This window comes from Pseudomonas sp. PSPC2-3 (assembly GCF_049898265.1).
Lineage (GTDB): Bacteria > Pseudomonadota > Gammaproteobacteria > Pseudomonadales > Pseudomonadaceae > Aquipseudomonas > Aquipseudomonas veronii.
Window position 1 is genome coordinate 1 of the sequence record NZ_JAFCXJ010000018.1, and the last position, 90,113, is coordinate 90,113.

81 protein-coding genes, 1 tRNA gene and 2 pseudogenes are annotated in these 90,113 nt (G+C 60.8%); 50 read left to right on the plus strand and 34 right to left on the minus strand.

What is annotated here, in order from left to right:
• Positions 1-195, plus strand: a pseudogene (locus ACP7E3_RS30790) (lysozyme); the annotation flags it as partial.
• Positions 192-698, plus strand: a complete 507-nt coding sequence (locus ACP7E3_RS30795; RefSeq protein WP_426125394.1) for a lysis system i-spanin subunit Rz — start codon at positions 192-194, stop codon at positions 696-698. The pseudogene ACP7E3_RS30790 and the gene ACP7E3_RS30795, both read left to right, overlap by 4 nt.
• Positions 699-706: 8 nt before the next feature.
• Here ACP7E3_RS30795 and ACP7E3_RS30800 read toward each other — a convergent pair whose 3' ends face one another.
• The 4 genes from ACP7E3_RS30800 to ACP7E3_RS30815 form a co-directional block, all read right to left on the minus strand.
• Entirely contained in the window at positions 707-916 is a 210-nt protein-coding gene (locus ACP7E3_RS30800; RefSeq protein WP_177030566.1) for a hypothetical protein, read from the minus strand.
• A 308-nt stretch (positions 917-1,224) separates the two neighbouring features.
• Positions 1,225-1,782, minus strand: coding sequence for a Smr/MutS family protein (locus ACP7E3_RS30805; protein WP_017845840.1), 558 nt, complete (start codon positions 1,780-1,782; stop codon positions 1,225-1,227).
• A 75-nt stretch (positions 1,783-1,857) separates the two neighbouring features.
• Positions 1,858-2,178, minus strand: a complete 321-nt coding sequence (locus tag ACP7E3_RS30810) for a hypothetical protein (RefSeq protein ID WP_046382569.1) — start codon at positions 2,176-2,178, stop codon at positions 1,858-1,860.
• A gap of 140 nt (positions 2,179-2,318) precedes the next feature.
• On the minus strand, positions 2,319-2,909 hold the full coding sequence (locus tag ACP7E3_RS30815) for a cysteine hydrolase family protein (RefSeq protein ID WP_026139885.1): 591 nt from the start codon (positions 2,907-2,909) through the stop codon (positions 2,319-2,321).
• Positions 2,910-3,149: 240 nt separating this feature from the next.
• Between ACP7E3_RS30815 and prmB the strand changes: the two genes are divergently transcribed.
• A complete protein-coding gene (gene prmB, locus ACP7E3_RS30820; RefSeq protein WP_057003896.1) occupies positions 3,150-4,058 on the plus strand; it encodes a 50S ribosomal protein L3 N(5)-glutamine methyltransferase in 909 nt (302 codons plus the stop codon).
• Positions 4,059-4,163: 105 nt separating this feature from the next.
• Here prmB and ACP7E3_RS30825 read toward each other — a convergent pair whose 3' ends face one another.
• Complete coding sequence (locus ACP7E3_RS30825) at positions 4,164-4,970, minus strand: hypothetical protein (RefSeq protein ID WP_017845844.1); 807 nt, start codon at positions 4,968-4,970, stop codon at positions 4,164-4,166.
• Between the two features lie 99 nt (positions 4,971-5,069).
• A complete protein-coding gene (locus tag ACP7E3_RS30830; protein ID WP_169865539.1) occupies positions 5,070-6,032 on the minus strand; it encodes an alpha/beta hydrolase in 963 nt (320 codons plus the stop codon).
• Between the two features lie 142 nt (positions 6,033-6,174).
• Here ACP7E3_RS30830 and aroC point away from each other — a divergent pair, with 142 nt between their 5' ends.
• The 4 genes from aroC to ACP7E3_RS30850 all read left to right on the plus strand — a co-directional run bounded on the left by aroC (position 6,175) and on the right by ACP7E3_RS30850 (position 9,486).
• Entirely contained in the window at positions 6,175-7,266 is a 1,092-nt protein-coding gene (gene aroC, locus ACP7E3_RS30835; RefSeq protein WP_046382572.1) for a chorismate synthase, read from the plus strand.
• Between the two features lie 52 nt (positions 7,267-7,318).
• Positions 7,319-8,482: an MFS transporter gene (locus tag ACP7E3_RS30840; RefSeq protein ID WP_017845847.1), complete on the plus strand. Its 1,164-nt coding sequence runs from the start codon at positions 7,319-7,321 to the stop codon at positions 8,480-8,482.
• Positions 8,479-9,009, plus strand: coding sequence for an acireductone dioxygenase (locus tag ACP7E3_RS30845; RefSeq protein ID WP_017845848.1), 531 nt, complete (start codon positions 8,479-8,481; stop codon positions 9,007-9,009). Before ACP7E3_RS30840 ends, ACP7E3_RS30845 begins: the two co-directional genes overlap by 4 nt.
• Positions 9,010-9,219: 210 nt before the next feature.
• On the plus strand, positions 9,220-9,486 hold the full coding sequence (locus tag ACP7E3_RS30850; RefSeq protein ID WP_046382574.1) for a response regulator transcription factor: 267 nt from the start codon (positions 9,220-9,222) through the stop codon (positions 9,484-9,486).
• A gap of 55 nt (positions 9,487-9,541) precedes the next feature.
• On the opposite strand, the gene ACP7E3_RS30855 is transcribed toward ACP7E3_RS30850, so the two are convergent.
• Positions 9,542-9,820: a DUF3509 domain-containing protein gene (locus ACP7E3_RS30855; RefSeq protein WP_016970113.1), complete on the minus strand. Its 279-nt coding sequence runs from the start codon at positions 9,818-9,820 to the stop codon at positions 9,542-9,544.
• A gap of 395 nt (positions 9,821-10,215) precedes the next feature.
• On the opposite strand from ACP7E3_RS30855, the gene ACP7E3_RS30860 reads away from it, so the two are divergent.
• From ACP7E3_RS30860 to ACP7E3_RS30880, 5 genes are all read left to right on the plus strand, one after another.
• Entirely contained in the window at positions 10,216-12,042 is a 1,827-nt protein-coding gene (locus ACP7E3_RS30860; protein ID WP_177029982.1) for a long-chain-acyl-CoA synthetase, read from the plus strand.
• Positions 12,043-12,153: 111 nt separating this feature from the next.
• Complete coding sequence (locus ACP7E3_RS30865; protein WP_017845853.1) at positions 12,154-12,669, plus strand: ankyrin repeat domain-containing protein; 516 nt, start codon at positions 12,154-12,156, stop codon at positions 12,667-12,669.
• Positions 12,670-12,710: 41 nt separating this feature from the next.
• On the plus strand, positions 12,711-13,241 hold the full coding sequence (locus ACP7E3_RS30870) for a hypothetical protein (protein ID WP_017845854.1): 531 nt from the start codon (positions 12,711-12,713) through the stop codon (positions 13,239-13,241).
• Positions 13,242-13,308: 67 nt separating this feature from the next.
• On the plus strand, positions 13,309-13,500 hold the full coding sequence (locus ACP7E3_RS30875) for a PLDc N-terminal domain-containing protein (protein WP_010567448.1): 192 nt from the start codon (positions 13,309-13,311) through the stop codon (positions 13,498-13,500).
• Between the two features lie 414 nt (positions 13,501-13,914).
• Positions 13,915-16,002: an LTA synthase family protein gene (locus ACP7E3_RS30880; protein WP_046382577.1), complete on the plus strand. Its 2,088-nt coding sequence runs from the start codon at positions 13,915-13,917 to the stop codon at positions 16,000-16,002.
• 54 nt (positions 16,003-16,056) lie between these two features.
• Here ACP7E3_RS30880 and ACP7E3_RS30885 read toward each other — a convergent pair whose 3' ends face one another.
• The gene (locus tag ACP7E3_RS30885) at positions 16,057-16,209 is read right to left on the minus strand and encodes a DUF3309 family protein (RefSeq protein WP_010208879.1); all 153 of its coding nucleotides are present in this window, start codon (positions 16,207-16,209) and stop codon (positions 16,057-16,059) included.
• A 331-nt stretch (positions 16,210-16,540) separates the two neighbouring features.
• Between ACP7E3_RS30885 and ACP7E3_RS30890 the strand changes: the two genes are divergently transcribed.
• Together ACP7E3_RS30890 and csrA are read left to right on the plus strand one after the other, a co-directional pair.
• Positions 16,541-17,356: an SDR family oxidoreductase gene (locus tag ACP7E3_RS30890; protein ID WP_046382578.1), complete on the plus strand. Its 816-nt coding sequence runs from the start codon at positions 16,541-16,543 to the stop codon at positions 17,354-17,356.
• Positions 17,357-17,526: 170 nt separating this feature from the next.
• Positions 17,527-17,724 (plus strand): carbon storage regulator CsrA, encoded by a 198-nt coding sequence (gene csrA / locus ACP7E3_RS30895; RefSeq protein ID WP_017845857.1) that lies wholly within the window; start codon positions 17,527-17,529, stop codon positions 17,722-17,724.
• A 9-nt stretch (positions 17,725-17,733) separates the two neighbouring features.
• On the opposite strand, the gene ACP7E3_RS30900 is transcribed toward csrA, so the two are convergent.
• The 5 genes from ACP7E3_RS30900 to mnmC form a co-directional block, all read right to left on the minus strand.
• Positions 17,734-17,961 carry a YheU family protein gene (locus tag ACP7E3_RS30900; protein ID WP_003236706.1) on the minus strand — a complete coding sequence of 76 codons (228 nt, stop codon included), beginning with the start codon at positions 17,959-17,961 and terminating at the stop codon, positions 17,734-17,736.
• A gap of 59 nt (positions 17,962-18,020) precedes the next feature.
• Positions 18,021-19,205, minus strand: coding sequence for an osmoprotectant NAGGN system M42 family peptidase (locus tag ACP7E3_RS30905; RefSeq protein WP_046382579.1), 1,185 nt, complete (start codon positions 19,203-19,205; stop codon positions 18,021-18,023).
• A gap of 75 nt (positions 19,206-19,280) precedes the next feature.
• Complete coding sequence (gene ngg / locus ACP7E3_RS30910) at positions 19,281-21,026, minus strand: N-acetylglutaminylglutamine synthetase (protein ID WP_426125404.1); 1,746 nt, start codon at positions 21,024-21,026, stop codon at positions 19,281-19,283.
• Positions 21,027-21,029: 3 nt separating this feature from the next.
• Positions 21,030-22,802, minus strand: coding sequence for an N-acetylglutaminylglutamine amidotransferase (locus tag ACP7E3_RS30915; protein ID WP_046483954.1), 1,773 nt, complete (start codon positions 22,800-22,802; stop codon positions 21,030-21,032).
• Positions 22,803-23,086: 284 nt separating this feature from the next.
• Positions 23,087-25,072, minus strand: coding sequence for a bifunctional tRNA (5-methylaminomethyl-2-thiouridine)(34)-methyltransferase MnmD/FAD-dependent 5-carboxymethylaminomethyl-2-thiouridine(34) oxidoreductase MnmC (gene mnmC / locus ACP7E3_RS30920; protein WP_426125406.1), 1,986 nt, complete (start codon positions 25,070-25,072; stop codon positions 23,087-23,089).
• A gap of 141 nt (positions 25,073-25,213) precedes the next feature.
• Between mnmC and pap the strand changes: the two genes are divergently transcribed.
• The 3 genes from pap (at position 25,214) to ACP7E3_RS30935 (ending at position 29,073) form a co-directional block, all read left to right on the plus strand.
• Positions 25,214-26,731, plus strand: coding sequence for a polyphosphate:AMP phosphotransferase (gene pap / locus ACP7E3_RS30925; protein ID WP_046382583.1), 1,518 nt, complete (start codon positions 25,214-25,216; stop codon positions 26,729-26,731).
• A 92-nt stretch (positions 26,732-26,823) separates the two neighbouring features.
• Positions 26,824-28,008, plus strand: a complete 1,185-nt coding sequence (locus ACP7E3_RS30930) for a thiolase family protein (RefSeq protein ID WP_046483950.1) — start codon at positions 26,824-26,826, stop codon at positions 28,006-28,008.
• Between the two features lie 108 nt (positions 28,009-28,116).
• Positions 28,117-29,073, plus strand: a complete 957-nt coding sequence (locus tag ACP7E3_RS30935) for a DMT family transporter (protein ID WP_017845864.1) — start codon at positions 28,117-28,119, stop codon at positions 29,071-29,073.
• A 493-nt stretch (positions 29,074-29,566) separates the two neighbouring features.
• Here ACP7E3_RS30935 and ACP7E3_RS30940 read toward each other — a convergent pair whose 3' ends face one another.
• Positions 29,567-30,955 carry a class II fumarate hydratase gene (locus tag ACP7E3_RS30940; protein ID WP_057003904.1) on the minus strand — a complete coding sequence of 463 codons (1,389 nt, stop codon included), beginning with the start codon at positions 30,953-30,955 and terminating at the stop codon, positions 29,567-29,569.
• A gap of 193 nt (positions 30,956-31,148) precedes the next feature.
• Between ACP7E3_RS30940 and ACP7E3_RS30945 the strand changes: the two genes are divergently transcribed.
• Positions 31,149-31,667, plus strand: coding sequence for a DUF2059 domain-containing protein (locus tag ACP7E3_RS30945; protein ID WP_010567461.1), 519 nt, complete (start codon positions 31,149-31,151; stop codon positions 31,665-31,667).
• 6 nt (positions 31,668-31,673) lie between these two features.
• A complete protein-coding gene (locus ACP7E3_RS30950) occupies positions 31,674-31,967 on the plus strand; it encodes a BolA family protein (protein WP_026139887.1) in 294 nt (97 codons plus the stop codon).
• A gap of 17 nt (positions 31,968-31,984) precedes the next feature.
• Here the strand turns inward: ACP7E3_RS30950 and ACP7E3_RS30955 are convergent.
• Positions 31,985-32,107, minus strand: a pseudogene (locus ACP7E3_RS30955) (outer membrane lipoprotein carrier protein LolA); the annotation flags it as partial.
• Positions 32,108-32,193: 86 nt separating this feature from the next.
• Here ACP7E3_RS30955 and ACP7E3_RS30960 point away from each other — a divergent pair.
• The 5 genes from ACP7E3_RS30960 (at position 32,194) to ACP7E3_RS30980 (ending at position 38,967) form a co-directional block, all read left to right on the plus strand.
• Entirely contained in the window at positions 32,194-33,135 is a 942-nt protein-coding gene (locus ACP7E3_RS30960; protein WP_017845867.1) for a rhodanese-related sulfurtransferase, read from the plus strand.
• A gap of 36 nt (positions 33,136-33,171) precedes the next feature.
• Entirely contained in the window at positions 33,172-33,774 is a 603-nt protein-coding gene (locus ACP7E3_RS30965; protein ID WP_426125435.1) for a DsbA family protein, read from the plus strand.
• Positions 33,767-35,584: an ABC transporter ATP-binding protein gene (locus tag ACP7E3_RS30970; RefSeq protein WP_046382588.1), complete on the plus strand. Its 1,818-nt coding sequence runs from the start codon at positions 33,767-33,769 to the stop codon at positions 35,582-35,584. Before ACP7E3_RS30965 ends, ACP7E3_RS30970 begins: the two co-directional genes overlap by 8 nt.
• A gap of 71 nt (positions 35,585-35,655) precedes the next feature.
• Positions 35,656-38,118 (plus strand): EAL domain-containing protein, encoded by a 2,463-nt coding sequence (locus ACP7E3_RS30975; protein WP_079444414.1) that lies wholly within the window; start codon positions 35,656-35,658, stop codon positions 38,116-38,118.
• Positions 38,119-38,196: 78 nt separating this feature from the next.
• Positions 38,197-38,967 carry a TenA family transcriptional regulator gene (locus ACP7E3_RS30980; RefSeq protein ID WP_186352193.1) on the plus strand — a complete coding sequence of 257 codons (771 nt, stop codon included), beginning with the start codon at positions 38,197-38,199 and terminating at the stop codon, positions 38,965-38,967.
• 21 nt (positions 38,968-38,988) lie between these two features.
• Here the strand turns inward: ACP7E3_RS30980 and ACP7E3_RS30985 are convergent, their stop codons facing one another.
• Together ACP7E3_RS30985 and lldD are read right to left on the minus strand one after the other, a co-directional pair.
• Positions 38,989-39,915 carry a GGDEF domain-containing protein gene (locus tag ACP7E3_RS30985; RefSeq protein WP_046382591.1) on the minus strand — a complete coding sequence of 309 codons (927 nt, stop codon included), beginning with the start codon at positions 39,913-39,915 and terminating at the stop codon, positions 38,989-38,991.
• 304 nt (positions 39,916-40,219) lie between these two features.
• A complete protein-coding gene (gene lldD, locus ACP7E3_RS30990; protein ID WP_046382592.1) occupies positions 40,220-41,362 on the minus strand; it encodes an FMN-dependent L-lactate dehydrogenase LldD in 1,143 nt (380 codons plus the stop codon).
• A gap of 101 nt (positions 41,363-41,463) precedes the next feature.
• Here lldD and ACP7E3_RS30995 point away from each other — a divergent pair, with 101 nt between their 5' ends.
• Together ACP7E3_RS30995 and ACP7E3_RS31000 are read left to right on the plus strand one after the other, a co-directional pair.
• Positions 41,464-42,348: a LysR family transcriptional regulator gene (locus tag ACP7E3_RS30995; protein WP_301556458.1), complete on the plus strand. Its 885-nt coding sequence runs from the start codon at positions 41,464-41,466 to the stop codon at positions 42,346-42,348.
• Positions 42,349-42,431: 83 nt separating this feature from the next.
• Positions 42,432-42,507: transfer RNA gene (locus tag ACP7E3_RS31000), tRNA-Asn, on the plus strand.
• Between the two features lie 489 nt (positions 42,508-42,996).
• Here the strand turns inward: ACP7E3_RS31000 and ACP7E3_RS31005 are convergent.
• The 3 genes from ACP7E3_RS31005 to ACP7E3_RS31015 all read right to left on the minus strand — a co-directional run bounded on the left by ACP7E3_RS31005 (position 42,997) and on the right by ACP7E3_RS31015 (position 47,999).
• A complete protein-coding gene (locus ACP7E3_RS31005; protein ID WP_201021352.1) occupies positions 42,997-46,083 on the minus strand; it encodes an efflux RND transporter permease subunit in 3,087 nt (1,028 codons plus the stop codon).
• Entirely contained in the window at positions 46,080-47,201 is a 1,122-nt protein-coding gene (locus ACP7E3_RS31010) for an efflux RND transporter periplasmic adaptor subunit (protein WP_128192365.1), read from the minus strand. The genes ACP7E3_RS31005 and ACP7E3_RS31010 overlap by 4 nt, the downstream gene beginning before the upstream one ends.
• 177 nt (positions 47,202-47,378) lie before the next feature.
• On the minus strand, positions 47,379-47,999 hold the full coding sequence (locus ACP7E3_RS31015; RefSeq protein WP_046382597.1) for a TetR/AcrR family transcriptional regulator: 621 nt from the start codon (positions 47,997-47,999) through the stop codon (positions 47,379-47,381).
• Between the two features lie 87 nt (positions 48,000-48,086).
• Between ACP7E3_RS31015 and ACP7E3_RS31020 the strand changes: the two genes are divergently transcribed.
• Positions 48,087-49,604, plus strand: coding sequence for an efflux transporter outer membrane subunit (locus ACP7E3_RS31020; protein WP_232565902.1), 1,518 nt, complete (start codon positions 48,087-48,089; stop codon positions 49,602-49,604).
• Positions 49,605-50,037: 433 nt separating this feature from the next.
• On the opposite strand, the gene ACP7E3_RS31025 is transcribed toward ACP7E3_RS31020, so the two are convergent.
• Together ACP7E3_RS31025 and ACP7E3_RS31030 are read right to left on the minus strand one after the other, a co-directional pair.
• Positions 50,038-50,790, minus strand: a complete 753-nt coding sequence (locus ACP7E3_RS31025; RefSeq protein WP_017845883.1) for an SDR family NAD(P)-dependent oxidoreductase — start codon at positions 50,788-50,790, stop codon at positions 50,038-50,040.
• 22 nt (positions 50,791-50,812) lie between these two features.
• A complete protein-coding gene (locus ACP7E3_RS31030; RefSeq protein ID WP_426125414.1) occupies positions 50,813-51,598 on the minus strand; it encodes a sulfite exporter TauE/SafE family protein in 786 nt (261 codons plus the stop codon).
• A 521-nt stretch (positions 51,599-52,119) separates the two neighbouring features.
• Between ACP7E3_RS31030 and ACP7E3_RS31035 the strand changes: the two genes are divergently transcribed.
• From ACP7E3_RS31035 to ACP7E3_RS31045, 3 genes are all read left to right on the plus strand, one after another.
• The gene (locus ACP7E3_RS31035) at positions 52,120-53,505 is read left to right on the plus strand and encodes a PLP-dependent aminotransferase family protein (protein ID WP_128192368.1); all 1,386 of its coding nucleotides are present in this window, start codon (positions 52,120-52,122) and stop codon (positions 53,503-53,505) included.
• A 147-nt stretch (positions 53,506-53,652) separates the two neighbouring features.
• Complete coding sequence (locus tag ACP7E3_RS31040) at positions 53,653-53,967, plus strand: hypothetical protein (protein WP_057005948.1); 315 nt, start codon at positions 53,653-53,655, stop codon at positions 53,965-53,967.
• 131 nt (positions 53,968-54,098) lie between these two features.
• The gene (locus ACP7E3_RS31045) at positions 54,099-54,284 is read left to right on the plus strand and encodes a ribbon-helix-helix protein, CopG family (RefSeq protein ID WP_017845887.1); all 186 of its coding nucleotides are present in this window, start codon (positions 54,099-54,101) and stop codon (positions 54,282-54,284) included.
• Positions 54,285-54,344: 60 nt separating this feature from the next.
• On the opposite strand, the gene ACP7E3_RS31050 is transcribed toward ACP7E3_RS31045, so the two are convergent.
• A complete protein-coding gene (locus ACP7E3_RS31050) occupies positions 54,345-56,006 on the minus strand; it encodes a SulP family inorganic anion transporter (RefSeq protein WP_026139891.1) in 1,662 nt (553 codons plus the stop codon).
• 141 nt (positions 56,007-56,147) lie between these two features.
• Here ACP7E3_RS31050 and ACP7E3_RS31055 point away from each other — a divergent pair, with 141 nt between their 5' ends.
• The 3 genes from ACP7E3_RS31055 to ACP7E3_RS31065 all read left to right on the plus strand — a co-directional run bounded on the left by ACP7E3_RS31055 (position 56,148) and on the right by ACP7E3_RS31065 (position 59,694).
• Positions 56,148-56,378 carry a hypothetical protein gene (locus tag ACP7E3_RS31055; protein WP_017845889.1) on the plus strand — a complete coding sequence of 77 codons (231 nt, stop codon included), beginning with the start codon at positions 56,148-56,150 and terminating at the stop codon, positions 56,376-56,378.
• Positions 56,379-56,887: 509 nt separating this feature from the next.
• On the plus strand, positions 56,888-58,132 hold the full coding sequence (locus tag ACP7E3_RS31060; RefSeq protein WP_426125417.1) for a malic enzyme-like NAD(P)-binding protein: 1,245 nt from the start codon (positions 56,888-56,890) through the stop codon (positions 58,130-58,132).
• A 548-nt stretch (positions 58,133-58,680) separates the two neighbouring features.
• Positions 58,681-59,694, plus strand: coding sequence for an isocitrate dehydrogenase (locus tag ACP7E3_RS31065; protein WP_079444408.1), 1,014 nt, complete (start codon positions 58,681-58,683; stop codon positions 59,692-59,694).
• A gap of 221 nt (positions 59,695-59,915) precedes the next feature.
• On the opposite strand, the gene ACP7E3_RS31070 is transcribed toward ACP7E3_RS31065, so the two are convergent.
• Positions 59,916-60,146, minus strand: coding sequence for a hypothetical protein (locus tag ACP7E3_RS31070; RefSeq protein ID WP_017845892.1), 231 nt, complete (start codon positions 60,144-60,146; stop codon positions 59,916-59,918).
• A gap of 299 nt (positions 60,147-60,445) precedes the next feature.
• On the opposite strand from ACP7E3_RS31070, the gene ACP7E3_RS31075 reads away from it, so the two are divergent.
• Positions 60,446-60,721: a hypothetical protein gene (locus tag ACP7E3_RS31075; protein ID WP_046382602.1), complete on the plus strand. Its 276-nt coding sequence runs from the start codon at positions 60,446-60,448 to the stop codon at positions 60,719-60,721.
• A gap of 147 nt (positions 60,722-60,868) precedes the next feature.
• On the opposite strand, the gene arsA is transcribed toward ACP7E3_RS31075, so the two are convergent.
• Positions 60,869-62,629 carry an arsenical pump-driving ATPase gene (gene arsA, locus ACP7E3_RS31080; RefSeq protein ID WP_079444407.1) on the minus strand — a complete coding sequence of 587 codons (1,761 nt, stop codon included), beginning with the start codon at positions 62,627-62,629 and terminating at the stop codon, positions 60,869-60,871.
• Between the two features lie 462 nt (positions 62,630-63,091).
• Between arsA and ACP7E3_RS31085 the strand changes: the two genes are divergently transcribed.
• The 5 genes from ACP7E3_RS31085 (at position 63,092) to ACP7E3_RS31105 (ending at position 68,996) form a co-directional block, all read left to right on the plus strand.
• A complete protein-coding gene (locus ACP7E3_RS31085) occupies positions 63,092-63,613 on the plus strand; it encodes a fimbrial protein (RefSeq protein ID WP_017845895.1) in 522 nt (173 codons plus the stop codon).
• A gap of 94 nt (positions 63,614-63,707) precedes the next feature.
• On the plus strand, positions 63,708-64,388 hold the full coding sequence (locus tag ACP7E3_RS31090; RefSeq protein ID WP_126589403.1) for a fimbrial biogenesis chaperone: 681 nt from the start codon (positions 63,708-63,710) through the stop codon (positions 64,386-64,388).
• A 113-nt stretch (positions 64,389-64,501) separates the two neighbouring features.
• Entirely contained in the window at positions 64,502-67,051 is a 2,550-nt protein-coding gene (locus ACP7E3_RS31095; RefSeq protein ID WP_426125421.1) for a fimbria/pilus outer membrane usher protein, read from the plus strand.
• Between the two features lie 13 nt (positions 67,052-67,064).
• Positions 67,065-68,030, plus strand: coding sequence for a fimbrial protein (locus tag ACP7E3_RS31100; protein WP_126589401.1), 966 nt, complete (start codon positions 67,065-67,067; stop codon positions 68,028-68,030).
• A gap of 168 nt (positions 68,031-68,198) precedes the next feature.
• Entirely contained in the window at positions 68,199-68,996 is a 798-nt protein-coding gene (locus ACP7E3_RS31105) for a DNA/RNA non-specific endonuclease (RefSeq protein ID WP_046382606.1), read from the plus strand.
• A 24-nt stretch (positions 68,997-69,020) separates the two neighbouring features.
• Here ACP7E3_RS31105 and dmeF read toward each other — a convergent pair whose 3' ends face one another.
• Positions 69,021-69,941, minus strand: a complete 921-nt coding sequence (gene dmeF / locus ACP7E3_RS31110; protein WP_017849381.1) for a CDF family Co(II)/Ni(II) efflux transporter DmeF — start codon at positions 69,939-69,941, stop codon at positions 69,021-69,023.
• Positions 69,938-70,213, minus strand: a complete 276-nt coding sequence (locus tag ACP7E3_RS31115; RefSeq protein ID WP_017849380.1) for a metal/formaldehyde-sensitive transcriptional repressor — start codon at positions 70,211-70,213, stop codon at positions 69,938-69,940. Before ACP7E3_RS31115 ends, dmeF begins: the two co-directional genes overlap by 4 nt.
• A gap of 139 nt (positions 70,214-70,352) precedes the next feature.
• Between ACP7E3_RS31115 and ACP7E3_RS31120 the strand changes: the two genes are divergently transcribed.
• The gene (locus ACP7E3_RS31120) at positions 70,353-71,564 is read left to right on the plus strand and encodes a YeeE/YedE family protein (protein ID WP_426125424.1); all 1,212 of its coding nucleotides are present in this window, start codon (positions 70,353-70,355) and stop codon (positions 71,562-71,564) included.
• Positions 71,565-71,618: 54 nt separating this feature from the next.
• On the opposite strand, the gene ACP7E3_RS31125 is transcribed toward ACP7E3_RS31120, so the two are convergent.
• The 6 genes from ACP7E3_RS31125 to ACP7E3_RS31150 all read right to left on the minus strand — a co-directional run bounded on the left by ACP7E3_RS31125 (position 71,619) and on the right by ACP7E3_RS31150 (position 77,865).
• Positions 71,619-72,659 (minus strand): alpha/beta hydrolase family protein, encoded by a 1,041-nt coding sequence (locus tag ACP7E3_RS31125; protein ID WP_426125426.1) that lies wholly within the window; start codon positions 72,657-72,659, stop codon positions 71,619-71,621.
• A 145-nt stretch (positions 72,660-72,804) separates the two neighbouring features.
• Entirely contained in the window at positions 72,805-74,826 is a 2,022-nt protein-coding gene (locus ACP7E3_RS31130) for an FIST N-terminal domain-containing protein (protein ID WP_079444404.1), read from the minus strand.
• Between the two features lie 341 nt (positions 74,827-75,167).
• Positions 75,168-75,524, minus strand: a complete 357-nt coding sequence (locus ACP7E3_RS31135; protein WP_177029995.1) for a VOC family protein — start codon at positions 75,522-75,524, stop codon at positions 75,168-75,170.
• A gap of 75 nt (positions 75,525-75,599) precedes the next feature.
• Positions 75,600-76,850: a flavin-containing monooxygenase gene (locus ACP7E3_RS31140; protein ID WP_046486816.1), complete on the minus strand. Its 1,251-nt coding sequence runs from the start codon at positions 76,848-76,850 to the stop codon at positions 75,600-75,602.
• 88 nt (positions 76,851-76,938) lie between these two features.
• Positions 76,939-77,388, minus strand: a complete 450-nt coding sequence (locus tag ACP7E3_RS31145) for a type II 3-dehydroquinate dehydratase (protein WP_046382611.1) — start codon at positions 77,386-77,388, stop codon at positions 76,939-76,941.
• A gap of 54 nt (positions 77,389-77,442) precedes the next feature.
• Positions 77,443-77,865, minus strand: a complete 423-nt coding sequence (locus ACP7E3_RS31150; protein ID WP_017849372.1) for a RidA family protein — start codon at positions 77,863-77,865, stop codon at positions 77,443-77,445.
• A gap of 196 nt (positions 77,866-78,061) precedes the next feature.
• Between ACP7E3_RS31150 and ACP7E3_RS31155 the strand changes: the two genes are divergently transcribed.
• From ACP7E3_RS31155 to ACP7E3_RS31195, 9 genes are all read left to right on the plus strand, one after another.
• On the plus strand, positions 78,062-79,036 hold the full coding sequence (locus ACP7E3_RS31155) for a LysR family transcriptional regulator (RefSeq protein WP_017849371.1): 975 nt from the start codon (positions 78,062-78,064) through the stop codon (positions 79,034-79,036).
• Positions 79,037-79,358: 322 nt separating this feature from the next.
• Positions 79,359-80,876, plus strand: a complete 1,518-nt coding sequence (locus ACP7E3_RS31160; RefSeq protein WP_046382612.1) for an amino acid ABC transporter permease/ATP-binding protein — start codon at positions 79,359-79,361, stop codon at positions 80,874-80,876.
• A gap of 25 nt (positions 80,877-80,901) precedes the next feature.
• Positions 80,902-81,774: a phytanoyl-CoA dioxygenase family protein gene (locus ACP7E3_RS31165; RefSeq protein WP_017849369.1), complete on the plus strand. Its 873-nt coding sequence runs from the start codon at positions 80,902-80,904 to the stop codon at positions 81,772-81,774.
• Positions 81,775-81,802: 28 nt separating this feature from the next.
• On the plus strand, positions 81,803-82,633 hold the full coding sequence (locus ACP7E3_RS31170) for an ABC transporter substrate-binding protein (RefSeq protein ID WP_057005960.1): 831 nt from the start codon (positions 81,803-81,805) through the stop codon (positions 82,631-82,633).
• A 50-nt stretch (positions 82,634-82,683) separates the two neighbouring features.
• Complete coding sequence (locus ACP7E3_RS31175; protein WP_046382614.1) at positions 82,684-83,415, plus strand: class II aldolase and adducin N-terminal domain-containing protein; 732 nt, start codon at positions 82,684-82,686, stop codon at positions 83,413-83,415.
• A 9-nt stretch (positions 83,416-83,424) separates the two neighbouring features.
• Complete coding sequence (locus ACP7E3_RS31180) at positions 83,425-84,102, plus strand: DUF1028 domain-containing protein (protein ID WP_057005961.1); 678 nt, start codon at positions 83,425-83,427, stop codon at positions 84,100-84,102.
• Positions 84,099-85,250: an acetylornithine deacetylase gene (gene argE / locus ACP7E3_RS31185; protein ID WP_108524625.1), complete on the plus strand. Its 1,152-nt coding sequence runs from the start codon at positions 84,099-84,101 to the stop codon at positions 85,248-85,250. The genes ACP7E3_RS31180 and argE overlap by 4 nt, the downstream gene beginning before the upstream one ends.
• A 38-nt stretch (positions 85,251-85,288) precedes the next feature.
• On the plus strand, positions 85,289-85,984 hold the full coding sequence (locus ACP7E3_RS31190; RefSeq protein ID WP_026140332.1) for a tRNA (adenine(22)-N(1))-methyltransferase: 696 nt from the start codon (positions 85,289-85,291) through the stop codon (positions 85,982-85,984).
• A gap of 241 nt (positions 85,985-86,225) precedes the next feature.
• Positions 86,226-88,283, plus strand: a complete 2,058-nt coding sequence (locus ACP7E3_RS31195) for a methyl-accepting chemotaxis protein (RefSeq protein ID WP_046382617.1) — start codon at positions 86,226-86,228, stop codon at positions 88,281-88,283.
• Positions 88,284-88,307: 24 nt separating this feature from the next.
• On the opposite strand, the gene ACP7E3_RS31200 is transcribed toward ACP7E3_RS31195, so the two are convergent.
• Positions 88,308-88,454, minus strand: a complete 147-nt coding sequence (locus ACP7E3_RS31200) for a DUF2986 domain-containing protein (RefSeq protein WP_017849362.1) — start codon at positions 88,452-88,454, stop codon at positions 88,308-88,310.
• A 134-nt stretch (positions 88,455-88,588) separates the two neighbouring features.
• Here ACP7E3_RS31200 and ACP7E3_RS31205 point away from each other — a divergent pair, with 134 nt between their 5' ends.
• A complete protein-coding gene (locus ACP7E3_RS31205; RefSeq protein WP_426125433.1) occupies positions 88,589-89,770 on the plus strand; it encodes a PD-(D/E)XK nuclease family protein in 1,182 nt (393 codons plus the stop codon).
• Positions 89,771-90,113: the final 343 nt, after the last annotated feature.

Sequence of the window (90,113 nt, forward strand, 5' to 3'; positions counted from 1 at the left end):
CAAGACCTTCTGGCGCTGCAGCACATCCGCGAGTGCAGGGCTTTGCCCGACGTGGTGGCCGGGCGGATCGAAACGGCTATCGCGAAGTGCCGGAACATCTGGGCCAGCCTGCCCGGCGCCGGATACGGGCAGCGCGAACACCGCCTGGAGGATCTGCTGAAGCAGTACCGGCTGGCAGGTGGGGTGATGTCGTGACACCCGGGCAGATCCTGGCCGCGATCCTGCTGGCGATGACCGTCAGCGCCGCCGGCACCTGGCAGGTGCAGGACTGGCGGATGGGCAAGAAGCTCGCCGAGCAGGCCGGCCTGCACAAGGATGACCTGGCGGCGATTACCAATGCCGCCGCCGCCCAAGCACGCGCCGAGCAGGACAAACGCCTGGCCCTGGAGCAGCAGCTCGCCGGCCAGGACCAACAACACACCAGGGAATTATCCGATGCCCAACGCAACCAGGCTGTTCTGCGCGATCGCCTTGCCACTTCTGATGTCCGGCTGTCAGTCCTTCTCGACGCCGCGGATTCAGTCAGTGGCTGTAGCGTGCCTGCCACCCCCGGCACCGTCGGCGTGGTTCATGGAGCCGCGCGAGCCAAACTTGACTCAGCGCATGCTCAACGAATTCTCGCCATCACCGGTGACGGGGACCAAGGACTGATTGCGCTGCGGGCGTGCCAGGCTTATGTCAGGGCGATAGCTCGCTGACCGTCTGATCAGTCAGGAGTCATGAGGACGGCCAGGGTCAGCTTGATGAACTCTTCGTTCTCGTCGATTGTGTGCAGAGCGCCGCGCACGTTCTCGGCCACATCGGCGGAGCCACGCTGCTCGACCCAGTTCGAGATCTCCATTATGGAGGCTTCGAGGGCGAGTTGGTTTTCGTAGAGTTTTTCGAGCAGGGAAGGGAGCAGGTCTGAGTTCGGCATTGATGTTCCTCCGTGGAGTGAACAGGGTAGCAGGCAAATTATTTGGTTTGAGAAACTGGTCGGCAGGACGCCGTGGGAGGGGATAGATCTCGTACCACTTTTTGTACCAATGACCGTGTAAAGCAGGTCAAAACCGGGTACGCCAAAGTAAGCAAGTGCCCGGATTCATTGACTATTATTACTTTGCCTTACCCCTTTAGAATCGCGGTGTAATTCTGTTCCAGGGACATGAAACTACCTGTGGGATTTTCGCAAAGCGCAAGGGTACGGTGGCCGACCCATCGCTGCAAGCCTGACGATGGCACGGGTTACTCGTCGCGCCCTTCCAGCATGGTGCGCTTGAGCATCACATACACCGCGCCGGCGCCACCGTGGCGGGGCTGGCAGGAGGTAAAGCCGAGTACTTGGGCATGCTGGCGCAGCCAGGTGTTGACGTGGCTCTTGATCATCGGCCGCTTGCCGTCCAGGCGCACGGCCTTGCCGTGGGTGACGCGCACGCAGCGGATTTCGAACCGGGTGGCTTCGGCGAGGAAGGCCCAGAGGGTTTCCCGGGCTTTTTCCACGCTCATGCCGTGCAGGTCGAGGCTGCCTTCGAAGGGGATCTGGCCGGTCTTGAGCTTGCGTATCTGGCTTTCCTGCACGCCGTCGCGGGCCCACATCAGCTCGTCTTCGGGGCCGACGTCAATCACGAACTGGTCCGACAGACCGTCCACGGTGGTGGCGTCAGTGCGTACGGTCGCGGCCTGGCGCAGCTTGGCGATCTGCGCTCGGTCACTCTTGGGTTTGCCGGTGTCGGCGCGGTCGTGCTTGATCGGCTTGACGCCGCGCAGCTCGTTTTTGAACAGGGAAAAATCGTCGTCTTGCATGTCAGCCTCCGCGAGGGGCGGGCAGTTTACCTAAATCGCGGCGGCCGGGGCGCAGGAAACGCTATCCAAGCGCCATCAGTCGTGCTTTTTCATCAGGTGCGAGGCGATGTTCAGCGACAACGGCTGGCGCATCCGCCGCCGGCTGCGGCGCCATAACCACACGCCGAACCACAGCACCAGCAGGCCGCCCACCAACAGCATCGCCGAGCCGCCGGGGCTGGCATTCAGTTCGCCCAGCGCCGGGGAATGCCCCGACAAACCCGCGCCACCGGCGACCGCCAGCAGCACACCTATGATCGCCAGCAGCGCGGCAATGCCGGCTACCAGGCGCAGACGCCAGTTGCTCGGGCCCTTGGGGCGCAAGCGACGAGCATCAAAACCATCGGATATCTTCATTCCGACCTTTCCTCCAGGGTATCGGCCCTTCGACCGGAAGATACACAGGTTGTTCCGGCGCCAGAGGTAATTGCAGCAAATGACAGGCATTTGCGGATGAGCGGGGCCTCGAATCGGCCGCACCGCTCATTTCGGGGCAATCAGATCAGGTCTTTGGTCAAGGCGAGGGTGGCGAAGTTGTCGGCCATGATGGCCATTTCGGTTTGTTGCACGTGCTCGGCACTCAGGACACCGCCCTTGTAAGGCAGGTCGCGGGTGGCGCAGGCGTCTTCCACCAGGGTGCAGCGAAAGCCCAGGTTCTTGGCGGCGCGCACGGTGGTGCTGACGCTGGAGTGGCTCATGAAGCCGCAGACGATCAGGTCCAGGGAGCCGAGGTCCTGCAGGTGTTTTTCCAGGCCGGTGCCGTGGAACGCGCTGGGCAGCAGTTTACCGATGATGGTTTCGTTGCCCATTGGCTCCAGGCCGGGAATGAATTCGCCGCGCTCGCCTTGTGGGTCAAACAGGCCGCCGACGGTGCCCAGGTGGCGCACATGCACGATCGGGCGACCGGCGTTGCGCGCCGCAGCGACCAGTTGCTTGATATTGCCCACCGCCGCATCCATGCCCGCGAGGGCGAGTGGACCGCTGAGGTATTCCTTCTGGGCGTCGATGATCACGAGGGTCGCATGGCTGAGATTGGCCGCTGCATAACCTCGACCGCTGATTTGAAACATCGTCTTTGGAACGGACATTCTGGGGGCTCCTGTGAGGGGGGCTTTTGCGCCATTGTCCACTGGCTGAGCGGTTCTGTGAATCGCTTCCATCGTAAGCTACGCCGTTGCTGGCGTGCAGCCGTGTCAAGCGGTGCGGTTGTTTGACGCAATGATGGCAAATTGGATGAAATCCGACATACGGTTGAGGCTTTTCGCACGTCGTCGCTACAGACGAAGGCTGTTAGAATCGCCAGTCGTTTTTTCCAGGAGTCTGCCCCCGTGATCACTTCCCGCCTGCGCACCTTGCGCGACCATATCCGTTGGGCTGTCAGCCGTTTCCATGGGGAAGAGCTGTTTTTCGGGCACGGTACCGACAACGCCTGGGACGACGCCCGGCAATTGGTGCTCGGCGCCTTGCATCTGCCCTGGGAAATTGCCGACAGCTACCTGGATTGCAACCTGGAAGAAGAGGAAGTTTCCCACTTGCAACGGCTGCTGCACCGTCGCATTCATGAGCGGGTGCCGACAGCCTACTTGATTGGCGAAGCCTGGTTCTGTGGCATGTCGTTTATCGTCGACGAGCGCGTGCTGATCCCGCGTTCACCGATCAGCGAACTCATCGAAAGCCGCTTCGAACCCTGGCTGGCCCAGCCGCCGGCACGCATTCTCGACCTGTGTACCGGCTCCGGTTGCATCGGCATCGCCTGTGCCTACGAGTTCCAGGACGCCGAAGTGGTGTTGGGTGACGTGTCGTTCGAAGCGTTGGAAGTGGCCAATCAGAACATCGAGCGCCATGGCGTCGACGAGCGTGTGTATACCGTACAGGGCGACGGTTTTGACGGGCTGCCGGGTCAGCGCTTCGACTTGATCGTGTCGAACCCGCCGTATGTGGACGCCGAAGACTTCGCCGACATGCCGGACGAGTACCAGCACGAACCGGAACTGGGCCTGGCCTGCGGCGACGATGGCTTGAACCTGGTCCGGCGGATGCTCGCCGAAGCGGCGGACCACCTGACCGAGAAGGGCTTGTTGATCGTCGAAGTGGGTAACAGCCAGGTGCATGTCGAGGCGCTGTACCCGGAAGTCGACTTCGCCTGGCTGGAGTTCCAGCGCGGCGGGCACGGTGTGTTCATGCTCACGGCCGAGCAGTGCCGCAACCATCAGGCGGTATTCGCCGCCCGGGTTTAATCGACCGCTCTGACGTGTGGGAGGGGGCTTGCCCCCGATGAGGGCGTGTCAGTCACTGAATGCATTGACTGATGCACCGCTATCGGGAGCAAGCCCGCTCCCACATCACCGATGGGTGGCAATCCAGATCAACAACCCCGCCTGAAACACGGTAAACGCCACCAGACAGGTGATGGTGAAGCGTAGCCCGCTGTCCTCACGCTTGAACTTGGTGACCTTTTCCTCTTCCTTGCGCAGCTTCACTTCCTGCTCCGTAAGGTTCTGCTCGGCCTGTTGCAGCATTTGCGCGGCTTCGAGGATTTCCACGAACTGCACTTTCTCGGTGTTCCAGCTATCGAGCACGTCGCTGACCTTGCCGGGCTGCACGTTGCCCTTCAGATGCTGCACGTCGGCGTAGGCCACATCAAAGCCCTGGATACGCAGGAAGTGATCGCGGCGCAGGCGTGTGGCTTCGTTGAGGGCGTCCTTGTTGGCCAGGTCCACCCCGTCGACGCGGTAGTGCGACCACTTCTTCTTCGCCCACGCGGCGCCCTGAGCCACCAGGAAACGGCCGATGCCACGGTTGGCCGGTTCGATTTCCAGGCTGTTGCCCGGGCCGAAATGCACACGGTGTTTAGCGTGATCGACCCAGATATCCAGGTGATTCTGCTCGCGGCGCACCCGTTGGCCCGGCAACTGGATGACCATGCGCAACAGGCTGTGATGGTGGTCGTGGCGTTCGACATAGCCAAATTGCACAAACCGCAAGGGGCGTACCCCGGTGGAGCGGTCGGTGGGCAGGGGCGCCAGGCGCAGCATTTTGAAATGTTCGGCCTGTACGTCCGCCCACGGCAGGGGCGCCGCGTCGACGACCTCGGTGTGTTCCGCCGGGGTGTCGGCGGTAGGTTCTGGTGTTGCTTCGGTGTTAGTCATGCGGCGCGATCCTGTCCTAGCCCAGCCAGTCGACAGGCTTTTTGCTGTCGACTTTCGGCTTATCGGCCGTTTTTCCCAGTACTGGAGGCAATTAGTCGGTTAACGGGGCTGAAGTCCGTCGATAAAGCCAACCAGGCGGGTTTCCAGCTCGGCGGCGAGGGGCAATCGCGGGTCGTTGTAGGACGCCAACTGTTGCTTCACCTCCTTGGGCACGATACGCATCACATGGTTCATGCCTTCGATCACCGTCAGCTCGGCATCGGGCTTGGCGTCCTTCAATTGCCGCGCATCACCCACACCCACCTGGATATCGTTGGTGCCCTGGATGATCAGCGCGGGCATGCGCAGTCTGGCAAAGGCGGCCGACGGGTCGGCGCGAAACAGGCTGATCAGATACGGTTGCACACTGGGTCGGAAAATCCCTTCAAGCGGGCCAGGCACATCGGTATCCACTTGGCCGGCCTTGAGGTGATCGAGGATTTCATTGCTGCGCAACTGCAGGGCCGGGGGCAGGTGACCGGCCAGTTGCTGGCGGATCACCTGGTCGACCGGGCGGGCGCTGCCCGACAGGGAAATCACCCCGGCCGGGTCGAGTTGCGGTGCCGCCAGGGCGGCCACCAGCGCGCCTTCGCTATGGCCCAGGACGATCAGCGGGCCCATGCGCTTGTCGGTTTTGAGCAGCTTGCCCCAGGCCACGGCGTCGGCCACGTAGGCGTCGAGGGTCAGGTCGCGTTCGTCGGGCGTGGCGGCCAGGCTGGCCGCCACGCCGCGCTTGTCGTAGCGCACGCTGGCGATGTTATGCCGGGCCAGCACCCACGCCAGGCGCTTGAGACTGTCGTTGCGCGCGCCGTCGGCACTGTTGCCGTTGCGGTCGGTCGGGCCGGAGCCGGCAATGATCAGCACCACCGGCACCGGTTTGTCGGACTGCGGCAGCAGCAGCGAGCCGAACAGCTCGCCGCTGCCGGTGTCGAGGCTGATGGGCCGTTGCAACACCACGGGGGACGCGGCATGGGCTACGGCGGTGAACAGGGTGAGGGTAAACAGCAAAACTCGAAGCATCATCGGGCCATTATTCAGGAGGTGCCGGTTCGACCAACGTCTACCGGTAAGGTTTCGAGGATGAACTAGTCGGTTGGCCCGCGTATACTGGTGCGCTTGGTTATCACCGCTGAGTGATTACAACTGATTTCACGGAGCGCCCTGCATGTCCGGCAATACCTTCGGCAAGCTGTTCACTGTCACCACCGCGGGCGAAAGCCATGGCCCGGCGTTGGTCGCCATTGTCGACGGCTGCCCGCCCGGCCTCGAGCTGTCCCTGGAAGACCTGCAACGTGACCTCGACCGCCGCAAGCCCGGCACCAGCCGCCACACCACCCAGCGCCAGGAACCCGATGAAGTCGAGATCCTCTCCGGTGTGTTCGAAGGCCGCACCACCGGCTGCGCCATCGGCCTGTTGATCCGCAACACCGACCAGAAGTCCAAGGACTACTCGGCGATCAAGGACCTGTTCCGCCCGGCCCACGCCGACTACACCTACCACCACAAATACGGCGAGCGCGACTACCGTGGCGGCGGCCGCAGCTCGGCCCGCGAAACCGCGATGCGCGTGGCTGCCGGTGCCATCGCCAAGAAATACCTGGCGACCCAGGGCATCGTCGTCCGTGGCTACATGAGCCAGCTGGGCCCGATCGAAATCCCGTTCAAGACTTGGGACAGCGTCGACGACAACGCCTTTTTCAGCCCGGACCCGGACAAAGTGCCGGAGCTGGAAGCCTATATGGACCAGTTGCGCCGCGACCAGGATTCGGTCGGGGCGAAAATCACCGTGGTCGCCGAGGGCGTGAAACCGGGTCTTGGCGAGCCGATCTTCGACCGTCTGGACGCTGAGCTGGCCCACGCGCTGATGAGCATCAACGCCGTCAAAGGCGTGGAAATCGGCGCCGGGTTCGCCTGCGTGTCCCAGCGCGGCACCGAGCACCGCGACGAACTGACCCCGCAGGGTTTCCTCAGCAACAATGCAGGCGGCATCCTCGGCGGTATTTCCTCCGGCCAGCCGATCGTTGCGCACCTGGCGCTCAAGGCCACGTCGAGCATCACCACCCCGGGCCGTTCGATCGATGTACACGGCAACCCGGTGGACGTGATCACCAAGGGCCGTCACGACCCGTGCGTCGGCATCCGCGCCACGCCGATCGCCGAAGCGATGATGGCGATCGTGTTGATGGACCACCTGCTGCGCAACCGTGGGCAAAACGCCGATGTGCGCGTGAGTACTCCGGTACTGGGCCAGCTGTGACGGTGTGTGGCGCGCGAGCTTGCTCGCGCCTTGCCGCAAAGCGGCCCCTTGCATGACTCCAGCACTTCCGTACTGGCGACTCTCCAGCTTCTACCTCTTCTACTTCGCCCTGCTGGGGGCCACGGCGCCGTTCCTGGCGCTGTACTTCGATCACCTGGGGTTCTCCAGCGCGCGTATCGGCGAGCTGGTGGCCATCCCCATGCTGATGCGCTGCGTGGCTCCCAATCTGTGGGGCTGGCTGGGCGACTATACCGGCCGGCGCCTGGCCATCGTGCGTGTGGGCGCACTGTGTACGCTGGTGAGTTTTGCGTTGATTTTCGTCAGCAAGACCTATGCCTGGCTGGCCCTGGTCATGGCCCTGCATGCGTTTTTCTGGCATGCGGTGCTGCCGCAGTTTGAAGTGATCACCCTGGCCCATCTGCATAAGCAGACCTCGCGCTATAGCCAGATCCGCCTGTGGGGCTCCATCGGCTTCATCCTCACGGTGGTGATCATGGGCCGCCTGTTCGACTGGCTGAGCCTGGATATCTACCCGGTGGTGGTCGTGGTGATCATGGCCGGGATCATCGGTGCCAGCCTGTGGGTGCCGAATGCGCAGCCGGCGAACCACGGCCCCCGCCTGGCCGGCGAGGGCTTCCTCAAGCAGTTGCGCAGCCCCGGCGTCCTGGCGTTTTACGCCTGCGTGGCGTTGATGCAAATGAGCCATGGCCCGTATTACACCTTTCTCACCCTGCACCTGGAACACTTGGGCTACAGCCGTGGCGTGATCGGCATGCTGTGGGCCCTCGGGGTGGTGGCGGAAGTGTTGATGTTCCTGGGCATGAGCCGCATCCTCACGCGTTTCTCGGTGCGCCGGGTGCTGCTGGCGAGTTTCCTGTTGGCGGCGCTGCGCTGGTTGTTGCTGGGCGCGTTCGCGGAATTTTTCTGGGTGCTGCTGCTGGCGCAGGTGATGCACGCGGCTACCTTCGGCAGTTTTCATGCGGCGGCGATTGCCTTTGTGCAGCGCAGCTTCGGTGCGCGCCAGCAAGGTCAGGGCCAGGCGTTATACGCGGCCTTGGCCGGCACCGGCGGCGCGCTTGGCGCGCTGTACGCCGGTTACAGCTGGAACCTGTTGGGGCCGGCCCTGACCTTCAGTATCGCCAGCGTCGCGGCCCTGGCCGCCGCCCTTATCATCGGCTTTCGATTGCACGAGCAGAACCAAGGAACCGTCCTATGAGTTATGTAGCCGTTTACCACGTCGCCACACCGGATACACCGAACAAAGTCCTGACCCACTTCGACGATATCGCGTCGACCCTGGCCGAGCATGGCGTGCGATTCGAGCGCTGGCAGCCCGCCGTTATTGAAAAAGGCGCGGACGACGCCACCATGATCGCGGCGTATCAGCCACGGATCGACGCCCTCGGCTACGCCTGCGTCGAGGTGCTGCATGCTCCCGGCGACCCTGCGCAGAAGGCGGCATTGCGCGATCAGTTCCTTGCCGAACGGCGTTACAGCGAAGATGAAGCGCGCTTTTTCATCGCCGGCCAAGGCCTGTTTGCCTTGCACATTGGTGACTATGTGTACGGCGTGCGCTGTGAGAAAAATGACCTGCTGCTGATCCCGGCCGGCATGCCCCATTGGTTTGATATGGGCGAGCACCCACATTTCGTGACGCTGCGCCTGTCCCATGCGGCAGGCGGCGGGGTGCCTGAATTCAGCGGGGACGATATCGCCGCTGGTTTCCCTGGGTTGGATGACTAGGCTTAATCGACTTGAATCTTCAACCCCGACGAGTTGGAAGTTGTTGTGGGAAGAAGCTTATTTATCTGTAAGGCCTGGCTGTTTATCGCCGGCCTTACGCTTTGACGCGCTCCATTATGTAACTCTCTCCGGTCTTAATGTTTGTATCGCCTGTCAATAGGAGGAATCCGAAAGGCGATAAGCATCAGCCAACAATAAGGAGAGAAAGCGATGAGTGATCCAGAGGCGTCAGGTGCGCCGTTGAGCGTGCCCACCGATGTCAGAAAACGCTTGGCCTTGTCCGGCAAGCCCCTGACTCCGACCGAATTGGAGATCTTGCGCTGGGCCTCCGAAGGCAAGACCATCTGGGAAATCAGCCGGATTCGTGAAACGTCCCAAGCCGCAGTGAAATTCCACCTGCGTAACATCTATGGCAAGTTGCAAGTCAACAATCGTGTACAAGCGATGAATGAAGCCGCCCGATTGGGCCTGTCCTGAACCCATGAAAAAGGGCCGCGACGCTGGATGGCGTCGCGGCCCTTTTTTGTGTGTCTTAGGCCGAATGGTAAGTCGGCAGGGCAAAGCGGTTCTGGCTCTGCAGCATGGAAATCTGCGGCAGTTCGCTGGCTTGTTCGGCCAGGTCGCGGCGAATGGCACTGATCACCCAGGTAAGTTGATCGGCTGTGTGCAGTTGCTGGTAGGAGATCGAGCGCTTGACCTGCTTGCCTTCGCTGTTGCGCAGGGTCAGCAGGATACCGCCGTCCGGGCGTGGCTGAGTGGTGACGTCGTATTGGGAGAATACTGAGGCGAATTTATCTTGGATCAGGCTCATGTCTATCAGCTCCGTTGGCTCAAGTTGGCAAGCATGGAGTGATAGGTGCAGTGATTGTGCCATCTCGCGTTTTTATATAAAGTCTTTAAAAATCAATAACTTGTAAAAAGTCAGGATTTTTGATTTCGTGCAAATTGCATGAATGGCCATCATGCATCCTGCATTTTGCGCTACTCGATCCGGCCGGGCGGGCGCCTCGTCACTGATAGGGACTGCCGATGTGTCGCAAAATTCCCTGTGGGGCGGTTGCGGCTTCGGGATACAAAACATTTCAAATCCCGCGTGTACAGTCGAAGAACGGCTGGCGTATTTTCCCCTGAGCATTTGGCTTCCTGCCTGCAAAAAATGCCGGAGTTTCTGGCCCCGACGAAGAATAAGAAAAAGGACGTTCCTCCATGCGCCATCCGCAAAACGACATGATTACCTGGAGCATGCTGCTGCGTAAGGTGCCCGCCATCGTCCGCGCCTTGCCACGGGTGGTCCGCGGCATGCGTGCCGCGAATGTCACCGACCCCGCGCAGCCCTGTGGCCTGGGCTGGCATTTCGAGCAAGCCACCCTGCGCAACCCTGACGGCGCGGCGTTGTTGTACGGCGACAGCGTGCTCAGTTACCGCGATGCCAACCAGCGTGCGAACCGCATCGCCCACCACCTGCAGAGCCAGGGCATCCGCAAAGGCGATGTGGTGGCGCTGTTTATTGAAAATCGCCCCGAATTGCTGCTCAACGTGCTGGCCGTGGCCAAGCTGGGCGGCATCTGCGCCATGCTCAATACCTCGCAAACCCAGGCGGCGCTGGTACACAGCCTGAATCTGGTCAACCCGGTGGCGATTGTGGTGGGGGCGGAGTTGGTGGAGGCCTACACAGCGGTGCGCGATCAAGTGGCGATCGCGGCCGATCGCACCTGGTTTGTCGCGGATCAACCCGGCAGCGCGGTGCCTGCCGGCTATATCGACCTGATGGCGGCCAGCGCCGAGTGCGCGCTGGACAACCCGGCCAGTTCCCGGCAGATCTTTTTCAACGACCCGTGCTTCTATATCTATACCTCCGGCACCACGGGTTTGCCCAAGGCCGGCATCATGAAACATGGCCGCTGGACCAAAACCGCGGTCAGCTTCGCCAGCATCGCCCTCGACATGGGCCCCGCCGACGTCATGTATTGCACCTTGCCGCTGTACCACGCCACCGGCCTTTGCGTGTGCTGGGGCTCGGCGATCGTCGGCGCGTCGGGGTTCGCGATTCGCCGCAAATTCAGCGCCAGCCAGTTCTGGGGCGATGTGCGCAAGTTCAACGCGACCACCCTGGGTTATGTCGGTGAGCTGTGCCGTTACCTGCTCGACCAGCCGGCCAGCGCCCAGGACCGTGACAACCGGGTGATCAAGATGGTCGGCAATGGCCTGCGGCCCGGTGTATGGGCGCAGTTCAAGCAACGCTTTGGCGTCGAGCATATCTGTGAGCTGTATGCCGCGAGTGACGGCAATATCGGCTTCACCAATGTGTTGAATTTCGACAACACCATCGGCTTCTGCCTGCAGCGCTGGGCGCTGGTGGACTACGCCCACGACAGCGGTGAGCCGCTGCGTGGCGCCGATGGTTTCATGCGCAAGGTGCAAACGGGCGGGCAGGGCCTGTTGCTGGCGAGGATCGATGAAAAGGCCCCGTTCGACGGTTACACCGACCCGGAAAAGAACCGCAAGGTGGTGCTGACCGACGTGTTCGAAAAGGGCGACCGCTACTTCAATACCGGCGATCTGCTGCGCAGCATCGGTTTCGGCCATGCGCAATTTGTCGATCGCCTGGGCGACACCTATCGCTGGAAAGGCGAAAACGTTTCCACCACCGAGGTCGAGAACATCCTGTTGCAACACCCGCAGATCGCCGAGGTGGTGGCCTACGGTGTCGAGATCGAAAACACCAATGGCCGCGCCGGCATGGTCGCCATCACCCCCAGCGAATCCCTGGCCGCCCTGGATATGCGCGAGTTGCTGCAGTTCGCTCATGGCCAGTTGCCGCACTATGCGGTGCCGCTGTTCCTGCGGATCAAGATGAAGATGGAGACAACGGGCACGTTCAAATACCAGAAAGTACGGCTCAAGGAAGAAGCGTTCGACCCGGCCAAGGCCGGCAACGACCCGGTCTACGCCTGGCTGCCCGGTTCGGATTGCTATGTGCCGGTCACCGGGCAATTGTTGGCGCAGATCCAGGGCGGACAGTTCCGCTATTGATTCTGCCTATGGTGGCTGTTGACAAAAAAACCATGACAGTGGGGAACTCCCTCGCGACACTGGGCGCCTACTCTTCAGTACCCGAAGCCGCACCAGACAAGGAGCCCCCACATGTCAGACCATGCCAAACAAATGACCGAAGACGAAGCCGCCGAATTTGCCGAGCAGGTCTTCGACGTCGCGCGCAGAGGCGATGCCGCCTTGCTTGCCGCGCTGCTGGCCAAGGGCTTGCCAGCCAACCTGCGTAACCACAATGGCGACACCTTGCTGATGCTGGCCGCCTATCACGGCCACGCCGACGCGGTCAAAGTGCTGCTGGAGTTCAAGGCCGACCCACAGATCGCCAACGACAAGCATCAACTGCCGATCGCCGGCGCGGCGTTCAAGGGCAACTTGCCCGTGGTCAAGGCGCTGATCGAAGGCGGCGCGCCGGTTGATGCGTCGTCGTCCGACGGCCGCACGGCATTGATGATGGCCGCGATGTTCAACCGCGTCGAAATGGTCGACTACCTGCTCAGCCAGGGCGCCAACCCCAAGACTGCCGACGCCCAGGGCGCCACGGCATTGGCCGCGGCACAGACCATGGGCGCGGTGGATACGGCGGCGCAGTTGCAGAAACTGGTGTAGGCTACGCGCCCTCGAAAACCCGCCCGCCACAGGACCCCTTCATGAAAAACGCCCTCGTCGAACTCATCCGTAAAATCAGCGCCGGCGTCATGGGCGACGACGAGGTGGCGCGCATCGCCGAGGAAGCGGCGCAGGCCTACGCCGACCCGGTGGCCTTTCTGGCGGCGAACCCGGACATCAACTACGACGATACTTTCCCGATTCCGCTGGGCGAGTGGGTGGTGGTCGGCAGCCTGCCGGACACGGTGCTGTTCCAGGCCGACACCTATGGCGACTTGTTTGCGCAGATCGTTGCCTCGTTCGGCCCCGGCGTGGCGTTCAACCTCAAGCCCAAGCAACTGGCCAAGACCGAAGCCCTCACCGCGCTCAATCGCATCCAGATCCAGATGAGTGCGCTCAGCCCGCAAGACGGTGGTTATGTGTTGCTGAACTTCAGCCAGCCGCTGGATGACGAGATCCAGGCCGTGCTGGTGTACGGCAACGACCTGCCGCGCGTGCTGGAACTGTGCGCCGAAGTCGGCATCCACGGCGAACCGTCCCTGGAAGCCCTGCGGGTTGCGGTCCACGTCTGAAATAAAACGGAACCCCGGCCAGGGCTGGCTATCCTACAAGGGCATGCCCTCACTTAGGAGCGACACCATGGGTTCCACTTTCAACGGTCTGGTCGGGCTGATCATCCTCGCGCTGGATATCTGGGCGATCATCAATGTGTTCAAAAGCGGCGCGAGCACCGGTGCCAAGGTGTTGTGGATTCTGTTGATCCTGCTGCTGCCGGTCCTGGGCCTGATCATCTGGGCGATTGCCGGGCCGCGGGGCAACGTGCGGTTCTGAGCGCCAGCTTCACTCAAGCTGAAGCGGGCACGGAAAATGTGGGAGGGGGCTTGCCCCCGATAGCGGTGTATCAGTCGTTACGACAGTGACTGAACCACCGCTATCGGGGGCAAGCCCCCTCCCACAATGGTTTCAGCAAATGCCTTGATATTGTGTGTCGAAATATTCGCTGTACGAAATTTTCACATCTCATCCAAGACAATTCGCCGGCTTTATCTCCCTGCAACGGCTCTATCTCAAGCACCGCCAGTTGCAGGATTGCGGCACGTGTTCAGTAATTAATGGCGTTGCCGGCAGTGATCGGGCACCATTTGCGCCATCGCGTTTACCGCCTACCCCAGCCAGCCTGGGCGAGGGCCGGACGCCACTGCACTCTTTTTCGCAACTTAAACCTCCAATGGGTCCTGAAACGACATGGCAAACCCGGACGCCCTGAATCAGCAGCGAGCTTCTAATCGCCTGCTGCAACCGACCGTCAAATCCCATCTGGCATACACGCTGCTTTGTGCACTGGTCATGATGGTGATGTTCTCCCTGCTGCGCCTGGCGCTGCTGGCCTACAACCGCGAGATGATCCTCGACACACCGGCCTCGACCTTCCTGGAAGCGTTCGCCAACGGCCTGCGCCTGGACATTCGCCTGGTGGTGTACCTGACGATCCCCTTGCTGCTGTCACTGTTCAGCGTGCGGGCCATGGCCGCGCGGGGGTTCTTCCGTTTCTGGCTGACCCTTGCCTCCAGCATCGCGCTGTTCCTGGGCCTGATGGAGATGGACTTCTACCGCGAATTCCACCAGCGCCTCAACGGCCTGGTCTTCCAGTACGTGAAGGAAGACCCGAAAACCGTGATGAGCATGCTCTGGTACGGTTTCCCGGTGGTGCGCTATCTGCTGGCCTGGGCCGTCGGCACGCTGATTCTGAGCGTGGCCTTCAAGGGCGCCGACCGGGCGACGCGTCCACGCGGCCCGTTCAGCGGCGGCAGCATCGGCACCCGCCAGGTGGCGCCGTGGTATTCGCGCATCGCGGTGTTTGTGGTGTGCCTGCTGGTCGCCGTGGTCGCCGCTCGCGGCACCCTGCGCCAGGGCCCGCCGCTGCGTTGGGGTGACGTCTACACCACCGACTCGAACTTCGCCAACCAATTGGGCCTCAATGGCACGTTGTCGTTGATCGCCGCGGCCAAGTCGCGCTTCTCCGAAGAACGCACCAACATCTGGAAGGCCACCCTCGAACAACCACTGGCCACCCAGACCGTGCGCGACATGCTGGTGTTGCCGCAAGAGAAGCTGGTGGATACCGACACCGCCGCCGTGCGCCGTGATTTCACGCCACCGGCCGAGAAAACCCTGCCGATCAAGAACGTCGTGGTGATCCTGATGGAGAGCTTCGCCGGTCACTCGGTGGGCGCCCTGGGGCGTCCGGGCAATATCACGCCGTACTTCGACAAACTGTCCAAGGAAGGCCTGCTGTTCGACCGCTTCTTCTCCAACGGCACCCACACCCACCAGGGTATGTTTGCCACCATGGCGTGCTTCCCGAACTTGCCGGGTTTCGAATACCTGATGCAGACCCCGGAAGGCAGCCACAAGCTGTCGGGCCTGCCGCAGTTGCTCAGTGCGCGCAAGTTTGACGACGTGTATGTCTACAACGGCGACTTCGCCTGGGACAACCAGTCGGGTTTCTTCAGCAACCAGGGCATGACCAACTTCATCGGCCGCAACGACTTTGTCGACCCAGTGTTCTCCGACCCGACCTGGGGCGTGTCCGACCAGGACATGTTCAACCGTGGCCTGGAAGAACTGAAAGCGCGTGAAGGCGGCAAGCCGTTCTACGCCCTGCTGCAAACCCTGTCCAACCACACGCCGTATGCCTTGCCGACCCCGTTGCCGGTGGAGAAAGTCACCGACCGTGGCAGCCTCAACGAGCATTTGACGGCGATGCGCTACTCCGACTGGGCCCTCGGCCAGTTCTTTGAAAAGGCCCGCAAGGAGCCGTACTTCAAGGAAACCCTGTTTGTGATCGTGGGCGACCACGGTTTCGGCAACGAGCAGCAGATCACCGAGATGGACCTGGGCCGCTTCAACGTGCCGATGCTGATGATTGCTCCGGGCATGCAAGAGAAGTTCGGCGTGCGTGATCACACCGTGGGCACCCAGATCGACATCGTGCCGACCATCATGGGCCGTCTGGGTGGCGATACTCTGCACCAGTGCTGGGGGCGTGACCTGCTCAACCTGCCGGAAGGCGACAAGGGTTTCGGCGTGATCAAGCCTTCGGGCAGCGATCAGACCGTGGCGCTGGTCACCGGCGACCGCGTGCTGGTATTGCCTAAGGAAATGCCACCGAAGCTGTGGGAATACGAACTGGGCGCCGAGCCGACCGGTAAAGTGATCGCGGAATCGCCGGACGAGGCAGGGCTGAAACAGAAGCTCGAATCGTTCCTGCAGACCGCGACCAAAAGTTTGCTGGATAACACCGCCGGTGTTGTCGATGGCAAGCCGGACTGATTGACCGGCAATAAAAAAGAGGCCTTCATGAAGGCCTCTTTTTTTGTCCGGCGTTTATATCTTGCCGAGTAACAACAGCACCAGCAGCACCACCAGGACTACGCCGAGAATACCCGATGGACCATAACCCCAGCTACGGGAGTGTGGAAACACTGGCAAACCGCCGACCAGCAGGAGAATCAGGATGATGATTAAAATGAGGCTCATAATTGTATTTCCTTATAGGCCTTCTGCAAGGACCGGTTGTTTAAAGTTAGGCCCGTGGGTTTAATCGCGGACGCCTTAATAACTCCGACTGTGCCGCTTCGCAGAAAATTCCGTGTTTTTTTAAAGCATTTCGAAGACCTGCTTATTTCTTTTAATGCGTCGCTGAATGCCTGCGCTTAGTTGAAAAAAATTGAACTTAGGGCGTGCCGTGGTATCCGACCCGGCCCGTGGTTTGCTCGGGGCATTCATCAATTGGATGGTGCGTGGGTGTAGGAAAAACCTTCGCTACACTGCCGATCACTTCTTCTGTGAACCACAAGGCTATTTTCCTATGCAAAATCGCATGATGATCACCGGTGCCGGGTCCGGCCTGGGTCGCGAAATCGCGCTGCGCTGGGCCCGCGAGGGTTGGCAGTTGGCCTTGTCGGATGTCAGCGAGCCAGGCTTGCAAGAGACTCTCAGGTTGGTGCGCGAGGCGGGTGGCGATGGGTTTGTCCAACGCTGCGACGTGCGCGACTACAGCCAGCTCACCGCCTTTGCCCAGGCCTGCGAGGTCAAGCTGGGCGGGATCGATGTGATCGTCAACAATGCCGGCGTGGCCTCCGGCGGGTTCTTCGCCGAACTGTCGCTGGAAGACTGGGACTGGCAGATCGCAATCAACCTGATGGGCGTGGTCAAGGGCTGCAAGGCCTTTCTGCCGCTGCTGGAAAAGAGCAAGGGCCGCATCATCAACATCGCCTCGATGGCGGCGCTGATGCAAGGGCCGGCCATGAGCAACTACAACGTGGCCAAGGCGGGCGTGGTGGCGTTGTCGGAGAGCCTGCTGGTGGAACTCAAACAACAGGAAATCGGGGTTCACGTGGTGTGCCCGTCGTTCTTCCAGACCAACCTGTTGGACTCGTTCCGTGGGCCGACCCCGGCGATGAAGGCGCAGGTGGGCAAGCTGCTGGAAAGCTCGCCGATCTCGGCGGCGGATATCGCCGATTACATCTATCAGCGGGTGGCCGAGGGCGAGTTCATGATCCTGCCCCACGAACAAGGGCGGATGGCTTGGGCATTGAAGCAGAAAAACCCGCAGTTGCTGTATGACGAGATGACCGTGATGGCCGACAAAATGCGCGCCAAGGCCCAGGCGATTAAAGGCTGAGCGGGGCACGGTCGTAAATCTCGGAGCGGGGCTCGGCGCAAAAAAATCATGTGGTCTGTCAGGCAAGTTACCTACCGTTGTAGGTGGTGCCTGATTTGACCGCAAGCCGTTGCTGAGCATCACCCAAGCGCGCAAGGTCGGGGTCCTGTCACTCGAAAAGGACAACCGCCATGCTGGTCTTAAGCCGCACCGTAGGCGAAATCATTTCCATCGGCGATGACATCGCCTTGCACATCCTCGAACTCAACGGTTCCCAGGTGAAGTTCGGGGTTCAAGCCCCGGCCGAGGTGTCGGTCCACCGCGCCGAGGTGTACCAGAAGATCGTCGAACGCCAGGACACCGCCAGCCATCCGCTGCCCAATCCCTGAACTGCACCTTCAGTCGAACAGGTGCTTGGGCACGTCGTGCTTGAGCATCAACTGGCATTGCTCGCTGTCGGGGTCGAAGACGATCAATGCCTGGCCCTTGGTCAGTGCCTGGCGCACGCGCAGTACGCGGGTTTCCAGGGGCGTGTCGTCGCCATTGTCGGTGCCGTCGCGGGTCACGAAGTCTTCGATGAGGCGGGTCAGGGTGTCGACTTCAAGTGCGTCGTAGGGAATCAGCATACAAGCCTCTGGGGTTAAGTCCCGGCGATGCTACTGCGCCGGGACCGTTGTTGCCAGTGTCAGGACTTCTGGCCGACCAGGCTGTCCACCGACGGCACGCGGGTATCGCTCTCCATTTGGGTCTCGTGTTCGATCTGATGACTGAACCGATCCAGTGACCCTTGCGCTGGTTGTGCGTCGCTGGCGAACACCGGCGGGCTGAGAATGTAAGCGCTCAACAACCGGCTGAGGGCCGCGAGGCTGTCGATGTGGGTGCGCTCGTAGCCGTGGGTCGCATCGCACCCGAACGCCAGCAGGGCGGTGCGGATGTCGTGGCCGGCGGTGACCGCCGAGTGTGCGTCGCTGAAGTAATAACGAAACAGATCGCGGCGCACCGGCAGGTCATTATCCGCCGCCAGGCGCAGCAGGTGGCGTGACAGGTGATAGTCATACGGCCCGCCGGAATCCTGCATCGCCACACTGACCGCGTGTTCGCTGGAGTGCTGGCCGGGGGCGACCGGGGCGATGTCGATGCCGACGAACTCGCTGACGTCCCAGGGCAGGGCGGCGGCCGCGCCACTGCCGGTTTCCTCGGTGATGGTGAACAGCGGGTGACAGTCGATCAGCAAGGGTTCGCCGCTGTCGATGATCGCCTTGAGGGCGGCGAGCAGCGCGGCGACACCGGCTTTGTCGTCGAGGTGACGCGCGCTGATATGCCCGCTCTCGGTGAACTCGGGCAGCGGGTCGAACGCCACATAGTCACCGATGCCGATCCCCAGGGAATCGCAATCGGCGCGGGTGGCGCAGTACGCGTCCAGGCGCAGTTCGACATGGTCCCAACTCACCGGCATTTCATCCACGGCGGTGTTGAACGCATGCCCGGAGGCCATCAGCGGCAACACGCTGCCACGGATCACGCCGTTGTCGGTGAACAGGCTGACGCGGCTGCCCTCGGCGAAGCGGCTCGACCAGCAGCCCACCGGAGCGAGGGTCAGGCGGCCGTTGTCCTTGATCGCGCGCACGGCGGCGCCGATGGTGTCCAGGTGCGCCGACACTGCGCGGTCGGGGCTGTTTTTCTGGCCCTTGAGGGTGGCGCGGATGGTGCCGCGGCGCGTCATTTCAAAGGGGATGCCCAGTTCTTCGAGGCGTTCGGCGACGTAGCGCACGATGGTGTCGGTAAACCCGGTCGGGCTGGGAATGGCGAGCATTTCCAGCAGCACTTTTTGCAGGTAGTTGAGGTCCGGTTCGGGAATGGTTCGGGTCATGGAAACTCCTGATGGGTTGAGGGCATCGATGGTTTCGATGAGGGTGGAGCGGCGCCGGCCCAGGCAACACTTCGTTCAGGCGCTGGGCTGACTGTGCGGAAACAACAAATCGACAAACCGTTCTGCCGTTGGCTGCGGTTCATGATTGGCCAGCCCGGCCCGTTCGTTGGCTTCGATAAACACGTACTCCGGTTGATCGGCGGCCGACACCATCAGGTCGAGGCCGACCATCGGGATGTCGAGGGCACGCGCGGCGCGCACGGCGGCGTCGACCAGCGTCGGATGGAGGATCCCGGTGACGTCTTCCAGGCAGCCGCCGGTGTGCAGGTTGGCGGTGCGGCGCACGGCCAATTGCACGCCACGGGGCAGGATGCTGGAGTAGTCATGACCGGCCGCGTGCAGGGTGCGTTCGGTTTCGGCGTCCAGCGGGATTTTGCTTTCGCCGTCGGTGGCGGCCTGGCGTCGGCGGCTTTGCGCCTCGATCAGGGCGCGGATGGAATGCTGGCCGTCGCCGACCACTTCGGCCGGGCGGCGGATCGCCGCGGCGACCACCTCGAAGCCGATCACCAGGATGCGCAGGTCCAGGCCTTCGTGGAAGCTTTCGAGCAAGACCCGGCTGTCGAACTGACGCGCTGCTTCAATCGCCTGTTGCACCTCTTCGATGGTCTGCAGGTCCACCGCCACGCCCTGGCCCTGTTCACCATCCAGCGGTTTGACCACGATGCGCTGGTGTTGGTCGAGGAACTCCAGGTTGTCGTCGGCGCTGCCCGCCCGCTGTTGCGCCGGTAGTTTCAACCCGGCGCCCTTGAGCACCTTGTGGGTCAGGCTTTTGTCCTGGCACAGGGTCATGCTGATGGCGCTGGTCAGGTCGCTCAACGATTCACGGCAGCGCACGCGGCGCCCGCCATGGCTGAGGGTGAACAGGCCGGCATCGGCGTCGTCTACCTGCACGTCGATGCCACGGCGATGGGCTTCTTCGACGATGATCCGCGCGTAAGGGTTGAACCCCGCCTGCGGGCCCGGGCCGAGGAACAGCGGCTGGTTGATGCCGTTCTTGCGCTTGATCGCAAAGGTGGCCAGGGCGCGAAAGCCGAGCTTGGCGTAGAGGCTCTTGGCCTGGCGGTTGTCGTGCAGCACCGACAGGTCCAGGTAGCTCAGGCCACGGCTCATGAAGTGTTCCACCAGGTGGCGCACCAGCACTTCGCCGACGCCGGGGCGCGTGCAGTGCGGGTCGACCGCCAGGCACCACAGGCTGCAACCGTGTTCCGGGTCGTGGAAGGCTTTCTGATGGTTGAGGCCCATCACGCTGCCGATCACCGCGCCGCTGTCTTCGTCCTCGGCCAGCCAATACACCGGGCCGCCCGCGTGGCGGGGCGTCAGGCGCTCGGCGTCGACCGGCAGCATGCCGCGTCCCTGGTAGAGCTGGTTGACCGCCTGCCAATCGGCCGCGGTCTGGACGCGTCGAATACGGAAGCCACGAAACACGCGGGTCGACGGACGATAGTCAGAGAACCACAGGCGCAAGGTGTCGGACGGGTCGAGGAACAGTTGCTGCGGATCGATCCCGAGGATCTGCTGGGGCGCCGCCACGTACAGTGCGATGTCGCGCTCGCCGGCCTGCTCGTTGAGCAGTTCCTCGGCCAGGCTGGCCGGGTCGGGAAACGTGTGGCCGATCAACAACCGGCCCCAGCCGCAATGCACCGCGATCGGCTCGGCGGCCAGTGGGCTGCCGTCTTCGGCCAGGCGCGCTTGCAGGCGCTCGTAGGTCGGCGCCTGGCCTTTGAGCAAGCGTTGGCTGTAAGCCGCTGCGAGAGGTTTCATCGATCAGATTCCTTGTTCGCTGAGCCACAGGTTCAGCGCCGCCAGTTGCCACAGCTTGGAGCCGCGCAGCGGGGTGAGTTGACCGTGTGGGTCGGTGAGCAAGCGGTCGAGCATGGCCGGATTGAACAGGCCGCGGTCCTGGCTCGGGTCCAGCAGCAACTCGCGGACCCAGTTCAGGGTATCGCCCTGCAAATGCTTGAGGCCGGGCACCGGGAAGTAACCTTTCTTGCGGTCGATGACTTCACTCGGGATGACCCGACGCGCCGCCTCTTTGAGGACCTGCTTGCCGCCATCGGGCAATTTGAATTTGCCCGGTACGCGGGCCGACAGTTCCACCAGGCGGTAGTCGAGAAACGGTGTGCGCGCTTCCAGGCCCCAGGCCATGGTCATGTTGTCGACGCGCTTGACCGGGTCGTCGACCAGCATCACCGTGCTGTCCAGGCGCAGCGCCTTGTCCACGGCGGCATCGGCGCCCGGCATTGCGAAATGCTCGCGCACGAAGTCGCCGGCGGCGTCATTGGCGGTCAGCCATTTCGGCGCGACGGTGGCCGCGTAGTCGTCATGGCTGCGATCGAAAAACGCCTCGCGGTACGCCGCATACGGGTCGCTGGCGCCGTCCACTTGCGGGTACCAGTGGTAACCGGCGAACAACTCGTCGGCGCCCTGGCCGCTCTGCACCACTTTGCAGTGCTTGGCCACTTCCCGCGAGAGCAGGTAAAAGGCGATGCAATCGTGGCTGACCATCGGCTCGCTCATGGCGCGGAACGCCGCTGGCAATTGCTCGATGATCTCGCCCTCGGCGATGCGCAGTTGGTGGTGCCGGGTGCCGTAGTGCTTGGCGATCAGGTCCGAGTACTGAAACTCGTCGCCGCGTTCGCCGCCGGCGTCTTCAAAGCCGATGGAGAAGGTCGACAGGTCCTGCACGCCGACCTCGCGCAGCAAGCCGACGAGCAGGCTCGAATCGACGCCGCCGGACAGCAGCACGCCGACATCCACCGCGGCGCGTTGGCGGATCGCCACGGCTGCGCGGGTGCTGTCGAGTACGCGGTCGGTCCAGTCTTCGAGGGTCAGGTGCTGCTCATCCTCACGCGGGCCGTAAGGCAGGGTCCACCAGGTTTTCTGCTCGGTGTTGCCGTGGGCGTCGATACGCATCCAACTGGCCGGCGGCAGTTTCTCGATGCCGGCCAGCAGCGTGCGCGGCGCGGGCACCACGGCGTGGAAGTTCAGGTAATGGTTGAGCGCCACCGGATCGAGCACCGGGTTGATATCGCCGCCCTTGAGCAGGGCCGGCAATGTCGAGGCAAAGCGCAGGCGCTGGCCGGTGCGCGACAGGTACAAAGGTTTCACGCCGAGACGGTCACGGGCGATGAACAGCCGCTGGGCATCGCGCTCCCAGATCGCAAACGCAAACATGCCGTTGAGCTTGGGCAGCAGGGCTTCGCCCCAGGCGTGATAGCCCTTGAGCAGCACTTCGGTGTCGCCGCCGGAATAGAAGGCGTAACCCAGGGCTTCGAGCTCCTGGCGCAGTTCCGGGAAGTTATAGATCGCGCCGTTGAAGGCCAGGGACAACCCCAGCTGCGCATCGACCATCGGTTGGGCAGAGCCGTCCGACAGGTCCATGATTTTCAGGCGTCGATGGCCCAGGGCAATCGGCCCCTGGGCGTGGAAGCCCCAGGCGTCGGGGCCGCGTGGGGCCAAGTGATGGGTGATGCGCTCAATCGCAGCCAGGTCGGCAGGTTGGGCATCGAAACGTAGTTCTCCAGCTAATCCGCACATAAATTCCTTACCGGTTTTTCCGTTGGGGAGGGGTCAATACTCAATACGCCCAAAAGGCGCGTACCCAGAAACTGACACACGGCTATCAGTGGAGTTTTAGATCAATCTGTTATAAGGCAAACCGCCTTGACTGTTCGGGCGTGAGCCTGCGCAGCGTGTGGCGGCGGATTTGCGGGTGGTAAATAGGCTTGGCAAATATACAAGTTTTGCGCGGTTTGCCGTTGTGGACCGGCTGTTTGAAGAGGGCCAACAGTGTGTCGCTCGGGCGCTTGACCGCGCCGTTGTTATGACCCGCCGGTGCCGCGAATCAACGCGCGCACGGCGAATCGATTGGGGTGGCAGGCGTCGGCCACGCTTCTGGGCAGCGGCAGGGGTTCATCGTCCAGCCAGGCCGCCAGCAGTTCGGCGCACAGCGGCGCGGTCACCAGGCCGCGTGAGCCGTGGCCGCTGTTGATGTACACACCGTCGAGCCACGGGCACTCGGCCTCGGGGGGCTGACGGGCGTCCTTGCGCAGCGCGGCGTAGGCCTGGTCGAAGAGGGCGCGATCGGCCAGCGGCCCGATAATCGGCAGGTAGTCCGGGCTGGTGCAGCGGAACCCGGCGCGGCCTTCGAGCTGATCGGCGGCCAGTGTGTCGGCGTGCAAGCGGTGGGCCAGGTCGACGGAGATTTCCTGCAGCATCTCCAGGTTGCCGACATGCTCGGCGACTGTCGGCGTCAGGTCGTCACTCTTGAAGTCGAAGCTGGCGCCCAGGGTGTGCTCGCCGAGGCGCGCCGGAGCCACGTAGCCCTCGGCACAGACCACGGTGGCCAGCGCCTGGCTGTCTGGGGTTTGCGCCAGGCGGGTGATTTGCCCGCGAATGCGCTTGAGGGGCAGCTCGGCGCTGAACGGGAACCGCTTGATCTCGGCCGCGCCGGCCAGCACCACCACCGTGGCGCTGGCCAGCAGGGTGTCGCCGGCCAGGGCTTGCCATTGCCCGTCGACCCGTTGCAACTCAAGGGCCTCGTGATGCGTCAGCACGTTGATCAACGGGTGCCGGGCTTGCCATTCGCATAAGGCCGGCGGGTGTACCCAGCCCCCTTCGGGGAAAAACAGCCCGCCGTGTTCCAGCGCCACCCCGGCGCGCGCTTGAGCCTGGGCCTGGTCCAACGGCTGCAGCAGGCCGGGCGCAAACGCCGCGGCCAGCTGTGCCTGGCGCTCGGCTTCCTTGGCGTTGAACGCCAGTTGCAGCACGCCGCAACCGTCCCAGTCGACGCCCCGGTGCAGGTGTTCGAGCAGGCGCCGGGTGTGGCCGAACCCGCTCAAAATCAATTGCGAAAGGGCCGTGCCATGGGCCGACAACTTGAGGTACAGCACCCCTTGCGGGTTGCCCGAGGCTTCCTCGGCCAGGCGGGCATGGCGTTCCAGCAGGCTGACGTTCCAGCCGCGCGCGGCGAGGCTGGCCGCCGTGGTGCAGCCGGCCAGGCCGCCGCCGATCACCAGGGCGCTGCGTTCGCCGTGCAGCGGCGCCGGGCGGGCGAACCACGGTTTACCTGCGGCAGGCAACGGCGTCTCGGCCGGCCAGCCGAGGAATTCACCGCGCAGGATTTCCCATTTATGCCCGATGCCCGGCGTGCGCTTCATCTTGAACCCGGCGGCATTGATCAGGCGTCGTACCCAGCCGGTGCTGGTGAAGGTGCTGATGGTCGACCCCGGGGCCGCCAGGCGCGCCAGTTCGGCAAACAGCTCGGCGGTCCACATGTCGGGGTTCTTCGCCGGGGCGAAACCGTCGAGAAACCACGCGTCGATTTGCGCATCCAACTGTGGCAACTGCTCCAGCGCATCGCCGATCAGCAGGGTCAAGGTCACACGGCCGTTATCCAGCACCAGGCGCTGGAAGCCTGGGTGGATGGCGATGTACTGCGCCAGCAATTGCGCGGCGAACGGCTGCAGTTCCGGCCAGAGGAGTAGGGCGCGTTGCAGGTCGGCGTGGCTCAGCGGGTATTTTTCCACGCTGACAAAATGCAGGCGCGCGCCGGCCACCGCGTGTTGTTCGAACAACTGCCAGGCGCAGAGAAAATTCAGCCCGGTGCCGAACCCGGTTTCGCCGATCACCAGGCGTCCGCCCGCCGGCAAGGCGGCAAACCGTGCCTGCAAACGGTTCTGTTCGAGGAACACATAGCGCGTTTCTTCAAGGCCCGACTGGTCGGAAAAGTACACATCGTCGAAGACCCGCGAATGCGGGCGACCTTGGTCATCCCAGTCGAGCTGGGCGTGGGTTACAGGGTTCATGGGCGACTCGGCAAAGGCAAGGTGGCCATTCTAGCCGATCAACCGGCAATGAATTGACCCACGGCAAGCGCACGTGGAATTTCCTCCCGCGTGTTGCTGCTCAATCCGCTAGTCTTGAGCGATCTTGAAACGGAGCTGCTCATGTTCGAATCCGCTGAAATCGGTCATGCCATCGACAAAGACACTTACGACACCGAAGTACCGGCCCTGCGCGAAGCCTTGCTGGAAGTGCAGTTCGAGCTGCAACAGCAGAAGCGTTTCCCGGTGATCATCCTGATCAACGGCGTCGAAGGTGCCGGCAAGGGCGAGACGGTCAAACTGCTCAACGAATGGATGGACCCGCGTCTGATCGAAGTGCGTACCTTCGACCAGCAGACCGACGAAGAACTGGCCCATCCGCCCGCCTGGCGTTACTGGCGGCAGTTGCCCGCAAAAGGCCGCATGGGGGTGTTCTTCGGCAACTGGTACAGCCAGATGCTGCAAAGCCGGGTGCAGGGCGAAATCAAGGACGCCCGGCTCGACCAGGGCATCGCCGGCGCCGAACGCCTGGAGAAGATGTTCTGCGACGAAGGCGCGGTGATCTTCAAGTTCTGGTTTCACCTGTCCAAGAAACAGATGAAGGCGCGGCTCAAGGCCCTGGCCGACGACCCGCTGCACAGTTGGCGGATCAGCCCGCTGGACTGGCAGCAGTCCAAGACCTACGACAAGTTCGTCCACTTCGGCGAACGTGTGCTGCGTCGCACCAGCCGCGACTACGCGCCCTGGCATGTGATCGAAGGGGTCGACAGCAATTACCGCAGCCTCACCGTCGGCAAGATTCTGCTCGAGGGCCTGCAAAACGCCCTGAGGCAACCCAAGGGCAAAGTCAGCGGGATGAACCCGGCGCCGTTGCCGGCGGCCGTGGACCAAGTGAGCCTGCTCAACAGTCTCGACATGACCCTGAGCCTGGAAAAAGAAGACTACGAAGAGCAGTTGATCACCGAGCAGGCGCGTCTTTCCGGCCTGATGCGGGATAAGCGCATGCGCAAGCACGCGTTGATCACGGTATTCGAAGGCAACGATGCGGCCGGCAAAGGGGGCGCGATCCGCCGGGTCGCCGCGGCCCTCGACCCTCGCCAGTACCGCATCGTGCCGATCGCCGCGCCCACCGAAGACGAGCGCGCCCAGCCTTACCTGTGGCGTTTCTGGCGGCAGATTCCGGCACGGGGCATGTTCACCGTGTTTGACCGCTCCTGGTACGGCCGCGTGCTGGTGGAGCGCATCGAAGGCTTCTGCACCCCGATGGACTCGATGCGCGCCTATGGCGAGATCAATGATTTCGAAGAGCAACTGCGCGATGCCGGAGTGATCGTGGTCAAGTTCTGGCTGGCCATCGACAAGCAGACCCAACTGGAGCGCTTCCAGGCCCGCGAAGCGATCCCGTTCAAACGCTTCAAGATCACCGACGACGACTGGCGCAACCGCGAGAAGTGGGACGAATACCGTGCCGCCGTGGGCGATATGGTCGACCGCACCAGCACCGAGGTCTCGCCGTGGACCCTGGTCGAAGCCAATGACAAGCGCTGGGCGCGGGTCAAGGTGTTGCGCACTATCAACCTGGCGTTGGAGGAGGCGTTCGCCCAGTCCGACAAGCACGACCAGAAAGGCAAGAAGAAGTAGGCCTATAGGCGGGGTGAATGATCATCGCGGTTGGGCGGGCCTGGATTTATTCTCGAGCGCTCTCCCAACAACGACAAGATCGAGGTAGCCCCATGCGTGAAGTAGTGATCGTCGACAGCGTGCGAACCGGCCTGGCCAAGTCCTTTCGCGGCAAGTTCAACCAGACCCGACCGGATGATATGGCGGCCCATTGCGTCAACGCGCTGCTGACACGCAACGGTATCGACCCGGCCACGGTGGAAGATTGCATCGTCGGCGCGGGCTCCAACGAGGGCGCCCAGGGCTACAACATCGGGCGCAACGTCGCGGTGCTGTCGCAACTGGGCACCGGCACGGCGGGGATGACTCTCAACCGTTTCTGTTCCTCGGGCTTGCAGGCGATTGCCATCGCAGCCAACCAGATCGCCTCGGGCTGCAGCGATATCATTGTCGCCGGCGGCGTCGAGTCCATCAGCCTGACCATGAAAAGCGTCAACACCGACAACCTGATCAACCCGTTGCTCAAAGCGCAGGTGCCGGGCCTCTATTTTCCCATGGGCCAGACCGCCGAAATCGTTGCGCGCCGCTATCACGTCAGCCGCGAGGACCAGGACCGGTATGCCCTGCAAAGCCAGCAGCGCACCGCCCAGGCCCAGGCCGATGGCTTGTTCAACGATGAAATCGTGCCGATGGCTGTCAAGTACGCTGTCGAGGACAAGAACAGCGGCGCCGTGCAGGTGCTCGACGGTGTGGTCGAGCGCGACGACTGCAACCGCCCCGACACCACCCTGGCCAGTCTCCAGGGCTTGAAGCCGGTGTTTGCCGAAGACGGCTCGGTGACCGCGGGCAACTCTTCGCAATTGTCCGACGGCGCCTCGATGACCCTGGTGATGAGCCTGGAAAAAGCCCTGGCCCTGGGGCTCAAGCCCAAGGCGTTTTTCCGTGGCTTTGCCGTGGCTGGCTGCGAGCCCGATGAGATGGGCATCGGCCCGGTGTTCTCGGTGCCCAAGTTGCTCAAGGCCAAGGGCTTGCAGGTGGCGGATATCGACCTGTGGGAACTCAACGAGGCGTTCGCCTCCCAGTGCCTGTATGCGCGCGACCGCCTGGAAATCGACAATGCCAAATACAACGTCAACGGCGGCTCGATCTCCATCGGCCACCCGTTCGGCATGACCGGCTCGCGGCAAGTCGGGCACCTGGTGCGTGAGTTGCAGCGGCGTAATCTGCGTTACGGCATCGTCACTATGTGCGTGGGCGGCGGCATGGGGGCGACCGGGCTGTTCGAAGCTGTGCGCTGAGCCCACTGTGGGGGCAGGCCGGCTCCCGCACTTGCACAGTGCCGTATCCCAATCCGTCTACTTGCCCCTAGAATGCCGGTTCCACTTCCTCTGGCTTCTGGGGCACTCATGCACATCTCTTCCGGCCGCTGGGTCTATGGCTTTTGCTTGACCCTGCTGGCCGCGCTGCTCTGGGGCATTCTCCCGGTCAAACTCAAACAAGTGTTGCAGGTGATGGACCCGATCACCGTCACCTGGTTTCGCCTGACGGTCGCCGGCAGTTGCCTGTTCGTCTACCTCGCCGCCGTCAAGCGCTTGCCCAGCCTGCGCGTGCTCGGGCCGCGTCGCGGTTGGCTGGTGGCGATGGCCGTGTGCGGGCTGGTGGGCAACTACGTGCTGTACCTGGTGGGTCTGAACATGCTCAGCCCCGGCACGGCGCAACTGGTGGTGCAGATGGGGCCGATCTTCCTGATGGTCGCCAGCGTGTTTGTGTTTAAAGAGCGCTTCAGCCTGGGCCAGGTGTTGGGCCTGGTGGTGCTGGTCATCGGCTTTGGCCTGTTCTTCAACCAGCGTCTGGTGGAGTTGCTGACGTCCCTGGGCACCTACACCGCCGGGGTACTGACGGTCCTGCTCGCCACTACTATCTGGGTGTTCTACGCCTTGGGCCAGAAGCAATTGCTGACGGTGTGGAATTCGCTGCAGGTGATGATGGTGATCTACCTGTCGTGCGCGGTGTTGCTCACGCCTTGGGCGCATCCGCTGGAGGCCCTGCAACTGAGTCCGCTGCAAGGCTGGCTGCTGCTGGCGTGCTGCATGAACACGCTGGTGGCCTACGGCGCATTTGCCGAGGCCCTGGCCCATTGGGAAGCCTCGCGGGTGAGTGCGACCCTGGCGCTGACGCCGTTGGTGACGTTTGTGGCGGTGGCCCTGGCGGCGTGGTGGTGGCCGGATTTTGTGCAGGCTGAAGAGATCAATGCGCTGGGGTATGTGGGGGCGTTGGTGGTGGTGTTGGGGTCGGCGACCGTGGCGTTGGCGCCGTCGTTGTTTGCGGGGCTCAAGGCGCGGCGGGCGCGGTTGGTGTCTTGATCGACCCAGGTGTTTTTATCGGGTGTACGCGGGCCTAAGTGTGGGAGGGGGGTTGCTTGCGATGGCGACCTGACAGCCGATACATATCCAACAGGTTCACCTCGTTCCAAATGTGGGAGGGGGCTTGCCCCCGATGGCGGCCTCTGGGCCGACCATTTTTTTGGGTTGAGTACATATCCGTTTCTTTGGTAACGGCTGCTATAGGTTCCGCTCTTACAGCGGGTCACTTTTGGAAAAGAGCCCCAAAAGTAACCAAAAGGGCTCTTGCCCCACCACTCGGCACCTCGCTTAGGCTCGGTGTGCCCGAACGCAGGCTTGAATCCGTGGGCCGCCGTCATGGGCCATCCATGGCCCAGGACGGCTAACCCGGCGTCCTGCCGGGTTACCCACGGATTCAAACCTGCGTTCGGCCAGCGTGGTTTTACGGGGCGCCTAAGATCAAGATCAAAAGCAGATCAAGATCAAAAGCAAAGCAAAAGCACGCGCTATGCGCTTATTGTCCGGCCTCCAGCATGTTTTCCGGGCGTACCCATTGGTCGAACTGTTCGTCGGTGAGGTAGCCCAGGGCCAGTGCGGCTTCCCTCAGGGTCAGGCCTTCGGCGTAAGCCTTTTTGGCGATCTGCGCCGATTTGTCATAGCCGATGTGTGGGTTGAGCGCGGTCACCAGCATCAGCCCGCGTTCCAGGTGCGCGGCCATTTGGTCGGCGTCGGGCTCGAGGCCGGTGATGCAGTGTTCCTGGAAGTTGTTGCAGCCGTCGGCCAGCAAGCGGATCGATTCCAGCAGGTTGTGGATGATCACCGGTTTGTACACGTTCAACTGCAAATGCCCCTGGCTGGCGGCAATGCCGATGGTCACGTCGTTGCCCAGGACCTGGCAGGCGAGCATCGACAGCGCTTCGCACTGGGTCGGGTTGACCTTGCCGGGCATGATCGAGCTGCCCGGTTCGTTGGCCGGCAGTTTGACTTCCGCCAGCCCGGCGCGCGGGCCGGAGCCGAGCAGGCGCAGGTCGTTGGCGATTTTCATCAGGGCCACGGCCAGGGTTTTCAGGGCGCCGTGCAGGGTTACCAGCGGTTCGTGGCCGGAGAGGGCAGCGAATTTGTTGGGTGCGGTCACGAACGGCAAACCCGACAAGGCTGCCAGCTCGGCGGCAATCGCCTCGCCAAAGCCGTGGGGCGAATTGAGCCCGGTGCCGACCGCGGTGCCGCCCTGGGCCAGCTCGCACACCTGGGGCAGGGCGCTGCGGATCGCGCGTTCGGCGTAATCGAGCTGGGCGATGAACGCCGAGAGTTCCTGGCCAAAGGTGATCGGTGTGGCATCCATCATGTGGGTGCGACCGGTCTTCACCAGCTTCATATGCCGCGCCGACAATTCCGCCAGCCCGCCGGACAGGTGTGTGATCGCCGGCAGCAGTCGCTGGTTGACCGCCTGCACCGCCGCGATGTTCATCGCGGTGGGGAAGCAGTCGTTGGAACTCTGGGAGCGGTTCACATGGTCGTTCGGATGCACCGGGCTCTTGCCGCCGCGCGTCTTGCCCGACAGCTCGTTGGCACGCCCGGCGATCACTTCATTGGCGTTCATGTTGCTCTGGGTGCCGCTGCCGGTCTGCCACACCACCAGCGGGAACTGGTCGTCATGCTGGCCGTCGAGCACTTCGTCGGCGGCCTGTTCGATCAGGCGTGCGATGTCGGCGGGCAGGTCGCCGTTGCGGCTGTTGACCCGGGCGGCGGCTTTCTTGATCAGGGCCAGGGCGTGCAAGACCGCCAGGGGCATGCGCTGCTCACCGATGGCGAAGTTCACCAGCGAGCGTTGGGTCTGCGCGCCCCAGTAAGCGTCATCCGGGACTTGGACTTCTCCCAGGCTGTCGGTTTCGATACGGCTCATCGGGCACACTCCTTCAGGTTCGTTTGCGCAGTTTAGGCCGTGATCGGCCCTGGGGGTTCCATAAAAGCCTTTTCATCGGATTCATCCACCGCAAATCCATGCCTGACAAGGGGTGGGGTTGAGCCATGGCGTTTTTTAGGCGCAGAATGGGCGCCCTTGGGGTCTTACCTCGCCTGCTAGAAAAGGAAACTCGATGACTCGTCTTCGTGCCATCTGTACCGCGGTTGCTCTGGTTTGCGCCAGCGGCCAGGTTTTTGCCGATACCGCCAGCCACAACGCCAGTGCCGAAGCCTTCCTTACCCTGGCCCACGCTGACAAGCTGGGGACCCCGGTGTACATGCAAGTGCAGCAAATGTTCGCCCAGCGTTTCGAACAGACCAAAGCGCCTGCCGCCAAACAGTCCGTACTGGACAGCTACCAGGCCAAGGCCAACGCCGCTCTGGACCAGGCCATCGGCTGGCCAAAACTGAAACCGGACATGGTCAAGCTCTACACCAGCAACTTCAGCGAATCCGAACTCAAGGATCTGGTTGCCTTCTACCAGTCGCCGCTGGGCAAGAAAGTCCTGGAAAAAATGCCGCAACTGACCCAGCAATCGGCCCAGATGACCCAGGCCAAGCTGGAAAGCGCCGTGCCGGTGGTGAACAAGCTGTTGGAAGACATGACCAACGAGCTGACACCTAAAGCCGCCGCACCGGCCAAGAAGAAGTAAGCAGGAATGACCATGCAACAGCGTATCGAAACGGCGCTTGCCGCCCTGGGCCCGGACCACCTGAGCGTGCTGGACGAAAGCCACATGCACAGCCGTGGGTTGCAGACCCACTTCAAGGCCGTGCTGGTCAGCCAGCAGTTCGAAGGGCTTAACCGCGTCAAGCGCCACCAGAAGGTCTACGCCACCCTGGGTGACCTGATGAGCGAGTTTCATGCGCTGGCGCTGCATACCTATACGCCTGAGGAATGGGCGAAAACCGACGCAGCCCCGGCCTCGCCGACCTGCGCGGGCGGCCATTGACGGGTTGATGTTGAATCTACTGTAGGAGCGAGCTTGCTCGCGAAAAAACTCAGAGCGCCGCTGGGCGTCAGGTTATCCGTGTCATCGTTCACGACCTTCGCGAGCAAGCTCGCTCCTACAGTTAACGGTTCATCCCTGATAGAATCCGCAACGCGCCGCTTAGCCGGCGCGTTTTTTTTGCATCCGGTTCACCCCTTACGAGGGTAGCCACCTGGAGAGAACACCCATGACTCAACCGATTGTCGTGGCGGCACTGTATAAGTTCGTCACCCTCGAAGATTACGTCGCCCTGCGCGAGCCCTTGCTGCAGGCGATGGTCGACAACGGCATCAAAGGCACCTTGCTGATCGCCGAAGAAGGCATCAACGGCACCGTTTCCGGCAGCCGCGAAGGCATTGATGGCTTGATGGCCTGGCTGAAGAACGACCCGCGCATGGTCGATATCGACCACAAAGAGTCGTACTGCGACGAGCAGCCGTTCTATCGCACCAAGGTCAAGCTCAAGAAAGAGATCGTGACCCTGGGCGTCGAAGGCGTCGACCCGAACAAAAAAGTCGGTACCTATGTCGAGCCGCAGGACTGGAACGCGCTGATCAGCGACCCGCAAGTGCTGTTGATCGATACGCGTAACGACTATGAAGTGTCCATCGGCACCTTTGAAGGCGCGATCGACCCGAAAACCACCAGTTTTCGCGAATTTCCCGACTATATCAAAGCCAACTTCGACCCGGCCAAGCACAAGAAAGTCGCCATGTTCTGCACCGGCGGCATTCGCTGCGAGAAGGCCTCCAGCTATATGCTCAGCGAAGGCTTCGATGAGGTTTACCACCTCAAGGGCGGCATCCTGAAGTACCTCGAAGAGGTGCCGCAGGCCGAGACCAAATGGCAGGGCGACTGCTTTGTGTTCGACAACCGCGTCACTGTGCGCCACGACTTGAGCGAAGGCGACTACGATCAATGTCATGCCTGTCGCACACCGGTTAGTGTGGAAGACCGCGCATCCGAGCACTACGTGGCGGGCATCAGTTGCCCGCATTGCTGGGATAAGCTGCCGGAGAAAACCCGTCGCAGCGCGATCGACCGGCAAAAGCAGATTGAATTGGCCAAGGCTCGCAATATGCCGCACCCGATTGGCTACAACTACAAGCAAACCCCTTCCGAGGCCTGAACCATGTCCGCGCGCCTGCTCTACATAATGGACCCGATGTGTTCCTGGTGCTGGGGCTTTGCTCCGGTAGCCGAGGCGTTGGTCGAGCAGGCCCAGGCGGCCGGCGTGGAGTTGCACCTGGTGGTGGGCGGCTTGCGCACCGGCAGCGGCGCGGCGCTGGACCCGTCGACCCGGCGCTATATCCTGGAACACTGGCAGGCGGTCACCGACGCCACCGGGCAGACGTTCAAGCATGAAGGCGCGCTGCCCGACGGTTTTGTCTACGACACTGAGCCGGCGTGCCGCGCCATCGTCACCGCGCGCAGCCTGGCGCCGGATTGCGCGTGGAAGCTGCTGAGGCTGATCCAGCATGCGTTTTATGTCGAGGGGCGCGACGTGACCCTCGCCAGTATTCTGGTGGAGCTGGCGGAAAAAGCCGGCATACCGCGTATCGAGTTCGCCGGGGCGTTTGACCGCGCTGAGCAGCACGCCGCCACCGCCGCCGATTTCACCTGGGTGCAGGATTTGGGGATCGCCGGTTTTCCGACGTTGCTGGCCGAGCGCAATGGCCAGTTGGCCTTGCTGACCAATGGCTACCAGCCGCTGTCCGAGCTGTCGCCGCTGCTCGGCCGCTGGCTGGAGCGAGCCGCCTGTGCCTGATCAGCCTGACACAGAGCCCTCCCACCGCGTCGATCGACTGACCTGGGCGGAAATCCGCCGCCTGGCTTTGCGTCACAAGAAATCCCTGTGGATCGCCAATGGTGTCGCCGTACTGGCGACCCTGTGCAGCGTGCCCATCCCCCTGTTGTTGCCCTTGCTGGTCGACGAAGTACTGCTGGGCCATGGCGATGCCGCGCTCAAGGTAATGAACCACGCGCTGCCCCTGGGCTGGCAGAAAGCCGCCGGTTATATCGGCCTGATGCTGCTGGTGACGCTGGCCCTGCGCTGTGGTGCGCTGGTGTTCAACGTGGTGCAGGCGCGCTTGTTTGCGCGGCTGGCCAAGGACATCGTCTACCGCATCCGCGTGCGCCTGATCGAGCGGCTCAAGCGTATTTCCCTCGGCGAGTACGAAAGCCTCGGCAGCGGCACCGTCACCACGCACCTGGTCACCGACCTGGACACGCTGGACAAATTCGTCGGCGAAACCCTCAGCCGTTTCCTGGTGGCCATGCTGACCCTGGTCGGCACCTCGGCGATTCTGGTGTGGATGCACTGGCAACTGGCGTTGCTGATCCTGCTGTTCAACCCGCTGGTGATCTATGCCACGGTGCAGTTGGGCAAGCGCGTCAAACACCTGAAAAAACTGGAAAACGACAGCACCTCGCGCTTCACCCAGGCGTTGACCGAAACCCTCGACGCCATTCAGGAAGTGCGTGCCGGCAATCGCCAGGGCTTTTTCCTCGGGCGCCTCGGCCAGCGCGCCCAGGAAGTGCGTGACTATGCGATCCACTCCCAATGGAAAACCGACGCCTCCAGCCGCGCCAGCGGTTTGCTGTTCCAGTTCGGCATCGATATTTTTCGCGCGGCGGCCATGCTCACCGTGCTGTTTTCCGACCTGTCCATCGGCCAGATGCTCGCCGTGTTCAGCTACCTGTGGTTCATGATCGGCCCGGTGGAGCAGTTGTTGAACCTGCAATATGCCTACTACGCGGCGGGCGGGGCGCTGACGCGGATCAACGAGCTGCTCGCCCGTGCCGATGAGCCGCAATATGTCGGCGGCGCAGACCCGTTCACTGGGCGCGAAACGGTCGGCATCGACGTGCGTGGCCTGACGTTCGGCTATGGCGAAGAGCGGGTGCTCGACCAGTTGAACCTCAGCATCGAACCCGGTGAGAAGGTCGCGATTGTCGGCGCCAGCGGCGGCGGTAAAAGTACCCTGGTGCAACTGCTGCTGGGGCTGTACACACCGCAGGCCGGCAGTATTCGTTTCGGTGGTGCAACCCAGCAGGAAATCGGCCTGGAGACTATCCGCGAGCACGTCGCGGTGGTGCTGCAACACCCCGCGCTGTTCAACGATACCGTGCGTGCCAACCTGACCATGGGCCGCAACCGCAGTGACCAGGCGTGTTGGCAGGCCCTGGAAATCGCCCAGTTGGAGGCGACCGTCAAGGCGTTGCCCCTGGGCCTGGACAGTGTGGTGGGACGCTCTGGCGTGCGCTTTTCCGGCGGCCAGCGCCAACGCCTGGCGATTGCGCGCATGGTCTTGGCCGAGCCGAAGGTAGTGATCCTGGATGAGGCAACCTCGGCCCTGGACGCCGCCACCGAGTACAACCTGCACCAGGCGTTGGCGCGGTTTCTCAGTGGGCGGACTACACTGATTATTGCCCATCGGCTTTCGGCGGTGAAACAAGCTGATCGGGTGCTGGTGTTCGACGGTGGGCATATCGCCGAGGACGGCGACCATCAGCAACTGATCGCGGAGGGTGGCTTGTACGCCAAACTTTACGGGCACTTGCAACAAGTGCGTTGATTTAGCCTACGCTGTGCTATTAGGAGCGGATGTTCGCGTGCGTATTCAGCTGTGCATGTGCAAGGGACTTCATGAAGCAGAAGCGGACTCTCGGAACGCCAAGGTTGTTGGGCATTGTCTGGCCCTTTATTGCCGTCGTATTGTTCCAGGCATTATTAGGCTGTGTCAGTCTGTATGTGCTTTCAGCGGTGCGCGTCTATGTGGGCGGCGAAAGCCTGTGGTCCAAGGGCCAGAAAGACGCCATCTACTATCTGACGCTGTACGCCGATAATCGCGACGAAGCCACCTACCTCAAATACCAGCAAGCCATTGCCGTGCCCCAGGGCGGGCATGAACTGCGTGTCGCCCTGGACCGTCCTGCCCCCGACCTCAAGGCGGCGCGCGAGGGGATCATCAAGGGTGGCAACCACCCGGACGACGTCTCCAGCGTGATCTGGCTGTACCTCAACTTTCGCCATTTCAGCTACCTGGAAAAAGCCATCGAACTGTGGACCGTGGGCGATGGCTACCTGGTCCAGCTGGATGATTTGGCCCGGTCGATGCACCGGGCGATCACCGCGGGTCAGGTCCATGACGACGATGTGCGGCAATGGAAGGCGCATATCTTTGCCATCAACGACGGCGTGACGCCGGCGGCCAAGGCGTTCAGCGATGCCTTGGGTGAAGGCTCGCGCGTCGTCCTGCGGCTGTTGCTGATCACCAACCTGGCCACGGCCTTGTGCCTGATCGCCCTGGCGCTGCTGCGTACCCACAAGTTGTTGGCGCAGCGGCACGCGTTCGCCGATGCCCTGCAAGTGGAGAAGGAGCGGGCACAGATCACCCTGGAGTCGATCGGCGATGGGGTGATCACCACCGATGTCGATGGCGCCATTGCCTACATGAACCCGGCCGCCGAGGCCCTGACGCGCTGGACGTCGGCCCATGCCCAGGGCCTGCCCCTGGCGGCACTGTTCAACCTGCTGGATGAAAATGCTCAGCCCGATGGTTTTGCGCTGATCGAGCACATCACCAAGGGCCGCTTGAGCGGCGGCAGCGAACACTCCAAAACCATCCAGCGCCTGGACGGCAGCACCGTTTCGGTGACCCTGGTGGGCGCGCCGATCCGCAGCGCCGGCAAAGTCAGCGGCGCGGTGCTGGTGCTGCACGACATGACCCAGGAACGTCAGTACATCGCCAACCTGTCGTGGCAAGCGACCCATGACGCGTTGACCGGCCTGGCCAACCGTCGCGAGTTCGAGTTCCGCCTGGAACAGGTGCTGCAACAGGTCGCGCGTGAGCACAGCGGGCGGCATGCCTTGATGTTCCTCGACCTGGACCAGTTCAAGCTGGTCAACGACACCTGCGGCCATGCGGCAGGCGACGAGCTGTTGCGGCATATCTGCGCACTGCTGCAATCGGATCTGCGTGAAGGTGACACCCTGGCGCGACTGGGGGGCGACGAGTTCGGCATCCTGTTGGAGAACTGCCCGGCGTCGGTGGCGGAAAAAATCGCCGAAAGCCTGCGCCACACGGTGCAGAACCTGCATTTCGTGTGGAAGGGCCGGCCGTTCATGACCACCGTCAGCATTGGCCTGGTGCATATCTCCCAGGTGCCGACCACCCTGGAAACGTCGCTGCGCGCCGCCGACATGGCCTGCTATATGGCCAAGGAAAAGGGCCGCAACCGCGTGCAGGTCTACCACGCGGACGACTCCGAGCTGTCCTTGCGCTTTGGCGAGATGGCCTGGGTGCAGCGCCTGCACATGGCCCTGGAAGAAAACCGCTTTTGCCTGTACTCCCAGGAAATCGCGCCCCTGGGGCCCACCGACGCCGACAATGGGCACATTGAAATCCTCCTGCGCCTGCATGACGAGGCCGGCCGCATCATTCTGCCCGACAGTTTCATTCCGGCCGCCGAACGTTACGGGTTGATGAGTTCCCTGGATCGCTGGGTGGTGGACAACGTGTTCAACCTGATTGCCCGTTGCATGCATGAGCGTCCGGGCCGGCCCATGGCAATGTGTGCGATTAATCTGTCAGGCATAACGATTGGTGATGACGCTTTTCTCGGTTTTTTACGCGAGAAGTTCGCGGCTTACAGTGTTCCGCCAGAAATGATTTGTTTTGAAATAACTGAGACCTGCGCTATTGCCAATTTGGGCAGTGCGATTCGCTTTATTAATGAACTCAAAGCCTTAGGTTGCCATTTCTCACTGGATGACTTCTGCGCCGGAATGTCCTCATTCGCTTATCTGAAACATTTACCTGTAGACTTCCTGAAGATCGATGGAAGTTTCGTAAAGGATATGCTGGACGACCCGATTAACCGCGCCATGGTCGAAGTGATCAACCACATCGGCCACGTCATGGGTAAGCGCACAATTGCTGAGTTTGTTGAAACGCCGCACATCGAACAGGCATTGCTTGAGATTGGTGTGGATTACGCTCAGGGCTATGTGATTGAACGCCCGCAATTGTTTACCTTTGATAGTTTGCAGTGTCGACCTGTGCGGCCGCAGCCTCTGTTATTCAAGGCGCCCGGCACATTCCGCTGAAACATTTGCTGGTCTGTACAATCACACTTAAAAAGGAGCCTTACAGTGATCGACACCTTCAACCGAACCGGCCCGCTTATGGAAGCCTCGAGTTACCCCACCTGGGCTCAGCAATTGATCCAGGACTGTAGCGAGAGCAAGCGCCGAGTTGTCGAACACGAACTGTATCAGCGCATGCGTGATAACACGCTGAGCGCCAAGACCATGCGCCAATACCTGATCGGTGGCTGGCCGGTGGTCGAACAGTTTGCCTTGTATATGGCACAGAACCTCACCAAGACCAAGTTTGCCCGTCATCCTGGCGAGGATATGGCGCGGCGTTGGCTGATGCGCAATATTCGGGTGGAATTGAACCACGCCGATTACTGGCTGCATTGGGCCCGCGCCCACGGCGTCAGCCTCGAAGACCTGCAAGCACAGAACGTACCCCCGGAATTGCATGCACTGAGCCATTGGTGCTGGCACACCAGTTCGGCCGATTCGTTGATCGTTGCGATCGCCGCCACCAACTACGCCATCGAGGGCGCGACGGGGGAGTGGTCCGCGTTGGTGTGCTCCACCGGCGTTTATGCGGCAGCCTTCCCCGAGGAAGACCGCAAGCGCGCGATGAAGTGGCTGAAGATGCATGCCCAGTACGACGATGCCCACCCTTGGGAAGCGCTGGAAATCGTCTGCACCCTGGCCGGTACGAACCCCAGCCGACAACTGCAGGCAGAGCTGCGCCAGGCCGTGTGCAAGAGCTACAACTACATGTACCTGTTCCTGGAAAACTGCATGCGCCTGGAGAAAGACAAACCGGCGGCCGCGCCTGTTCGCGAGCGCCTGGTGCGCGTCGCCAGCGAAGCGTGATGTGAAACGCGTGGCGGGGGTTTACCCCGCCATTGCCAAGCGGTTGCGACCTTCGCGCTTGGCCACATACAAGGCGCTGTCGGCCCGACGCAACAGGCTTTCGGCAGACTCGGCAGGCAACAACGTTGAGCAGCCCAGGCTCACCGTCAGATCGATGCGTATGTCATCCGCCCAATATTCCTGGGCCTGTGTCGCCTGGCGCAGGCGCTCGCCGACGACCGCCGCCGCATCCCGGCCGGTGTTGGAGAGCAGGATCAGGAATTCTTCCCCGCCAAAGCGGAACACCATGTCCACATTGCGCAACTGGCCCTTGATCGACGCAGCCACGGCGCGCAGTACCTTGTCGCCGGCCGCGTGGCCGTGAGTGTCGTTGATGCGTTTGAAGTGATCGATGTCGAGCATCAGCAGGGACAACGGGGTCGAGTGTCGCCGCGCCATGTCGATTTCCCGCTGCAGGGTCTGGTCCATGGCGATGCGGTTGCCGGTTTCGGTCAACGGGTCACGCAGGGCGCTGCGGGTCGCGGCGCGATAGAGCAGGGCGTTACGCATCGGGTAGAGCAGGGTGGCCAGCAGTGATTCGAGTTGACTCAGTTCTTCTTCCATCAAACGTTGGTTGCGACGGAATACCAGCTCGCCCAGATGTTCGCCTTCATGGCTCAAGGCGTAGCTCACCGAATGATGGCCGCGATGGCCGAATTCCAGGCGCAGGTCACTGGCCTGATGGCTGTAGTGCAGAGCGTCCAGGGGCACCAGGCGCTGGATCTCGCGAAAGAACAGACCGAGGATGCATTGCGGTTCCAGGCTGGTCTGCAGTTGCAGGCCCAGTTGTTGGCGCAGTTGAGCAACCGTGGTGGGGCGGTGCGAGAGAGGGGATGACTGACTAAAGCCCAGGCGTTGCAATTTGGCACTGTCGAAGTCAATTGCGTGGAGCTGGGGCGGGTTTTTCATAAGCAGTCGGCCTCTAAGCACTTAGCTGTCTTACAGGCTCGATGAGAGTGGCGAGTGCCAAGCGTCTTACTGTTCCTTCAGTTCCGTAAAACATTGGAAACAGTTTAAACCGCTTTGCCAGGGGTTATAACCCTTGGGCACTGCCACACGTCTTGTCATCGCTTAACCTGCTTGAAAGGGCTAGAGCGAGATTCATGCCACTTTGTTTTATTTTGAATAAAATCCTTATAAATCAAAGGCTGTTTATGGGGTCAAAAACAGCCATGGCGAAAGGATGTCAGTTATTTGGCAGGTGACGGCGGTTTTACCCGCCGTACTGAACCAGCGTGGTGGCGTCGATCTGCTCGATCGACGTCACGCCGGTCAGCGTCATGGCCACACGCATTTCCTTGGCGAAGATATCCAACAGGTTTTCCACCCCGTGCTGGCCATCGGCGGCCAACGCATAGGCGGTCGAACGTCCCAACAGGCATGCCTTGGCGCCCAGGGCGAGCATGCGTACCACGTCGAGCCCGGAGCGGATGCCGGAGTCCACCAGCACCGTCAGGTCATCGCCGACTGCCTGGGCAATGGGCGGCAGTGCCTTGGCGGTGGAGAGCACGCCGTCCAACTGGCGGCCGCCATGGTTGGAGACCACGATGCCATCGGCGCCGAAGCTCACTGCGTCCTTGGCGTCCTGCGGGTCGAGGATGCCCTTGATGATCATCGGGCCTTTCCAGAACTCGCGTATCCACTCCAAGTCTTTCCAACTGATCGACGGGTCGAAGTTGTTGGCCAGCCAACCGACGTAATCTTCGAGGGTGGTGGGCTTGCCCAGGTACTTGGAGATATTGCCCAGGTCGTGTGGGCGGCCCAGCACGCCGACATCCCAGGCCCATTGTGGCTTGGTGACGGCCTGCAGCATCCGGCGCGCCGAGGCATACGGCCCGGACATGCCCGAGTGTGCATCACGGTAACGCGCGCCCGGCGTCGGCATATCGACGGTGAACACCAGCGTCGTCACCCCGGCGGCCTGCGCCCGTTCCAGCGCGTTACGCATAAAGCCGCGGTCCTTGAGCACATAGAGCTGGAACCAGATCGACTGCGCGCTTTGCGACGCCACTTCCTCGATCGAACACACCGACACCGTCGACAGACAGAAGGGAATCCCCTTGTTGGCCGCCGCCTTGGCCGCCTGCACCTCGCCGCGCCGCGCGTACATACCGGTCAAGCCAACGGGGCTGAGGATGATCGGCATGGCATGTTCCTGACCGAACAGCGTGGTCTTCAAGCTCAGGCTATCCACGTTGCGCAGAATGCGTTGGCGCAGGCTGATCTCGGCCAGGTCCGAACTGTTGGCACGCATCGTGTGTTCGGCGTAGGCGCCACCGTCGATGTAGTCGAACAGGAAGCGCGGCAGCTTGCGCTTGGCGGCGGCACGGTAATCGGATGCCGACGAAATGATCATGAGCAGTGACTCCACAGGGCAAAGGGGGGTTACGGTAAGCAAACTTCTGGCATGATAAAAACAACTTTTATCGCTAGTGCCCAGTCGCAAAAGGAATACCGATGAACCTGAGAACACTGCGTGTCTTCGTTGAGGTGGTGCGCCAAGGCGGGTTTTCCCAGGCGGCGCAGGTGGTGTCGCTGACCCAGTCGACGGTGAGCAAGGCCGTCAAGACCCTGGAAGAAGAACTGGGCGCGCCGCTGCTTAATCGTCTTGGGCATAAGAACGAACTTACCGCCGCAGGCGAAATTGCCTACCGCCGCGCCCTGGTGCTGCTCGCCGAGCGCAGCGATCTGGTCGCCGAGATCAACGACCTGCGCGACCTCAAGCGCGGCGTGCTGCGCATCGGCCTGCCGCCGGTGGGATGCGGCGTGTTGTTCGCGTCTATGTTCGCCACCTACCGCAACCGCTACCCGGACATCGATATCGAACTTACCGAGCACGGCAGCAAAAAACTGCACGAATGCCTGGAAGCCGGGGAGGTCGACCTGGCGGCCCTGTTGCTGCCGGTAGACGATGGCTTCGACTACCAGCCCGTGCGCAATGAGCCGCTGATGGCCGTGCTGCCCATGAGCCATGCGCTCGCGCGGCGCAAGCGCATCGACTTCACCGACCTCGCGGATTCACCGTTCATTCTGTTCGAAGCCGGTTTTGCCCTGAACGCATTAATCCTCGCTGCCTGCGAACGCAAGGGCGTGACGCCCCGCGTCACCGCCCGTAGTGGGCAGATCGACTTCATCGTCGACTTGGTGGCGGCAGGGCTGGGCGTCGCCTTCCTGCCACGCATGCTCGCGCACAAGCACCAGCACGCCGGCATCGCCCTGATCCCCTTGGACGAACCCCACACCGACTGGCACATCGCCCTGGCCTGGCGCGCCAGCGCCCACCTGCCACCCGCAGCGCGCGCCTGGCTGGACCTGGCCAAGGAAATGACCCACGTAGGGTAAAAGCCGAACGGGTTATCCGATTGCGTTCGGCAATGCCAGGTAGTGCTTGACTTGTCCTTTTTAATCAGTAACATACGGTGAATTCCGCGATAGCTCAGTTGGTAGAGCAAATGACTGTTAATCATTGGGTCCCTGGTTCGAGTCCAGGTCGTGGAGCCAGACAAGGTTTCAGAGAAAGCTTTTAAAATCTCTGAGCACCCCGAAAAACCCGCCTTCTGGCGGGTTTTTTCGTTTTGGCGTTCTGTCGGACCCCGGTGGGTGCCAGCCATTTCAAGGGTAGAACCCTTATCGCGCTTGCCTGAATTGCAGGAACGGATCGACACCTATAAAGGCCGCGCGCTTACTCGGCTGACGGTCTTGCTGTCGCTGCACGTGTTTGTACGCTCCAGCGAGCTGCGCTTCTGATTTCCATCGGTGGATAATTTCATCCGCAGCCGCAGAGCGCCCAACAATTCGAGCCTTGAGCCGAATTCTCCCCCAGGCGTAGAAAAGGTCGGGCAGAGCGCTGTCGTTGACAGCAACCCCGGTAGCCAGAACCTTTAAGGCTACGCCACACCGTGGTGGTTCTCCCAAAGTTTGATTAGCGTCCGGCGGCTCGCACGGTCACAGCGATGCAGATGATGGTGCCGCAGCCCAGGCCCGCAGGTATCAAGCAACATGAGTGTTCGCTGCAAGCTCATGCGCGGGCTCGGGCTTGATCTTGAACCAGAGGGTGTACATCGCTGGCAGGAACACCAAGGTCAGTACTGTGCCGGCAAACGTACCGCCAATCAGGGTGTACGCCAGCGTTCCCCAGAACACCGAATGGGTCAGCGGAATGAACGCCAGCATCGCCGCCAACGCCGTGAGAATCACTGGCCGTGCACGCTGCACAGTGGCTTCGACCACTGCGTCATAAGGCGACAGACCGGCTTGCTTATTAGAGTGGATCTGGCCAATGAGGATCAGCGTGTTGCGCATCAGAATCCCTGACAAGGCAATCAATCCCACCAAGGCGTTGATCCCGAACGGCTGCTGGAACAGCAGCAGAATTGGCACCACACCAATCAGGCCCAAAGGCGCGGTGGCGAACACCATCATCATTGCCGACATCGAGCGCACCTGAATGATGATGGTCAGCAACATCAGCGCAATCATGATCGGGAACAACGGCAGCAATGCCTTGTTCGCTTTACCCGACTCTTCGATCGAGCCGGCAAACTCAATGCGGTAGCCCGCCGGCAGTTTTTCGATGATGGGCTGCAGCTGCGTTATCAAGGCGTTGGAGACATCGGGAGGCTGAAGACCTTCAGCCACGTCACCGCGCACGGTGATGGTCGGCGTCCGATCACGCCGCCGCAGAATGGGTTCCTCCATGTGCACATCCACCGTCCCTACCTGGGACAGCGACACGCGCTGGCCTTGGGCGCCGGTCAGCGTGAAGGCGGCAATTTTCGATGGATCAAGACGCGTCTCACCAGCGGAGCGAGCGACCACCTGAACCGAACGAATGTCCTCACGCACCTCGGTGACAGGCACCCCCGTGAGCAGAAATTGCAGCTGTTGCGCGACATCGGTCGAGGTCAAGCCGAATGCTTGCAGGCGATCCTGATCCAGCGTGAGATGAAGTGCCGGCACGCGCTCGCCCAAGTCGGTGTTGACGGTCCTCATCATGGGGCTGGCGGTCATGACCTCACGCACCTGCGCGGCGATATCCCGCAACACTGCGGGGTCGGCGCCCATCACCCGAAAGGCCACCGGATACGGTGAGTAAGGACCAAATACCAACTGCGTCACCCGCACGCGGGCTTCGGGCGCCAAACCATCGGTCGTGGCTTGCCTGAGCCGAATCTTGAGCGCCTCACGCTCTTGCTGATTCGCCGTCAGGACGACGATTTTTGCGAAGGATGGATCGGGTAGCTCAGGGGCCATCGCCAAATAGAAGCGTGGCGCGCCCTGGCCAATGTAAGCGGTGACAATCTTGGCTTCCGGCTGCTGAGTCAACCACGCCTCGACCTTGGCCGCCGCCATATCAGTCTGTTCGATAGAGGTGCCGTAAGGCATCTGCACCTCAACCAGCACCTCAGGTCGGTCGGATGTTGGAAAGAACTGCTTCTTGACCACGCCCATGCCCATAATCGCAACAACAAACAAGCCCACGACGGATGTCGCCACCAGGCCATTGCGGCGGATCACACTGCCCAGCAGGCGCCTGAAACGCTGGTAGTTCGGTGTACCGTAAATCGCCGTATGCCCACCTTCAGGCACCTTGATCTGCGGCAGCAGTTTGACGCCCAGGTAAGGGGTAAACACCACGGCCACCACCCAGGAAGTGATCAGCGCAATGCCAACGATCCAGAACATGTTCGCGGTGTACTCACCAGCGGTCGACTTGGCAAAACCGTTGGGCATAAAGCCGATCGCCGTCACCAACGTCCCCGACAACATCGGCGCGGCCGTGTGGCTCCAGGCATAAGCGGAGGCCTTGATTCGGTCGTAGCCTTCCTCCATCTTCACCACCATCATTTCAATGGCAATGATGGCATCGTCCACCAGCAGTCCCAGCGCCAGAATCAACGAGCCCAGGGTAATTCGATCGAAGTCTTTGCCCGTGGCCGCCATGACAATGAACACGGCCGCCAGGGTCAGCGGCACCGCTGCGGCAACCACAACGCCGACACGCCAGCCCATGCTGAGAAAACACACCAGCAGCACCACGCCCAAGGCAGCAAAAAACTTCACCATGAACTCGTTGACGGATGCGTCAATATTCACCGCCTGATCCGTGACCTTGGTCAGGCTCATGCCCAAAGGCATCTGCTCATTGATCGCTGTTGCCTCAGCGTCCAGCGACTTCCCCAAATCCAGACCGTTCCAGCCATCGCGCATGACCACGCCGAGCAACAGTGCTGGCTCGCCGTTGTTGCGTACCAGGAATGTCGCGGGGTCCTCATAACCGCGCTTGACCTCAGCCACGTCGGACAACTTGAGGGTTCTGCCCTGCACTGTCAGCGGGGTATTGCGGATCTTCTGCAGGTCATCAAACGCGCCATCCAGGCGGATGAAAACCTGGGGCCCCTTCGCTTCTACCGAACCGGCCGGCGTTATCATGTTTTGCGTGTTCAACGCACTGAAGATGTCTCGTGCAGAAATGCCCAGCGTCGCCAGGCGCTCGTAGGACAGCTCGACAAAAACGCGCTCGGCCTGTTCACCGATGATGTTGACCTTCTTCACACCCGCTACATGCAGCAAACGCTGGCGCAAGCTCTCGGCTTCGCGCACCAACAGACGTTGCGGCTCGCCCTTGGCCTTGAGCGCATAGAGCGCGAAGGTGACATCGGAATACTCATCATTGACCATCGGGCCGATCACCCCAGACGGCAACCCCTTCTGCTCATCCAGGACTTTCTTGCGCGCCTGGTAAAACTCCTCCTGGACGGCTGAGGGTGGCGTGCTATCGAGCAGATAAACCGTGGTGAATGCCAAGCCGGGCCGGGTAAAGGTCTCGGTCCTATCGTACCAACGCAGTTCCTGCATGCGTTTTTCCAGCTTTTCTACCACCTGGTCCTGCATCTCCTGGGCCGTCGCTCCAGGCCAGGCTGTGACCACCGTCATTTGTTTAATGGTGAATGCCGGGTCTTCCGCACGCCCCAGTTTGAAGAAGGCGTACAACCCACCCACAGAAATCAGCAGGATCAAAAACAGGGTGATTGAGCGCTCGCGTACTGCCAGCGCCGAAAGATTGAAGCCGCTCATCGACTCACCTCAACCACCGTTTTTTGCGTGGCACCGGCAAGTTCAGTCCTGACTTTCTCTCCCTCATTCAATAGGTGTGCACCCAATGCGACGACACGATCACCCACCTGGAGATCACCCGTCACGCGCACACTGGCCTCGTTATTCAAGCTGCGAACCTTGATCGGGCGCCACACCACATGCTCCGGTTCTCCCTCAACCACCCAGACACCCGGGCCTTTACCCGCGTCGTAGAGGGCCCCTATGGGCACCTGTAATTCCTTGGCATCAGCAACATCCGTGTCAGCGATAGACACTGAGATAGTCGAACCCAGGGTGGCGTTGGAGAGCGCCCCCTCCAGCACATAACGCGCTTCATACGTTCGGGTCTGTTGGTCCGCAGAGTCGGACAGCTGACGTAAACGGGCGCTGCCTGCACGCTGGTTCTGCCCGTAGAGCTCAACCGTCGCCGCTGAGCCCAGCGCAGGACGTAGCGTCTCGGGTAACTGGATCACGGCCTCGCGCTGCCCTGAATGGGCAACGCGTATCACCCTCTGTCCTGCGCCAACTACCTGTCCCGGCTCCGCCAAGGTATCCACTACCACCCCGTCAGCATCCGCCACCAACGTCGAATAACCGGTCGCGTTTTTCGCCACATCAGCCTGAGCCTGGGCAGCGTTTAGCTGAGCTTTCGCCGAGTCGGCAGCCGCTTTGATCCCTGCGTAAGCTGAGGCAGATACCGCACCGACGGACACCAAATCACGGTAGCGAAGCTCATCATCGGAGGCCTGCCGGGCTCGAGCCATAGCGGCCAGCACCGCTTCCTGCTGCGCCCTCGCGGTCAGCGTCAGGTCGTTGGCATCGATACGCATGAGTGGCTGCCCACGTTTGACACTCTGCCCAGAGTCCACCAAGCGCTCCAAGACTTTCCCTGGCACCCGAAAACCGAGATCGCTCTGAACTCGAGCCGCGACGATACCGGTGAATACCCGTGCTGCAGGCGCGGAGGGTTGAACCACGCCGATGCGTACCAACGGCACTTGAAGGCGAGGATCGGCGGGAGTGGCCTCGTTGCAGGCCGCTAGGGCAAACGGCAACAAGACAATGAAAATGAGTGACATGCGGTGGCGCTGGATCATAAAGACCTCTCGGTAGCGGATGCACCATGCTTATTCAAGTGACCATTTCTGTCAATAGTCACTGCCGAGATGAATGAACGTCGCCCACTTGATCAGAGCAAAGCAAAGAGGCTCGATAGCTAGTTTTTTCAGGCGCACACGCTGATACGGATGCGCAGCGCATCCGTCAGCAGAGGTTTAAGGCATCAGGCTGCGCAGAACCAGATTGGAGATGAGAGAAGGGGCTTCTTCAACAAAATCGAGGTTGTACTGCAGTAGCAGAGGATTGATGAAGGGCCGCAGAGCGAGATGAATCGCCTCTACCGTCTCGTCCAGCGGAGTCTTGCGTTCAAACTCGCCGAGCTCTCGCCCCTCACGCACGATTTGCAACACGAAGCTCTTGATCCGAGCGTCATAGACTTGTGAGCTGGGCCATCGCTCCGACGCGGAGAACGCTGCGATATCGTAGAGTTTACGGTCGTTAAAGAACAGGCTCACACCTGTAGCGATTAAGGTTTTGACCAGGCGCCGAAAACGTTCGGTCGGCGAGATGCCGTCTACATTGATGGCTTGCTCCACTGCCGTAACGATTTCAGTCAGGCAATTTGTACAGATTGCTTCACCAATCGCCTGCTTGGATTCAAAGAATTTGTAGATGTAAGCCTTGGAAAAGCCGATGGCCTTGGCTAGGTCAGAAACCGTTGTTTTGCCATAACCGTATTGACTGAAATGTTCGTTGGCCGCCGCAACAATCTGGTCTCGAATGTCGTGATCGGCTGGGCCACGGGCGCTGGGCGAAGAAACTGATGGCTGATTCATGCGAGCAGCTTACTCATCCCAACGGTGGTTGACAACTTGTGACCAAATTGTAATATCGTCACAAATCGACCCTTTCGCAGGTACCCCATGCATCCTCCTCTTCGTTTCGCCGTCTTACTGTGTTTGGGTATGGTTGCAGGTTGCGCAGTGGGCCCCGACTACTCAAAACCCAGTGTGGAATTGCCCGAGCATTTCTCGGCGCAAACGTCCAAGGCACGACAAGTGGATGCGGCAAATGCCGATCTCGCTGCTTGGTGGAATGCATTTAATGACCCGATACTCAGTCAACTGATAAATCGAGCACTTGAACAGAACCTCGATTTAGCCCAGGCAAGCGCAAGGATCGAGCAGGCTCGCGCCGGTTTGGGCGCAGCTAACGCAGCCCTCCTGCCGTCGGCTACCGTCAACGGTCAAGCGGCCCGAGCCCGTCAGTCATTGGAGACGCCGTTGGGCCAAGTGCTGAATTCAGCCCCTTCCTATAATCGCTACGGCAGTGCCTATGAGGCGAACTTGAATGCCGCCTGGGAGCTGGATGTGTTTGGCGGGCTGCGCCGAGGTAAAGAAGCGGCCTTCGCCGATTATCAGGCCTCGCAAGCCGGAGCGATTGCCACACGCCTGGCAGTGGTCGCGCAAACAGCCGACCTTTACATCAGCATCCGTGGCCTGCAAGCACGCCTGGAAATTGCCCGGCGGCAAGTCGACACACGACAACAACTGCTCACCACCATCGAACATCTTTACGCAAAAGGCCTGGCGGCTGAACTGCAGTTGAACCAGGCCCAAGGCGCGCTGAGCCAAGCGCAGGCCACCGTGCCGGTACTGCAAGCAGGCATTGACACGGCAATGAATGCGCTGGATGTCATGTTGGGCAAGGCGCCCGGCACTTACAGCGCGCAGTTGACTAAGCTGGCGCCCATCCCTGAGGTGCCAGGCCTCTCGGACATGGGCGCTCCTGCCGACCTGCTGCGTCGGCGTCCAGACTTGATCGTCGCGGAGCGCCGTCTTGCGGCATCCAGCGCGCGTATCGGCGAAGCCATGTCCGAGTACTACCCCAAACTGTCTGTGGCAGCGCTGCTCGGCAGTGCTACATCGGTATCCAGCGCGAACCTGTTCAGCAACGGCGCCAGTCAGGCTTCGGCGGCACTGGGATTACGCTGGCGGCTGTTCGATTTTGGCCGCATCAACGCCCAGATTGATTTGGCAAAGGGCCAGGAAGCCGAAGCCTTGGCCGCTTACCGCCAGTCCGTTCTGCGGGCCTGCGAAGATGTGGAAAGCGCTGTTTCGGCACGGATCAACCGCGAGCAACAATCGACCCAGCTCGCCCAGGGCGAGTCGGCGTATGCGAAAGCCAGAGCGACATCGTTTGCCGCCTATGAAAAAGGCGTGGTCAGCTTGATCGAAGTGCTGGATGCCGATGAACATCTCCTAGCTGCATCTGATGGCAGAGCCCAGGCACAAACTGAATCGGCTCGCGCTGCAGTGGCCACGTTCAAAGCATTGGGCGGCGGTTGGCAGCGAGATGACTCAGATGCTCGCGTTGTCTCAAAAAGAGCGGAAACTCGAATGTTTTTTCCTGATCCAGGGATATCGAAAGAACTCCAATAAAATACGGGCTGGATCAGGATGATCGTAGGGATGTATAGACTAAAAAACAGAATAATTTCATTGTAGAACAAATGTTTATTTTTCTGTTCGAGTCCAGGTCGTGGAGCCAGATAGAGAAAAGCCTGCAGCGATGCAGGCTTTTTTGCCTTGGATTTCGCCAGGGCGATCAAAGCGCACAGCGTGAACAGCATGAATGCGTCTCTGATCCTTCGATTCAGAGGTAAGCCCCATGAAAGTCACTGCAGTCGTTTCACCTGGCCACGGCCTAGGTAAAGCTGCATTCACGGGCGACTATCGGAAAGCGAGCAGGGTATTGCGGTGTCGCGCGGTATCCATAAGACTCCTTCATGGGTAGTGGCGCGTTATAGCAACGCTTGGAGCGCTTGGCCCGGCATAAATCCCTGCCCTGGTGCCAGCCACCTGCATGCCCGGGCTACAGGTTGCGGGCGATGTTCAGCGCGGCGTAACTCTGGGCTACCGGCATGATTTCCACCGAGTTGATGTTCACGTGCGGCGGCTGGCCTGCGATCCACACTACTGTGTTGGCCAGATCCTCAGGGCGGATTGCCTCCACGTCGCGGTACAGCGCGTTCACCGCGTCCTGGTCACCGGCCAGGCGTACCAGTGAAAATTCCGTGCCCGAGCACAGCCCCGGCTCGATGTTGCTGACCCGTACCCTGGTGCCTGCGAGGTCTGCGCGCAGGTTCAGGCTGAACTGTTTAACGAAGGCCTTGCTGGCGCCATATACGTTGCCGCCCGGGTAGGGATACGTGCCGGCAATGGAGCCGATGTTGATGATCAGCCCGTTGTTAGCTTCCACCATGGCCGGCAGCAGCTTGTGGGTGACCATGGCCAGGCCGGTGACGTTCGTGGCGATCATGCGTTCCCAGTTCTTGGCATCGGCGCTCTGGGCGCGGTCGATACCCAGTGCCAGGCCGGCGTTGTTCACCAGCAGGTCGATGTGCAGCGACGAGTCGCGAATCGATTCGCAAGCCGCGTCCAGCGAGGCGGCGTCTGTCACGTCCAGGGGCAGGGCAATGAAGTGCTCGCCCAGTTCGCGCTTCAGTTCCGCCAATTTATCTGCGCGGCGGGCGCCGCCGATCACGCGGTAATTGTCAGCGATCAATGCGCGGCAGATGGCCTTGCCGAAGCCAGCCGAAGCGCCGGTCACAAATGCAGTTTTCATCAGGTTCTCCTTGAGGGTTGAATCAAGCCAGGTACTTCACGCCAAGGCTGGCGAACAGGCAAAGCATCGAAAGCACCAGCACCTTGCGCACAACATCGTTGCCTTTACGGATGGCCAGGGCGCTGCCTATGTGGTTGCCCAGGATGTTGCAGGCCACTAGTGGCAGGGCCAGCAGGTACACCACCTTGCCGGCCACAATGAAGGCGACCAGCGCGCCAATGTTGGAGGCGAAGTTGAAGCTTTTCGAGTTGGCCGAGCTGGACACCAGGTCCATCTTCAGCAGGTAGTGGAAGGCGATGATGAACATGCTGCCAGTGCCCGGCCCGAAAAAGCCGTCGTAGAAACCGATGACCAAGCAGGTCAGGGGCACTACGGTGAAGAGCATGCGGTTGCTGAGTGTGTGCTCTTGTACCGGCCGATCCTTGGGCGTGAGAAAGATCAAGATGCCAAGAGTGATAAGCGCCAGGATGATCTTGCCCACGGTTTCCGGGGAAATCGACACGATCAGGTGGGCGCCCATGTAAGCGCCCAGCAGCGCGAACGGCACGCCCACCAGCGCCACTTTCCACACCATCTTGCTGTTGGCGAAGAAGTTGCGGATGGCGGCCAGAGTGCCTAGGGTGCTGACCAGCTTTTCCTGGCCCAGCGCTACCTGCGGCGGCAGCCCCACCAGCAGGAAACCAGGCACTAGGAACAGCCCGCCCCCCCCGGCAATGCTGTCTACGAAGCCGGCGACAAAAGCGATTGTGCCCAGCAGCATGATGGCCAGTATCCAGTGCTGGGCCCAGAACGATCCGAGTAATTCCATGGTGGTACCTGTTTAGTCAATGTGGCGATCAGGAAAGGACTTCGTAAAGGTGGTCGGCGCGGCTGTGGCAGCGTCGGCTGCGGTCTTGAGGTTTGCGCTTTCCATTTCAGGTGAAGTTCCATATTTTGATGTGGATGGGTAAAAAATATTGAATCGATGCAATCATTCTAATTCCTTGAAATAAATCGACTCAATATGTTTTTGATACCTAAATTGACATTGTTTCGCTTGACTGATCATAACCTGATGATTTTATTGATTTTAATTGGCAATAAAATCTGCAGCAGCTGCTGCCGGACTGCACTTTCCCTCCGTTATGGCGCAGATGCTCCGTGCAAAATTCGGTCGCGTTGCCTTGCGGTGACGGCTGAAGTCTTGTGTTTCGGTAGAAAATCAATGACATGTATTTGGTCGGTGTAATGTTTTGAATCGACTAATATTGAGTCGATTGTTGTGCGATTACGCTTATGAAAAATTTCATGGTAGGATTTCGCGCTTCAGTTGTTTCTGGTGTCGTTCCTATGTGGGTTCCTGAATACAGCGGCCATGGCCAGCCGGTTTACTTGATGATCGCCGACGCACTGGCGCGTGACATCGCTTCCGGGCACTTGGCCGCGGGCGAGCGCCTGCCCACCCTCAAGGAGCTGGCTGAGGCGTTGAAAGTGACGCCGGGCACCATCGGCCGCTCCTACGACGAGGCGGCCAAGCGCGGCCTGGTGATCGGGGAAGTGGGACGAGGCACATTCGTGCTGCCGACCCGCGCTGTCTTGGCGCCGGTGGCCAGACTCGGCGTTGCCTCCAAGGTAGATACCGGGCAGATAGACCTGTCGATCATCAAGCCCTGCGACGCCGGCATGAGCGACTGGCTGCGAGGAGCAATCGAGGAGTTGGCGCAGGCGCCGGAGTTGGGATCGATCCTGGATTACGTCACCGACGGCGGCCATTCCGTGCATAAGGAGGCCGGCGCGTTGTGGGTGCAGCGCTGCCTGCCGGACGCCAATGCCCAACAGATCGTGTTGACGGCTGGTGCCCAACACGGCTTGCTGGTGGCCATCGGCGGCCTGTCCAGCGTCGGCGATATGATTCTGTGTGAGGAATATTGCTATCCGGGGATCATCTCCCTGGCCCACAGCCTAGGCCGTCGCCTGCACGGGGTGCAGGTCGATGAGTACGGCCTGGTACCGGCGGCGCTGCGGGCCGCGTGCATCGAGCACCGGCCCACGCTGCTGGTGACGGTGGCCACGCACCAGAACCCCACCAACTCGATCATGCCCGAATCGCGTCGCCTGGAAATCGCCGAGATCGCCCGCGAGTTTGACCTGTACATCATCGATGATGATATCTACGGCTTTCTTGAGACACGCCCCGCGCACAAGCCGTTGTCGGCCTATGCCCCGGAGCGCTCGGTATACCTGACCAGCCTGTCCAAGAGCTTGTTACCGGCCCTGCGCATCGGTTACCTGTACGCGCCGCCGCAAACCCTATCGCGGCTGTCGTCCATGGTGCGCAGCAGTGTGTGGATGCCGTCGCCGTTGATGGCTCAATTGGCCAGCAACCTGATCACCAGTGGCCGTGGGGCGCAATTGGTGCGGGTGCAACAGGAGGAAGCTGCGGAGCGCCAGCGCCTGGCGCGGCAGCTACTGGGCTCGTACGACATTCGCACCCAACCCAACAGCTTCCATGTATGGCTCGAATTGCCCGAGCCCTGGACCAGCGACGAGTTCGCCAACCTCGCGCGCGCCAACGGCGTGATCGTGGTCAGTGGCAGCCAGTTCCTGGCCCAGCGCAGCGCCAGCACCCGTGGGGTACGCATCGCCCTGATGGGCCCTAGCCGTGCGGAGTTGGGGTTTGCGTTGACCAAGTTGGTCAGCCTGCTGGCTGCGCCGGAGCCGCGGTTGTTTTATTGATTGTTGTGGGGAGGGCGGTGGGAGGCATGAAGGCGATTGTCTTGAGGTCTTTTGCGCTCTCAAGATTGAGCGCCGCTCGTGCGACGTTCCTCGGCTCACCTTCTCTGCCGCGAGAGTTGGCAAGCCGGATGTCAGCCTAGTCCTTTCATGATGCGACTCGCCCAAAACCTTGCGCAGCCTGTCACCCATTCGGCCTCGCGGTTTTTTAGGGTTCGTGTGATCTGGCTGCCCATCGTCGGATGGCTTTCTTTGCTGTTGGCGTTTTTTTTAGCCATATGGCGGAGGAGGGAGGGCATGATTCCGGCGAGCAAAACCCTACAAGCAACAGCATACGATCCGGCCAGGCCTTTACCGCTGCTGTTTGGTGAAGGCACGAAACTCAAGATCACCAGCGCATTTGAGCTTCATTCGATGATGGAGAAAGGATTTCCGTCGGAGTTGGTAATCGCCCCCGCTACGTGACCACCATGTGTTTTCGAAGGTGCTCGGGCTTTCGGATCGAACAGTGCAGCGGCGAACCTAAGCGGTGACAAATGAATGCCCTGCTATTATAATTTGATTATCATTGATCGATTTAGGCGACAGGCAATTCCATGGAAAACAAGACTGCACGACTGACTGTGCTCATTGATCCCGTCAAGAAAAAAGCCCTTGAGGAGCTTTGCGCGTCTCAGGACCTGACACCTTCTCAGGTCGTTCGTCAGCTGATTCGGGACTACCTCGAGACGCATGGCGTGTCCTACGCGACCAAAAGCAAAATTGCGGCCAATGCCAAGTAATTCATCCCTGTATGGGCGGGCACGACAAGTGCCTGCTCATCGCGCGTCATTCACTGTCTCCTACGTCTCGCCCTGACTCTCGTTGATCTGGGTATGACTGACCAGTGCGCCATTGAAGTCGGCATGATAATGCTGTGAACCGAGCACCTGAAGAATCCCGGCCCGGTCGAGCTTGCCAAGCACTTTCTCATTGGCTTCACACAGCTTTACGACAATGCCGCGCTTGTGCAGTTGCTCAATGACTTCGAGCAGCGTTTGCAACCCCGTGATGTCCATAAACGGCACGCGCTTCAGGCGAATAATCAACGTTCTGGGATCGGTGTGCGTTTGCGCCAAAACACGTTCAAAGGTTTCTGCGGCGCCAAAGAACAGAGGCCCCTCGATGGTGTAGACCAAAACACCGGGAGGAAGATGTGCATGTCCATTTGTACGCAACTCTGCCTCCAGCTCATCTTCGACCATTAGCTGTACCTCGACAGAGGACGCCATGCGACGCATGAATTGCAGCATGGCAAGAATCACCCCAATGTTCACGGCGATCGTCAGGTCACTGAATACGGTCAGGCCGAAGGTGATTAGCAGGATGGCAACGTCGGCTTTGGGCGCGCGTTTGACCATGCGTTTGAAGTGCTTCAGTTCGCTCATGTTGTAAGCGACCACGAACAAGATCGCCGCCAATGCGCAAAGCGGGATATCCGAAGCCAGCGGCGCCAGAAAGAAGATCAGCAAAATCAACGTGAGGGAGTGGGCAATGCCCGCGATTGGGCTATTGCCGCCATTGCGGATGTTGGTGGCCGTTCGAGCGATCGCCCCTGTCGCAGCGAAGCCACCGAACAGAGGGGTGACCAGGTTGGCAATGCCTTGTCCGATCAACTCCTGATTGGAGTCATGTTTGGTGCCGGCCATCCCGTCGGCGACAATCGCCGACAACAGTGACTCGATAGCCCCAAGCATCGCGATTGCAAACGCAGGGCCAATCAACTCAATGACCTGGGGCAGCGTTATTGCTGGAAGGCCGATTTGGGGAAGGCCTTGAGGAATGCCCCCAAATGCACTGCCGATCGTGGCCACGCCGTCGAACTGAAAATAGGCATGCAACGCCGTCACCACGACCATCGCGATCAGCGGGCCGGGAACACGCTTTAAACCCGGCAGTTTAGGCGCGAGGATCACCAGTGCCAGGCTCAGCAGGGCCAACAGTGTCGTGGGTACATGAAGGTTGGGGAATGCCTGGATGAGGTGCCACAGCCGCTGGTGGAAGTGCTCGCCACTGATTTTCGGCAAGCCCAGAAAGTCTTTCCATTGCCCGACCCAAATGATCACCCCGATGCCGGCGGTGAATCCCACAATCACCGGGTCAGGGATGAACTTGATGAGTGCGCCAAGTTTGGTGATGCCGAGCAGCAACAAAATTGCCCCGGCCATCATTGTCGCGACCTGCAAGCCATCAACGCCGTACTTGGCTGTCACGCTGGCCAGAATGACGATGAATGCGCCTGTGGGGCCCGCAATCTGCAGCCGGCTTCCGCCGAACAGCGAAACCAGCAAACCACCCACAATGGCCGTGTAGATCCCCTGTTCCGGCTTGACGCCGGAGGCGATGGCAAATGCCATGGCCAAGGGCAGCGCCACGACGCCGACGATGATCCCTGAGACGATATTTCCAAGCCAATGCTCGCGCCCTAACAAGCCCGCTTTCCAAGCTTCTCGTATCGCAATCATGACTAGCCTCGTTCTGGTGGCATGTGCATACTATTCACACGTTATGATAATAGCAAAGCAATTGGCCTAGCCTCGGTACAACACCGGCGACGCTCTAGATTCAGTGCTCAGAGAGCTGAGCCCTATGCTCGGAGACCGCGCATGAAACGCGAAGATGTCAAAACCAAACACGGGGAAGGCATGCACTTCGACACGCATGTGATAGCCAACCCGGCCAACACGCACGAGTGGATCATTCTTTTCAAAAAGGATGCCGGGAGAAGCTATTTTCTGGTCAATGACAACGAGGAAGTGGAGTCATTTGGACGCCTCGATGATCTGATCCATGAGCTTCGCGAGCTGGGTATCAAATCTGCCGAAGTGCATTTCTGACAGCCACCCTCAGAAAGGTTGAGCAGGTCAGTAAAGATTGAGTTCTGTTAAAGAAAGAATCGACGCCCCCCCCATCCTTTTCCGCGATCGCCTGACACGGATCAACGCTGATCCGGCCCCATGAGCCGCGTCGACGCCCGTATGCAACCGGGTCAGGCACTTACGCGATTGTCGAAGTGCGTAGGGCGGCTCCAAGACGCGATAAGCAAACCCCGAGTCCTAGTGTGTCGTGCTTGGTGCATGGCGCGCCGGGCTTTCGAGCGCGCAAAAAAAAAGGCCACGCAAGGTGGCCTAAACGGGTTCAAGCATAGGAGGGCTCTATTGGCCAAAAAATACAGGCCCGCCCTGAAGTCTTAGGGCCAATAGCGTTGGTCTGCTGGCTGACAAACCCCTTCGTCAGCAGCATTCAAGCCGGCAACTCGATCCTGGTCTGTGGCTCAGGACCTAGTTGCCTTGTATTATAATAGTGTTAACATAATATTGTAATCAACGTCTAATTAGGGGCTCGCATGACTACCGACTTCAAGAAGGCTGCACTGGATTACCATGAATTCCCGACCCCAGGAAAAATCGGCATTGCGCTGACCAAGCCTGCCGATACCGCCGCCCAACTCGCACTGGCGTACAGCCCTGGCGTAGCCGAGCCCGTTCGCGAAATCGCGAAGGACCCGGAGAACGTCTATCGCTTTACCGGAAAAGGCAATCTGGTGGCCGTGATCACAAACGGTACGGCCATTTTGGGCCTCGGCGATCTGGGCCCCTTGGCCAGTAAGCCGGTCATGGAAGGCAAAGCGTTGCTGTTCAAGCGTTTTGCCGGTATCGACTCGATCGATATCGAAGTCAATGCCGAGAGTTCCCAGGCTTTTATCGACACCGTCGTGCGTATCGCCGACACCTTTGGTGGGATCAATCTGGAAGACATCAAAGCCCCCGAGTGCTTTGAAATCGAGGACGCGCTGATCGAACAGTGCAACATCCCGGTCTTCCATGACGACCAGCACGGCACCGCCATCGTCACCGCGGCCGGCATGCTCAATGCGCTGGAGATTCAGGGCAAAACGCTGGAGAACGCGAGAATCGTCTGCCTTGGCGCCGGTGCCGCAGCCACGGCGTGCATGCGCCTGCTGCTCAGCCTTGGCGCGCAAAAAAGCAATCTGTACATGGTCGATCGTACCGGTGTCATCCACTCGGAGCGCAAAGACCTCAACCAATACAAAGCACAATTCGTTAACGACGGTGGCCCGCGCACGTTGATGGAAGCCATGAACGGTGCCGATGTGTTCGTGGGGTTGTCTGGCGCCAATCTGCTTCCGGCTGAAGCGCTGGCGGCGATGGCTCCCAAGCCGATCGTGTTTGCCTGCTCGAACCCCGATCCTGAAATCAGCTACGAGTTGGCCATGGCCACGCGTGATGACTTGATCATGGCGACCGGTCGCTCCGACTACCCGAACCAGGTCAATAACGTTCTGGGCTTTCCATTCATCTTCCGCGGCACCCTGGATGTTCGGGCAACCCGGATCAACGAAGCGATGAAAATTGCGGCAGTGGAAGCACTGCGCCAATTGGCCAAAGAGCCAACCCCTGTGGAAGTGCTGCGAGCGTTCAACGTCGACAAGCTTGAGTTTGGGCGCGATTACATTCTCCCCAAAGCGCTCGATGCTCGCCTGCTCGGTGCAATCGCCGGCGCAGTGGCCAAGGCCGCTATCGACACCGGTGTTGCGAAGCTGCATTACCCGGCGCACTACCCGCTGTAAGCGGAGGTCAATCAGGCTGATGTGCGGCAGTTGCACGACCTTTTGCACGGTTGGCAGCTGTCGCACTCGGCGGATATCCGGCCGCCGCAGCTCCTGAACATCGACAGCCCGCCATTTGCAAGATCATCCGTTCTTGAATGATCCGAGCCACAACCCGTCTTCCTTTTATGCCTGCCTAAAAGCGATCTCACCCTGTCACGCACAGGCGTTCTAAGACCTTGGTATCATCCGGAAAACGCTGCTTTCTACCACGTGGAATTAGCATTGTATGTTAATGTTATGCGCGTCATCGATGGAGCAAATGACTGCACGCTTGATCCGGGCGCTCACCTGTAACCGCCGCATCCATAGCGAGAGCTGACACCCGTTCAGGTCGCTCGTCAATTGATCCGCAATGACCTGCGCGGTCACGGCGCGGAGGATGAAACATAGCACTCTGCCGCGGTGAAAGCCGTCAGACAGTCAATGCCTATCAGCAGACTCGTGACACCAGTCTCAGTGACCCCATCAATACAGCAGGCTGACACAGCGCTGTTAAGGAAGAGACCATGAGCAAAACCATCGCAATCATCAAGGGTGACGGCATCGGCCCTGAGATCATGCAAGCGACGCTACGCGTACTCGATGCCCTTGACTGCAATCTTCAGTACGACTTCGTTGAGGCCGGCTTGGAGGCCTTGCAGCAGCATGGGCAGCTGATGCCGCCCGCGTCCATCGATACGATCGCCAAACACGGCGTCGCACTCAAAGGCCCTCTGACCACGCCGATTGGCCGCGGCTTCTCCTCGATCAACGTCCACCTTCGCCGCCACTTCGATCTCTACGCCAACGTCCGACCGGCGATCAGTTTCCCCGGCACTCGTTCGCGCTTCGAGGGTATCGATATCATCACGGTGCGTGAAAATACCGAAGGGGCGTACCTGCCAGAAGGGCAAAGTATTTCGGAAGACGGCGAAGTCGCTCTGGCAAGCATTCGCGTAACACGCACAGCCTCCGAACGCATCGTGCGCTACGCGTTCGAGCTGGCTCGTAGCAAAGGCCGCAAAAAAGTGACCGCGGTACACAAGGCCAACATCATCAAGTCGTGCTCCGGGCTGTTCCTTGACGTGGCGCGTGAGGTTGCCGAGGATTATCCGGAAATCGAATTCCACGAGATGATCGTCGACAATGCCTGTATGCAGTTGGTGATGAATCCCCATCAATTCGATGTCATCGTCACCACCAACCTGTTTGGCGACATCCTTTCAGACCTGTGCGCAGGCCTGGTCGGTGGGTTGGGCTTGGCGCCGGGGTCCAACATCGGTGCCGATGCAGCCATCTTCGAAGCGGTCCACGGTTCGGCACCGGACATCGCCGGCAAGAACATCGCGAACCCGTGTGCATTGTTATTGGCCGCCGCAGACATGCTTGATTACCTGGGCATGGTGGACAAGGGCACGCGCATTCGTACCGCTATCCGCGTTGTTCTGGAAAACTCCCGTGACCAAGTGACACCCGATATGGGCGGGGCCGGTACCACTGAGTCCTTCGCCGATGCCTTGGTGGCCTACTTGCGTGCCTGAGTAGAGCGTCAGGAAACGCGCGCCAGCTCACTGCGAGCTGGCGACTTTCTACGTGTGCTCCACGCGGACCTGCCCGTAGGGCCGCTGGCTGGAAAACCTTCCGATACTCGAGTCCTCCAGCAGTCTTTTGTTGCCGTAACGTTGGCGTTAATAGACGTTAATCCAACATCATTATTTGCTGCGATCGCACTTGTAGATGCGCGAGGTGCCAAGGAAACAATTCAGAAATGAATTTCAGCTACCTTGATACCGATTTCGCGCAGCTCATGAATCAAATCATCAAGGTACCGAAAAGGTTCGATTTCTTCGTTGTCATTGACTAGGAAGAAGCTTCTTCCGGCATCCTTTTTAAAGAAGACGATCCACTCCTGGGTGTTGGCCGGGTTGGCAATCAAATGGGTATCAAACTGAATGCCTTCAGCGTATTTGGTTTTTACGTCTTCACGTTTCATACGGGTCTCCAAGCGCTCACGTAGTGCTGCTTTCATGCATGTCTCTGCCTCCTGGCAATCAATCAAAAGACCTCGTCCGGGCCTGAGGCCAGGGCGACGTCGATTGCCTTTCTATTATCACTGCATGATAATATTATGCACATATGATCCAGTGGAGGATAGTCGTGTGCAGAGCTGTCGAAGCGCCTGAGCCACGCGGGTCCGCCCGATGCCCTGGCGTTCAAGGCACACCGCCATGCGGCTGGCTTTGCTTTTGATTCAATGCATAAGGTTTCTGAATTTTAAGGACGACAGTCATCATGCGCAAAACAGCAATTGAGAAACGCCTTGCGCTGAATGCTCCGCCCCTGGAGCCAGGGCAACGACTGTTGGTTGGCCTTGAGCAATGTGTCGTCGTTCGGCAGCGAGAAACAGGGATCCATCAAGTTGTATTCGACTGCAAAGCCCCCAAGACTGCTCGGGTTTTTTGGGCGGAATATGAGTGGATGTTCATCGGCCGGATTAAGCGGCACGCTGAGCAAGATCCTTCATTGGAACGCTTTGTCTCGGTGCTGAGAGCAGGGTCTGAAGACTGACAGGCAGTCACGGCTCTGATCGACAGTACGCTTGGCTGAGCGCAGCCAGGTCGTGCCAGATAGAGAAAAGCCTGCAGCCATGCAGGCTTTTTTGCTGGTGTCGTTCCAGTCATCCAGGCGCACGGTGTGAGCAAGCCGAGCGACACTTCAATCCAGCAAGCGCTTCAACCCGGCGACGCCAACCGGCGGCTCCACTGTCCACGGCACTACGATGACAGCATGGTTGGTTTCTTCGGCCACTCTCGCCATTTGTTTGCGCTCGCTATCCAGGCGCGCTCGTAGCAGCGGGTCTGTCGTATCGGTGGCCAGCAACGACTTATTGACCACCCAGGCAAACGGTTCGATGTCGGCCCTGCGCAAGTCATCCTGCAGCGCTGCCGCCTGCGACACCGGGGTGGCTTCGGGCAGCGTGACGAGGATGATCTTGGTGTAGTCCGCATCTTGCAGGCGCATCAACGGCGTGACGATGTGGTCCGAGGCTTTGCCTTTGAATTCGCGAACCATCTGGCGGTGATAGGCGCCTGTGGCGTCCATCAGGAGCAGGGAGTGACCTGTGGGGGCCGTGTCGAGTACCACGAATGCACTTCTGGCTTGCGCAACCACACGGGAGAATGCGTGGAACACCGCGACCTCTTCGGTACATGGGGATTGCAGATCCTCGATGAGCAAGGCGGTTTCGTCTTCCGTCAGGCTTGGCGCGCGGGAGGCGACGATCTTGTCCACGTACTTTTGGGTCTCGACCTTAGGGTCGATGCGGCCGACGCTGAGTCCCTGCACATCGGCATTGAGGGTTACCGCCAGATGCGCCGCAGGATCTGTCGTACTCAGGTGTACGGACTTGCCATGCTGTACCAGTCCCAGGGCGATGGCGGCGGCAATGGTGGTTTTGCCCACACCGCCTTTGCCCATGACCATGATCAGGCCGCGCTGGTCGTGGGCTAACTCGGCGATCAATTCCGCGAGTGCGTGATATTCCAGGCGCGACGGTACTGGGTTTGCAATGCTGGCTGGGACAGCAAGCTCGGGTGTCAGCAGTGCGCGAAGCGCGGGCAAGCCAACCGAATCCACGGCCTTGAGTGGGATGTAGTCGGCTGAAAGCTGGCGCAGTGACGCGGGCATCTCGTCGAGCGCCTGTTGGCCCATAGCTTCGATCGCGGCGGCGATCGGGTCATTCAAGTCGCTGCGTTTGAATACAGCATTGACCACCAGGCGCTGGTGGTTCAAGCCCAGTTCACGGAGTTCGTCGCTGGAGCGTGCAGCCTCGCTGAGGGCGCCTTTATCAGGGCGCGTCACCAGAACAACGGTGGTCAGGGCTGGATCATTGAGCGCCACCAATGCCTGATTGAACAACTGCTCCTGCATTTTCAAGCCCGAGTGTGGCCCCAGGCATGATGCGCCACGATCGTTGCCTTTTAGAAAGCCGCTCCACGCTTTTGGCAGGCTCAACAATCTGAGCGTGTGCCCCGTGGGCGCGGTATCGAACACGATGTGGTCATACGCCGCGCTGCCCTGCGACAGCAGGTGGGAGAACTCATCGAAGGTTGCGATTTCGGTCGTGCATGCCCCGGAGAGTTGCTCACGCACCAAGGCGATGTCTTCATCGCGGGCCTGGTCGCCCATTTGCTCGATCACCCGGGCCCGATAGTCAATTGCTGCGGTCCCTGGGTCGATATTGAGCACGAACATTCCAGGCACGTGCGGCACCGCGACAGGCTGATTGCTCAGCTCGACGCCGAGCATCTCGTCAAGGTTCGAGGCGGCGTCCGTGCTGACCAGCAGTACCTTCTTGCCGGCCTCGGCCAGGGCGAGTGATACCGCGGTTGAGACCGACGTTTTGCCGACACCGCCCTTGCCGGTGAAGAACATATATCGGGTGGGTTGATCGAGCAATTTGAGGGTGGGCTGCATGGCACGCTGACTCCCTTGCGGAGCATGACTGGGTTTTGCAGTTTAGACCGATGTTCAGAATCGCCAATGGGGTCATATCAATCAAACGGTAATTTTTACCGTCCTGATAGAGGAGTGTTCTGTCGGAAGAGGGCAGTAATCCATAACCCAAGTGAACAGCCTGTTTGGCTGGTTTTTGCCCTGCGGATCACATCGTCGAGCGTGCTGCAATTCAAATAATTGGAAAACAGAGAAAAGCCCCACAGCACACGCCGATTTTTCGACGTAGGTATTTCTTTAAAAAGCCTTGATCATCGACGCCGCTCTCTCACAACAAGAGGGCAAATCTGAAAAGCAAAGACGAGCTGGCTGACAGTCATCCGCCTGTGGAGTTGTTTGCTCTAGAAAAAGGTTGGCATTGAGACTTGCTCCCCAGTAGTTAGTTGAATGCCTGCATAACTTGACGTGATAAGGAATAGTCGTGTGAATAAAAAATTAATCGTATGCACATTGTTGGCGTGCTCTGCATTTTCGGCGCTCAGCCATGCGGCGGACGGCACTATTAACTTCACCGGTACGATCACCGATGCCGCGTGTACTGTTACACCCGGTACTGCCAATCAGACGGTGACAATGGGGACGGTCAGTTCAACGGCATTGGCCAATGTCGGCGATACCGCGGCCCCGACCCGGTTCGATATCGTCCTGACTAACTGCCCGGCCACGGCCACCAGCGCGGTCGTAAAGTTTGATGGCCCGACCGACGGGAATAACAGCAGTTTGATTGCCCTGACGAGTGGGGCTGGAACCGCCGAGGGTGTGGCGATCGGTGTGTATGAGGGGGATGCCGCTACGTTGATTCCCGTGGGCTCCCCGTCCGTCAGCAAGCCTCTTTCTCCGGTAGCCGACACCACCTTCAACTTCTTCGCCAAATATGTGGCAACCGCTCCAGTGGTGGCCGGTTCCGGCAACGCCGTCAGTGATTTCACAGTTATTTATAACTGATCACTAAGACAGGCCGGGCACGCTGCTCGGCCTTCTCAACAAGTGGGTTTGCTCACGTGCAGGCTTGAGCAAAGCGTCGGTAGGAGATACGTCGATGGGGTGGCTGAAATACATGTTAACCGCCGGCCTGCTGGTCGGTACGGTGCATACGGCTATTGCGGGTGTGGTGGTGGGGGGCACGCGGGTGGTGTACGACGGCTCAAGGAAAGAAGCCTCGATTTCGGTGAAAAACACCGAGAAGACCAAGCCGTATCTGATTCAGTCATGGGTCGATGACGGGGCGCAGACTGCACCTGGCAAGGCGCCGTTTATCATGACGCCGCCGCTGTTTCGGCTGGATGCCGAGCAGGAGAATGTGCTGCGCATCATTCGCACTGGAGGGGATTTTCCTCAGGACAGAGAGTCGGTGTTCTGGGTGAATATCAAGTCGATTCCCGCCTCGGAAAAAACCGAAGAAAACCAACTGCTGATTTCTGTGAAGAGTCGGATAAAACTCTTCTATCGCCCACCGGGAATGCCAGGAGAGTCGCTGAATGCTTATAAGGCACTGGTCTTTACGCGGGTAGGTAAAGCGTTGCAGGTCAACAACCCTACGGCGTATCACGTATCTTTTTTTCGCGTGAGCGTGGGTGACCAGGTTATTAACGATGCCGGTATGGTTGCTCCCAAAAGTACATTGGCCTGGCCGATGCCGGAAGGTGCAAGTGGAGCCGTCAGTTGGCAAGCCATCAATGATTATGGCGGTATTACGCCGCAGGCCAGTGCGCCACTCTAATTCATAAGGGCTGTTAGTTTTAACGGCTACCTGTTTCGTTAATGCGTTGGATCAACCGCCCTTTGGTGTTGGGGTGGCGGGCACTGTGTTGCCCGGATTGCGGGGCTTCTTATATGAACGCTATAAATAATGGAATGCTACGCCTGAAACTAAAGGTGCTGGCCGCGCATGCACTCAAATGCATGATAGGCATTACGCTGTGTGCGTCCAATGCGCTGGCGCGCGAGTATTTCAATGCCAGTGCCTTGGAGATCGACAATGCAGAACAAACGTGGGTCGACCTCGACGCATTCTCCAATCAGGGCGGGCAGTTGCCTGGAAGTTATTCAGTGGACCTCTACTTGAACGACCGACGAATAGCCAGTCGCGATATTAACTTCGTTGCGCTGGACGGTCTGTTGCAACCTGAACTTACCCCACGACAATTACAGGAGATGGGCGTCAAGTTGCAGGCGTTTCCTGCGTTGCGCGAACTGCCCCAGGAAACCCCCATCAGCAACCTGCAGGCATACATTCCAGATGCGGGCAGCGTGTTCAACTTTCATCAGCGCCGTCTGGACATCAGCATTCCCCAAGCGGCGCTCACCCGTGAAGCACGCGGGCAGATTGATCCTGAACAGTGGGACCAAGGCCTGCCGGCCGCGCTGCTCAATTACAGTTTCAGCGGTGCGAACACCCGGCGCGAAGGGCGTTCCGGCAGCGATGACAATTACTACCTGAACCTGCGCAGCGGGTTGAACCTGGGCGCCTGGCGGCTACGTAACTACTCGACTTACACCCAAGGTGACAGCCGAGCCCAATGGGCCAGCCTCAATACGTACCTTCAGCGTGATGTGCATTCGTTGAAGAGCCAGTTGGTCGTGGGGGACAGCTTCACGCCGGGGGAGTTGTTCAACAGCGTGCAGTATCAGGGCATTCAATTGGCCTCGGACGACAACATGTACCCCGACAGCCTGCGTGGGTTCGCCCCGGTGGTGAGAGGCATCGCTCGCAGCAACGCCCAGGTGACGGTGCGCCAGAACGGTTACATCATCTATCAGACTTATGTGCCCGCTGGCGCATTCGAAATCACGGATTTGTACCCCACGTCTTCCAGCGGCGATATGGAAGTCACCATCACCGAGGCTGATGGCAGCGTGCGCAGCTCGATTCAGCCTTTTTCGGCGGTGCCGGTGATGGTCCGGGAAGGGCGCTTTAAGTATTCGCTGGTCGCGGGCGAATACCGTTCGACGGCGAGCAAGAGCAGCACCCCCGCATTTGCCCAGGGTACGCTGATTTACGGGTTGCCCGGCGACACCACCGTGTACGCGGGTGTCCTTGCCTCGGCGAAGTATTCGGCGACGTCCTTGGGTGTCGGCCACGGGTTTGGCGAATGGGGCTCGCTTTCCATGGATGTGAGCCAGGCCCGCACCGAGTTGCGCCAGGGTTCCCGGCACGATGGCCAGTCGGTACGCTTTCAATATGCGAAGGATATCGCGGCCACCAACACCACGTTCACCCTGGCCGGTTACCGTTATTCCACCAGCGGTTATTACGATTTCCAGGAAGCCAATGAGATCGACCCCGGCAACTTCAATGACTGGCGACGCCTGTATAACCGGCGCAGCCGTGCGCAACTCAATATCAATCAGTCCCTGGGCGAATACGGCAACTTTTATATCAATGGTTATCAGCAGGACTTCTGGCGACAAACCGGTTACGAACGGAGCCTGAGTGCCGGTTATAACCTGAGCCGGGGCGGCGTGACCTACGGTTTGAGTTATGCCTACACGCAGACCCCCGCGTATAACGGGCGCAAGCGCAATGACCAGCAACTGGCATTCAATATCCAGTTGCCGCTGGGGAGTGCTCTGCGTAATAGCTGGGTGAATTACAACCTGAATACCGATGCACAGGGAAAGACCGCCCACGAACTGGGGCTCAGTGGCGCGACGCTGCCGGACGATAATCTGATCTACAGCGTCAGCCAGGGTTATGCCAGCCCAGGGCAAGGCAACAGCGGCAATGCTCACGCGACGTATAAAGGCTCTTACGCGGAAACCAAGCTCGGTTACAACTACGAGCGACACTCCCGACAACTCAACTATGGCGCACAGGGGGGCGTCGTTGCGCACCCGTTCGGCATTACTTTCTCCCAACCCCAGGGCGAAACCATGGCGCTGGTGCGCGCGCCTGGCGCTGCCGGGGTCAAAGTGCAAAACAACATCGGGGTCAATACCGATTGGCGCGGTTATGCGCTGGTTCCTCATGTCAGCACCTATCGTCGCAACCGCATTGCGTTGAGCACCGAAACACTGGCCGATGACATCGACATCGAGGCCAATACCCAATCGGTCATCCCGACCCGTGGCGCCTTGGTGCTCGCGGATTTCCAGACCCGCGTCGGCAGCCGGGTACTGATGGCCCTCACATATCAGGGAAAACCCGTCACGTTCGGCGCCAGCGCAACGCTGGTGCAAGAGTCGACGACGTTTGCCAGCAGCGGCATTGTCGGCCTGGAAGGGGAGGTTTATCTAAGCGGCATGCCGGAACAGGGTGAAGTGAAGGTTCAGTGGGGTGAGCAAGCGGACCAACAATGCACGGCAGCTTTTGTTTTACCGATATCCATTGAAGGGTCGCAGCCGTTTTCAATCATCAGGACGTTATCGGTGTCATGCAATTAATGGAGGGCTTTTTATGCTGGGTGTACAACGGACGCTGATTAGGTTTTTCTGTTTTGGCAGTGCGGCATGGGTTTTAACGGTGTTATCGAATAACGCATTGGCATCGTGCCGTTTTTACAATGGCGTGTCGTCGGCGTTGACGCGAACGGTAAATTTTGGAACGTTGATTGTCCAGCGTGATACTCCCATCGGCACGGTTTTGGCAACCGCCAATACCGGCGCCTACAATGGTGGCCGGTATTTTTACGGCTGCAGTGTGAATTATGTGCATCGCTTTGCAATGGAACAGTTCAGAGTCATCAGTGCATATGGGAATAATGTATACAACACCAATATAGCGGGTGTGGGGATTCGTGTATTATTCTTCGGCGGCGCTATGCCTTACGATGTCAACTTTAACGGGCCCAGCACTGTTGCGCTGCCTGAACCCGGAATTACCGTGCAGTTGGTAAAAACCACTTCGGGGGCAGTTGGGGCCGGTGTTCTGACGAATGGAAGACTCGCCTCAGGCAGTATCGTTAATTATTTTTATGCTGCTTACGCCAGCCTGTCCGGCAGCAATACCATCATTCCCGTCGCTTGTTCGGTCTCCAATACGTCCATCCCTGTGCCCATGGGCAATGTGCCGCGAAGCCAGTTCACCGGCCCGGGAAGCGCGGGAGATGAAATCAACTTTTCCATCCCGCTCGACTGCGATGCCAATACACGGGTCAAAGTTGCCCTGGATGGCAACGCCCACAGCTCCGGGATTGCTGGAGTGCTGGCACTGAATGCGTCTCCTACCGCCGCAACCGGAGTTGGCGTAAGGCTCTACTACAACAATGCCCCCGTCACGCTTAGAACGCCGATTGCCGCGGGCACTACGGTCAGCGACGGCCCCTATGCAATCCCGTTGGTGGCACGTTACTACCAGACCGATGCCAACGTTACCGCCGGCCAGGCCAACAGCACCGCGACGTTTACCATGACCTACAACTGACCAAACCCGGAGGTCGGACGTAGCGCTGCGGGGTGTGGGAATTTTCTGCTGTAATGCCGGGGCTAGAGCAGGCGCGGCCCTGCGGCACTAACCTGGTTTTTCACGGTCAACAGCCCCCGCACCATCGTTGATGGTTGTCGGTTTATCCTCAGCCAAAAGATCTAGAACATGTACCTACGCAACATTGCAGTCGGGCTGTCGGCCCTTGTTTTACTCTCGACCGCGGCCCATGCCCGCAGTCTGCCTGACCTCTACACGGCCACCGAACAACGTGCCTCCTTTGATGGCTGTGCCGATCTTTTCCCCGCCGCCAAACCCATCAACACTGCCACCGTGCCCGCCAGCATGCGGCCCCTGGCCCTGTGTTCGGACAATTTTGCGGTGCTCTATTCGCAGACCAGCAAGACGCCGCTGGTGGTGGTCGAGCGCCTGAACGCCGAGCAATTGCAGGATGCCAAAGGCGAGGAGCGCACCAACCTGTTTTACCCCGACCCGCGCATCCCCAAGGATGGCCGTGCAGAGTTGAGTGACTACCACAGCCAGCATCCGGCCGTCGACCGTGGCCACCAGTCGCCGGCCGCCGACGCACCGAACGCCCATGCCATGGCGCAGTCGTTTGCACTGTCGAACATGGTGCCGCAAGACCCTACCAACAACCGTAAGATCTGGAGCAAGGTCGAGGCGGATGTGCGCAAGTTCGCCAAGCGCGCTGGCGGTGATGTGTTTGTGTTCACCGGCCCGTTGTTTGACCCCGGCTACGGCACCATCGGCGACAACCAGGTCTGGGTGCCGACGCGCCTGTTCAAGCTGGTGTACGACGCTTCGTCGAAACGCGCCTGGGCTTACGTGCTGCCCAACGCGCAGACGCGCATCCAGCGGCCAATGGACTATGACGCGTTCGTGAAGAGTACCGGGCTGAAGTTGCTCGGTAATCTTCCGGTCTCCGGGTCAGTAGGGCGCACGTAAGAGGGGGAGTCACCCAGCGTCGCGCTACGCCACATCGAGCGTGCGAAACTCGACGGTGAGGTGACTCACTTCATGCACCGGTTTGAGGCGCTCGCGAATGCTGTCGGCATCCGCTGTGGAGCGGCCGACAACGCTCACGATTGCCGCATGCACACCGGGCCCTACCTGCCAGACGTGCAAGTCGGTAATCGTCGCGTCGCCCGGTTGTTCCACCAGCTCCCGGATCTCCGCAGCAACATGCTCATGGGTCTGATCGAGTAGTACGCCGGCAGTCACGCCCATCAAGCTCCAGGCCCAGCGTGCGATCACGATGGCGCCGACGATACCCATCAACGGGTCGAGCCAGACCCAACCCAGGTACCGCCCCGCCAGCAGCGCAGCGATTGCCAGCACCGAGGTCAGTGCATCGGCGAGCACATGCACATAGGCGGATCTCAGGTTGTTATCGTGGCCATGGTGGCCGTGGGCATGTTCGTGTTCGTGGTCATGCCCGTGGCTATGACCGTGGCCGAGCAACAGCGCACTGACGATATTGACCACCAGCCCCACCACGGCAATCAACGTCGCGGTGCCGAACTGCACGTCGGTCGGTTGCAACAGGCGCATGACCGACTCGATGCCAATGCCCAGGGACACCAGCGCCAGGATCAGCGCCGAGGCAAAGCCGCCCAGATCACCGACCTTGCCGGTGCCGAAGCTGAAACGCGGGCTCGACGCATGGCGTCGGGCATAGGCGTAGGCCGCGGCGGCGATGCCCAACGCACCCGCGTGGGTGGCCATATGAAAACCGTCGGCCAGCAGGGCCATCGAACCGGTGAGGGCGCCGGCGGCGATTTCCGCGACCATCATCACCACCGTCAACATCACCACCCATAAGGTGCGCTTGGCGTTTTCTTCGTGGGCCGAGCCGAGGAAGACATGCTCGTGGGTATGATCAAGGCTCATTTGGAGTACCGCCGAATGGCTTCAAGCAACTCTTCGACGCCCTGGTTGCGTTCTTCCTCGCTGAGGGATGGGTCCGCCACATGCGCCCGGGCATGTTCTTCGATGATTTCTTCCATCAAGCCGTTGATGGCGCCGCGTGTGGCGGCGACCAGGTGCAGGGTCTTGGCGCAATCGCTGTCCGATTCCAACGCTCTTTCCACCGCTTGAATCTGACCGGCAATGCGCTTGACGCGCTTGATCAGACTGTCTTTATTGGCCGCTATATGGCTCAAAATATACCCCCCCTACCTATGAGGCGCGGAGCATGGCATACCCCGCCCCCCTATGCAATCTTCCGCCGAGAGACAGACCCTCTCGGTTTATACTCGACGGTCTGGTCATCAACCCCCTTCAAATGAATTGAGATACCTCATGAGCACCTCTCTTTCCACAACCTCTGCGCGCAAGCCTGTCGCGCCCCTGGTGGCCTTTGTGCTCCTGGTGCTGGGCGCCGTGTTCCTGCACAACCTTGTCGGCATGCGCCAGGTGCTGTTGCTGGTCGTCGGCGCGGCGCTGGGCTTGACCCTGTACCACGCCGCCTTCGGTTTCACCTCGGCCTGGCGCGTGTTTATCAATGACCGGCGCGGCGCCGGTTTGCGTGCGCAAATGGTGATGCTGGCGATAGCGGTATTGCTGTTCTTCCCGGCGCTGGGGGCGGGCACGTTGTTCGGCCAGCCGGTGGTCGGGCTGGTAGCGCCGGCCGGGGTATCGGTGGTGTTCGGCGCATTTATTTTCGGCATCGGCATGCAGCTGGGCGGCGGCTGTGCGTCGGGCACCCTGTTCACCGTGGGCGGCGGTAATGCGCGCATGTTGGTGACGCTGTTCTTCTTTATCTGTGGTTCGTTGATCGCCACGCACCATGTGGGCTGGTGGTTTGCACTGCCGGCGTTCCCGGCGACGTCGATCGTCAAAAGTGTCGGCGTCATGCCGGCGCTGCTTCTGAACCTGGCGGTGTTCGGCCTTATCGCAGCCGTCAGCGTGCGCCTGGAAAAGGCCCGTCATGGTCAACTGGAAGCCGGCGTGACCAGCGAGCATCAAGGCTTGCGCCGCTTCCTGCGTGGCCCCTGGCCCTTGGTGTGGGGCGCGATTGGCCTGGCCCTGCTCAATTACGCAACCCTGGCCCTGGCCGGGCGACCGTGGGGCATCACCTCGGCGTTCGCGCTGTGGGGCGCCAAGGTGGCGAGTGGCCTGGGTGTGGAGGTGGGCAGTTGGGCGTTCTGGCAAATGCTGGGCAACGCCAAGGCCCTGGCCGCGCCGGTGTGGGAAGACATCACCAGCGTGATGGACATTGGCATCGTCCTCGGTGCGCTCCTGGCCGCCGGCCTGGCCGGGCGTTTCGCCCCCAACCTGAACATTCCTGCGCGCTCGCTGATGGCGGCGGTGATCGGTGGCCTGCTGCTCGGTTACGGCTCGCGCCTGGCCTACGGTTGCAACATCGGCGCGTACTTCAGCGGCATCGCCTCCGGCAGCCTGCATGGCTGGGTGTGGCTGGTGGCGGCGTTCATCGGCAACAGCGTCGGCGTGCGGTTGCGCCCGTTCTTCTTTGCCGGCGAGCGGCCGCAGGTGGCGTTGAGCGGGTGCTGAGAATGCCCGCACACGTGCTGCCCCGATACGCTTTGTCTTGAGCCGCCCTTTGTTTTAATTGTGGGGTGTCGGCTGCAGAAACTGTGTGATCAGCGCGACGACCTGCTGCTGGATCACCTGCCGTGGCCGCGCGCCGTCGCGGTCCCGGCAGATCACGCCATCGCCTGGCGAATCTTCCTCAATCAACGCCACCGCGCCGGGCTTGCAGATCGACATAAAGCTGAAGTGGGTGGCGTCGCTGATCGCTACGTAGCGCGTCGAGGCTGTTGGCAGGCGCCTGGCCAAGTCGGCGGACTCCAACTCGGCGGGCATATCCTCCGAGGGCACCGCTCCCGCGATCACCAGCGTCGGCACTGACAATGCGGCCAGACTGGCGTCGGTCATACCGCGTGACAGGCCCAGGTCCAATGACACCACGGCGCTGACGCGCTTGTCGCGCAGGTCCGCGGCCAGTTGGGCCTTTGCGGCTGGCGTGTTGGCGGGGTTGATCTGGTGGTAGACGATGCAACCGCCCAACTTCGGGTGTGCGTCGCAGTCCTGGGCGAAAAGGTCGGGGTCGAACCGCGCCCCGGCGATTTCCATCACGGTCCAGCCACCGAGGGAATGACCTGCCGCAGCGATCCGGTTTTTGGCGACCGCGCCAAATTGCTTCGGCTGCGCCAGCACCGCATCGATGGCCCGGCTCACGTCGTTGGGCCGTTGCCATAACTGCGCGGCGGCTTGCGGGCTGCGATCCCTGGTGGTGGTGCCCGGGTGATTGACCGCTGCGACGATGTAACCCCGGTGCGCCAATGCACTGGCCAGCCACGCCTGATTGCCCCAATTACCGCCGTAACCGTGGGAGAGCACAACCAGCGGATGCTCGCCGCTCGCCGGCGGCGCGTTGGGCACCGCGAGGGCGCCGATAAAAGCCACGCTGTCGGCGATCGGTTCGGCGGTTGCGGTGGTGGCGGCGGGGTACCAGACGACCATCTCCAGCGGACGCTCATGGTGAGCATCGGCCAGCGTAGCGGTTTGGAAGCCGATGGCGTTGTCGACCGCGAGCGCGGGCGTGGTCAGGCAGATCAGGAGCAGAGCGGTGAGGGCGGTTTTCACGGTTTCTATCGTCCTTGATGTGAGCGCCGCATCATAGCCTGAAAGGCGGCCCAGCCAGATACTCGCGAGCAGCCCAACACGCGCGCCCTCTGGCTGAACACGCTGTTCCCGCTACTCGAACATCCGACATCGATCCCGTGGGGGCCTACGCATGCGTAAGCCCTGTCAGCGTATCCGCAATCGTCTTGGTCCGTTGCGCGGTCCCCTCGGTGGCGCGGCTTGACGCCTCCAGTGCATCGAGCATTTCGCGCAAGGCGCCGACGCCGCTGGACTGGTCTTCAATCTGCTGGGCAACACGCTGGATTTCGCCGGACAGCAGGTCGATATCCACACCGATTTCCGCCGCATTCTTGCGGGTGATTTCCGCCAGCTTGCGCACCTCATCCGCCACTACCGCAAAACCGCGGCCCAGGTCGCCTGCGCGCGCGGCTTCGATGGCGGCGTTGAGCGCCAGCAGGTTGGTCTGGCCGGCGATTTGCTGAATCACCTGCACAATCGACTGGATACGCAAACTCGAACCGGCCAGGGTCCGCGCGCCGACCACGGCATCATCCGCCTGGCTGGACAAGCCCTCGACCGTCGCCCCGGCCTTTGCAGACACACTGTTCTGCTGGTCGATGGTGCCCACCAGTTCGTCCATCGAGGCGTGCAATTCGCCGGAGTAATGCTTGATCTGCGAGGCGATTTCCGCCTGTTGACGTTCGGCCTGGGCCAGCACTTGGCCGAGGTCTGCCAGGCCCTCGAACACCGGCAGGATATTGCTGTCCAGCCCGCGGGTATTCAGGGCGCCGCTGAAGTCATTGTTTTTGAACGCGGCAATCTGCTTGACCACCACATGGTTCAATCCGGCCAGCTTATTTACCTGGCGGCGTAGGAAGAAGGCTTTGAACTCGCCGTAGTGCGCAATGAAGTTGTCCAGGTATTCGTCGCTGTAGCTGGCGCCCTTGGCCACTCGAAAGAAGAAAATCGCGGTCAGGGTCTGGTTCAGGTTCAGGCCAAGGATTTCACCGAAGGTCGACAGCCCCGCCAGCGGCACATCGCCAAACGTCCCGGCCATGCTGCCCAATTCGCTGGGGTTGTTCAGCCTGCGCAAAATGCAGTCATTGAGAATGCCCGCCACCGGCTGGCCGCCCTTGCCGCGCAGGAACTGCGCGTAGTCGGTGCGGGTGGCCTCACGCAACGGCGTGCGCCGCACCATCACCAGCTCCTCGCCGGGGGCCACGTCGCAATACAGCTGGACGATCTGCTGTTCATAGTCGATCCGTGCGATGGAGCGCACGAACAATTCATTGCCCACGCGGATGGCAAACGAGAAATCCGCCAACTTCGCTTCCAGCGCCTGGGGCGCGCAACTGAACGCGTCACACAGCGCCTGCACCATGCTCTTGATATTGCCCGCGCTGTCGATCACCTGGTCAATCGTGCGGTCCTCTTCGGAGGCGGTCAGCACGCTGAAGGTCAAGTCAGCCGGTTTGAAATTCTGGCTTTTAAATACGCCAAAACGCACATTCGCGGCGGTTTTCAGGAACACGATCTGTGCGTGGTTCTGATAACTGCGCTGGCCGTCATGGATCAGGGTTTTCTGGAAATCCAACTTACCCCCGGCCGAACCGCCGACAAACAGGCAGGGGAAGCGCCCCGACTCATACAGCGCCTCCATGAAAAACGACTCCGACGCGGACAGCCCATCGAACACCACGTAGGCCAGGGTGTCGCGATGGTCGATCGGCGTGTGTGCCTGTACCCGCTTGATATTGCTCGTCAGCTTGGCAATCCGCTCCTTCATCCCCATGCGCTTGCCGCCGCTGCGGATGTCCTCACACTCCAGCGGCACCATCACCACCTCGGCCGAGGCGATCAGACTGTCGTCGAACAACTGCAGGACAATCCGGTCCCAGCGCTCGCCGGTGGTGCAATACAGCGAATTCGCCGCGTTGCACAACTCGCCAGCGGTGGTACACAGGCTGATGCTGGTGTGGGGAAAGCGACGCTTGAGCTTGGCGGCAATCTGGTCGATGTCCAGGTGCGGAGAGATGAAACCGGTGATCAGCACGGGCGCGATGCGCAGGTTGGCCAATGAGGACTCCAGTTCATTGGCGGTGCAGGTGAGGGTGGCGGTGCCTTGTCGATCGGCCCGGGCTTTTTTTAGAAGGTTGAGTGGGTTCATGGCGGCGGGCTCAATCCAGTGAGGGGCGCATGCGTTGGGCTTGCGGTTAATCAAGTTATCGGCCGATATGGCGGGGGCTGGAGCCGTAACAGAGGGGGTGCGACAAAGTGAACAGGACAATTTATTGCCGCCATTTAACTGGCGAATAAGTGTGCCCCCTTTATCGCGGATCAGTGTGGGCGTTGACTGACAACTTCACCGGTCTTGACACCTTCCAGCCAGATTTCCCATTGATTGAGGCCAATATACTTTGCGCGCGCAATTGTCTTTTGGTCGCGGGCGCCATTGAACTCAAGGTCGGCAAACATAAAGTGTCGAAGCCGCTGGTATTCCAACTGGATCTACGGTTGCGCGGTCCACACGGCCAGTTCATAGCCGTCGGGATCAATGAAGTGGAACCTGCTTCCACCGGGGAACGCAAAAATTTCGCGGGAGATCACTGCGCCCAGAGCCTTGAGCCGCTGTTGCGCGTCTGCCAGATTGTCCGAATACAAGATGATTAAAGGGCCGCCCGGTCGAACCGGCTCCCCGGTGGTGAAACCACCGGTCAGCCGGCCATCGCTGAATTCGGTATAGGTCGGACCGTAGTCGACGAACGTCCAGCCGAAGGCGTTGCCGTAGAAGGCTTTGCTGCGGGCAATGTCGCTGACATTGAATTCAATATTGTCGATCTGTCGATCTTGACCACGAACGCTCATGGTTGCCTCCTTGGCGAATGTCCAAAGCGGCGATTGTAACGGTTCGAGCGTTGAAATGTCGCTGGGAACAAGGCGCTAAGCCTTGCCATACGCCATGTACTCGTTCTGCAACACGATGTGATCCGCCACGTACTTCGCATCATGCCAAACCCCATAGATAAACGACGACGCCCGGTTCACCAGGTTTGGCAGGCCCAGGAAATAGATCCCGCTCTGCGCCGAAATCCCGCGTTTGTGGAACGGTTCGCCGTTCTCGTCGAACGCATCCACCTTCAACCAACTGAAGTCGAACTTGAAGCCGGTGGCCCATAGAATCGTGGTCACGCCGGCTTCGGCCAGGTCCAGGCTGAGGGTCGGGTTCAGCAGGCATTGCGGGTCGGGCAGCAGTTCCCAGGCTTGCGGTTCTTCGGGGAACGGCAAGCCGTTTGCCTCGATGTACGCATCGGCGTCGCGCAGTACGTCGAAGTACGCCCGATCGCCCTGCGCCACGTTGGCGGCCAGGCCTGGGGCGAAGGTCATGACGCCTGCGTTCCACTGTTCGGTGACGCCCACCAGGTTGATCCCTTGATGCGCGAGGCGGCGGAAGTCGACGGTCTTGCCGCCTTCGTAGCCGCTGACGGCAAAGGCCACGTGTTTTTTCTTCGGCTGGATTTTGACTTCGTCCCACAGGCCCAGGGCGCCGAGCCACCAGCAGTAGTCGCGGCCGCGGTAGGCGCGGGGAGGGCGGTAGTGTTCGCCGACCGAGAGGTACACGGTTTTGCCGGCCTTTTGCAGTTCTTCGGCGATTTGCGTGCCGGAGGCCCCGGCGCCGACCACCAGCACGGCGCCTTCGGGCAGTTGGCCGGGGTTCTTGTAGGCGCAGGAATGCAACTGATGCAGCGGCGCGGTGGCGGGGACGATGTCCGGGATCGAGGGGCGTTGGAACGGGCCGGTGGCGGCCACCACGTTAGCGGCCTCGATCACGCCCGCCGAGGTGGTTACCTTGAAGCCGGGGCGCCCGACATGGCGCTCCACTTGCTGCACTTCGACGCCGGTACGCACCGGGGCGTTGAGCATTTCGACATAGGCTTGGAAGTAGTCGGCCATGCGCTCCTTGGGCGGGAAGGCTTCGGGGGAGATGCCGTCGAATTTCAGGCCGGGGAAGCGGTCGTGCCAGGCCGGGCCGTTGGCGACCAGCGAGTCCCAGCGCTCCGAACGCCAGCGCTCGGCGATGCGGCTGCGCTCCAGCACGATATGCGGCACGCCCATCAGGGACAGGTGTTCGCTCATGGCGACGCCGGCCTGGCCAGCGCCGACTACCAGGGTGTTGATGGTTTCTACTGACATAGGAAGGGCCTGAATAGTAAGAAGTCTGTCTGAAAAGAACGGGCGCGGTCGCGGTGGACCGCCAATGTGGACGCGTGGGTGATACCGTTCACTGCGGCGGCTCTGCGAGCAGTTCGGCCACCGCCGTGAGTGCCAGTTGGTAACCCAGCGCGCCCAACCCGGCGACCACGCCGGTGGCGGCTTTGGACACGTAGGAGTGATGCCGGAAGCTTTCGCGCTTCCAGATATTGCTCATGTGCGCTTCGATGATCGGGCCGTCGAACGCCAGCAGCGCATCGAGGATCGGCACCGAGCTGTAGCTCAGCCCGGCGGCGTTGATCACGATGGCGTCGGCGTTCAGGCGGGCCTCTTGAATCCAGTCCACCAGCACGCCTTCATGGTTGCTCTGGCGAAAGTCCAGGGTCAGGCCCAACTCCGCGGCGTGGCCCTGGCAACGCGCTTCGATGCTGGCGAAGCTGGCACTGCCGTAGGTGCCGTCCTTGCCCAGCCCATAGAGGTTGGCGTTGGGGCCATTGAGGAAGTACACGGTGTGGGGCATGAGGTTCTCCGGCTTATTCGGCGAGGTGCAGCACGAGGTGGGCGTCGGCCGCCTTCATACGCTCCAGTCGTCCGGCACCACGGCGATCACATCGATCTCCATCAACCACTCCGGTTGACCGAGGCCGGAAATCACCAGCCCGGTGGAAATCGGGAACACGCCCTTGAGCCATTTGCCGACCTCCTGGTACACCGGCTCGCGGTAGCGCGGGTCGATCAGATAGGTGGTGGTCTTGACGATATGGGACAGGTCGGAACCCGCCTCCTCAAGCAGTTGCTTGACGTTTTTCATGGCCTGTTCGGCCTGGGCACGCGGGTCGCCGAGGCCGACCAGGTTGCCGTCGAAATCGGTGCCGATCTGGCCGCGCACATAGATGGTGTTACCAGCGCGCACGGCCTGGCACAGGTCGTTGTCCAGCGCCTGGTTGGGATAGGTCTGTTTGGTATTGAACATGCGGATACGGGTATGGGTGGGCATGGCGAGCGACTCGTCGGCAGCGGGATGCAATCAGCTTCACATCGCCGGTCGCCAGACGAAACCAGCATTTGTGCGGGGTAGTGCTTAGGAAAAACCGAAGCCCGTGCAGGTCATCGCCCTGCGCAGGGCCCGCGCCTATCCCGGCATGAACCCTGCAACGCGCTGGGCATACAGTCATTACCGAGGTACAGGCCTGATGCTCAGTCGTATCACTCAGCGCCAACTGGAATATTTCGTCGCGTCGGGCGAGGCCGGCAGCATCAGTGCCGCGGCTGAACGCATCCATGTTTCGTCGCCGTCGATCTCGGCGGCGATCACTCACATGGAGGCCGAGCTGGGCATCCAGCTGTTTATCCGGCATCACGCCCAGGGCATTTCGCTGACGGCCGTGGGGCGCCTGGTGATGCAAGAAGCCAAGCAGATCCTGGAGCAGGTGAGCAACCTCTACACCATCGCCTCGGAGTCGTTGAACACCGTGCGCGGGCCGCTGCGCGTGGGTTGCCTGGAGTCGCTGGCGCCGATGATCACCCCCGAGCTGGTGTTTGGTTTCGGTCGTGCGTTTCCCGGCGTGCGCCTGACCCAGGCCGAAGGCAACCACGAGGAACTGCTGGAAAAACTGCGCAGCGGCGAGCTGGACATCGCCCTGACCTACGACCTGGTGACCAGCCCCGACATCGATTTCCAACCCCTGGCGCACCTGCCGCCGTATGTGATGGTCGGCGAGTACCACCCGCTGGCGAGTTTGTCGGCGGTCAGCATGCAGGACCTGGAGGCGTACCCGGTGGTGCTGCTCGACACGCCCTGGAGCCGCGACTATTTCCTCAGCCTGTTTATGCAGGCAGGCACCACGCCGAACATCATCATGCGCTCCACCAACCTCGAAACGGTGCGCGCCATGGTCGGCAACGGGATCGGTTATTCCTTCGCGAATGCGCGGCCCAAATCGAACCTGTCCCAGGACGGCAAACGCGTGATCCGCCTGCGCCTGGCGGGCGCGCACCGGCCGATGAAGCTGGGCTACGCCACGGCGAGCAACACCCAGCTGTCGCGTGTGGTGTCGGCGTTTGCCGAGCGCTGCCGCATGTTTGTGTCCGACCAGTACATCCCCGGCATGGCCCCGCCGAGCTTTTTTGACCCGCATGCGGTGCGCTCGCTCAGCAGTGTGAGCTGAATTTGCACCAAAAGGTGGCGTGTTCGGCGCGGTGAGTTCAGGCGCGCACCCTTTCGGTCAGGGCCTACAGCCTATCCAATGTGGGAGGGGGCTTGCCCCCGATTGCAGTGGGTCAGCTTGCTGATGTGTTGCTGATGCGCCGCTATCGGGGGCAAGCCCCCTCCCACATTGATTTTTGGTGGTTTCGAGGGTGGCGGCGGGCTGCGTAGGTTCTGCCTACCCAGTGGACCGGGTTTTACGAATTGACCCCAAGGGCCCGTCCCCACGACTCTGAATTCATTGACGCAGATCAACTTCTTTTTTGGGGCAGGGCAGCGCGACGATGACATTCGACTGGAATTATATGTTGGGTCTGCTGGGTGACGCCGAGTTCTGGCGCGCAACGTGGACGGTGATCAAGCTCAGCACCCTGACCTGGGTCTTGAGTATCGGTCTGGGCTTTCTGCTGGCGCTGGCCAAGCAATCCAGACATGGGCTGCTCAGCGTTCCTGCGCGTGGCTATATCTGGCTGTTCCGCAGCCTGCCGTTGTTGGTGCTGTTGATCTTTATCTACAACCTGCCGCAAGCGCTGCCCGGCACGTCGGCGATTCTGGCCGACCCGTTCTGGTCCGGCCTGTTGGCCCTGGTGATCTGCGAAACGGCGTATGTGGCCGAGATCCATCGCGGCGGTCTGCTCTCGATCCCCAAAGGCCAGGGCGAGGCAGCGCGGGCGTTGGGCTTGAAGTTTTTCGGCACCCAATGGCGCGTGGTGATCCCCCAGGCTGTGCGGGTGGCGCTGCCGTCCCTGGCCAACGAATACATCTCCATCGTCAAGCTCACCTCGCTGGTGTCGGTGATCTCGCTGACGGAAATCCTGATGGTCGGCCAGCGCCTGTATTCGCAGAACTTCCTGGTGATCGAAACCATGGCGGCGGTGGCGTTTTTCTACGTGTTTATCGTCACCGTGTTCGACTTCCTGCTCAAACGCCTGGAGCGCTTTCTCGACGTCAACCAACGCAATGTGTCGCGGGTTCCCGATGCGGCGGTGCTGGCGCTGGCCACGCAACAACGGGTTGCGCTGCAACGCCCGGCAACCACCGGGGCCCCGGCGCTGCAAGCCACGCGGCTGCACAAGGCCTACAACGACATCGAGGTGCTGGGCTCGGTCAACCTGCAGGTCCAGCCCGGTGAAGTGGTGTCGGTGATCGGGCCGTCGGGGTCGGGCAAAACCACCTTGATTCGCCTGCTCAACGGCCTGGAGCAACTGGACAACGGCGAGATCAAGATCAACGGCCAGCCGTTCATCCACCTGAACAAAACCGGCGCGCAGAAACCGCAGTACGTCGAACACGCCGAGCATCGCCTGAACATCGGCATGGTGTTCCAGAGCTTCAACCTGTTCCCGCACTTGAGCGTGCTCGACAACCTGCTGATGGCGCCGAAATACCACGGCCTGGGGCGTACCGACGCGCTCAAGCAACAGGCCTACGCGCTGCTGCACAAGGTTGGCATGCTCGACCACGCCTGGAAGTACCCGCACCAACTCTCCGGCGGCCAGCAGCAACGCGTGGCGATCGCCCGCGCGTTGATGATGCGCCCGCAGATCATGCTGTTCGACGAGCCCACCTCGGCGCTTGACCCGGAGAAAGTCAACGAAGTGCTGCAAGTCATCGAAGCCTTGGCCGAGGAGGGCATCACCATGGTGATCGTCACCCACGAGATGAATTTCGCGTTCAAGGTCTCCGATCGGATCGTGTTCATGGAGAAGGGGCGTGTGGTCTGCGACGACACGCCTGCGGTATTGCGCAGCGGCCAGAACCCACGCGTGGAGGCGTTCCTCAAGGACGTCTCGCTGGCGTGACCCTCTAACGTTCAGGAAAAACAAAATGATCGAGCAACATCAAATCGAGCAGTTCCAGCGCGACGGCTACCTGGTGGTGGAAGGCGTGTTGTCGATGGACGAAGTGGCCGCGTTGCAGCACGACTTCGACCAATGGGTAGAGGAAAGTCGCCGCCATGACCAGGGCTGGGGCACCACCGTGGATGGCCGCGCACGCTTCGATCTGGAGGGCGACCATCGCGCCGATCACCCGTCGCTGCGGCGGGTCAGTTCGCCCACCGAGATTTCCCCGGTGTATGAGCGCGTGGCGTTGCATTCACGCATGGCGGCGATTTCCGCGCAGTTGATCGGCGCCAGTGGCACGCGCTTTCACCACAGCAAGATCAACTCGAAGCTGCCCCGCACCGCGACCCAGGTGAAGTGGCACCAGGACTTTTTATTCACGCCCCACAGCAACGACGACATCATCACCGCCTTGCTGATGGTCAGCGAAGTGACCCCGCAAAACGGCCCGCTGAATGTGATCCCCGGCAGCCATAAAGGCCCGCTGTGGTCGCACTGGCAGAACCAGCGTTTCACCGGCGCGGTGGACGACGCCGTGGTCGCGCAACACTGTCGGCAACCGGTCGCCTGCTACGGCCCGGCCGGTTCCGTGTGCTTCATGCACACCCGGCTTTTGCATGCCTCCAGCCCTAACGAGACCGAACTGCCGCGCACCCTGTTCATCAGCGTCTACGCCGCTGAAGACGCGCTGCCATTCGGCGAAAACCCTCTGCCCAGCGCACATGCCGGCCTGCTGGTGGCCGGTGAAGAAAGTGGCTTGATACGTTCCACGGACAACCAACTGCGCTTGCCGCAGAAACCCCGTGGCGCGTCTTTCTTCGTGCAACAGGCCGGACAAGATTCTGCCACTGCCTAACCTCCCAACCCCCTTGCAGGTATTGACCATGACAGCGTTTCGTAAAAGTGTTCGTCCCCTTGCCGTGTGCCTGCTGGGCGCAGCGGTTGCGATGACCTCGTTGGCGGCTTCGGCGTTCCAGCAGGACGGCAAGATCATCGCCGGTTCCGATGTGACGTTCTTCCCCTATGAGTACATGGATAACAACAAGCCAGCGGGCTTCGATATCGAGTTCATGGACGGCCTGGGCAAGGTCATGGGGCGCAAGGTCGAGACCCTCGACACGCGTTTCCCCAACCTGATCACCGGCCTGCAGGCCGGGCGTTTCGATGTGACCAACTCGTCGATGTACATCACCGCCGAGCGGGTCAAGGTCATCGACATGATCCCCTACCTGAAAAGCGGTGAGTCGATCCTGACCCTCAAGGATAGTGCTTTCCAACCCAAGACCCCGGAAGAATTCTGCGGCCACAAGATCGGTTCCATGGGCGCTACGTCCTGGCTCGCGCAGATGAACAAACTGTCGGCCGAGTACTGCGTGGCCAAGGGCTTGAAGCCGATCCAGATCAGCGAGTACAGCACCGACCCGCAAACCACCCAGGCGTTGCTGGCCCATGCGGTCGAAGCGCAGATCACCGACGCGGCCGTGGCCCGTGGCGTGATCGACAAGCTGGGCAGCCGCGTGGTGATTTCCTCCGACGCCTTGATCTACCCGGTGCTGAACGGCTTCGGCGTGAAGAAGGGCAATGACACGGTGAAAAAAGCCTTGCTCGACGGCCTGGAGAAGTACCGCGCCACGCCGGAATACGCGGCCTTGCTCAAGAAGTACAACTTCGAGGCCCCCACCGATGCCGACCTTGCGGCGCTGATGCCCAAGTAAGCCTATTGCGCGGCCGCCGTCTTGCGGTCGCGCCCTGCGGAGACCGATCCATGGCGTTATCCCTCGAAGAACAGACGCGCATTGACCTGGCAGCGACCTTTCGCATCGTCGCCCACCTGGGTATGCACGAAGCGGTGGCCAACCACTTCAGCGCTGCCGTGTCGGCCGATGGCAAACAGTTTTTGCTCAACCCGAGGTGGAAGCACTTCTCGCGCATTCGCGCCAGCGACCTGCTGCTATTGAACGCCGATGACCCCAGCTGTGCCGACCACCCGAACGTGGACGCCACCGCCTGGTCGATCCACGGGCAGATCCACCGACTGCTGCCGCACACCCGCGCCGTGCTGCACCTGCACCCGGTCTACACCACGGCGGTGGCGTGCCTGGCCAAGCCGCACATCCCGGCGATCGACCAGAACACCGCGCGCTATTTCAACCGCGTGGCGGTGGACGAGCTCTACGGCGGCATGGCCGATACCGAAGCCGAAGGCGCGCGCCTGGTCGGCCTGCTCGACGGCAAGAGCCGCCTATTGATGGGCAACCACGGCGTGATGGTGACCGCTTCGTCCATCGGTGAAGCGTTCGACGATATCTGGACCCTGGAGCGCGCCTGCCAGATCCTCGTCACGGCGTGGTCCACCGGGCAGCCGTTGCGGGTGTTGTCCGATGAAGTGGCGGAAAAAACCGCGCGGGGCTGGGAAGGCATTACCGATTTCTCGCGCCAGCATTTTGAAGAAATGAAGCAAATGATGATCGATGCCGATGCGTCGGTGCTCGACTGAGGAAGCGCTATGACCTTTTCCGTTGTTGCCCGCTGTGCCGAGACGGGCCAGTTGGGGATCGCCATCAGTTCGTCGAGCATCGCCGTGGGCGCGCGTTGCCCGTGGCTGCGCCCCGGTGTGGGCGCGGTGGCGTCGCAGAACATCACTTTGCCGAGCCTGGGTCCGCAGATTCTCGACCTGCTGGAGCAGGGCATGACGCCGAGTGAAGCCGTGGCGGCAGTGTTCGCCGGGCAGGACCACCGCGACTATCGGCAGGTGACGGTGATCGATCGGCTGGGCCGCACCGCGCACTTCAGCGGCGCGCAGACTCTCGGCCTGCATGCCGCGCAGAGCGGCGAGCAATGTGTTGCGGCCGGGAACATGCTGGCTAATCCCGGTGTGATCGCCGCGATGGTCGGCGCGTTCGAAAACGCCTCGGGGCATCTGGCTGACCGGCTGCTCGCCGCGATGCACGCAGGCCAGGCCCTCGGCGGCGAAGCGGGGCCGGTGCATTCGGCGGCCCTGATGGTGGTCGACGATCTGCTCTGGCCCATCGTCAATCTGCGCGTGGACTGGGCCGATGCCGAGCCGATCGGCGCCCTCGATCAGTTGTGGCAGGCCTATCGCGGGCAACTGCAAGACTACCTCGACCGCGCCCTCCACCCGCACATCGCGCCGGGCTATGCGGTGCCGGGAGATGACCGATGAGCCACAGCCGTGACCTGCTGGCGCAACTGGTGCGCTTTGACACCACCAGCCGCGAATCCAACCTCGCGTTGATCGACTTCGTGCGTACTTATTTGCAGGGCCACGGCGTCGCCTGTGAACTGGTGTTCAACGAACACAAGAACAAGGCCAACCTGCTGGCGACCATCGGCCCGGCGGATGTGCCCGGCATCGTGTTGTCCGGGCATACCGATGGGGTGCCGGTGGACGGCCAGCGCTGGAGCGTGGCGCCGTTCGACCTCACCGAACAAGACGGCAAGTTGTACGGGCGTGGCACCGCCGACATGAAGGGCTATATCGCCTGTGTGTTGGCCTGTGTGCCGGCGCTGGTGCGGGCGTCGTTGCGCATGCCGGTGCATATCGCGCTGTCCTATGACGAGGAGGTGGGTTGCCTGGGCGTGCGTTCATTGATCGAACGGTTTCGCGCGCAGCCGGTCAAGCCGCTGTTGTGCGTGATCGGCGAGCCCACCGAGCTCAAGCCGGTGCTGGGGCACAAAGGCAAATTGGCCATGCGTTGCGATGTGCATGGCGCGGCGTGTCATTCGGCCTATGCGCCGTCGGGAGTCAACGCCATCGAATACGCGGCCTGCTTGATCCGGGAGCTGGTGCGGCTCGGTGAAGAACTCAAGGCGCCGCAACACCTGAACGCGGCGTTCGATCCGCCGTTTTCCACAGTGCAAACCGGGGTGATGAGCGGCGGCAAGGCGCTGAATATCGTGCCGCAGCAGTGCAGCTTCGATTTCGAAGTGCGCTCGCTGCCGGCCCAGGACCCGTGGCAGGTGGCGCACCAGTTACGGTTGTATGCCGAGCACACCCTGCTGCCGGCGATGCAGGCGGTGAGTGCGCAGTGCGCGATCGGTTTCAGTGAGTTGTCCAGCTATCCGGGGTTGGCGACTTCGTCGCAAAGCCAGGCCGCTGAGTGGGTCGCGCAGTTTTGCGGTTCGCGGGACTTCGGTACCGTCGCCTTCGGCAGCGAAGGCGGGTTGTTCGATCAGGCAGGGATTCCCACCGTGGTGTGCGGGCCGGGCAGCATGGAGCAGGGGCACAAGGCGGATGAATTCATCAGCCTGCAACAACTGGATGCCTGTGATCGAATGCTGGAGCGGGTGGTGGAGTTTGTGCGTCAATAGCCCTCGCACTGACACTCGTGGTGAAGAAGGGACCCCAGTTGAACGAACACACATTGTCCATGCGCCTGGAACGCGTGGCGGCGCATGTGCCGGCCGGGGCGCGGTTGGCGGATATCGGCTCCGACCATGGCTACCTGCCGGTGGCGTTGCTGCGCCGCGGCCTGATCGCGGCGGCGGTGGCGGGGGAGGTGGCCGCGACGCCATTCCAGGCCGCCGAACGCACCGTGCGTGAAAATGGCCTGGAGCGACATGTCAGCGTGCGCCTGGCCGATGGCCTGGCAGCCATCGAACCCGGCGACGCGATCAGTGCGATCAGCGTCTGCGGCATGGGCGGCGAGACCATCCGCGACATCCTCGACAGCGGCAAGGCCTGCCTCACCGGCCAGGAGCGCCTGATCCTGCAACCCAACGGCGGTGAACAACCGTTGCGCCAATGGCTGATGGACAACGGTTACCGCATCCTTGTCGAAGAGTTGTTGCGGGAAAACCGCTTCTACTACGAGATCATCGTCGCCGAGCGCGCCGAACCGCGGGTGTACAGTGCCGAGGAGTTGTACTTCGGCCCGCTGCACCTGCAGGCCCGCAGCCCGGATTTCCTGGCCAAGTGGCAACGCCTGCTGCGGCAAAAGCAGAAAACCCTGGCCGGTTTCGAACAGGCCCGCCAGGCGTTACCGCCGGCCAAGGTGCAAGAGGTCGCCCGGCAAGTGCAGTGGATCACCGCGTTGCTGGCGTGAGCGCAGCGGGTTGATCGAACCCACTCGCTACGCGGTCGTTCCCGACGCTGAGTGCTTTCGCCCCATCTTCGCGCACGGCACACGATTTTTCGGGTGTCGCACCGCCTGTTCAGGGGGCCGCTCTCTGCGGCCCGTATCTTGCTTGAGCCTTCCCAATCAATGACATGGCACTTTGCTGTTAGTCATTTCAAGGCGTCACCCATCGTTGCCGCGTGTGGGTGGTTTTAGGGAGTAGTCGGCCATGCACAGTCTTTTGTCACCCGGTATCCGCCTGCTCGGACGTTTCGGCTTCGCACGCAAATTCCAGATTCTGTTCATTCTGTTCATTCTGCCCTTGGCCGGGAGCCTCTGGATGATCGGGCTGGACTATCGCGACAAACTCGCGGTGATTTCCAGCGAAAAGTCCGGCGTTTCTCAACTGCTGACCCTGGACGCGCTAGATGGCCAATTAACGGCCCAACGCAACCTGGCGTCGCGCTGGAAAGCGCTGGACCTGCTGCGTGAACCGACTCCCGCAGCCAAGGCGGCGATGGACCAGGTGGATGCGAACAACCCGCTCATCCTGCAAAGCCTGCAAGCCCTGGGCGACGCGCTCAAGAAACAGGGCGCGAGCGGCGATACCCTGGCCCGCTTCGATGCGTTGCAGGCAGCGGTCAAGGGGATGGATGTGCAATCCCTGCGCACCGTCGGCTGGTGGCCAGACGGCTACGACCGCTTCACCTCGGCGCTGAGCGCCATGCAAACCCTGCGTGAACAGATCACCCTCGACGCCGGCCTGATCCTCGACCCCTGGCTGGAGACTTACCTGCTGATGCAGATTTCCAGCCAGCACACGCCGGACCTGATCGAGCGTATCGGGCGCATGGCCAGTATTGGTCAGTCGTCCATCGCCTCGGGCCAGTTCACCTTGCAAAGCCGCTTGCAGATGCGCGACCTGCGCGGCCGTATCGGCGATGCGCGGGACCAGTTGATCAAGGCTGCGGCATCGCTCAAGGCCAAGCCATACGCCGGCCTGGAACCCTGGACCGCGCAGTACGACAACAGCCTGCAACAACTGGACAGCGAGCTCAAAGTGCTCGACGACGGCGTGTTTGGCGGCACCATCAAGCTTGACCCTGCCAGTTTCGAGCGCAGTGTCGACACCATGCTCGGCAGCCTGGGCGCGTTGCGCAAGCAATCGCTCGGCTCGCTGGATGCGCGCCTGACCCATTACCACGACCGCTCCTTGCAGCAATTCATCCCCGTAGCGGCCATTTTCAGCCTGCTGGCCCTGGCGGCGCTGTACCTGTTCATGTGCCTGCAAGCGTCGATCCGCCGCAGTGCCAGCGGTATCACCACGCTGGCTGAGTCGTTGCGCGACGGCAACCTGTGTGTGGAAGTGGCGGTGGACGGTCGCGATGAGCTGGCGGCGATCAGCGCGGCGCTCAACGTGGCGGTGGTGCAACTGCGTACCAGCCTGCTGGGGGTCAATCACGAGACTCAGCAACTCGGGTCGGCGGTGCTTACGCTCAATTCGCAGTCGGGCAGTACCCTCAGCGACGTCGAAGACCAGCAACACCAGATCAGCCAGATCGCTGCGGCGGCGACGCAATTGGCCGCCACCTCCATGGGCGTCGCCAAAAGTTGTGAGCAAGCCTCCGGCAGTGCCCAACACACCCGCCGCATCGCTGAAGACAGCAGCCGCGACAGCCAGCGTACTACGGCGAGCATCCAGCAACTCAACCAGCGCCTGACCGACACCGCCAACGCCCTGGAGCAAGTGAGTCAACAGGGCCAGCAGATTCAGTCGGTGGTCGACACCATTCGAGGCATCGCCGAGCAAACCAACCTGTTGGCACTCAACGCCGCCATCGAAGCCGCGCGGGCCGGCGAACAGGGCAGGGGGTTTGCCGTGGTCGCCGATGAAGTGCGCAGCCTGTCGCAACGCACCCAGGCCTCCACCGCGCAAATCGCCGGCACCGTCGACAGCCTGCGCGCCACGGTCAGTCAGGCCGTCACACTGATGAGCGTCGCCTGTGCCCAGGCGCTGACCGACGCCGAATCCGTTACCGGGCTGGGCGCGCGGCTGGGCGAGATCGCCGGAGCCGTGCAGAACGTCACCGACACTCTGGCGCATATCGCGGCGGCGGTGGAAGAACAAGCGACGACGGCGGACGAGGTGAGCGGCAATATCCAGCAAGTGGATCAGGCGGCAGGGCGCTTGCTCGATGGCGCGCGGGCGGTGAATCAGGCAGCGGATACGTTGAGCAAGGGCAGTCGTGCGCTGAGTGACAACACCGCACGTTTCCGCCTGAGCTGAATAGGCCGCCGGGTGTAAGCCGGTCTAGTTTGTGTCCTGACTGGACTCTACTTCGAGTTTCAATCGGTCAGCCTTGCTGATGTACTTGTCCTTGGTTTTCGGCGCCAATTTGGCACTGGCCTTTTTCGCGTTGGCCTTTAATAGCTGATTGATCTTTTTACGACGGTTCATGTTGGTCTCACCCACCTGGTCAATTCTCGAATGATATCAGCTAAAAACAATGGGCCCGATTTTGACGGTGCGGTGTCATAAAATAGTGGCACAATGCCTCATTCTCAGGCATCGCAAGCACAAGGAGATGAGCCTTGCACCTATTGATCACTCGCGCCGCCTCACTCAGGGCCACGCTTCATCGCCCTGAACCCTTCAACCTGTTCACGCTGTTGCGCAGTGCTTCGGACGAGGTCCGCCTGCACTCTCGCTACCTGGCTTTTTTGCTCAACCCCAAGGGCGCCCACGCCGCGGGCGGGAAACTGCTGGAGCTGTGGCTCGCGGCGTTGAATATAGAAGGCTTCGATTGTCGCGCTGTCACGGTGGATGTCGAGTACCGCAATGTCGACATCCTGATCCGCAACGGCAAGCGCCAGGCGATCATCATTGAGAACAAGCTCAACGCCGAGGACCAGGACGCCCAGTTGCACCGTTACCTGGAAGCGCTCCAGGGCGAGGGCTACCAGACGTTCCCGCCGTTGTACCTCACCCTGGACGGGCGCGATGCCGACACGCGCAGTTGCCTGGGCATCGACTACCAACGCATCAGCTACGCCTCCGACATCCTGCCTTGGCTTGCGCAATGCCAACCTTGGGTGATCCGCGAAGCGGGCGTGCGAGAAAGCCTGCTGCAGTACATCGACCTCATCGCAAAACTGACTTTCCAGAACCAAGGACACGCCTACATGGACGCGCTCAAGCAGACGTTACGCCAGGACAACAACCTGCTCGTGGTCAAGGACCTGCAGAGAGCCTTCACCGAGACGCTCAAAGACCTGCAACTGGAACTCTGGCAAGCCGTTGCCAAGTGCGTCGAAGATAAATACCCCACGCTGCCCAAGCCCTCTGAAGCGCCCACTGCGGCGGTTATCGACCGTTACTACAGCGCGGCCAGGGATAACCGTTATTACGGCCTTCACTACGAGCTGGGCTTTATGGCGGGCTCGGTCTACATCGAGCTCAATCATCGCTTCTATTGTGGCTATTGCTGCGATGCCGAATCCCATCCTCGCGATTTCGGGCAACTGGAAATGTTGACGCTGTTGTTGGAGAACGATGGCGTCAGCGAAAATGGCTTGCTCTGGCGCTTCACCACCGAACTCAATATGAAACACCCCAGCGACGAGCACCTGATGACACTGCTTGCATCGGGGACGCGAGCGCAAGCGGCAGAGCGCATGGCAGACGACCTTTATGACCTCTGGTACAAGGCGCATGAACTCTACGGCGCAGCAGCGTCGGGCGCGGGCCGCATGGCGGTCGATCAGCCAGGCTAGGCTTGGGGCCGCGCCGCTGGACAGCTACTTGCCCTACTCAGACTCCTGAGCCTGAGTAGGGAAAAGAATTTTCAGGCGGGGGTTGACCACGTAATTTAATCCTGTATTATTTGCCTCCCGCTAACGAGCAGTTCGCTGCTAGTCTGGCTTAAGTAATTGATTTTGTTGATAAAATTAAAAACTTTTAGGGTTGCTACTTCGAAGAGTGTGCTGTAGAGTGCGCTCCTCGGTTGAGACGAAAGATCTTAACCAACCGCTCTTTAACAACTGAATCAAGCAATTCGTGTGGGTGCTTGTGGAGTCAGACTGATAGTCAACAAGATTATCAGCATCACAAGTTACT

What these genes read in the sequence shown, in the direction of transcription:
- ACP7E3_RS30800 (WP_177030566.1), bottom strand. Translation starts at nt 916, where the DNA reads ATGCCGAACTCAGACCTGCTCCCTTCCCTGCTCGAAAAACTCTACGAA.
- ACP7E3_RS30805 (WP_017845840.1), bottom strand. Translation starts at nt 1,782, where the DNA reads ATGCAAGACGACGATTTTTCCCTGTTCAAAAACGAGCTGCGCGGCGTC.
- ACP7E3_RS30810 (WP_046382569.1), bottom strand. Translation starts at nt 2,178, where the DNA reads ATGAAGATATCCGATGGTTTTGATGCTCGTCGCTTGCGCCCCAAGGGC.
- ACP7E3_RS30815 (WP_026139885.1), bottom strand. Translation starts at nt 2,909, where the DNA reads ATGTCCGTTCCAAAGACGATGTTTCAAATCAGCGGTCGAGGTTATGCA.
- ACP7E3_RS30825 (WP_017845844.1), bottom strand. Translation starts at nt 4,970, where the DNA reads ATGACTAACACCGAAGCAACACCAGAACCTACCGCCGACACCCCGGCG.
- ACP7E3_RS30830 (WP_169865539.1), bottom strand. Translation starts at nt 6,032, where the DNA reads ATGATGCTTCGAGTTTTGCTGTTTACCCTCACCCTGTTCACCGCCGTA.
- aroC (WP_046382572.1), top strand. Translation starts at nt 6,175, where the DNA reads ATGTCCGGCAATACCTTCGGCAAGCTGTTCACTGTCACCACCGCGGGC.
- ACP7E3_RS30840 (WP_017845847.1), top strand. Translation starts at nt 7,319, where the DNA reads ATGACTCCAGCACTTCCGTACTGGCGACTCTCCAGCTTCTACCTCTTC.
- ACP7E3_RS30845 (WP_017845848.1), top strand. Translation starts at nt 8,479, where the DNA reads ATGAGTTATGTAGCCGTTTACCACGTCGCCACACCGGATACACCGAAC.
- ACP7E3_RS30850 (WP_046382574.1), top strand. Translation starts at nt 9,220, where the DNA reads ATGAGTGATCCAGAGGCGTCAGGTGCGCCGTTGAGCGTGCCCACCGAT.
- ACP7E3_RS30855 (WP_016970113.1), bottom strand. Translation starts at nt 9,820, where the DNA reads ATGAGCCTGATCCAAGATAAATTCGCCTCAGTATTCTCCCAATACGAC.
- ACP7E3_RS30860 (WP_177029982.1), top strand. Translation starts at nt 10,216, where the DNA reads ATGCGCCATCCGCAAAACGACATGATTACCTGGAGCATGCTGCTGCGT.
- ACP7E3_RS30865 (WP_017845853.1), top strand. Translation starts at nt 12,154, where the DNA reads ATGTCAGACCATGCCAAACAAATGACCGAAGACGAAGCCGCCGAATTT.
- ACP7E3_RS30870 (WP_017845854.1), top strand. Translation starts at nt 12,711, where the DNA reads ATGAAAAACGCCCTCGTCGAACTCATCCGTAAAATCAGCGCCGGCGTC.
- ACP7E3_RS30875 (WP_010567448.1), top strand. Translation starts at nt 13,309, where the DNA reads ATGGGTTCCACTTTCAACGGTCTGGTCGGGCTGATCATCCTCGCGCTG.
- ACP7E3_RS30880 (WP_046382577.1), top strand. Translation starts at nt 13,915, where the DNA reads ATGGCAAACCCGGACGCCCTGAATCAGCAGCGAGCTTCTAATCGCCTG.
- ACP7E3_RS30885 (WP_010208879.1), bottom strand. Translation starts at nt 16,209, where the DNA reads ATGAGCCTCATTTTAATCATCATCCTGATTCTCCTGCTGGTCGGCGGT.
- ACP7E3_RS30890 (WP_046382578.1), top strand. Translation starts at nt 16,541, where the DNA reads ATGCAAAATCGCATGATGATCACCGGTGCCGGGTCCGGCCTGGGTCGC.
- csrA (WP_017845857.1), top strand. Translation starts at nt 17,527, where the DNA reads ATGCTGGTCTTAAGCCGCACCGTAGGCGAAATCATTTCCATCGGCGAT.
- ACP7E3_RS30900 (WP_003236706.1), bottom strand. Translation starts at nt 17,961, where the DNA reads ATGCTGATTCCCTACGACGCACTTGAAGTCGACACCCTGACCCGCCTC.
- ACP7E3_RS30905 (WP_046382579.1), bottom strand. Translation starts at nt 19,205, where the DNA reads ATGACCCGAACCATTCCCGAACCGGACCTCAACTACCTGCAAAAAGTG.
- ngg (WP_426125404.1), bottom strand. Translation starts at nt 21,026, where the DNA reads ATGAAACCTCTCGCAGCGGCTTACAGCCAACGCTTGCTCAAAGGCCAG.
- ACP7E3_RS30915 (WP_046483954.1), bottom strand. Translation starts at nt 22,802, where the DNA reads ATGTGCGGATTAGCTGGAGAACTACGTTTCGATGCCCAACCTGCCGAC.
- mnmC (WP_426125406.1), bottom strand. Translation starts at nt 25,072, where the DNA reads ATGAACCCTGTAACCCACGCCCAGCTCGACTGGGATGACCAAGGTCGC.
- pap (WP_046382583.1), top strand. Translation starts at nt 25,214, where the DNA reads ATGTTCGAATCCGCTGAAATCGGTCATGCCATCGACAAAGACACTTAC.
- ACP7E3_RS30930 (WP_046483950.1), top strand. Translation starts at nt 26,824, where the DNA reads ATGCGTGAAGTAGTGATCGTCGACAGCGTGCGAACCGGCCTGGCCAAG.
- ACP7E3_RS30935 (WP_017845864.1), top strand. Translation starts at nt 28,117, where the DNA reads ATGCACATCTCTTCCGGCCGCTGGGTCTATGGCTTTTGCTTGACCCTG.
- ACP7E3_RS30940 (WP_057003904.1), bottom strand. Translation starts at nt 30,955, where the DNA reads ATGAGCCGTATCGAAACCGACAGCCTGGGAGAAGTCCAAGTCCCGGAT.
- ACP7E3_RS30945 (WP_010567461.1), top strand. Translation starts at nt 31,149, where the DNA reads ATGACTCGTCTTCGTGCCATCTGTACCGCGGTTGCTCTGGTTTGCGCC.
- ACP7E3_RS30950 (WP_026139887.1), top strand. Translation starts at nt 31,674, where the DNA reads ATGACCATGCAACAGCGTATCGAAACGGCGCTTGCCGCCCTGGGCCCG.
- ACP7E3_RS30960 (WP_017845867.1), top strand. Translation starts at nt 32,194, where the DNA reads ATGACTCAACCGATTGTCGTGGCGGCACTGTATAAGTTCGTCACCCTC.
- ACP7E3_RS30965 (WP_426125435.1), top strand. Translation starts at nt 33,172, where the DNA reads ATGTGTTCCTGGTGCTGGGGCTTTGCTCCGGTAGCCGAGGCGTTGGTC.
- ACP7E3_RS30975 (WP_079444414.1), top strand. Translation starts at nt 35,656, where the DNA reads ATGAAGCAGAAGCGGACTCTCGGAACGCCAAGGTTGTTGGGCATTGTC.
- ACP7E3_RS30980 (WP_186352193.1), top strand. Translation starts at nt 38,197, where the DNA reads ATGGAAGCCTCGAGTTACCCCACCTGGGCTCAGCAATTGATCCAGGAC.
- ACP7E3_RS30985 (WP_046382591.1), bottom strand. Translation starts at nt 39,915, where the DNA reads ATGAAAAACCCGCCCCAGCTCCACGCAATTGACTTCGACAGTGCCAAA.
- lldD (WP_046382592.1), bottom strand. Translation starts at nt 41,362, where the DNA reads ATGATCATTTCGTCGGCATCCGATTACCGTGCCGCCGCCAAGCGCAAG.
- ACP7E3_RS30995 (WP_301556458.1), top strand. Translation starts at nt 41,464, where the DNA reads ATGAACCTGAGAACACTGCGTGTCTTCGTTGAGGTGGTGCGCCAAGGC.
- ACP7E3_RS31005 (WP_201021352.1), bottom strand. Translation starts at nt 46,083, where the DNA reads ATGAGCGGCTTCAATCTTTCGGCGCTGGCAGTACGCGAGCGCTCAATC.
- ACP7E3_RS31010 (WP_128192365.1), bottom strand. Translation starts at nt 47,201, where the DNA reads ATGATCCAGCGCCACCGCATGTCACTCATTTTCATTGTCTTGTTGCCG.
- ACP7E3_RS31015 (WP_046382597.1), bottom strand. Translation starts at nt 47,999, where the DNA reads ATGAATCAGCCATCAGTTTCTTCGCCCAGCGCCCGTGGCCCAGCCGAT.
- ACP7E3_RS31020 (WP_232565902.1), top strand. Translation starts at nt 48,087, where the DNA reads ATGCATCCTCCTCTTCGTTTCGCCGTCTTACTGTGTTTGGGTATGGTT.
- ACP7E3_RS31025 (WP_017845883.1), bottom strand. Translation starts at nt 50,790, where the DNA reads ATGAAAACTGCATTTGTGACCGGCGCTTCGGCTGGCTTCGGCAAGGCC.
- ACP7E3_RS31030 (WP_426125414.1), bottom strand. Translation starts at nt 51,598, where the DNA reads ATGGAATTACTCGGATCGTTCTGGGCCCAGCACTGGATACTGGCCATC.
- ACP7E3_RS31035 (WP_128192368.1), top strand. Translation starts at nt 52,120, where the DNA reads ATGTGGGTTCCTGAATACAGCGGCCATGGCCAGCCGGTTTACTTGATG.
- ACP7E3_RS31040 (WP_057005948.1), top strand. Translation starts at nt 53,653, where the DNA reads ATGATGCGACTCGCCCAAAACCTTGCGCAGCCTGTCACCCATTCGGCC.
- ACP7E3_RS31045 (WP_017845887.1), top strand. Translation starts at nt 54,099, where the DNA reads ATGGAAAACAAGACTGCACGACTGACTGTGCTCATTGATCCCGTCAAG.
- ACP7E3_RS31050 (WP_026139891.1), bottom strand. Translation starts at nt 56,006, where the DNA reads ATGATTGCGATACGAGAAGCTTGGAAAGCGGGCTTGTTAGGGCGCGAG.
- ACP7E3_RS31055 (WP_017845889.1), top strand. Translation starts at nt 56,148, where the DNA reads ATGAAACGCGAAGATGTCAAAACCAAACACGGGGAAGGCATGCACTTC.
- ACP7E3_RS31060 (WP_426125417.1), top strand. Translation starts at nt 56,888, where the DNA reads ATGACTACCGACTTCAAGAAGGCTGCACTGGATTACCATGAATTCCCG.
- ACP7E3_RS31065 (WP_079444408.1), top strand. Translation starts at nt 58,681, where the DNA reads ATGAGCAAAACCATCGCAATCATCAAGGGTGACGGCATCGGCCCTGAG.
- ACP7E3_RS31070 (WP_017845892.1), bottom strand. Translation starts at nt 60,146, where the DNA reads ATGAAACGTGAAGACGTAAAAACCAAATACGCTGAAGGCATTCAGTTT.
- ACP7E3_RS31075 (WP_046382602.1), top strand. Translation starts at nt 60,446, where the DNA reads ATGCGCAAAACAGCAATTGAGAAACGCCTTGCGCTGAATGCTCCGCCC.
- arsA (WP_079444407.1), bottom strand. Translation starts at nt 62,629, where the DNA reads ATGCAGCCCACCCTCAAATTGCTCGATCAACCCACCCGATATATGTTC.
- ACP7E3_RS31090 (WP_126589403.1), top strand. Translation starts at nt 63,708, where the DNA reads ATGGGGTGGCTGAAATACATGTTAACCGCCGGCCTGCTGGTCGGTACG.
- ACP7E3_RS31095 (WP_426125421.1), top strand. Translation starts at nt 64,502, where the DNA reads ATGAACGCTATAAATAATGGAATGCTACGCCTGAAACTAAAGGTGCTG.
- ACP7E3_RS31100 (WP_126589401.1), top strand. Translation starts at nt 67,065, where the DNA reads ATGCTGGGTGTACAACGGACGCTGATTAGGTTTTTCTGTTTTGGCAGT.
- ACP7E3_RS31105 (WP_046382606.1), top strand. Translation starts at nt 68,199, where the DNA reads ATGTACCTACGCAACATTGCAGTCGGGCTGTCGGCCCTTGTTTTACTC.
- dmeF (WP_017849381.1), bottom strand. Translation starts at nt 69,941, where the DNA reads ATGAGCCTTGATCATACCCACGAGCATGTCTTCCTCGGCTCGGCCCAC.
- ACP7E3_RS31120 (WP_426125424.1), top strand. Translation starts at nt 70,353, where the DNA reads ATGAGCACCTCTCTTTCCACAACCTCTGCGCGCAAGCCTGTCGCGCCC.
- ACP7E3_RS31130 (WP_079444404.1), bottom strand. Translation starts at nt 74,826, where the DNA reads ATGAACCCACTCAACCTTCTAAAAAAAGCCCGGGCCGATCGACAAGGC.
- ACP7E3_RS31135 (WP_177029995.1), bottom strand. Translation starts at nt 75,524, where the DNA reads ATGAGCGTTCGTGGTCAAGATCGACAGATCGACAATATTGAATTCAAT.
- ACP7E3_RS31140 (WP_046486816.1), bottom strand. Translation starts at nt 76,850, where the DNA reads ATGTCAGTAGAAACCATCAACACCCTGGTAGTCGGCGCTGGCCAGGCC.
- ACP7E3_RS31145 (WP_046382611.1), bottom strand. Translation starts at nt 77,388, where the DNA reads ATGCCCCACACCGTGTACTTCCTCAATGGCCCCAACGCCAACCTCTAT.
- ACP7E3_RS31150 (WP_017849372.1), bottom strand. Translation starts at nt 77,865, where the DNA reads ATGCCCACCCATACCCGTATCCGCATGTTCAATACCAAACAGACCTAT.
- ACP7E3_RS31155 (WP_017849371.1), top strand. Translation starts at nt 78,062, where the DNA reads ATGCTCAGTCGTATCACTCAGCGCCAACTGGAATATTTCGTCGCGTCG.
- ACP7E3_RS31160 (WP_046382612.1), top strand. Translation starts at nt 79,359, where the DNA reads ATGACATTCGACTGGAATTATATGTTGGGTCTGCTGGGTGACGCCGAG.
- ACP7E3_RS31165 (WP_017849369.1), top strand. Translation starts at nt 80,902, where the DNA reads ATGATCGAGCAACATCAAATCGAGCAGTTCCAGCGCGACGGCTACCTG.
- ACP7E3_RS31170 (WP_057005960.1), top strand. Translation starts at nt 81,803, where the DNA reads ATGACAGCGTTTCGTAAAAGTGTTCGTCCCCTTGCCGTGTGCCTGCTG.
- ACP7E3_RS31175 (WP_046382614.1), top strand. Translation starts at nt 82,684, where the DNA reads ATGGCGTTATCCCTCGAAGAACAGACGCGCATTGACCTGGCAGCGACC.
- ACP7E3_RS31180 (WP_057005961.1), top strand. Translation starts at nt 83,425, where the DNA reads ATGACCTTTTCCGTTGTTGCCCGCTGTGCCGAGACGGGCCAGTTGGGG.
- argE (WP_108524625.1), top strand. Translation starts at nt 84,099, where the DNA reads ATGAGCCACAGCCGTGACCTGCTGGCGCAACTGGTGCGCTTTGACACC.
- ACP7E3_RS31195 (WP_046382617.1), top strand. Translation starts at nt 86,226, where the DNA reads ATGCACAGTCTTTTGTCACCCGGTATCCGCCTGCTCGGACGTTTCGGC.
- ACP7E3_RS31200 (WP_017849362.1), bottom strand. Translation starts at nt 88,454, where the DNA reads ATGAACCGTCGTAAAAAGATCAATCAGCTATTAAAGGCCAACGCGAAA.